Genomic DNA, 115,343 nt, shown 5'->3' on the forward strand with positions numbered 1-115,343 from the left:
AATCAAACCAACCAGATGAGCCAAACTCTCTCTTAGTTTAGGCCGCCTTTGGTTCCAAAAACTCTGCCGACGGACAGTAATTTCGGGCGATGGCATGCCGGGGCTCAATGAAAAGGGGGAACGGCTCAAATGGGATTCCCCGATTGAGGACTATGCCGGCCACCCACGTTCTGCTGGTTCTCACGCGATCCTGTTACGCCTTGCCCGTGAGAACGACGTTCCTCTGATGTTCACACTGTCACAACTGAGCTATTGGGTTGCGAAAAACTTGGGCGACGCTGGCGTAAAAGCGATGGATGTTCGTGGACGTATGCAAGAAGGGACGATTGCGGATATCACAAATTTCGAACCCGAGAATGTAACTGAAAACGCAAACTGTTCCAAAGGCAAGAACGGCCTTGCCTCAACGGGAATCCCTTATGTCTTGGTTCATGGCACAATTGTTGTGTCTGACAGCAAGGTTCTCAAGGACGTAAACCCCGGGCAACCTATCCGCTTTCCTGTGGTAGAGAAGGGTCGTTTCGAGCCTTCAAATAAGGAACAATGGCTGCGTACCTTTACCATCGACACCGGTGGCGCTCGCCCAACACTATACGAAGATATCCTTGATGATCAGTCATCACTGGAGCTACCGCAATTGCCAGAACCGGTTGATTACCGCGTTGCCAAGGTCGAATTGCCCGCCACGAACCGACAAGACTGGTTTGCACAGCCCAATGCGATCGACGATTCAGAGCTTTTCTTGTGTCCCATTCACGGCGTTTTTGAGGATAAGGCCAAGGCGCAGCAGGATTGGGCGCAGGCCTTGATCGTCAGGAACTCGAACGCTTCAATGTATGATCCGCTGTTGTCGCCTGGAACCAATAGCAATTAAGTGCAAGTTTTTGAAACGCTTGTCGATGATGGCCGCAACCACTCAGTTCAAAATGGCCAAGCATACGCGCGAGTCAATGGCGCACCCGGTCTGAAGCAAGAAGCCGCGGGCACGGCAATTCATTCGACCATTGGTGAAGAACCGGACCCTGACTGGACTGGGGCGGTGGATCAAGTGATCGTGCGGGGAAACCACATGACTACAGAGGCGGTGTTCTTTCACCGGGAGACTCCCACAGTTTTGGTGACGGACCTCGTGCAACAGATCCCGCGAGGCTGGTATCGCGGTTGGCGCGCTTTGGTAGCTCGAATTGCCCTGATGACGCCCCCCGTTCCGTCTGTGCCGCGCAAGTCCCGGATGGCGACGACAGACAAAATGGCTGCGCGAAAAGACGTGAGGCGCCTCTTGGAATGGCCTGCCCGAAGCCTCGTTATGGCGCATGGCGATCCAAGACAGTCAGGTGGAAAAGAAGCGTTGTCTCAGGCGTTCGAGTGGTTAGTGCGATAGCTCACCCCGCAACGCGCTGTGCTGGGTTAAGCAGAGGCTTCACAGTGCGGCGAGAGTGGCCGCTTGCCCCGCTGACCCGGCATCGGGTCCGCAATTCCAATGCCCGCTTGGGGCTGGTTGTAATCACCTGACCGAAACCGTCAGGTGTCCGCTCCCAGCCCAATGCGTACATCATGGAAGTCATGACCCTTAAATACAAAGCGCCAAATCTGAAGTTACAAGTGTGAGTGAACAACTTTGACAGCATGCTTCAAGGTAGCTCGTGCGAAGTCAGCGTCTGTGTCGCTATCTCCATCCATCGGAGGCATCGTCGAAGCTTTCCTCCCCGAATCTGCAACAGAAAACACCCGACCTTCCATCACTGTCCCCCAAACACTGATTTCCTTGATTGTCATCGGGTTCACGGCAAGAGGACTATCGTCGAGAATGGTGAAATTGGCGCGTTTTCCGGGCTCAATACTGCCGATCTCGTCTTCAAGTTTCAGCGAATAGGCAGCTTCAATCGTGACACCGCGAAGGGCTTCCTCCGCGCCGACCCGCTGATCCGGGCCTGCAACACGACCCGAAGAGGTCACGCGGTTCACGGCACACCACATCAGGAAAAGAGGATCGGCTGGGGCCATTGGCATGTCGGAATGTAGTGACCAGGAGATACCGGCTTTAGAAACATCGCCCAGGCGCACCATTGCATCCGCTCGTTTTGACCCAAGTCCGACAGAAGAGTATTGGTCAGAAAGGGCGGTGACGTAGTACGGGTTGCCACTGACGATGGCTCCAAGATCAGAGATCCTCTGCACCTGTTCTTGTGCGCTGACAGCAAAATGAACCAGAACGGTTCGATGATCATAGCGCGGGTTGCGTCTTAAATTCGTTTCAAGGGCGTCCAGAACGCGATCAAGTCCAGCGTCTCCGTTTACGTGCACATGAATTTGGTAACCTGCGTCCCAGTAGATGCGGAATGCTCTTTCAAACAAGTCCTTGTCCATCATCCATTCGCCTGTGTGACCATCCAGATATGGGTCACGTACCTGCATGAGCAACGAATAGATTGCCCCGTCCGCGAACAGCTTGGCTTGCTTGGGCGCAAGGCTGGTCATGCCCCCATACCAGCTTTCGAGCTTTTCGGTCTCGGCAATTACTTGATCATCACCGGCGTAGGTGTCGACCAAGGTTTTAGCGTCCGGCATGAAGGACCAACGGAAGGGCATGTCAGGACTGGACATGACAGCGTTGATGCCGTCCTGAACCGGCCTGGCCAGGATGCCGCCGGGTTCGTTTCCAAACGTAATGCCTTTGCCGTGCATGTAGTCACGAGTTAGTTCCAAACCGGACTGCAACCGCTCTGGGGTTGCAGCAATTGAAGCGATGAAGGGCAGCACCGCAAACAATCCCTGTTCCCAAAATCGTCCCTCCAAAAATCTGGACTGTGCCTGTTCCGTAGCAGCAAAGCCGTCGACGACGTCCTGTGTGACACCTCCCATTTCCAGTGCGGCACTGTTCAGTATCATCTCATGACACGACCTTGCCCAGACAAGGATCGGTTGTATCGAACTTATAGCGTCAAGATTCTCCCGCGTAAGCGGACCATAAAAGGCAGGGTGATACCCCCATGAAACGACTGGTTCAGACGGATTGCTACGTCGCTCAACTGCCTTTGTTAGCCTTTCTAGAAAGTCTTTTTTGTCCTTTACGGCTGGAACTGTGCCTGAGGGCAAAACCCAATCTTCGATTGATAGGATTTCCGAAGACATGGTGAGCGCCGCCAGGAGTGGGTGGTCATGCTGGGCGATAAATCCGGGCACAATGACGTGGTCGGCAAACGTTGTGTCAACTGTGTAGCGCTGCCCTTTGAGGATGCCTTTTATGTCCTCGAGGCTGCCGACCAAAAGGATGCGGCCGTTTACGACGGCGACAGCTTCGGCCGTAGGCTTTGCCGGATCCAGTGTTACGATTTCTCTGGCGGTATAAACCGTTACCGTTGGAAGGGGTACGATTGCTGTTCCCAGTTCCGAAAGTGAGCCAGACTGGCCCAAAGCAGCGCTGAGCGGAGTGAGAGCTGTTGCGCCTGCGACCCCGGTTCTCAAAAATTTCCGTCTGTTTATCTTGGTCATATCTAAACTCCGGGAGTCGGGCTCTCCACACTATGCAAGTGGAAATCGGCTCCCGGCAATAGATATTACCGCTTTGATCATCAATCTTGAGTTGATCTAATGCGGGTTTTCGCTTCCCGATCCGAGGCCATCTATGTTGGTCCAACAGTCGATTCCGGTGAAATAGTTCTCGGTACACTTGGTGTCCGCAAAATGCAGAACGTGATAAGCCATACATAGGAACGCTCAATTCGATTGTGTCGGAGATAGTAGCCACGGGCGATTTCCAATGGTCTCTTCTTTCCAGTTTGCAAAAAGGGTCAACCGCACGTTTTGGAGTTGGTTGACCGTTCGCGCTGTCAAGGCCGCGTCGATCTTTGCGCTGCCGTCAGGTCTTTCAAAGACCATGCAGCGACTAACCCGCACACTTTCGGCCAAGGTGTTACTTCTGCCTCGAAGGTTTGCCAATCGGGTCGCGTATCTGAAAATCGTTTCGGTTTGCGGATAAGGAATCTGCGTCAGCGGCAGGTTGCAGCCAATGTCTGCCCTGGTTTGCGCTGCTTTCGTCCAGCGTTTCAATTTGTGTAAAGCGAGAAACACACGGGTTGTCAGGGTCGGTAGGTTTACGACCTCGGGCAGGACGCTCGCTACGACGGATGGATTCTATCTCAACAACGGCAAAGTCGTCGTGACGATCCTTTTGCCGGCGGCACTTGATGTCTCGTCGGTAAGGAACATGAGTCGCTATGCGGATGAAGTTGCAATGCGCAGTCGGTGGCCTTGGCGCAGGCAATAGGCCTTCGAGTGTAAAGGAAACGTCACGTCGGACATACCGTCAGTGGGGCTGGGCCGGTACATCCAATTTCTCTTCAGCCGCGAGATGTCGTACGCCGTAGTTGATACAACGCGCAGTCCCGTATGATGCTAAGCCTTTGAGCCTAACGACGACTCGCCCGTTCGCTTCTGTTGCAATGCCCTACGTGCGCATAACTGGTGAGCCGAGTAGCTCCATCTCCTGTTCAACTGCTTTCGTTTCACAACAGTCCGCGTGTTTCATTCCCTGATTGATCCAGCGAAAAGCTGCCCGGCGTCCCGAAATACCCGGTATCGCCAAATGTCCGACTTATTTGTGGATCATTGGGCACGCGCCAGCGGGATTTCCGGCAGTTGTGGCCATCTTACTGACCGATAGCTTCGCATTCGCGGCCAGTTCAAAGGGGAGGCTTGTCAGATTTCAAATGATGGTACCACCATGCAAGCTTGCGACACTGAAATCTGATGCCTGGACCCCGGGCGCACTTTGGTCAGTATCGCAATGCCCCAAGGCCTGAAGCTCGCCGTCATCAGGCAATGCGCGAATTCTCACGCAGCCAGTTTTCGAGGGGGCACGGTAATTCCTCGGTGCGCGCGCCACTGGTCAGCCAGTCTGCTCCGGCGTGCGGTGTGGGCGGTGAAGCAAGGATCGTGCTGGCGCATCCGCGCTTGCCCGGAGCAGTGCTGTCCCGGCCCTAGAGGTGCCGAACATGCCGTCGCGGTCATTGCGCCATGGCTAATTCGCGTTTCAGGCGATTGCGTGTCGCGCATCGGCCAGTTTATCTGGGACATATATGTCGGGCATGAGTCCTTCGCTGTTGCTGCATCCGCGCATATCCACTCGGATGGCCAAGTAGCCATTGGCCGCAAAGAAGGGATGGTTTCGTTCGCCGCGCGCACGCACCATCTTGGACTTGCGATAGGGGATCTACGCCAGAGGGGCGGCCACTTGTTCGTCCGTTTGCAGGCTCTACAGCCGGGCCGCCAACCAGACGCGACCAGGCATAGGGATCTAAAGGTAGTCAGTTTTCATAATTTTGATTTGTGATCCCACGGCTTGCCTGCTGTTTGTCTGCAAATCTTTGATCAAAGAAATCAATCTAGGATGCAGCTTTGAAAAGGGTTTTCGTGAAAATAGAATTGGACGTGCAAATTCCAGTGTGCTTTCCTTTTCCCGACCTTTCCTATCGTCAAGGAAGCAGATGCCGTCCGACAATGCCCTACTTATGCCCGGTGCTATGTTCACGTTGGGTGACAAGGTATGGCAACTGCGTAAAGTGCGCCAACTTGCTTTGAAGGAACTGGACGTTCAGGCGGGCATTTCGCTCAGCCACAAGTCTTCGATTGAGCGTTGACCCTCTCGGTCTATGTACTGCGCGTGGTCGCCGCCGCACTTGGCGTGACGCTGGACTGTTTTTTTTCGCGCTGGCTAGAGGGGGCGAACGAGCGGGCCTACGTGGTGCAGCGCAAAACCGGCGCTACCTCAAAGCTCTCTATGGGCAAAATGCAAACGAGGTTGGCTACGCCAATCAGCTGCTTGCCAGCTCGATCGCGGGGCAGTTCTTCACGGCGCTTGCGGTCAATGCGCCCTTCGCAGATGGACCGGAACAGCCATTGCTGGAAAACGAGGGCGATGGTTACGGATTGGTTTTGGAAGGGGAGCTGGCAATGCCGATCGGCTATGAACTGATCCTCCTGCGCGGCGGTGACAGCTGCAGCTTAGATGCGCGTACTCCTCATTACTGGCGCAACCGGACCGACCAGGAGCGCTGCCTGACATGGGCGGTTTCTCCGGTCGTGATTCCCAAAGATGTGTTGCGGACCGCCCCGCCGGAGAAGGATGACCGTGCATGAGTCGCGACCCGCTACTGCAACCCTATAGGTTCAAGCATCTGACGCTGAAGAATAGAATCATGACAACCTCGCATGAGCCTGCCTATCCCGAGGATGGCATGCCCAAGGCGCGCTATCGCGCCTACCACGAGATGCGGGCACGCGCCGGTGTGGCGCTGACCATGACGGCGGGTTCCGCGACCGTCAGCCGCGACAGCCCGCCGGTGTTCAACAATGTCCTCGCCTACCGCGACGACATCGTACAATGGATGAGCGAACTGACGGATGCCTGCCATGCGCATGGCTGTGCGGTGATGATACAGCTCACGCATCTTGGGCGAAGAACAGGTTGGAACAAAGGGGACTGGCTGCCCTCGGTGGCGCCGTCACACTTGCGCGAACCGGCGCACCGGGCATTTCCAAAGAAGATGGAAGACCATGACATCGACCGAATCGTAACGGATTATGCCGATGCGGCTGAGCGGATGCAGGCTGCCGGGCTCGATGGGATCGAACTACAGGCCTATGGTCATCTGATCGACCAGTTCTGGTCCCCGCTAACGAATGAAATGGAGTCGCCGTTCGGGGGTAATTTGGACAACCGGTTAAGATTTGGCTTTCTGGTGCTGGAGGCCATTCGCAAGCGCGTGGGCAAGGAATTCATCGTTGGGGTGCGTTATACGGCTGATGAAACCGCCAAGGGCGGGATCACAGAGGATGAAGGGCTTGATATCGCGGCGCGTCTGCGTAACAGCGGGCAGGTCGATTTTCTCAATGTTGTTCGCGGGCAGATCCATACCGACCCGGCGATGACCGACGTGATTCCGGTGCAGGGCATGAAGAGCGCGCCCCATTTGGATTTCGCGGGAAGAGTGCGTGCTGCTTCAGGCATGCCCACGTTTCATGCCGCACGAATCCCGGACGTTGCCACGGCACGTTATGCAATTTCTGCAGGGCTTCTGGACATGGTCGGCATGACCCGCGCGCATATGGCCGATCCGATGATCGTGCAGAAGGTGATGGAAGGACGCGAGGACGACATCCGCCCCTGCGTAGGGGCCACTTATTGCCTGGATCGCATCTATCAGGCGGGTGAAGCTCTGTGCATTCACAACCCGGCAACAGGGCGGGAGCTTTCAATGCCACATATCATTCCGGCGGCGGAGATTTCCAAACGTGCGGTGATCGTGGGGTCCGGGCCCGGCGGGTTGGAAGCTGCGCGCGTGGCGGCAGAGCGCGGCCATGAGGTGACCGTATTCGAGGCCGCACCCGATCCCGGCGGACAAATCCGGTTGACGGCGCAATCCAAACGGCGAGCCGAGATGATCGGGATCATCGATTGGCGCATGGCGCAATGTGCAGCACGCGATGTGGCGTTTCACTTTAACCGTTTTGCCGAAGCGGAAGATGTAACCGCGCTAACGCCAGACGTGGTCGTGATCGCAACCGGGGGATTGCCCGAGGTCACGATCCTGGAACAGGGCAATGAACTGGCGGTGTCTGCCTGGGATATTCTGTCCGGCGACGTGGCCCCTGGCGAAAACGTCCTGATCTACGATGATGCGGGGGATCATCCCGCTTTGATGGCTGCGGAAACGATCACTGCCACCGGGGCGCAAGTGGAGGTGATGACGCGCGACCGCAGTTTCGCGCCCGAAGTGATGGGAATGAATCTGGTCCCTTACATGCGCGCATTACAGGGCAAAAAGGCGGTCTTCACGGTTGCGCGAACTTTGCAAGGGCTCGCCCGGTCGGGCAATTTACTGGCAGCAACGATAGGCACTGATTATTCTGACCACACGGAAAAACGCCTGTTCGATCAGGTGATTGTCAATCAAGGCACCTTGCCGCTGGATGACCTCTACTTCGAACTCAAACCGCTGTCTCGCAATTTGGGCGAGCTGGGCCAAACTGCGTTGGTGTCAGCTCAAGGAGACCTCTTCCCCTGCAACCATTCCGATGGCGCATTCGACCTCTACCGCATCGGCGATGCGGTGTCTTCCCGCAATATTCATGCCGCAATCTACGACGCACTGCGTATAGGGATACGATGGTAAAGAGCGAGAATTTCCTATGCCGAAAGACGCGACTGTTGGGCTCGTGGGCTTCGGATTGATCAGCATGCCAATGGCCCATCGTCTTCCTACGGCTGGCTATCGCGTGAGCGTTTCGAACAGGAGCTTAGAAAAAGCCTGACTAATGCATCAGGTTGGTGCCAAATCGGTGAGCCATTCTTGTGAAGTGGCAGAAGCATCTGAGGCCGTCTTTTACTGCGTCGCTAATACAGCAGCCGTAGAAAACGCTGTGTTCGGCTAAAGTGGGATTTCGGCGGTGGACGGCCAAGGTAAACTGCGCATCGACCGCTCTTCAATTCATCCGGCGGCGAAGAGAAGCTTCGCAGAATGGCTCCTAGCGAAATGGAATGACGCAGTTGGACGCGCTTGTCTCACGTTGTGTTGCTGGGGCCGAAAAAGGTACTTTGACCATCATTGCAGGTGCCAGCGACGAAGATTGTGAGTGAGCTAAACCATTTCTGGTTATCTTTTTCAGCGCCTCAACCAATTAGTTTCTGTTTGGTTAGGCCAAATAGCATAACTCGGCAATCAAATCATTGCCGATTTTTCCTTTGCCGCAATTGCCAAGACGCTCTATTTTGCAGAGAGCGCAGGCTTTGATGCCCGTTCTTTTTTTCAACGCAACGCTTGGCGGATTCGCAACCTCCAAACCACTGCAAGTGTTTGTTCCGCGCAAGTTGGAAACGATTGAAGACCTTGTGGCTCGGGTAAATGTCATTCTCAAGTATGTGGACGCCGCCTTGGATGTAACCCACCATTCTGAAACACCAATGCCGATGACGGTCACAGCCGGAGGACTCCACCGGATGCTTGTCGCACGCGGGCTGAATTCTGCTTGTTTCGACGCGCTGTAGCAAAATCTTGGCATCGACCGCGGCAAAAATGGATTGAACCAAGTTCACGTGATAGGTGCCACGCCTAAACTGAGTGGCAAATCTGGGCTTCAAACCGGACCTTGGCGCGACACCCCAGTTCACTTCACATTCAAAAAAGGCCCCGGAGCGATCCGGGGCCTTTTGTCGATCTTTGGTTTTGCGCCTCAGTGGGCGTGTTTGTTATCCCAATCTTCCTGTTTTGGAAGCTGCTCGAAGGTGTGTTCGGGCGGCGGGGAGGGCAGGGTCCATTCCAGCGTGTCTGCGTATTCGTTCCAAGGGTTATTCTCGGTCACTTTCTTGCCGGAACGGAGTGTCCAAGCAATGACGCCGAAGAAAAACACGAAAGAGGCAAAGGACAAAAAGGCACCGATGCTCGACCATTGGTTCCAGTAGGCAAAGGCGTCTGGATAGTCGATGTAGCGCCGCGGCATGCCCTGACGACCCAGGAAGTGCTGTGGGAAGAATGTCAGATTCGCACCGATGAACATGGCCCAGAAGTGCAGTTTACCAGCCCATTCAGGATACATGCGGCCGGACATCTTCGGCAGGTAGAAGTAGATCCCCGCGAAGATGGCGAAAACAGCGCCCAGTGACATCACGTAGTGGAAGTGCGCGACCACATAGTAGGTGTCGTGGTAGTAGCGGTCCACGGCGGCTTGTGACAGCACGATCCCGGTGACCCCGCCCACAGTGAACAGAAAGAGGAAGCCAAAGGCCCAGAGCATGGGCGTTTTGAATTCCACTGAGCCGCCCCACATGGTGGCGATCCAGCTGAACACCTTGACGCCGGTTGGCACCGCGATGACCATCGTGGCCAACATGAAGTAGGCTTGCTGGTTCAGCGTCATGCCAACGGTGTACATGTGGTGCGCCCAAACGACAAAGCCCAGAGCGCCGATGGCAATGATCGCCCAAACCATAGGTAAGTAGCCGAAGATCGGTTTGCGGGCGAAGGTCGCGATTACGTGGGAAATGATGCCGAAGCCGGGCAGAATGATGATGTAAACCTCAGGGTGACCAAAGAACCAAAGGATGTGCTGATAGAGCACAGGGTCGCCGCCGCCTGCGGGATCAAAGAAGGTGAAACCGAAGTTGCGGTCCATCAAGAGCATGGTGATTGCGCCCGCCAGAACCGGTAATGACAGCAGAATCAGCCAGCTTGTCACAAAGATCGACCAGGAAAAGAGCGGCACCTTGAAGAGGGTCATACCCGGTGCACGCATGTTCAGGAAGGTGGTGATCATGTTGATCGCGCCGAGGATGGAGGAAGCGCCCGAGACGTGCACCGCGAATATGGCGAGATCCATGGAGAACCCGCCTTCGTTGGTCGAGAGCGGCGGGTAGAGCACCCAGCCCACACCGGATCCCATCTGATCGTTACCGCCTGGCGCCAGAATAGAGCAAACCGCCAGCGTGGTGCCGGCAACATAGAGCCAAAACGAAAGGTTGTTCATCCGTGGAAACGCCATATCCGGGGCGCCGATCTGTAACGGCATGAAATAATTGCCAAAACCGCCGAAAAGTGCCGGGATCACCACGAAGAACATCATCAGGATGCCGTGGCCGGTAATTAGAACGTTCCATAGGTGACCGTTGGGTGTACAAGTCTCGCCGGAGGCAATCAAGCGCGCGCCTTCTTGGCACATGTACTGGACACCGGGGTCCATCAGTTCAAGGCGCATGTAGACGGTGAAGGCCACCGATATGAAGCCAGCGAAGGCCGAGACGATCAGGTAGAGAATGCCGATGTCTTTGTGGTTGGTGGACATGAACCAGCGCGTGAAGAACCCGCGTTCGTCGTGGTGTTCGTGGCCATGGATGGCTGCATCTGCCATGCTCTCGCCTCCTGCGTAATATGTTAAACGTTGCACGCCTGTTCCCTGGGCGCGCAACGGAGTCTCGATGGTTTTAGAGGGAGTTGCCAGTCGGAGCAATGATCGTATTCGTCGCACCCAAAGAAATTTTTCAGGTGGTTGGAACTGTGTGGTGCAAAACACGCATAGATTGAGTAATTTACGTTCAATTCGAACCAACCCTGAATGTGTTCACAGGCGATTAACACTCCTGCGCCATAGTGGTGTCTGTGCAATTTCCGCCTTGCGTGGGGTGCGTTAAGGAGACAAACCCAGATGCATTTGGTGCAGCCCCAACATTCTGAGCCATCATCAGAGAGCCTGAACGAAGGCAGTCTGGCGTTCTGGATGAAGATGGCGGAATTGGTTCCAGGAATCATCTACATTTTCAATCACACCACCATGTCCAACGAATATGCCAATTGCTCGATTGCACAGTATCTGGGGTATTCACCGGAAGAAATTCGCCAGATGGGCGATGCGATGTTGCCAACCGTTGTCGATGACGTTGATCATCCCGCGATGTTTAGCCATCTAGAGCAGCTCGGGCAGCTTCCGCTCGGGGCAAAGAGCAACTTTGAATACCGGGTAACATCTCGATCAGGGGATGCGCTGTGGTTGCGCAGCACCGATACGGTCATTGAGATGGCGCCGGATGGATCCGTGTTGCGGCACATCGGGATTGCGATGGATGTTACCGATCAGAAAAAGGCCCAGGCCCGGTTGCAGGACACCAATGCTGTGCTTGAAGAACGGGTCGCCGCGCGCACCAGAGAACTGCAGGCGTTGAATGACGCGCTGGAAGACCGCGTGGCGCAGCGCACGGCCGAATTGCGTGAAATTAACCGCGATCTCAAAGACTTGACCTTTGTCGCTACGCACGATCTCAAGGTGCCGGTCAACAACATGACGAGCCTGACGCATATGTTGTCGGAAGCCGAAAACATCTTGCCGCCGGAACATGTGGAGACTTTGGGATGGATGCGCGATGTGTGCCAGCAAGCGGGCGAAAAGCTGGATGCCCTGATTTGTGTGGCCCAGGCGCACTCCGGTACGTTGGCCCCGTTTGAGGAAGTTGATCTGGCGACAGTCGTAGAACGCGCCTTGATAAATCTGCACTTTCAGATCGCCAGGACGAAATCGGTGATTTCCCTGGACCTGCAGGCGCGATCTGTTTGGTTCGTCCCACAAGAAATGGAAAACATCCTGCAATCCATGATTGGCAATGCTGTCAAATATCATGTGCCCGGTCGCAGGCCCCGGATTCAGGTACTGTCCCGCAGTTGTGCCGGAGCGGTAGAGGTGTCTATCATTGACAACGGCACGGGCGTCGATTTGCCCCGTGACGAGGCCAAGGTTTTTGGGCTTTTCAAACGGGCACATGCTGCGCCGGAAGGGGCGGGCGTGTCGCTTTATGCCATCAAGAGAGTTTTGGATCGGGTCGGCGGCAGCATGACCGCATCCAGCACCTTGGGCCAGGGCAGCTGTTTCTCGTTTCGATTGCCGAACAATCCAGCATGTGCATGAACATTCAACCTGCCTTTCTTAAGTCAGTACTGCTTGTGGATGACGATAAGGTCACCAATCTGATGCACGCGCGTCTGATCAGACGTTCAGGCCTTGTAAATTCGATTGAGGTTGCCACAGATGGCATTGCCGCTTTGCAAAATCTGGAAGAGCGCAGGGTGAAGGTAACGCCGATGCCAGAGCTGATTTTACTGGACATCAACATGCCACGCATGGACGGTTTTGAGTTTTTGGAGCGGTACGGCCGTGACGCCGCGCATGTCGAATCGACCCAAACGTTGATCATCATGCTATCCACCTCGATTTTGCACGCGGATCAAGCCCGGGCCGAGGCGGACCCAAATGTGCATAAATTTGTCAGCAAACCGATAAAGATCAGCCAAATACAGAGCCTCGTTGCGGCGCATCACGCGCATTTTTCACCCGACGCCTGAAGTCCGATCAGAGCGCGCCATTCGTCGCGTCCACAGGGGCATCGCCGAACACATTTTCGAAACTTCGGCGCAGCGCAATATCAACATCAGGCATGGTGACAGGATATCCCAGGTCCACAAGGCTGGTGACACCATGATCGGCAATTCCGCAAGGTACGATGCCGGTGAAATGGTCAAGGTCGGGTTCGACGTTGATGGATATGCCATGATAGCTGACCCATTTTCGCAATCTTATTCCGATGGCTGCGATCTTGTCTTCTGCCAAGTGACCTGACGCGGTTCTGGGCTTCTCCGGACGTTCCACCCATACGCCGACGCGTCCTTCGCGCACCTGGCCTGAGACATTGAACTGCCCCAAAGTATCAATCACCCAATGTTCGAGGCTGCGGACGAATTTGCGCACATCGCGGCCACGGGCCCCCACATCAAGCATTGTATAAGCCACACGTTGGCCCGGGCCATGATAAGTGTATTGGCCGCCACGTCGTGTCGCATAAGTGGGAAAACGATCAGGATCGACAAGGTCGGAGGTTTTTGCGCTCGTGCCGGCAGAATAGAGGGGTGGGTGTTCCACCAGCCAAACGCATTCGCTTGCGCTGCCGCTTGCGATGGCCGCTGCACGGTCTTCCATCCATGCTTCTGCAGCGCGGTATCCCGTCAAGCCGCCAGTTATAATCCACTCCACCATGACAGTGGTTTAACCCAAAGGTACCCGCGCGCAAGCCGCTTTCGCCGCACGGTGAGGGGATCGCTAAGGATCTCTCGCGTGCCTTTGCGAGATTTACGACGTATGGATTGGGCTGGATTGTGCGCTGAGGATACGCAACGACCGGCTGCACATGGCCGAAGTGAGACGTTCGATGCAACGGTGCAATCGTGATGGAGCGTTTCGCACAGGGGGACTTTTTTATCACCTTTCTGCAAATGGGTTTTGGTGCCTCGGTTGCGACACACGGGCAAACGCACTATTGTGTGAATGTCTGAAATGGAGATTTCATGTCCCGGTAAGGAGGGGAGGCAACGCGCCTTCCGCCGCAACACCAACGTTTAAAAGTGCACCGTTGCTGTCCAAGTAACGGAGCCCGTTCTGTTGCAAGCTACTTCTTTGCTCTGAGCGCCCGAGCACGGCTCGTGGCCACGTCATGAAAGTTGACCTAAAATGACACGGGACTACTCCCAATTCCTTTTGCCCTATACGGGCGATGACAGACCCATTCCCAAGTTTTCGGCGCTTCAAACCCTTGGCTGGCAGCCTTTTTTTGCGCAACAAATCAGTGTTGACGACCTGGTTGCGACACCGCCGGTACGCGTCGTCGCGGTGCATCGCAACGCCCTGCATGTTCTGGGTGAGACAATCGATACGAGCTTGCCACCACGGCCGGATGTGACGGTTGGCGACTGGCTGATGCTGGAGCGGGAGCGCCCGCAGGCCAGCAGGCTTTTGACTCGCTCAAGCCTTATCAAGCGGCGCGCGCCCGGCACGGATCGGCAAGAACAATTGATCGCCGCTAATATAGATACGGTTTTCATTGTCACGTCGTGTAACCAGGACTTTAATATCGCCCGGCTCGAACGGTACATCGCAGTGTCACTCGAGGCGCAGATCACACCAGTGATCCTTCTGACCAAAGCCGATCTGGTCACGAACCCGCAAGATCACATTGATGCGGCCCAAGCAATTTCGGAGATGATCGAGGTCATCGCGCTTGATGCCCGCGGCAGCGCGCCGAAAACAGTCCTGCTACCTTGGTGCAAGCCCGGAAAAACGGTCGCGTTCATGGGTTCTTCCGGTGTTGGGAAATCCACGCTCACGAACGCCTTGCTGAATGATCAATCGATCGCGACGCAAACCATTCGCGAGGATGATGCCAAGGGCCGGCACACCACAACACGGCGGGAGCTTCACCGTGTATCAAATGGCTGTCTGGTATTGGACACCCCCGGCATGCGTGAACTGCAACTCACCGATGCGACGACAGGGATTAATGATTTGTTCGGTGATATCCGAGAGCTATCCGCGCACTGTCGTTTCAGCGATTGCCAACATGAAACAGAACCGGGTTGCGCCGTTTTGATCGCCGTAGATGGTGGCAATCTTGACACCGCAAGACTGAACCGGTGGCGCAAGCTTTTGGCAGAAGATGCGTTCAACTCCTCTAGCCTTGCGGAGCGCAGGTCCAGGGACAAAGCCTTTGGCAAAATGGTTCGGAACGTGAAAAGCCTAAAAAACAAGGGGCGATAGCCCGGAAATATTCTCAATGCGAGCCAGATCGTTTGGTCGGGATACAAAAGTAGTGCGTGCGGACACAGCCAAAGACTCAATCCGCACGCCGTTTCTATTGGCATTCGCGGCCGACGCTTTTTATCGATCCTTTGAACGCACAGATTGGTGTTTGCCTTTACGCAACAGTGATCCGAGCCGTCGGAACCCGCGCGGACGTGCCACTATTCCTGTGAAGACGAGAGCCGCAAATCCCGTCATCAAAGGCACCACAGTTGCGACAGCCACGACCTCGTGATGCGCAAGTGCGGGTGTCGCAAAGACTAGCGCGGCAACGCGGAAGACCCACTTCATGCGCGCAGCTCTTGAGCCGCCGAGTGCTTTTGCAAGAAACTGCGGATGTCCGTGGTGTGTTTTGCATCCATGGAGACGTAGACAAATCCCATATTTGTCCTCTCGCTCACCATATCTCCGGGGTATGGCAGGTAACTCAACTCCCGCGATCCAAAGGACGGAGAAGCGGTGCCGACTTGCCATTCTGTTGTCAGCTGCACATCCACCAGTTTCATCTTTGGACCCCCACTTGGATCGTCGATTTCCAAGGGAACACCGGCGATCCGCAAATAGGACATCTTGTCCTTGGCAGCAACAAAACCGTCGATAAATTGGGTGGTCAGTACCAACAATTCATTCGCCTTGTCTGCATCAGGCATGTGACTATGCAAATGGTCCGGGTGGTCATGGTTGTGACCAATATGACCAACGTGGCCGTTTATGATGTCATGTGGCATTGGACCACCGCTTTCCTTCAAACTCGCCGTGAGGGATCTTGACCGGCTTATCCATGTGTTGCTTGTGCGCACCCATTTTGCCATTTGCAACAAGCGACCCGAGCACATCGACGATCACACGTGTACCCATGAGGGCAGTAATTTCGGATTGATCATAGGGCGGTGCGACTTCCACAAGCTCCATCCCGCAGATGCCCTCAGCGGCTACTCTGGAAACAAGGCCAAGAGCTTCGCGTGGTAAGAATCCACCGGGTTCAGGCCAACCTGTGCCGGGGACAAATCCGCAATCGATGCTGTCGATGTCGAATGACAGATAGACCATATCGACACCGTCCCATGCCATCTCCAGCGCCATCTCGGCGGTTTTATCGATCCCCATCTTTTCCATATCACCCATGGTGATGATGTTTGTTTCACGTTCGCGGGCGATCTTTACCGCTTCACGCGGTACCTGCCAGCCGCCGATGCCAACCTGTACCAGGTTCTTTGCAGGCACGTTCGACATATTCGTTGCGTGGAACCAAGGGGTTGTGTGCATACGTTCATCCAGATCCTTTTCCTGAATGTCTGCGTGTCGGTCAAAGTGAATGATGCCGATTTTCTTGGAGGTACATTCGGCGATCCCTCGCACACAAGGAAAGCCAATCGAATGATCGCCCCCTATCATGATCGGCAAGCTGCCAGACGAGGCCACATGGCTCACTGCCCGGCTGATCTGATCGAAGGTCTTTTCGATATTTGCGGGGATTGTGAAGACATCTCCGGCATCGCAGAGAGTCATTTGTTCGCGCAGATCGACGGCCATTTCGTAGTTATAAGGCGTATAGAGCGCAGAGATCTTGCGCACACCCTGCGGGCCAAACCGGGTACCGGCGCGGTAGGTTGTACCGCCATCGAAAGGAATACCCAGAACGGTGGCATCATAGTCGCTGACTTCAGTGACATCCTCTGCATAGGGCGCTTTCAGGAATGTATTGATCCCGGCATAGTGTGGCAATTCCCCACGCGCGAATGTCGGGATCGACTTGTCCTCAATACTGTCCGCCCCCGTCAGGCCCATCCGCAAAGCCCATTGTTTTTCCTGCTCCCAGCCGGAGCCCGGCAGATCCGATTCGTCCTGCATCGCTTTCCAGCCGCGCATTTTTGTTAGATCGGGGTGATGAAAGCGCTGTTCGGCACGGTGAAAGTCGGCCGGGTGGTGCGAGCGTGATCTATCCGTGGGGCCGTAAAACATGGGTGTCCTCCTTGAGTGATTGGTAAGGAATGCCGCCATTGCGGGCGTCAAAATCGTACGTGATTGTTGCCCCGTTGAGGGTCGGATCCTGTGGATCCCAACGGATTTTATCAAAGACAAGAACGCGATCCCCGAGCTTGAAGGCTTCCTCAAGGTCGTGGGTGACCATAAAAACAGTCATGCCCGTCTCGGCGCGCAAATCCTGCAAAAACTCGTGCATGCTAAGCCGGGTTCCGGGATCGAGCGCACCAAAGGGTTCGTCCAGCAAGAGCACGCGAGGTTTCGCAGCAAGCGCCTGTCCGATCGCAAGGCGCTGCTGCATGCCGCCTGACAGGGTGGCAGGATAATTATCCGCCACATGATCCAACCCGCAGCGGGCCAGCGTCTCATCGGCGCGCGTCAGAGCCGCTTTGCGCTCTGCGCCAAAAAATCGCCCCCACGGGCTTCGAAAACTCTCGCCCGCCACGACATTCTCGCGGACCGTCATATGCGGAAACACAGAATAGCGTTGAAAAACCACGCCCCGGTCGAGGCCAGGCTCGCGGGCCGGATCTGCCCCATCAATGCGTATCTCGCCACGTGTGGGCCGCTCTTGCGCCAGCAACAGCCGCAGGAACGTGGACTTGCCGCAACCGGAAGCCCCGACGATCGACAGGAATGCACCTTCTTCGGCTTCCACGTTTACCCGCTCGATGATCGGGCGATCATCGTAACTCTGATAGATGTCACGGACAGTCACAAAGCTCACAATCCACCCTCCGCCCATGGAAAGCACCGGCGCGAAAGAATGCGCAACGCCCAATCCACGAGAAAGGCAAGGATGGTAATCCAAATCACGTAAGTCAGGATCACATCCATGGCGAGATAGCGGCGGACAAGGAAAATACGGTAACCAAGCCCTAAGTCGGCGGCTATCGCCTCCGCGGCGATCAGAAACAACCAAGCCGGGCCCAAAGAAAGGCGCACGGCCTGTATCAATCGTGGCATGACCTGTGGCAGTGCCACACGGATCGCGATCACCCAGCTGGAGGCCCCGAGCGTTTGCGCCTTCACCAGCAGCTCCTGCGGGATTTCCAACGTGCGCTGGCTGAGATCGCGGATCAGAAACGGCAATGTGCCGATGATGATCAGCACAACCTTGGAGAGTTCCCCAAGGCCAAAAACGATGAACAGGATTGGCAAGAGCGCCAGCGGAGGGATCATCGACAGCACGGCCACAAATTGCGCAAACAGGCTACGCATCAAAGGCAAAAGCCCGATCAACAGACCAAACAGCAAACCGATGCTCGCGGAAATGCCAATCCCCAGGCCAAGCCGTTTCAGACTGGCCCAGGTGTCATGCCACAGCAAAATCCGCCCACTGCGCCGATCTCCTTCGGTCGCCAGACGTACAGCCGTATCCCAAACCGTACTGGGGGCCGGCAGTAATTTGTCAGCCGGGTTTGCAGCCAACCTGATCTCGGACCCGATGGCATAGGCGATGAACACCAACACAAAGGGCAACAAGGTCAGTAAAACCGCTAACGGGCGACCGGGTATGATGTTGATCAGACGCATGGGTTTGGCCGCCACGGGATGCGGCGGCCTGCCATTGTTGCTCAGAGCGCGCCGTCAGCGGCCATTTGCATATAGGTCGTGTCATAGCGGAACATCACGTTGTCTTCCGCTCCGCTGATCGACCCATCCGGGTATGCCACGCCGACGAAATCTGCAGAGGGCGCCCCTTCACCCAAAATGCCCTTGTCAAACAGGAACTCGGCAACGCTAACCATCGTGGCAGGCAACGCTGGATCGCTTGCAAAATTCACGGCCTCAGCGGGGTCAAAGAACATTTCGGTCGAGGCCAACTGGGCTTGATAACCGGCAAGATCGGTACCGGATGCTTCAGCCATGGCCGACAAAACCTCCTCATCCCCCGCAGCCATCAATCCCATAACTTCATACCAGGCCCCCACCATGGCTTTGCCAAAGTCGGGGTTTGCCGCAAGGGTGTCGGTGTTGACAACCATCAGGTCGATGATTTCGCCGGGAATATCGGCGCTGTCGAAGAGTTTGTTGGCGCCTGGCGTTTCCAAAATGGATGACACCAGCGGGTTCCAGGTGACCACCGCTTGCACATCATCTGTCGCAAAGGCAGCGATCATGTCGGCGTCGGATGTGTTTATCACACCCCCCAGATCCGCCTCAGACAAGCCAACCGAATCCAAACCTCGCGCCAAAAGGTAGTGCGACACAGAGAGTTCAACGAGGTTCACAGGTTTACCCGCCAAAGAAGCAAGATCGCCATCGCCCTTTACGATCACGGCATCATTGCCGTTGGAATAATCGCCAACGATCAGCGCCGTTGTGTCCACGCCGCTCCCCGACGGAATTGAGAGTGTGTCCATGTTCGTGGCGGACACACCGTCGAACTGACCGGCCGTGTATTGGTTGATGGATTCCACATAGTCGTTGATTTGCACAATCTCGACATCAATGCTGTATTTTTCGGCCCATTTATCCATGATGCCGCTGTCTTCCAGATAGCCCCAGGGCATCCAGCCCACATAGATCGACCATGCAACTTTGAATTCGGTTTTTTCCTGCGCGGTTGCGGCGCCCGCAAGGCACAAGGCGATGGCAGTGGTGGTGGCAAGCTTTTTTATCATTATTCGGTCCCCGCTTATGAATTTACAATAAAGGAGTGACCGCGAAATGGGCAAAGGGAGAGCGCAGATCAAACCAGCGCAGTAACCTCCCGGGATTTTGCCCCGCCGTGTACTGTTCGGGATTGACCGAACAGCGACGTCTCTTGGACCAGACCCGCATGGCGCGGCGGAACCCTAGACATCCTGCCTGTTTATCGAAGGAAATCACCGGCCCGGGGTCAAGTTGAACTGAGGATCTGCCGCGTGCCTTCGAATGGGTGCACAAAAATTAAGCGTTTTTTACTTTTTTCGGCGGCTTTATGGACAGGTTGGGTACAGAAGTGGACATCGAGTTCATACGCTTTTGAGCATCGCGTTTTTGTATCTTTCAAGGTTTTGCAGTATTACCGGGTCGATTTTAGCCAAAACGCCGCAATGAGCCCATCATATTCGCCAAGCCGAGCGAGGATGTTCGCTCCTGTAACTGGCCTTGTGATAGGATCACCATCATGGTCTCGTACAGATGAATACCATCCCAAAGCAGATTATTCCCGAAAAAGGGCTGACAAAAGGCAACGCGCACTTCGTTCCTGCCAGACAAGGACGGAACGGCCGTCAAGATATGCCTCTGACATATCAGATCATACTTCAGATCTGAACGCGATCTTGATCTCTTCCGCCGCCTGACCGTGCCGTATTCAACAACTACACGCGTGCTCTCTGGCGCTGGATTTGCAACGCAAAGCTATTTCATTCGAATTGACACTTCACAAGTTCGACAGAGCACGCTAATGACGCGTTACCTTTCTAAAGCGTGCGGATGTGGCGGAATGGTAGACGCGCAGCGTTGAGGTCGCTGTGGGGTAACACCCGTGGAAGTTCGAGTCTTCTCATCCGCACCACTCTAGCCAGATGACCAATTGAAATTCCTTCGTTTTTATCATCGAGGGATATCATCGTGTCACACATTCAGTACACAATCTGCCGTTCCGGTACCTACTATTACAACCGTCGTGTTCCCAAACATGCGGTGGAAACCTATGGTCAATACATCCGGCTGGCCTTGTCCAAGGATGCCAACGAAGCAGAAGCCTATTCAGATCGCCTGACAACTGTACTTGAGGGATCTTGGGCTGGGACAAAGATAATTGCGCCCGTTGATTTCGCTTCCGTCCTAGAGAGTTTTAAACCTCGGTCTGCCCTGTTGTCGGAAATGTCGGAAGAATATTTGTCGCTCAGGGAGATTGACCTTAAGCCACCACAGATCGCCCTCGATGCCTTCATTTCATTGGCTGGTGACAGGGAAGTGAGTGAATACACCCGAGAAGACGCCAAGCTGTTCGTCCGTCATTTGACTATCAAAGGGAATAAGACAGCTACTATCAGGCGTAGGATCAACAGTCTTTCTGCGATTATAAACTATGCCTATTCAGAACTCGACTTGGACAAGCGGAACCCATTCACGAGGTTGATTATCAGAGGCGAAGGTGACGATGCCCTAGTACGCGGTGTCTTTACAAACGAGCAGTTGCTGCAGGGATATGAGCGCGCTCTGTCCTCAATGTCGGTGATCTTCTGTGACAGCGCCTTCGGCTTGACACCACACCACCGTGATAGCGACCAGACCTTGCCATCGGCATCAACCGCGACAAGCCCCCGCCGATTGCCCCGGGCGAGGGCATATCCCTGATCGGCAAGTGCTGCTGCAAAGGCTTGCTGATTGTCAGCGCCATCCCAGCACGCCCGAAACATTTTCTTGAGCGCGACGGTATCCCGTTTGGCGCGTTTGGCTTGCCCGGCCTCCGCATGGGTGAAGCGATTGGGGTCGCGCTGCTGTCTATCGTCAAACCCGCGCGGCATGTCCCAGCTATGCTCCAGATACAATTCTCGCGATACCGCCATCAGCTTGCGCTTGAAATGCGGCAATTGGATCGCCTTCATCTGGTCGTTATCAATCCGCGAATAGACCGCATGGGCATGCCGCCGCCCATTCTTTTCGTGGAACACCACGGCTTTCGGTTGCCCCGTCAGCCCCAGCGCCGTCTCGGCTTTGGCAATGGCATCCTCAAAAGCCCCGACGGACACAGAGGCGTCCGGTGGAGGGTTTAGCGACAGGGAAAACAGGTATTTCTTGCACTGCGTGGCCTGACTAATCGCTTCGGCTTCCTCAAATGCGCCCGCGAGATCATCGGCGAGAAACCCGTCGAGCAGATGAACCTGCACATGATCATTATCGCGCATGTTCAACAAATGTCGCGCCAGTTCAGCACCGTAGCCGCGTGCATTGCCCTCAAGGATCATCGCGATTTGCCCAACGCTTTGACGAGCAATGTGCGAATGGCCAGCAAATGCGCGTTCGCCTCGGCGATATCCTCCTTTTCCTGCGCGCCGACGATCAATGCGCCGATGTTGGCATGATAGGCAAGTTGGTTGAGATTGCTCGCAATCCGCGATTGTCCCAACAGGGCCAATGCCTACGCTGCCGCTTTCTTGTCCTCAACCACATCCTTTGGCCGTCGCTTGCGCTTCACCGCCTCGGCCCCAAACAAACAGGCACGCACATATGCGCTCAGCGTCATGCCCGCTGCTAGTTCTTCAAGTCTCTGCCGTTCATCGGTCGTGAGCCGCAATGTGAGCGGAGAGCGATCACGGCGCTTGCCTGCCTTTACCTGCACGGTCTCCAGCCAGTGATTGAGGAGACCGAAGAGGCTGTCGCGTGACGCGGCAGTCTTTTGCCTGGGAGTAAATTTGCGTCCGCCTTCGGCGGACGCAAGCTTTTTGAGAAAGAGTTTCCAGACGCTATTTGCGTTTCAAACTGCGTGAAACAAAAATGTTGGATTTGAGGAAGGTGTAGTATTTTGAGACAGTTATACGCTTCATGGTTGGTTGAAATCGTTTCAGTCTTGGGGTAGGGGATTTGCGTTTCAAAATTCGTGAAGCGTAAAATTGATAAATGCGAAAAAATGTTGTATTATAAATATTTAATCGTTTCAGAGTGGTGTATTTACGTTTCATGGCCGATATCGAGCAGAACATACTGGACTTTGTAGCTGAGCGCCCGCTCTCAGGCCGAGAAGCCATTCGTAGAGGGGCTGCTCCGGACGTGAGCAGTCCCACAATCTGGCGTGCCCTTAAGCGTTTGGTCGATGCTGGCAGGCTTGATGTCTCAGGCCGTGGCCGCGGAACCGAATACTCGGTTGCAGGCTCTGCCAGTGTTCGGGCGCACTTACAAACGCCCTATAATCAAAGGCCACCAGTCCGATACAATCCGAAGTTTCTCGATGCCTACGTGCCTGGCCGCAGTTTCTACCTCACACAATCTGACAGGGATAAGCTGAGGGCAGCAGGTCAGCCGGTCGGCGGTCCAATCCAAGTAGGCACATATGCTCGGCGGATACTTGAGCAGCTGCTTGTTGATCTGTCCTTTGCGTCATCGCGGATGGAAGGGAACACCTACGACATTCTTCAGACAGAACGGTTGATCAAATTCGGCAAAGAGGCTGAGGGCAAAGATCGCAAAGAAGCCCAGATGATCCTCAACCACAAAGAAGCGATCGAGTACATTGTCGATAATCTTGACACTATCAATCTCGACCGACCGGATTTCTTCAACATCCACGCGCTTCTTTCCGATGGTCTTCTCGTCGATCCCGGCATGGCAGGGCGACTTCGCGAAACGCCTGTGGGTATTTCCTATTCAAGCTATAAGCCTCTGGATGACCGCATCACCATTGAAGAAGAGTTCGACATCATCGTCGCAAAGGCCAAGGAGATCAGCGATCCCTTCGAGCAATCATTCTTCTTGCTCGTGCATATTCCCTATCTTCAAGGGTTTATCGACATCAACAAGCGGACGTCGCGCGTTGCTTCGAACATACCATTGCTGAAAGCAGACCTAGCACCAATGTCGTTCCTCACCATGGACGACGCCGCCTATATTGACGGTCTTATCGGTATTTACGAGCTCAACAATGTCGCTCTTCTGCGAGAGGTCCATGTCGAGAGCTATCTTGCCTCCGCCGAAAAATATCGTGTCTTGCGCGCCGAGGTCGATGTCCCGGACAAGGCAGCGCTTGCCTATCGCGATGTCGTTCGCGATGTGGTGCGCTTCAGCGTTCTCGAAGCAAAGCGCTTCAAACCGGATGTCGTTCTGGCCCGTGTGCAAAAACTGGATGTTCCCAAAGACGATCAAGACGCCGTGGTCGCCTATGCACATGAGCAGTTCAAAGGTCTTCACGAAGGAAACGCCATCCGTTTCAAGCTCAAAGCTGCAGATTTGGTCGGCGTTGATCTGAGCTAACGCCCCCTCACAATGAGGGGCGATAGGTTGCTAGTCGTCGGCTGAAAACGCGGTCCAGATTTTCCAGTGAAGCCAGAATGTTACGACGATCTGCCGAACCAATTTGTGAGCAAATCAACAGACGATTCAAGACAGCGCGCAGTTCAATCAGTGCATCAGTCGAAAGGCGAAGGTCAGCATTGTCCTTGTCACGCAGCTTTTGCTTGTTTGGGTCAGCTTTGAGATTGAACGGGCTTTTAGGCGGTGTGGACATCGATCACCTCACTCCTGTCGTGTCTTAGAAAGGGATTTCATCGTCGAGCGCGTCATAATCCGCGCCGACGCACCGCACAGAAGACTTGCTTGCGATGAGTTCCTGAACGCCGAGGACGGCGACATCACGAGCGATCTCGAAGCAATCTGATGCGTGTCGGACTGGTGGAAGGAGCCCACATTCAGCGCACAGGTTCAACACATCCATGCCCATGTGCATTCGCTGGAAACGACCTGACATCAAACCACTTGAACCATGTCCCATCCGGGTTCCGCTGGTCACTCATGACAACGTGGTGACCGCGTAACCCGTGTCGGATCCCAATCAATCGTTCCGGGCATTCCCAAACATGCGTTGAAAACCGTTGGTCAATACATCAGGACGGCCTTGTCCAAGGAAGCGAACGAAGCAGATGGCGGGACAAACCTGCCATTCGGCTCCGCGCCCCAATGTCCAATATGCACGCGTCGCATCAGTAGCGAAACGCAGCGTGGGTCGAACTGTGATCTAGCTTAATCTCTTAATGAACTTTAGGCCCAGCGGGTCACCATAACAGCAATTCTCAGTCAAACGCTCCGATCCTTTTGAAAAAAGCTTGCAAAACGCCTGTGACGATCTGTGGTTCTTCTATCGGAGACGAATGTCCGGCACGAAGAACAACTGTCAAATTGGAGCTGGATATAGCGTTCTGCATGTCCGTCGCGTTCCTTACAGGAGTGGCTTTATCAACCTCGCCGACGATTATTTGCGTCGGAACGAAGTCGTCTTTCTTCTTCAGCTCGTCCAAAACAGAATCCCGGCTGAAGATTGCGAGTCCAAACTGGCGGATTGCCTTAATGTCGAGTGACATAATGTAGGATTTCCAGACGCCGACTTGTTCCTGACGCTTCGGATCCTTCAGGAAAGATGCCCCCATCAGGATCGACATCGCCTGATTGATAACCGGACGAAACCCAAAAACGCCAAGCGCCGCCAGCAAGAGCTTGTTTCTGCGCAGAGCTTTAGGATCCTCGTAATCGGCGGAGGTATCGATGAGCACCAGGCTCTTGATCAACCCGGGCTGGTACAGGGCAAGCCGCATCCCTACAAAGCCGCCGGTGGACATGCCCACAAAATGAACCGGACCATCACAGGTTTCGCGGATCAATGCGGCAGCATCGTCAACCAAATCTTGCAGCGCAAACTCTATTTGGACTTTCTCGCTGTCACCGTGGCAACGATGGTCAAAAGCAATCACTCGCGCAGAGGCGTTAAGAGCGGTGATTTGGTCATCATACATTCGATGGCTCATCAAGTACCCATGAGAGAACACAATGGTCTCCGGACCCGAACCGGCTTCGACATAGTGAAGTGAGACGTCATTCACAGTAATGGTCTTTGACAGCAATTTATGGATCTTTCATGCGGTTTGAGGCTCTTGTAGAGTAGGTCCTTGCCATCCAGTTTTCCAATTATTCGGTTGTGGTTTCTGTCAGTCGATAATTTAACGGGTTGGATGACCGGCTAGTTGCCAAATCGACATCACAGAATCTGAGGTCTTAGACCAACAGGCGCTTTGTGCAGATCAAAACATCATTAAAGGCGGCTTCCCTATGTTTGCGGTCATTTAAACGACGCGCAGCATTGGGAAGTCTGGGTTCGAAGCAGGTATCCGATGGTTTTGGTCTGTTTACGTCCATTCAAAGCCGATGAATGCCGTGAACACACCGGGTTCATTGTGATCCTCTGCGGCATCAACGATATGTTCCCAAGTGAATGAAAAAGCATCCGCACCGGGGCTGTAGGATTCAAGCAACAGTTCTGGCAGCGTCCCCTGCGAAAAGTTTGTGATCAAGTCGAAGGCAGACTTGCCTGCGGCTTCTCCTCCCTTGGAATACCCTTCATACCATTCGCGACCCTTGGGGTCAGCCAGAACACCTGGTTTTCCTGCCTGCAGGTCGGGTGCAAAGCCCATGAGATCGGTATGATCCGTTAGCACCATCCAATCGAGCGGGCGCGCAAGTCGAACGGGTTGCCCGGTGGAGGAAATCACCTGTTCTCCTTTTGCAAAGCGCCACGCGGTGTCGGGCAAGAGTGTATTGCCGAACGCACCTGCGTCCAGCGAAAGCCCGGTATGTAGGTGCGTGTCGCCCCACAATGGCCGTTCTGGAAGGTTGCGGTTTGCATAGGGCGAATAGGGCGGGGCCTTGAATGTGCCTTCGGAGGCAATTTCGCTGGGCACGCCATCAGTTGCAAAAGCCGATCCGGCTATCAAGACAGCACTTGCTGTGGAAAGAAGATATTGTTTCAAGGCTTTTCCCTTACTTCTGAGTGAGTTCCCCGACTCCGGGCACTCGACTATGCCGGACTCAAAGCTCTACCGGAGCTGCTTACTCGCTTTCGAACCACATGCGGCATAACCCAATTTCAAAGAGGCCTCTGGGCTCTGCTTTCGCTAACTCACCAGGACATTAACCAACATTGCAGCACATTGGTCAACACGGGACTAATGTTTCGGGCTCGGAGCTTATATCTGACGGTTTTGGTCGGTTGAACCCGATTTTCTGTCCATTTGTGATTTGAGTTTTCGCTGTTTTTCCCTTGGCCAGGAAGGAGCGCGTAAGTTGCCAGATCGGTCATCTCCAAACAACCAGAGTGGACGATGGCGGCGAGTTTATCCGTCGCAAAATGGGGTCATCGGTCTTTCAACGCGCCGTGAACCCGGACTTCTCACGACCTTCAAAGGGACGACGTGAATTACTGTCTCCTTCCGAACCTTAGGCTGGTTTTTTAAAGTCCATCCGTAGTTTTACTTGCCGGTCGTATTTGGATTGATACCTGCGGCTGCCCAGTCCAAAGCCATCGTGAAGTTACCTATCCGTTTGCCGAAGACACCTATCCAAATACAAACTTGGTTTGCGAGGACCGCTGGGCTGTTATGGGCATAGGGCGTGATGACTTGTTCCGGAACCTGACTAAGGTTTGGAATTTCTTCGCGCGCAGGAAGCATTAAGAACCGTCTGGCATGCAATCGCCATGTGACGGGCACGTTGGAGAGGTTATTTTTTGTCTGCGTTCTTGCAGAAAATCGGCAAACCGGGACGAACCGCGTTGTTGGCGGCGCCCGGTGTGCTCTTCTTCTTCATATTCTTCGTGGTGCCCTTGGCCTCATTGTTTCTCCTGTCGCTGGACAAACCAACTCTTGGAAATGCCAGCATTCAGTGGTTGTTTGACTTCCGCAACTTCGAACGGTTTTTCAGTCGTTCAATCTACTACGAAGCGGCGATAAGGTCCGCTGGTCTTGCCGCCCTAGTGTCTGTGATCGCTTTGATACTTGGCTATCCGCTTGCCTATCTGATTGCCAAGACGACCGACGTCCGGCGCAACACCACGCTGATGATCCTGGTTCTGAGCGCGATGCAACTGGATATGGTGATCCGCTTGTTCGGGCTGATGGTGCTGATGGGCGACGTAGGTCTGATCAACGAGTTCCTTCGGTGGCTTGGCCTGGTCGGCGATGAGCCTTTGCCCCTGATGTACAATTTTGCCGGTGTCGTCGTCGGATTGGTGCAGTTTTCGTTACCGTTCATGATCCTCTCGCTGGTCGGCGTCATCCAGGGAATAAACCCTGCACTGGAAGAGGCCGCCCGCAGCCTGGGTGCTCGGCGTTGGCAGACTTTCTGGAAAATCACGATTCCATTGAGCATGCCGGGCATTCTCGCCGGGCTCTTGCTCGTCTTCGCAATCTCATTCTCGTCTTACGTTGTTCCCACATTGATGGGCGGCTGGAAAGTTGTGGTATTGCCGATCCACATATTTCAGCAGGTCGCTGAACTCGGGAAATGGCAGTTTGGAGCGGCCATCGCGGCCATCATGTTTGCGATCAGTTTCTTGGTAATGCTGATCTACCAGCGCGCCGCCATTCAAGCTTCAGGAGGCCGTATCTGATGGCAGGCAACCGACGCACCATTCGGCGCGAACCGGCGGTACCTCTGGTACTGCGAGCCCTTGCGATGGTTGCGCTCGTGCTTTTGCTGGCACCTGTTGTCGTCGTGATCCTCGCCGGGCTCAACGCAGGTGATCACCTGACCTTCCCGCCAAAGGGGTTGTCGCTGCGATGGGTCATAGCCTTTTTCCAGTCCGACGCCTTCCTGCCGTCCTATCTCTTCAGCCTCATACTGGCTGTCTGCACAATGATTATTTCGACCGCACTGGGGACCACAATTGCGCTCGTGCTGGCCCGCAACGAATTTCCCGGAAAACAGATGGCGCGCGCTTTCTTCATGGCGCCGCTGATGTTGCCGGGCATTGTTCTGGGACTGGCGTTGTACCTGTTTTACCTCTCCAGCGGCCTAGGTCTGGTGCGTACGATGCCAGGGCTGGTCATCGGGCATGTGCTGGTGACCTGCCCCTATGTTGTCGGTACCGTAAATGCCTCGCTCGTAGGCTTTGACAAGAGCTTCGAAGAGGCCGCACGCAGCTTGGGAGCCAGCCCGACGAAAACCTTTCGCAGCATTACGTTGCCGATCATCTCGCCAGGTATCATCGCGGGGTCCGTTTTTTCTTTCATTGTGTCGTTCGGGCAATTCGATGTTTCCCTTTTTCTGACGCCGCCCGACTACAACCCGCTGCCAATCGCGCTTTACTCGTCGCTGCGATACACCTTCGAGCCAACCGCCGCGGCCGCCGGCATCTTTGCGATCTTCCTTGTCGTAGTGTCGATGCTGATCACCGCCCGACTGACCAATCTACGCAAACTCGCCAACGTAAACTTTTCGTAATGTCGAAAATCCCCCCTGAAATAAGGAGAGTGAAATGAGTAACAAAAAGAAACTGATCAAACCGAACAAATCGCTGATCGGTGTAAACCGACGCCAAGTTCTGAAAACGGGCACCGCTGCCGGTGCAGTCAGCATGTTCAATATCAACCATGCCTGGTCGCAGGACGTTGTCTGGGATGGCGAACCTTTTGACGGCGGTGGAACCACAATCCGCATCAACGAATGGGGCGGCTTCTGGCAAGAATTCATGACGTCCAACGTGATCGAGGAGTTCGAGAAAACGTTCAATTGCAAAGTTGCATATGACTCTTCCTTTCCCTGGTTCCCAAAATATGTCGCCAGCGGCCCACAGGATCCAGCGTTTCACATGGGTAACTGGAATCTCAACGAGATCATCAAGCTCGGCAAGGCGGGAGATTACTTCTTGTCGACGGACGAGTTGAAAGCCAATGTCCCCAATGCGGCGGATTGCTGGGAGTTCGCCTTTGGCTCAGGTCTTGGTATCACCTGGGGCTTTGGTCAATACGCCCATGTTTGGCGAACAGACCTGATCGATCCGGCTCCGGAAAGTTTTGCATCCTTCTGGGAAGACCGATTTGCCAACAAGCGTGCGACCTACATCACATCCAATGGCCTTTTCATGACCTTCTTCATGACGGCGGCTGCCGAATTTGGATCAGGTCCCGATGATCTGGAAGCCGGGTTCGAGGCGATGCGTGCGGCGATGCCAATGAAAATCAGCGACTTCACCGGCAACATGCAAACTCAGGTCGAGCGCGGCGAGGTTGAGATCGGCGTGCAATGGGAGGGTGAAATCTTCTTGCAGATGGACAAGGACATCCCGGTGGCGCCGCTCACGTGGGAGCAGAAACCTATCTTGACGCAAACTCACACTGTGTCGCGTTATTCCGACCCGATGGAAAAGAAGCTCGCGCTTGCGCTTCTCAACGCTAAGCTTGATCCTGCCTTCCAGACCAAAGCGGGCGAAGCGTTTTACCTGCGACCCTCAAACAGCAAGGCCATGCTACCGGAACGGTTGACCAGCAAAGGGGTCACAAACACAGCTGATGCGCTCGAGGGGCTCTGGATTCCCGATTGGGACTGGTACCTCGATAACGAGGATGAAATCGTGGAAACCGTAAACGAAATTTTCACCGGTTGATCGAGAAAGAAGCGTTCCGGCAGGCTTCATCTGCCGGAACACACCTTTAGGAAAACACATGGCGACGGTCGTTTTAACAAACCTCAGCAAGACATTCAGTGATTTTCTCGCCGTTGATGATATCTCGATCACCATAGAAGAGGGTGAATTCTTCTCAATGCTGGGTCCTTCGGGATGTGGCAAATCAACGACCCTTCGTATGATCGCGGGCTTCGAGGAAACCAGCGTGGGCCGGATTGATGTGGGCGGGATCGACATTTCGCAGTCGCCGCCAGAAGAGCGCGAAATCGGGTTCGTTTTTCAGAACTACGCAATTTTTCCGCATATGAATGTTTATGACAACATCGCCTTCGGCCTGAAGCTGCGAAAACTGCCAGACAACGAGATTGACGCGCGGGTGCGCGACGCGCTGGAGCAGGTTGGCATGACCGGTTACGAAAACCGTTTTCAGACCGAATTGTCGGGGGGCCAGCAGCAGCGCGTTGCTTTGGCACGTGTGTTGGTTACCCAGCCCCGCATTCTCTTACTGGACGAGCCACTGTCGGCGCTCGACAAGAACCTCCGCGAAGAAATGAAATTCTGGATCAAGGAACTGCAAAAATCGCTGGGGATAACCACCATCTATGTCACCCATGATCAGGGCGAAGCACTGACAATGTCGGACCGCATCGCGGTTATGAACAAGGGCAAGATCGAACAAGTGGGTACGCCGCAGGACATTTACGAACGCCCAAAAAACCAGTTCGTTACAGAGTTCATTGGCGAATCCAATCTTCTGACCGGCAAGGTCGCATCAGTGGAGGGAGATGTTTGCAAGTTGTCGATTGGTAGTCACTTGATTACGGCGCCGACGCGTGCTGGCATTAAGGTGGCTGATGAAGTCACACTGGCGATCCGGCCGGAGCGTGTCCTGATCGGGGACGAGGCGCATACGGCCCCCGACAATGCGTTGCGGCTATCGATGAAGGATGTCACCTATCAAGGAGCCTTTATCCGCTTCCAGATGGACCTCGAAGGGCAGAAATTGGTCGCCGAAGTGCCCAATCGCCTTGGCGCGCCGCAGCTGGATCCTGACACTGCCATCGATGTGGGTTGGCGGACGGACAGCGGCTGGATTATCGCGCGCTAGGAGACAAGAACCGATGATTGAGGCTGTTAGGACCAACGTACAACTGGCGCGAGCATATCTCTACGACTTCGCGCGATATCGGCGTTTCAGCTTTGTGAACCGCTCGGTCTCGCGTGGCAATCGCCGGGCAATAATCCGAATCTTTACCCATTATCTCGAAGGTGGCATGGCCTTTCCCGACGTGCGGCTGGGCTACGGACAGGACAAGGCTGGCTCGATTATGAAGAAAATTGAGTCGTATCATGCTGATTTCGGCGTCGACGAGACTGTTTTATGGGCAGTCGCAACGTTGCGATCCTATATCGATTATCACATAGAAAAGGGCCAGCGCCTATCGGAACTGGAACAGCAATTCGAACGGTTGACCCAGACGATCGGCACGCTCGACGACACCTATCCAGGTGGAGCGGAACAGGTTAACGCCACCCAGATCCGCGCCGCTGCAATGATCGATTTCGAAAGTTTCCTGCGGCACCGCCACAGCGTACGCCAGTATGCGCCAGGCCCCGTGGATGACGACACTATAGCGCGCATTGTGCGCAATGCCCAGCAATGCCCTTCGGTCTGCAATCGCCAGACATGCAAGGTCTACGCCCTGAACGATGTGGCGCGCGTGCAAGCAGCATTGACCTATCAGGCGGGCAACGCTGGGTTTCGGCAGGAAATTCAGACCGTCTTTGTGGTCACGTCGAACATGAGTGAGATGAACCTGGTGGGTGAGCGTTATCAAGGTTGGATTGACGGCGGTATTTTCGCGATGACGCTGGCACTCGCCGTCCATGCCGAAGGACTAGGCGCATGTTTTCTGAATTGGAGCGTCGAGCCCGCCCAAGACCGTGCTCTGCGCCGGCACTTGGGCATTCCGGATGACGAGTTGGTCATCACAATGATGTCCGCAGGCCATCTGAAAAAGGCGTTCTCTGTGCCTGTTTCTGACCGCAAACCGCTCTCGGAGGTGCTTACGCTCAATCAGCGCGTTTCTTGACAAGCGTCCAGATGGAGCCGCAACGTTCAAAGGGTGAGGTTCCTTAGCTCGTGTTAAGTGGCTTTGGTCGAAGGGCTGGGGTGTGAAGCCAAGAATTTTAAACCGTCAACGTCTGACCGACAGGTTCCTGTCGCGGCTCGACCGTCGCCTGACTCTGGTTGAGGCCCCGGCCGGTTATGGAAAAACCACCCTGCTCCGATCCTGGTACAAGCATCTAATGGACGGTGGTACAGCGCCTACCTGGATTTCGATCGACCCGGCGGTGGAGAATTTCGGCGATGCGCTGGAGACCGCACTGGCCGGTCAAGCGCGCGAGCGCGTGCGTCAGCGCCAACACGGCTGGCAGCAACATCGCGCCTTTCTATTCATCGACGACTTCCACGAGGCCAGTCATTTCGCCACCGAGCTAATCGGCAAGATCCTGCATCGAAACGATGAAGGTTTGCACATCGTCATGGGAACGCGGCTTGCACCCACGATACCTTTGGCGAAACTGCGCCTCGGCGATGCCGTCACAGATTTCGGCACGGAAGATTTGAAGTTTCACCGGAGCGAGGCTGAAACCCTGTTCGGTGATGGTTGCCCGCAGGACAGGATCCATCATTATTACAATCACGCCGAAGGCTGGCCCGCAGCGCTCCAGCTAATGTTGCTGTCCATGGCCAAGGGCAACGCGCTCGACCTCGGCTCGAGCAGTCCTGCGGCTCTGGACCTTGGGGGCTATCTGAACGAGCAGTTTCTCAATAGCTTATCCGAAGCACAGAACCGGTTTCTGTTAGAAACTGCCCATCTCAATCCGGTCAATGGTGATTTGGCAGATCATACGCGCCAATCGAATGACAGTTGGTCTCTGCTAGCCTCGCTCCACCAGTCGCATTCGCTGGTTTTCGAACAGATTGAGGGTGGGGTCAGATGGTACAGATACCATCAACTCCTGCAGGATTACCTCCTGCGTAAACAGCAATCCCTTGGAGAAACTTCGTGCAACGATTTGCGTCTCCGCGCCGCTCATTGGCTGAAGGATCATGGCCGTGTCTATGCGGCGGCGAAGCTCGCCATGCAAGCAGGCAACACAGGCCTGACCGAAAGCATTGTCTTGGATGCGGGGGGCATCGAGATCGGCATCCGCCACGGCGCACAAAGGCTTGAGCCTCTGGTTGAGCTTTTTCCGCTGGAGTGGGTCAATGCATCGCCTCGACTGGGGCTGGCGCGAGCCTATCTTCTGTTGAAGGCCGGACGCACGGGTGAGGCCCGGTTGCTTATCAGGGACGCACGCGACGCGGCTAACAGCGACGACCGGGAGCTGGAACGCGAGATTGTGCTGCTAGAAGTGCACCTGCGCCTTTACGAGGATCGGAATGTGTCTGCGGCCCAAGTCGCTGCACTAGAGTTCACAGCGCAAAACACGCCCCTCAAGGATCAGCTCCGGCGCGGCGTTCTGTACAACTTTCTTTGCCTGTTCTACATCCAGTTGGGTGAGTTGAAAAAGGCCCGCTCGGCTGGTGAAACGGCCATGGCCCTTTATTCCGATCTGGGCTGCAACCACCTGATCTTTTTCATGCACATCAACCTCAGCGTCGTTGATATGGATCTTGGCGATTGCGCGATGGCTTATCGGCGTCGCAAAATGGCACGCCAAGTACAGGCAGATTTTTTCGGGCATGACACGAACCTAAACGCCATCGCAACCATCGTATATGCCGAAGCCGCGTTAGAGGCCAATGAAGCCGTTGATCTGGAAGAGCCTCTTGTTGGTGCGCTTCAGGATGCTGATAATCGTGAAGGGTGGAGCGAGATGTTTCTCGCCGGGTATGAAACCTGCCTAAGCCTGAAGCTTCGAACCGGCAATTTCCAGGATGCGATGAATCTGGTTTCGCAGGGCGAGTCCATGGCTTCGCGACGCAGTTTGCCTCGCTTCTCGCGCTTGTTGAAGATTCTGGAATTGGACGTCGCCGTCCGGGCGGGGCAGGAAGCGGACGCGCGACGCCTGTCCGGCAGCGTCAAAGCGCTGCTCGGCGAGACTGGCGACACCAAGGGGTTTCGCTGGCGCAGCCGGCTTCTTGCGCGGCTGGTGCTGGCAAATTTCGAGTGCCAATTCGGCGACCCGGAAACAGCATATGATCTGTCAGTCGCCGTGGGGCAGGATTGCGAAAGAGGGGGATTGCTTCGATACTGTCTACGCGCCCTCGTGTTGCAAGTAATCGCCGCTGTTGCGAAGGGCGACACAACCACCGCCGCGTCGGTTTTAGCCAAAGCCCTGGCCCTTGGCCGTCAGTCTGGCATGAAAGATGCCTTCCTGCGCGACGCGGACCGGTTTGCCGAAGCCGTGCGCGCGGTGGTGCGCGAGCGCGGGGTCGCGGGGTATGATCCGGAGACACTGGCATTCATGTCGACTTTGATTTCCAAAGTTCAGGATGCACCGGACCCGCGGATCATGCTTGCCGAAATGCTGACACAAAAGGAATTTGCTGTTTTGCGGAGTCTGAGCGAAGGCCATGCAAACAAGGTGATTGCGCGAGCACTAGACCTCAGCGAGCCAACCGTGAAATTTCACCTTCAGAACGTCTATCGCAAACTTGGGGTCAATTCGCGCAAGATGGCGGCCGAGCTGGCCTTGCAATACGGAATTCGATCTGGGTAGGGGATTTCGGTACACCCACGACCTGACCTATCCATCTGACCGCATATCCTAGCCGTTCCGCCACTTGCTCTGACATGGCTATCCATCAAAACTTGACTCCGAAGCAAGCTACAGAGGCACCTCATGCACATTGGCGTTGATGTCGGCGGAACCAACACAGATGCGGTTTTGCTGGATGGAAACAGGGTAGTTGCATCCATAAAATCGCCGACCACGCATGATGTCGGATCCGGTATTGTACAGGCAATCAGGGGTATCATGGAAAGCTCGGGCTTCTCCGTGGCCGACGTGGGTAGCGTGATGATCGGGACGACCCAATTCACCAACGCCTTCGTCGAAGGTAAAAAGCTGGTTCCGGTGGCCGTCGTTCGCGCTGGCCTACCCGCCACGCGCGGTGTCATGCCGATGACGGAGTTTCCACCGCACCTGATCTCGCAGATCGGTCGTCAATCCTATCTCGTGGAAGGAGGGTATGACTTCGATGGTAGTGAGATCAACCGACTGGATGAACGCGCTGTGGCGGAAGCTGCGCTTGATATCCGGAAACGGGGCATCGGATCCGTGGTCGTTTCCGGTGTTTTTACGCCGATCAACGATGCAATGGAATCGCGTATGGCGGAAATCCTTCGCCAGGAGGTTCCGGACGTCGACGTGACGCTTTCGAGCGAAATCGGACGCATCGGACTTATTGAGCGTGAGAACGCTGCCATCATGAATGCCTCGCTTTCCGAGCTTTCAACCACCGTGGTCGAAGCCTTTCGCACAGCACTGCACCAGCTTGACATTCATTGCCCGTTCTTTGTCAGCCAGAATGATGGCACGCTGATGACATCTGAGTTCGCCGAGCGCTACCCGGTCCTGACCTTCGCCTCAGGACCGACGAATTCGATGCGGGGGGCGGCGTTTTTATCCCGCATAGAAAATGGCATCGTGGCCGACATAGGTGGTACCACAACCGATGTCGGTGTGCTGATCGGCGGCTTCCCCAGAGAATCCGCAATTTCTGTCGATGTGGGCTCCGTGCGCACCAATTTCCGAATGCCGGATGTTCTTGCTGTCGGGCTGGGTGGTGGCAGCATCGTGCGCCAGACCGCATCGGGGACCACAATCGGCCCGGACTCGGTCGCACTCGACCTTCTCAGCAAAGCCCGCATCTTTGGCGGGCCGACGCTGACCACCACTGATATTGCGGTCGCGGCGGGGTATTCCGATATTGGGACAAGGGGTCATGTTGCGGATATGGACCCGGTTGTGGTGGAAAGCGCTGTTGACGCGATCCACGATCTGTTGGAAACCACGGTAGATCGTGTGAAATCAAGCCGTGGCGACGTGCCTGTTATTCTCGTGGGCGGCGGCAGTGTTTTGATCAACCGCGACATCAAGGGCGCCAGCGAAGTGATCCGTCCGGAGCTCTCGGGCGTTGCCAATGCCATCGGAGCCGGGTTGGCGCAGGTGGGCGGCGAGATAGACCGGATCTATTCCTACAGCGACATTGGCCGTGACGCATCGATCGCGCAGGCCAAGGAGGACGCCGTCAGCCGGGCAGTCGCTGCCGGAGCGTCCCAGAACAGCACCAATATCGTCAGTATTGAAGAAATGCCCCTGGCTTACCTACCGGCAGGGGCAGTGCGGATCAAAGTGAAGGCCATCGGCGATTTGGCCCAGATGGATGCGCTGCAATGACCCGGATCACGATGGACAATCTGCATGATTTCATCCGCGGCACTGCGATCTTGGGCACGGGCGGTGGCGGCGATCCCTATGTCGGTCGCCTTATGCTGGAGCAGGAGTTGGTCAAGTGTGGGGGCATTGAGTTGATCGATCCGGACGATGTGACCGACGACATTTTTGCCATTAGCGTCGCCTGCATGGGCGCGCCCACGGTCTTTGTGGAAAAGCTCCCCAATGCGCAAGCGACTATCACCGCCATGCGCAAGATCGAAAAGGAAGTGGGCCGCAAGTTCAACGCAATCATTCCGCTAGAAGCAGGGGGTATCAACGCCACTTTGCCCCTAGTGGTTGCCGCGCAAACGGGTCTGCCGGTCATCGACGGCGATGGTATGGGCCGTGCGTTTCCAGAATTTCAGATGACCACATTCAACATCTACGGGGTTAAGTGTTCGCCTTTCGTGATGGCGGACGACTTCGAGAACACCATCATGCTGGAAACCGACAATGCCCTGCGCACCGAAGTCTATGGACGCGCGGTTTGTGTCAAGATGGGCGGCATCGCCCAGGTCGCCAGCTATGCGATGACAGGCGAGGAAGTGCGACGCACCTGCGTGCCGCGCACTGTGTCATTGGCCGTCGACATCGGCAAGACTGTGCGCGAACTGCGTGTCGCAGGTCAGGAAGATATTTGCGAAGGGCTTGCAGATTACTTTGCCACGTCCAATCCGCCGCGGTTTTCCCGCGTTTTGTTCGACGGCAAGGTGCAGGACGTGATCCGCGGTACAGAAGACGGCTGGACAGTGGGCAATGTCACACTGTCTTCCGGCGATGAACGCGACGAGATGTTCATCACCTTTCGCAACGAGTACTCACAGGCCAAGCTGAACGGAAAAACCGTGGCCATTGTCCCGGATCTTCTCTTCATCCTGGATCGCGAAACCGGCGAAGCGATCACCACAGAGACTCTACGCTTCGGACAGCGCGTCAAGGTAATAGGTGTTGCGGCCACCGAAGAAATGCGGACCGAACAGGCAATCGAGGTGATCGGGCCGAAGGCTTCGAAAATTGCGGAGCCCTTTGTCAGGTTGGAGGATCTGGCATGGCGTGCCGAGCATTGACAGGGGCGGTCTGGCCGAGAGCCCGAACATGATGAATATCTGTATTATCACACCGATCATCACCAAAGGGTTTCGAGACGCCGCAGCGCTTCACGATCTCGCGCCCACTAGGGTAAAGTTGACCCATACCACTCTGGCGCAGGGTCCAGCCTCGGTAGAATCTGCTGTGGACGAGGTTTTGGCGGGTCCTGGCGTGGTCGACGCTGCCTACCGTGCAGAAGCAGACGGAGCCGGAGCCATCGTGATTGATTGCATGCTTGATCCCGCTCTCGAAGCGGCGCGCGAGGCAGTGTCTCGACCTGTGGTCGGCTGTGGCGAGGCCGGTCTCACGTCCGCCGCCGCCTTTGGCCGGTTTTCCGTTGTCACCGTATTGCAGCGCCAGGATCACGCATTCTTCAGGTTGGCGGCAGGTCTCGGCGTGGCGGATCGCTTGGTTTCTGTCCTCGGGATCGGCGTGAACGTTCTGGATCTGGACAGCGCGCGCGACGCAGCCATTGCCGCCACGGTTGAGGCTTGTAAGACCGCGCGCGATCAGGACGGCGCCGAAGCGATTGTATTTGGGTGCACCGGAATGTTGGGCTATGCCAAGGAAACCGCCGATGCGCTCGGGTGGCCAGAAGAGCGCGTCATCGATCCCCTGCCTAACGCGATCAGAATCGCGGCTGCTGCAGTTGAAGCGGGACAATTCACCGACAAGTTGCGCCACCCCTTTCCCGAAAAAAAGTGCGTTGTAGGGTTCGAAGGCTGGTCGAACCTTCACGACAAACTTGCACAGACTTGATTGCCGACAGGGTTCTGGTGGATCTACTACGCCAAGTTTCCGCCGTGTGAAGTTTTAATCCCCGCCTGACTTTTGAGCACATTTTGCGCAAAAGCAACGTAATCTGAACTACGCGCTGGAAACGTGACAGATTGTTTGAGGTTGGATTGTCTCAGTGCGACCCGGAACTTCATGTCTTCGGCACAGGCGGGGCACCGGTCTGGGACTGTTTGGATGCAGCACCGTATCTGAGGTCAGGTGTGCGCCCAAAGTACGCAATGCGGCGCAAGCCAAAAAATTCGAGCTATTCGGATAGGTCTGAGTAGCTATGGCTTTACTGCGACTTGGCTCACGTAGGACATGAAGCCAAAAAAGGTATCAGCAGCGACTCTGCGTCTCGCTTCTGCTTTCAGAGCCTCCGCGGTCTCGGAAAACAGAATAGCTTCCTCGCACATTCGATCAGCCCCGCGCTCAATCACCGTGAGGAAATACTTGGCCTCGCTTTCCGCCACGTAGCCGTGACCCGTTCGGGCCTCAAGGCGAAACCCGACATTGCTCAGCATTCCGGAGATCTGGCGCATGATCCAAAGATTGGTGACATTTTGATCGATCATGAACCTAACAAGTTGATCAAGCGGATCGAAGTCCGCGATCTGAGCGGTTGCCGTGCTGTAGTCACCATCACAAACCGCTAGTACACCTCCCGGTTTCAACAAACGGAATGCCTCTTGCAAAACGTCGTTTGGGCTGGGCACGTGACACAACAACGTATGCATTACAACCAGATCAAATGTCTCGTCCTCAAATCCTGTGTTCTTTGCGTCGCCAATGCTGAAGCTGAGCCGATCATCTGCTGCGAAGCTTGTCTGGGATCGGGCAACCATAACGGGTGAGGGCTCAATTCCATGAGCGCTCGCTGCACCGGCCACGTCCAACAGATCTTTTGTGACATGACCTGTGCCTGAACCAAGTTCCAGTGCAATGGCGTCATGGGCGAGGTTCAGGCTCCCAAGGTAGGCCTTTCGAATTGCTATCTGCGCAGGTTCCAAGCAGCGCGCTTCCATCGCGTCCGCAATGCGCTCTTGCAGTGCGGTGTCTTGGGCGCCGAGATTAGAATACGGATCGGACATGTGTCACCTCAAGCCAACCTTCTTGAGCAATGTTACTTTAGATGAACAAAAACGCCAAATCCAAGAACAGAAAATCAAACGTATGTTGGATAGGGCTTCGTTGACTGCAGCGCGTGAGTGTGCACCGTTCGACTGATCAACCGCAGCGAATGGTCGGTGCAACGGGTAGCGACGTAGCATCGAATGAAGCCGGTAGAAGGAAACTGCGACCTGTTTCCAAAAAAAAAGCGGTGGCGCCACTCAATTTCAGTCGGATTGAATCGTCTCAACTCTGCGTTCTTCGATGAAGTAGCGGCCTTCTTCCCGCGCAGCTTCGAGCATTGCAGCACCGATCAAAGCACCCGGTTGCGATCTAGCCTGCTGGCCAGTAGCTCTTCGAGCATCGGGTGATACACTGGCCGCTTCAGAAGACGCAGCAGTGCGACTGCCATTAAACCGTGGAGGTTCTGCGGCGGTCTGTGCAGCAGTTGAGCTGGCCGTCAAAGCAACCAGCATGCTGACAAAAATCCATCTTTTTGAAATCATGACACGGACTTTCGAGTTGTAGACCGCGAGATTAGCATAGTTCGATGCAAAGATCGGTCGTTCCTTTGGATCATGCTTAACCAGCTACAAAATCGTCAGTCGCGAAGCAGAAGCAAGACGTCTGTTAGTCGGATCAGATTTCCTTTGGCCTGGCCCGTCTCTCATCGGTTTCGCACCTTCACTGGCAGTCCTATGCAAATGTCAATTTTGGTCGAGCCTCACTTTATTGTGGCCTTCGCACGGCAGACCTTTTTGGCAACCAAAACTTTTTGCCAACTTCATAAGATTTCGCCCGCTGCCGCAAACACTATTCGGTCGCATGCCTTACGTATTGATTTGCAAATTCGGACTTTGCCCCCGTCTTTTCAAACAACCAGCAGCGCCCGCTAGACTGCGGCGGTGGAGCGCTTGAATGGACTCCTTTTATTTAAAATTATCCGTGAGAATTTATTAAGAACTAAAGACCTTTTGTCTATTTGCTCGTGGAGACCAACTCTTGTTACCGTGGAGTGAAGTTACAAGTGCGTATTGCTGTTATCGAAGATCAGTCAATCACCCTAGAGGTAATTCAATCGGTTCTCGCACGTGTGCCAGAGTACCACATCGAAGGTTTCCAAGACCCGGAACTGGCAATAGCGCGCTGTGTAGAAACTGTGTTCGACCTCGTCTTGTCGGATTACAGGATGCCAGTGATGAACGGCATCGAATTTCTAGAGCGTCTGCGCCAAATACCCGACTATTTACATGTGCCCGTCGTTATGCTGACCGCCGACAATGATCGCGAAGTGCGACTCAAAGCCATTCGAGCCGGTGCTACGGACTTTCTGAACAAACCTTTCGATCCCGAAGAATTGCGCGTGCGGGTGAAAAATCTATTGTCTCTTCGCGACGCGCAATTGTCTCTGGCCAACAGGGCGCGACATCTCGATCAAGAGGTCAAACGTGCTACAAAAAGGCTTCTCGAGACAGAAGAGGAACTGATCTGGCGGCTTGCACGCGCAATCGAGCTCCGCGATGGCAACACCGGTGCTCATATATCCCGCGTTGCGTCGGCCTCCGCGATTATCGCCAAGCATCTTGGCATGGGAGATCAGTTTTGCCGTACGCTGTATCTCGCGGCGCCATTGCACGACACCGGCAAGATCGGCATTCCGGATTTAATTCTCAATAAGCCCGGGCGTCTTACAGACGGAGAGATGGCAGTCATCAGAACACATACTGATATTGGTGGCCGGATACTCGAAAATGGTAGCAGCGAACTGATCCGCATGGCGCATGAAATCGCAGTTTCTCACCACGAAAAATGGGACGGCTCTGGATACGGACGCGGTCTCAAGGGCGACGAGATACCTATATCGGGTCGGATTGTCGCAATCGCAGACGTTCTGGACGCTCTTTGCACCGAGCGACCTTACAAATGCGCTTGGTCGTTTGATGACGGTTGCGCGGAGATACATCGCCAGTCCGGTCAGCACTTCGATCCAGACTGCGTTTTTGCATTTGAGGCGGCAAGATCTGAAATCGCTGAAATCTATCGTGAACCCAAGCAGGCGGCTTTTGCCAGCTGACACAGTAAGGAAAGGATACTCATGAAACTCCTCACCACACTATTCCTGATCTTCCTCGGCACTATCGTTGCCGCCACCGAACTACCGCAACCACAGGGGGATGTCATTCTGACCGTAACGGGAAACATCTCCATCACCAACGGGAATGGAGAAGCCCAGTTTGACCGGGCGATGATCGAAGCTCTGGAGCATCGTGAAACGCAGACAAATACACCGTGGTACGACGATAGTCACACTTTTAGCGGACCGCTTGGACAGGCCATATTGGAAGCGGTCGGCGCGGCAGGTCAGACGCTGCGAGTCGTCGCGTTGAACGACTATTCTGCGGATTTGCCGATTTCGGACTTGGAAACACATCCTGTTATTCTGGCCACACATCTCGATCAGGAACAGTTGGGCATACGCGAAAAAGGCCCCTTTTTCCTGATTTACCCGTTCGATGAGAACCCCGAACTGTTCAATGAAGTCTATTTCGGCAGGTCTGTCTGGCAAATTACGCGGATTGAGGTCCGCGACTGACATGATCCCCAGTCCAATCAAATGGAGCGCGACCAATCGCCTAGGTCGCGCGACCTTGCTCATGATCGGACTGGGACTACTGCTGATCGCGATTACGGCGTATCTCTTTCTCAGCTTGCGGGAACGGCAGCAATCGGTTGCTGAAAGTGTTCGCGAAGATGCAATGTGGGCTGTATTTCAAATGGACCGCGAAGCTTCACGGCTGATCGAAACGATCCATCTTGCTATTGCAGATCCAACCGAAGAGGCGTTGGACAAACTTAGTTTGCGTTTTGACCTTTTATACAGCCGTGGGGCGCTGCTCCGGGGCGCTAAACTCGCAACCAATTTTAGCGGCTCTTCTGAACTGCAGACGCGGGCAACGACTACGCGCCAGTCTATTCTAGAATTAGCGGATATTATTGACTCGCTGAATGGCGACTACGAAGCCATGTCATCGACTTTGCCGGTCCTGTTAGAAGCGGCCCAAAAAACGCGCATGCTGAGCAATGATCTGGTGATTTCAACCAATGCGCAATTAGATGCAGCTCGCGTCAGGGAGCGCACCCATATATCCTTGCAATACAGAAAGCTCGGGGCAGGCGTTGTCCTGATGACCCTTGTTTTTCTATGTATTGTTGGGCTGCAATTCGTACAGCTCTCGCTCATATCGCTGACACAGCGACGCCTAAGGCACCTTAGTATCCGCAACGCGCGCAGCGCAAAAGCGGCGCGGAGCGCCAGTCATGCAAAAACCATGTTTCTTGCCAACATGAGCCACGAGATACGTACACCACTAAACGGGATTATTGGCGCAACTGACTTGTTGAAGGAAACGAACTTATCCCGCGAACAGACAAAACGTGTGGCGACAATCCGGCAATCCGGTCATTTGCTGTTGGACGTTATCACCGACATACTGGACTACTCAAAACTAGACCGGGGGGAAAGCAGCTACAATTTTGGGCCCGTGTCATTGCCAGAGCTTGCTGATGCAGTCAAAATAATGATGAAACCTCGATCCTTGGATGCAGGTTTAACCTTTGAAATTTCAGCCCCGAACATCAGTGTCACAAGTGATTTCGTTCGTTTGCGCCAAGTGCTCGTAAACCTGATTGGCAATGCCATTAAGTTCACACCCTCAGGTGGAATTAAAATAGTCTTGGCCGTCACCGATTCACAGAAATTGCGTATCGAGGTTCAGGATTCTGGTATCGGAATAACGAAGGAAGAACTGCCCAAGCTTTTCCGTGATTTTAGTCAGATAGATGGATCAGCCTCTCGAAAGTATGAAGGCACTGGCCTTGGTCTTGCGATTTCAAAGCGCATCGTCACTGACCTAGGTGGCAAAATCGGTGTCCGAAGCCGTCCGGGCAGTGGCAGCACATTCTGGATCGAGTTGCCTGTCACCGAAGTTGCCTTTGTCATGGAAGGTGACGAAAGAAATATGCCCGAAGCGTCTTCGTTTTCAACCGAGTGTTTCGAAGGCCGCGTTCTATTGGCTGAAGATAACGAGATCAATCGCGAGGTCATCACAGCGTTGCTACAAAAGTTGGGAGGCAATGTAACCTGCGCCCACAACGGCCGTGAGGCGATAGAAATAGCGCTCGCAGAACAATTTGATCTTGTTCTGATGGATGTACAGATGCCAAATGTTGATGGTCTTTCTGCGACCAGAACTCTACGCGAACACGGATATCACGTCCCAATAGTAGCCTTGACGGCCAATGCCTTTGAGGAAGACCGGCGCAAATGCATTGAAGCGGGCATGGATGATTTTGCAACAAAGCCAATTACGCGCGAAAAGATTACCGGCCTCTTGCGCAAACACATCGGTGTTTCCAATTCTCAGCAAGATGGATCCATGATCGACGAAGCGCAAATAGTTGCGCTGGCAGAGGATATGGGCAGTGAGATCGTGACTGATCTGCTTGAACAAATCGTCGAACAAACGCGGGCTTTGCTACGAGATGCGCAGCGATTGTTAGATGAAGGTGACATGCAGGCGTGGGACAACTCTCTTCACACAATCAAAGGTGCTGCCCTGACGCTGGGGCTTAGCGGATTGGGAAAGAGTTTGCAGGGTTTGCGCACGGAAAAAGCCCCTGAGGTTATGGAGATAGGACCAATTTTGCAACTTGCCGAAGACAGCGTGATGCATGCGCGAGAAGTGTTGAAATCACAATGCACCTCAACTTTTCAGGATACCGAGACGTGACTGAGCTGAGAGCGTGAACAGGCATGAATTTTGTGATTGAAGGTCTGGTTTCATAGTCTTGCGAGCCCTGTGTCGGTTCGAAGCCACTCATGGTGTCCGCGAACAGTTGGTCCCTTTGCAAATCGAAACTCTCTTTGATCCATTTCAACATTGTCTTCAGCGATTCATTTTTAGCCTTTCCGATCGACCTCGGTGTTTTAACGTTAGCTATGACGCAATATTGGTATCGAACAGGCAATTGTCACAACGGCTAGGCTAAGAGTCACAGGCGACGACGCCATTATTCATTCACGCGGAAGTCGAGATTGTCTGGCAACTGGAAGGCGCAAAAACGCACGATACCGGCATCTATCGGCCGGAAACCTTTCGCACGATTCAGCGTAGCGTTTCGATTAAATAGGGTTGTGTTGTGCTCTTTATACGGTCAATGCGTGCCGCGGTTTTCAAAATCGCAAACATGAATTTAGCTGCGATGAGCTGTCGGCTTCAGGCTGTTTCCCAGTGGACGATGCGCTTGCTCGCGAAGACGAAAAACGCGTCCAAGGCGGCGCCCAAAAGCCCAAGCTGGATCAAACCAACGAACATTCGGTCAACCTGGAAGTACTGGCGAGCTTCTTCCAAGCGGTAGCCGATACCTGCGGATGAGCCGGTCAACTCCGCCGCAACAAGGCTAAGAAAAGCCAGCGCAGCTCCGAAGCGCAGCCCAGCAAATATATGCGGCGCGGCCGCCGGAACAACCACTTCGAAAAACTCGCGCCACCATGGCGCGCCAAGTGAGCGCGAGGCGCGTATATAAGTTTCGGGTACGTGTTCCATACCGTGATGGGTGGCCAGCCAAACAGCCAGAAAGACGGTGTAAGCTATGACGAAATACTTAGATTCTTCCCCGATGCCGAACCAGACAATTGCAATTGGAACCAAAGCAATTGCAGGGATGGGGCGCAGTATGTTGAAAAACGGGTATACCGCAAGTCGGATCAGGGACACGCGCGCGGTCAGAATGCCAGCCAGAATTCCCAAAGAAGCGCCCAGGGAAAACCCGACCGCTGCACGCGAAACAGAAGTCTTTAGATCCTTCATCATGACGCCGTCATTGAAGAGCTTCACCGAAGCTATGGCAACCTCCCAAGGGCCGGGAAAAAGGTTCCGATTGGTCAATCCTGTGCTATGCGCAAATTGCCAAACCGCGATAACAAAAAAAACCGACAACAGCGGCTTAGCAAAATCGAGGCTGAATTTAGGCATGTAATTTTCTCTTTTTGCTGCGCGTTATCGTAGCACGAGGCAGAGCGGAAATTTATTTTGGCTGTCAACTTGTTTCCATTAGTCAGTATTTTTCCACAAAAGCGCAAGAACCGAGCAGCTGGCAATACGAGTTGATGGAATACTTATCAAAAAAAAATCGTTTCGACATGGCGATGAATTTTTTGCATCGCCATGGACGAATTTTAGCATAACTTCGCACCGGTTTCTTGGGTTTAGGCTCTGCGCAGAAACAAACAATCAACAAGATGTTTTTCGCAGAAATGATACCTGACAGCTCAGTCAAGCCGGTCAACACGCCTGGCTCAGGCCGAGTCCGCATCGCCGGACTTTCGGTGATATTTGGCGAAGGCAATGCGCAAACCACAGCACTTGCCGCGACGGATCTTACACTGGAGCCAGGCACGTTTACCGCACTGATCGGTCCCTCGGGCTGCGGGAAGTCTACGCTATTGAATGCGGTCGCCGGTTTCACGTCCCCCACGGAAGGCGCGGTTCAGGTGGACGGGCGCCAGGTCTTGGCCCCGCATCCAAGTGTCGGGGTGATATTTCAGAGCTTTGCTCTGTTTCCTTGGTTCACCGCGCGCGGAAATGTGGATTTTGCTTTAAAGCGCTTTGGGCTCTCCAAGAAGGAACGCCGGAGCCAAGCTGAAGCTGCCTTGAAAGAGGTGGGGCTGGCCGAGCACGCGCAAAAATACCCTGGTCAATTGTCTGGTGGCATGAAGCAACGTGTCGCGATTGCACGCACGCTTTCCGCAGACCCGGATGTGCTTTTGATGGACGAACCTTTCGGCGCGCTCGACGCGCAGACACGGCTGCGAATGCACGAAATTCTGACCGGCATTTGGATGAAGCATCGAAAGACAGTGCTCTTTGTCACCCATGATGTCGACGAAGCACTGCGGTTGGCCGACGTTGTATATGTCATGGCCAGTTCACCCGGCCGCATCATTAAGAAAGTTCCTGTCAATCTGGAGCGACCGCGTCCCGTCGACCACATGGGCGACGGATTTTTGAAACTGCGCAGCGAGCTTCTCGGGCTTTTGCGCCACGAAGAATGAATCAACAAGGAGTAAAGACGATGTTTATGAAACCCATTCTGAGCGCGGTCAGTGCGCTGGTGATCAGTGCCGGCTTCGGCTCTGCGGGTCAGATCACGATTGGAACCGCCCCCAACTTGCAGACATTGCCAATTGTTGTCGCAATGTCGGAAGGATACTTCGCAGATGAGGGCATCGAACTGGATTCCGTCAAGTTCACCTCTGGTCGCCGTGCGCTAGAAGCCCTGATCGGTGGTCAGTTGGATGTAGCTTTCATGGCGGAATATCCCGTGTCGATCGCGTCGTTGCGGGAACAGCCTTTCGGCACGTTCACGACACTCTCGCGCTACACAGCGAACCGTATGATTTCCAAAGGATCGATTGGCTTTGAGGACCCAAGTAGTCTCAACGGTAAGAAGATTGGTACCACCAAGGGTTCGAACACCGAATTTTTCACGGAAGCATTGATCGAGAAGTTCGGCGTCGATGCTGAGGTTATCAACGTCTCGCCTCCGGACATTGTTCCGGCGCTTGCGCGCGGTGACATTGACGCCGGTATCATGTTTCCGGACTTTTATCCGGCAGCTGAAAAGGCGCTTGGTGACGACTATCGTGAATTCCGCAGCGATGCCTATGTCGCTTGGTTTGTCTTGTCCGCGACGCCGGAAATGTTGAATGAAAGGCCTGACGAGCTGGCCGCTTTCGTGCGTGCTTTGATCAAGGCCGAGGAGTTCATTAAGAGCAACCCAGAAGGGGCGATGGAGGCGTTGGCAGTGGCCACCGAGGGTCTCCTATCAATGGAAACCATCAAGACGAAATTTGGCGAGGCGGAGTACGAGATCGGCTTGGACAATGGGCTTCTGGACATTCTCGAAGTGCAAGCGAAATGGGTTGTTGGCAAAGGTATGGTTGAGGCTGAACCTTCGCGCGATCTGATCAAGAGCTACCTGGCGACAGGTCCTCTTGAGGCCGTCGACGCATCCCGGATCACACTCGAATAATTGGCAAAGGGACGGACGGCCACCAGGCCGTCCGACATGATGATGGATTTTTGCACTCTGCTATCCGATGGAGCCACGTTGGCACCCGAGGTTCTTCTTACCCCGGACGGGGTCAAGCGCGACTGGGCCATTCGCTATGAAGGAAACCGCATCACAAGACTTGGGCCGTCGGAGGAGTTTCCCGAGACCGTCGCTTTGCCGGGACGCGCGATTGTTCCGGGATTTGTGGACGCACATACCCATGTGGGTCAGATTTTCGGCAAAGCTCTGATCGGCGGCGAGCCCGCGCAGATCTGGCGGCGGATCTGGCATCCGATGGAGCGTGATATGGACGAAGAACAGTCCTATCTTGCTGCTAAATGGGCGTTCTGGGAGGCGCTGCGCGGCGGGTTCTCAAAAGTTGTGAACTATGGCCTGAACGGGATCGAGAAAAACACGGGTGTCCATCGCGCAGCACTTGAGACTGGGATTAGGCTGGTTTCGGCCTGCGGGCTTGACGAATTTTCCGGTGAGATTGGTACCGGTCATGGAAACAAAAGCTGGTCCGAGATCGAGGATGTGATCCTTGCGCATATTGATCATTGCGCGGCGCATGAGATGATCGCGCCTTCGGTGTGCTGCAGTTCGTTCATGGGCAACACGCCAGAGACGCTGGCCAGACTGTCTGCTCTTTGTGCCGAAAAAGGTATCTTGCTGCAGATCCACTCCAACGAGCATTTCCCAGAGGTTCACGAAGCGATCCTGCGTCATGGCAAGCGTCCAACCGAGTTATTGCACGCACATGGTGTTCTTGGCTCCCATGTACTGTTGCATCACACCACGCTTGTGTCCGAACCCGAGATCGAAATGATTATCGAAACAGATACGGCCACTTCTTACAATCCGCTTGCAAGCGTTTGGAAGGGCAATGCTGTGGCCCCTGCGCTTCGATTTGCTCAACGCGGTGTGCGTTTTGGCATAGGGTCGGACACAACTTCGGCTGACGGATTCAAAAACCTGATGGCAGCGGAAGCGTGTCAACGGATTGAACACGCTTTGCCGGTTGCGGATTTCTCTTGCGGGGCAGCCTGGACATGGATTGATGCGGCGACGTCACAAGGGGCTGCAGCGACCGGCGGTGCAGGCGATCATGGCAAACTTGCCGAAGGTCAAGCAGCGGATTTCATGGTGCTCGACATGATGGCACCTGAATGCCTGCCTAGCCACGACTTTGAATGGGAACTTCTGCGCTACTACAACCGAGATCAGGTCGATGCGATGGTCATAAATGGAAGGCCTTGCATGTCTGGTGGCACGCCTGTCGGCTGGGAGACCGAGGACCTTCGCAGGGCCGGCATGGCGGCGGCGGTAAAGATCACAAGCGCCCCAGATATTGTAAGGTGCCACGGATCATCCGACCTGTACCGGCCGCGTGGTAACTGACCCGTGCCCCGCGCGCGTATCCATGTGATTCCAACGTCTTCGCCCGACGATGTTTCCGGTCTTCAGCGATTGATTGCGACAAAGAAGCTGGACCCGACCCGTTTGATTGCAATTCTTGGAAAGACCGAAGGAAATGGCTGTGTCAACGATTTCACAAGGGCCTTTGCGGTTTCGGAACTTAAGCGCGTTTTGGGTAGCGCGGCCGATGATGTGACTTTGGTTATGTCCGGTGGAACAGAGGGCGGACTTTCGCCACACTTGGTGACGTTCGAAGTACTCGACGACGCAGGTGCGGGGCCATCCATGGCGATCGGTGCTGCGATCACGCGCGATCTTTTGCCTCATGAGATCGGAACTTTTGCGCAAGTGGACAGCGTCGCTGAAACGGTCCGCGCGACACTAAAATCGGCGGGTATCGCGTCGGTGGATGATGTGCATTTCGTTCAGATCAAATGCCCACTTTTGACCAGTGATCGAATTGCGATGTCAGATCGACCCACGGCTACAACAGATACTCTGAAATCAATGGGGCTTTCGAGAGGCGCCTCTGCACTAGGTGTCGGCCTTGCGTTGGAAGAGATCGATGCGGACACAGCACGACTCGCCTTGCTCGAAAGTGACGTCAAGGTCTGGTCAGGCCGAGCCAGCACATCAGCCGGAGTGGAGCTCATGGGACATGAGATGTTGGTTCTTGGCATGAGCAAAGGTTGGTCGGGCCCTCTGATTGTGGAACATGCCGTGATGACCGACGCGATAGACACAGACGCCGTGCGTGCTGCCCTTGAAAGGCTTGAGATTGGTTCGCGCAGCGACTTGCTCGCGCTGTTTGCCAAAGCAGAGGCGTCCACAAATGGGCAAATCCGTGGGTCGCGCCATACGATGCTCAATGACAGTGATATCTCGTCAACACGGCATGCTCGGGCTATGGTGGGTGGTGCCCTCGGTGGGCTTGTCGGTCGCATGGACCTCTTTGTATCTGGCGGGGCGGAACATCAGGGTCCCGACGGCGGCGGCCCGGTCGCTCTGATCGCTGAAAGACGCGGTTGATTGGAGTGGTAAGCACATGAAAATTTCAAGTACTGTGAGTTGACTTAAGAAAAGAGGCTGCGCAAAGCAACAAAGCTGATTGTACCGCCACAAATCCGGGTCATGGATTAAGCCAAATTTGTTTCATGTCGCAGGTTCAGAAGGCGACACGATCCTTGGAATTGGGCAGGCGTGATCCTGTATCAGCGGTTTCTAGTGACGGTGCATGGATTCCTCCCGAGCAAAAAAATCATTTGTGTCTCGTCGGATACGCGTCTCGACGATATCGGTGCTATGCACGAATGCGACATCTGCCATTTCATCTGAAAGAGGCTGAACGGATCGGTCAAATGGGCGAGCTATGCCCACAAGTGAAGGGCTCATATGATTTAGACTGTCAGGTTCGGCCGGACCAGTCAGCCACCCATTCTGGCAGGCTAAAATACGTAATTCGGGTCACAACGATGTGCTGTCTAGAGCGGCATCGCGCGCAAAGCGTTGATCAGTTCTCGCATGAACCGGGCCGAGGCGACGGGAAGGGTCCGACCGCGCAACTGACCAAGGAGCAAGTTTCCCGGGGCGACGTCGCATATGGCCATGGGACGCGCCACGAGGTTGGGCTGCCGATCCATGTCGAGTCCAATGGGAAATTGAAAACTAATCATGTTTTCCCATTCGCCATAGTGGCGCATAAAGTCAAAGCTCTCAGATTGGATAAGTGGGTCCAGCTCAGTTGAGGTCAGCCGTCGCGCAGCGCTGTCGAGAAGGACGCGCACAGCGAATTTCTCTGACGGCGCAACATGCGGAAAACGAAGCGCATCGCGAAGGCGGATTTCCGATTGTTCGGCCAGCGGATGTTCGGTGGGCATGATGGCATAAATTGGCTGTGCCATGGCGTAAACAACCTCGAAGTCGACCATTGTCAGGGGCTCGAACACCAACGCTATATCACTCGCGAACTCCGACAATTCCCGTTCGGCGGCTACGCGGTCGCGTGCATTGACTGAGAAGGTAACTCCGGGATGCTCGCCACGATACCGTGCGATCTCGCGTGGCAGGAAGTAGGGCAGCAGGGCTTGCGAACAAGCGATTGATACATGACCGCGCCGAACACCGGAAAGGTCTGAAACCTGCGATTTCAGTCGCGCGAAATCAGATCGGTTCGCGCGGATGTGATGTAGCAGCAATTCGCCTGCCGGGTTGAGCCGTACGCCACGAGGCAAACGCTCGAAAATCTCGTAGCCAAATTCATCCTCGAACCGGTTGATCCGGCGGTTCAATGCCGAGGCCGTAATGTTCAGATCCTCGGACGCCTTGCGGATGGACCCTGCCCGGATCACTCCCTCAATAAATTCAAAATCTTTAAGATGGCGCATATTACTCCAGCCCGGTGCAACTTTTGCACCGGTTTCGTGGTTCAATAGCATTTTTTTCCCCACTCCTGTTGCTGAATTCGATCGACGGCGGCAAGAGGAAACAATGATGCCGCCAAGTATGATGGGAAATCAGGCGAGATTGCTGAATTCCCGCTCATTCTAACAGCCTTGCGCTGCATTTGTACGGGCAGAACGACACCAACAAAGACAATCGAAGAGGTCTTTGCTCACGTCGACTGTCGGCCTGATCCGGATAAACTCTCTGGGGTGTGTCCCTTGTCATCAAGAACAAGATTAATTTGGTGGGAAATCCCAGTTACGCGGCTTGTTTTTAGTTTCGCTTAGGTACTTGAGAAAGTTACCAAAAACCCTGTGTTCATCTGAAAAATTGTTTTATGAATCAATGAGAATTTGGTTTGTTGTGCGCGTTTCCAGTTAATTTGGTCTGTCAGTTTGGACGAGTGCAACGAAACGCATAGTCAACAATGGATTTGCCGGATTGATGTTGAACTCAAAAACCAATGTTAAAAAATCTGTAAGCTATTGTTAATCAATTTTTTTCGGATTTTCGGCCGTCAATTGTTCTACTTTTCTGTAAAAAGAATTCTGGTGTTGCTCGAGCTTAAACGTTCATAGGTATTTTGACGCTATCAGAGAGATAAACAACGTAAAGGTTGTCCGTGGTCCCTGCTCGAATCATCAATCAAATCAACGATAAGTGCACGGTAGGCTTGGCACTTGCTCTCGCGTCGAAAGACGACGGAGCCGTTATGGTTTTTCAGTGGTGCAACAAAGTCTTTACCAAGATCACCGGTTATGATGCAGACCAGGTCCTCGGTCAGCGTGCGACAATTCTAATTGGTCCTGATCTAGAGCAAGGCGTTCATCTTTACATCATGGAAAAACTGATGAACTGGGAGAACTGTTCAACCACGGCGCTCAACAATCGCAAAAACGGTGAAATCTATTTGCAGCGCATGGACTGGACACACTTGTCCGATCCGGAGACGGGAAACCACTGGTGGCTGTGCTCGATCATTGAACTGGAGGAAGCACGCGCCAAACCGGCTACGCGGCAGGACGATTTTGTCGCAGTAGCAGATCAGGATAGCTATACAAAAGCATTGGAAAAAGTTCATCGGTTGGAGAAAGAAAATACGCGCCTGCACGAATTGGCAAAATCCGTCGCCAAAGATGCGAATGAAGACGCCTTAACAGGCCTTTCAAATCGGCGGCACTTCGAAGTCGAGTTGAAGACGTGGATAGGAAATCTGAAGAAAACCGGAACAGAATTCGCGGTACTATACATTGACTTGGATCGGTTCAAATTCGTAAACGACACGCTTGGGCATGATGCGGGGGACCAACTGCTGGTTTCCGTTGCCCAAATGCTGCGGGAGCTAACCGATGAGAGTGATCTGGTTGCGCGTCTTGGTGGTGACGAATTTGTGATCTTGAAACCACTCAGTAACAGCGCTCTGAATGTGAGCAGCCTGGCAGACGAGATCGTGCAGCGGATGCAAGCGCCATTTTCCTTCGATGGCAAATCGACGGCTTGCAGCGTGAGCGTCGGCGTGGCCATTGCGAAAGCAAACATGGAAGTTCCAGAGCAGGTTGTAGCAGATTCAGACGCCGCCCTCTATCACGCGAAATCACAAGGAAGAGGACGGTGGTCATTTTTTACTGAAGCGATGCATTCGAATTCTATTGCGACAAAACAGCTTGCATCGGATCTCCTCCTTGCCTGTGAAAGACGTGAATTCATTCCGTATTTCCAGCCCTTGATTGATGCGCGGACAGGTCGGATTGCTTGCGCCGAAGCGTTGGTAAGGTGGCCTCACCCCACCAAGGGCATCCTCGCGCCCGGCGCCTTTCTCGACACTGCCGCACATCTGGGAATCCTCAAGAGGATCGATGAAATTGTGTTTGCCAGCCTGTCCAATGCCATGTCTGAATTTGATGACTCTGGCGTTCATCTACCCCGGATTGCAGTAAATGTTTCTGCTGCCAGACTGGCAGATCCAACTTTCATCCATGACATCAAGAGTTCCGGTATCAGTCCTGAAAGATTGACGGTCGAAATCCTGGAGTCGGTCTATCTGGATCGCATTGGCGACGTGGTTCGGTGGACCATCGACGAGCTTGACGAAATGGGCATCACAATTGCGCTTGATGACTTTGGTACCGGGCACGCATCGGTACGGGGGTTGTTGGAAATCAGGCCTTCAATTCTGAAGATTGATCGTCATTTCATACAGCCGATCGTATCGGAGGCCAATGCAAGGTCGTTGACTGCATCTATCATTGGTATCGGGAAGAGCCTTGGCATGCGCGTGGTAGCTGAAGGCGTGGAGTCGGAAGAGCACGCGCGGATCGTGAGTGAGATGGGTTGCGATTACTTGCAAGGTTACTTTTTCGGGCGACCCATGAGCAAAACCGACCTGCGCAACAGGCTTTTGGAAACGGGAGGCCAGTTTTGGTCGCCTGAACGACAAGACGGCCATGGTGAGATGGCGCGGGACGCAGGGTAACGGTTTCTTGGCGCAGAATACGGAAAGCGCCAGGACTAAGCGGCCTCAACAGTCAATAGAAAATCGCCCTCGTTTTGTTGGTAGTGCTATGCGGCGGCAGTCACAGCGAGTTCAACCGCGCGGGCGAGAGCTTCATCGGCCGAATACGTGGGCTGGACGGCAGAGCAGACTTGCCTGCAACCCGGTCCGACCTCATAGATACAAGAAACATATGCGCCATCAGCGATTGCAGAGGCGCATGGTATCCATCTTCCACCAGGCCCTTCCACAGCAACTCCGATGCATACATTCACCGAACCCGGGGGGGGAGGTACCATAAGAGAAGATACGTCAAGAAGTTCGTCGATGTTCATAAACACCCCTTTCGAATGCCAATATTCAGACCAGATCTGGCAATAATATGGCTGGGCTTACGTTGCCGCCATCGGGATGCCGCATTCTCAGAAAATGAGCAGACCGGCGTGAAGTTTGAGTTCAGGTCCGCCGAGGCGCACGAAGCCCAAAATCAAAATTTAATGTTTAAAAACAATGTTTTGTATGTTCTCTAGAGATCTGCGCGAATTTCGCCAAATTCTATGTATCTTCCTTATTTCGAATGTTTGGTCTGTTGCTCCAAACAACGTGCTTTTCATTGGTGGTCGGCCAAGCTGGACAGAACCTGTATCACAAACGCAAGAAAAATTGTCGAGCAACAGGAGCGCGCGACGTAGCACTTTAACCTGCAATCCTTCGAGGCAGTTCCGTCGCACGACATTCTTCGATATATGTCCCTGAAACTTGTTCAAGCAAACTAGGCGAATTTTCTGGATAAATTTATTCATACAACGGATCTGAACTTGGAGTATGTCGGGGTAGCCAAATTTTATCATACTTTACAATAGCTTGGAGCTGGCGAAACGGGCTGCGCTTTCATTTCTTCAGCGAAGTTGGCTAACAAATCTTTAACCAATTGATGAGAATGTAATTGCCTAAGCGTAATCGATTGGCCAGTTGGGTGGGCATGTTACCAAGTAATTTGTTTAAAATTGTATCCAGCCTGTCTGGAATTCTCGGCGATCTTGCCGACATGGGAATTCAGGTTGAAGTTGGCGATGACTTTGCCAAGTACCGCGCTTACCGGGGCCAGCAACTTGATCGTGGCCCCGTGTATCCAATGTTTGATGTCGCCAGTTCGTACATCGATCGCACAAACGGGTTTTGGATTTGTGGTTTCAATTCCAATGATGAGCTGATCCACACGCAGGCCGTACGTCTTCTCGACCTGTCGGATGTTTCGCTCGCAACCCACTTGAAAGACCACCGCCACAAGTACATCACTCCTGATACGACGCCCGATCCTGATGTTACGTTCTACTCGGGCCCAGAAGCGCTCCAGACAATCACAGGCAAGGTCTGCTATCAGGGCGATTTCTGGCTGCGTGCCAACGGTCTCGGCGGTCCGCGAAGTCAGGGCACAACCGCATTGCTCTCACGCATATTGTTTGAGCTGATGGTCGGCGCTTGGAATCCCTCTTTCGTCTTTGCTTTGGTACCTAAACGATTAGGTGCCAAGGGTGCTCATCTTCGTTATGGCTACACTCATTGTGAACCGGGCCGTTGGCTTGGCCCAGACCAACAGGTGACCGAAGAAGACTACCTGATCTGGATGGGAGCGAAAGACATGGCTAACATGCTTGCGCCTGGGCCAGAAAAGCCACGACGCGCATTGAGCCAATCTCAGGTCCACTGCCCCAAATCTTTTGCCGCAAAGAACCATCTAGACGCAAGTGCAAATGTCTGATTGGCGGGTTTGATCCATGACAACGCATATGCCGGATATCGGTAAAGCAACCTTAGCCGCCGATTCAGCGCGCAAAGCCATTATTGGGCCGGTCGCAGCAAGTGTTGCGTTTGTAATGGAGCTCACTCTTGTTCCGCTGCTATTGCCGGCTATCCAATTGCAGTTCGACCTTTCGATCAGCCAATTAGCTTGGGTATTCAACTCTTACGGCATCGCAGTTGCGATTGGAGTCATGCTTGGTGGGTGGTGCGGCGACGTTTTCAACACCAGGAAAGTCTTTGGGTATGGCGTTGCCCTCTTCGCTGCCGGATCGCTTGTTGTGGCCGCTGCAGAAAGTTTCGAGATGCTTATCTTTGGGCGAATATTGCAGGGCTTCGGCGGTGGTACCTTTTCACCTCTTGTGCCTCTTCTCCTGACGCGAGCTCTGCCGAAAAAACCGGGCAGGACACTCATCGTCTGGGGCAGTATTTCAGGCTATGTCGCCGCTTTTGCACCGCTCATATTTGGCAGCTTTCTGGGCCAGTATGGATGGAACATCGCGTTCATGTTTATTGCAGCCATCGCAATAATCGCATGGCTGACATTGATTGTCTCGCAAACCGATGATGTTCTTGCAATAAATTCGCCTCAGGCGAAGAACTTTGCGGAACTTTTCCGCGCTCGATATCTCTGGGCGACATATCTTTATGTGTTCTGCACTTACGGCGCCATCACCTACTACTTGTTTCGGCTTCCAGTCTGGTTGTCCGACAATAACGTCGAGGCGACAAGCGTAGGCATTGTTTTATCCACCATGTGGCTGACCTTCTCCTGTTTGAGCACTTTGTTGCGCAAGATGGTAGATAGCTCTCATCTTCGGGTGATTATTTTTGCGGCACCGCTCCTCATCGTCGCAGGTTTTTTGCTTTTGTTCTTCGACGATACCATCTTGCTTCTCATCGCCTCTTCGATGCTCGTCGGGTCGGGCCTTGCCTGCAGCAATGCACCGTCGACGCAAATGATTCTTAGGTTCGCGCCCAAGGGAATGAGTGCAGCGTCGACAAGCCTAGACATCACCTTCGCGCGCTTAGGCGGGATTGCGACTGTCGCCCTACTCTCGGAGACCGAGTTTGTTTATGCCGCATTTGCGATGGTTTTTTCTAGCCTGGTCGCAGCAGTCAGCGCGCTCATGGCAAACAAGGGGTTTGCTGAAAAAAGTTGACGCCCGGACGGGGGCAGCGCTTCGTTACTCTCAAACAAAATGGCCAAACTTCAGTCGGTTTTCGCTTGGTCTATTTAGGCTTCTGCAATTCCTGGGGAGTGATTGTCGAAAGTTCGAGAATTCGGCGCAGCGATCGAGCTCCAAACCCAAGGCCGTTTGCAGACTAGGTCCATAGGCAATTCTCGCCCAGACAGGCGGAGCCATGGCCAATTGACTATATCTCTGACGTTTTCCTTACATGCATCCGTGTTTTGATAAGGGGAAGAAAACCTTTCCGTTCAGATCTTAAATCCCTGCCAGCTGACATCAAATACACCCGCTTTGAATGCGACTAAGCCGCTCAATTGTCGCAGAAAAAATCTGAGCTGTATCTTGCCAATGCGGAAGTGTGGCAGATCGCTCCACTGACAAGCGGGAAAGGCGGGCAGCTTCAAAAGGATCATTGATCACCCCGCGCAACGCCTCCGCTAAACTGTAGGGATCTTCCGGAGGCACAAGAACTGCGGCGTTGCCCACGGTTTCCGGCACAGCACCGGTGCGGCATGTGATCACCGGTAGTCCAAACATCATCGCTTCACATAGCACGAGGCCATAGCCTTCGTATCGCGTGGCCAGTGCAAAAACCGTGGCGGCATTGAAACGCGCTGTCAGCGCCATTTGTTCAAGCTCACCTGTAAACGTTACGCGCTTGTCGATACCCAACGCGCGGGCTTGTGCCTGCAAATCGTTCGCGTATTCCCGGTCGTGCGTCTTTCCAACGATTTCGCCCTGCCATGGCAGATCATCGATCTTTGCCAAGGCTTTTAGCAACACATCATGGCCTTTGCGAGGTGCCAGCAATCCTACCGACAGGATCAAGGGCGGATTGGCATACTGGCGGTCCACTATAGGCCTGTCAAACCCGGGCGGAGCGACAGTGATCCGGTTTGGATCCGCGCCAAGATCGCGGCACAAAACACGTGCAGTCTCCGGGCTTGGCACAATGACGTGGTCAACGTGGCGCAGGGCAGCGGCTTCGTTTCGTAGCAACCATACCGCGCGCGCGCCGGGCAATCCGGTCTCCAAGCCCAAAGGATGATGGACCATCGCAATCACCGGCGCGCGCACTTGTTCAAGCCCCTCAGGGTCAATTGCGCCAAAGACCAGACCATCCAAGATGATTGGCCGATTTTTTGGAATACTGTTCAGGTCCTTAAGGGCGGTCGCCATGTCTGCTGCTGTTGGATCGGGAAAGCTTTCGGGCAGTTGGAGGTGGTCTGTGATACAGCCCAATACATTCAATTCGCGGAGAACGCGGGCCTCATAAATGAAACCTCCGGTCCGGCGGTTTTTGTCACCGGGGATTGCAAAAACGGCTTTGGTCACAATACCTGCTCTGGGGCATAGATCCGCAGGACGGCGCGTTCCAGTGATGCGACAGCGGTGTAGAACACCATGGCCACGACCGCAAGGATTGCAACACAGGACCACAACATATTGTAGTTCGATGTGCTGGCGGTCATGGCCATTAAAACGCCGATGCCTTTTCCCGTGGCGAGCCATTCGACCGTCGTGACTGCCAACAAAGCTGCCGGTATTGCCATGCGAGCGGAAGCAAAGAGTGCTGGCAGCATCGAGGGGAATTGCGCAGAGCGCAAAAGATGCCAGCGCCCGGCACTATATGTTCTGAACAGATCTACAATCTGCCCGGGCGTTTGCCGCAGTCCCTGTTGGCATGCAACGAAGGTGGGAAAAAAGATCATCACGGCAACAACAATGGTGGTTCCGATCATACCGCGTCCAAAAGCAAGTACCAGAAGTGGCGCGGTGGTGATGATTGGCACGGCGCGCAACGCCACTGCAACGGGCATCGCGGTCCGGTTCAGGGCTGGTGAAAGAACCAGCAAAGCTGCTAAACCGGCACCCAAGCCAAGCCCGGCCATGTACCCGGGAGCAGCAAAGGAGAGGGTTTCCAAAAGTGCGGACAAGAGCGTTTCGCGATTTTCCGCATCGGCCAGAAAAACCCAAACGTCGCCGGGCCGCTTTGCAAAGAACCGGTTGAGGTCGAAGACATCCATTGATACGTGCCAAAGGATCAAAACGAAGGCTGCGATGAAACCCATTTCCATCATGCGCGCGCGACGGGTTTGGCTCTTGGTTGCAGTTGGTGCTGACAATAGGATGACCGGTGCGTAGCCGACAATGCGGTGTCCCATCCAGCCGATCCACGTATAGGCTGCCATCGAAATGATGGCAGCCAAAACCGCAAGTGTCCAAGTTGCATCCGTTTCCAACCCCCGCATGGCCCGCAAGGTCAAGACGCCCAAACCCCGTTCAGCACCCGTAAATTCGCCAATCATAGCACCGAGGAATGCGGCTGGCGCGCTGATTTGAAAACCTGCAAAGAGGTAGGGTAAGCAGGCGCGTGCGCGCACACGGATCAACGTCGACATGCGTCCCCGACCATAAATGTGCATGAGATCGGTCCATGTTTGTGACACGGCGCGCAACCCGACCAACAGCGCAATCAACGTCGTGTAGTAGACGGCGAGTGCTGCCAGTGTGATCTGCGGCCCAGCACCAGGCCCGAAAAGCACGCGCAAGATCGGCCCGCTGGCAATCAGCGGTATGCAAAACACAAGTAGCGCGAGGATAGAAAGCGTTCTTTCGCTTCGTGGGAAAACGGTGATCATCACGGCCAGCACCACGGCGGCGCAATTGCCGAGGACAAAGCCCAAGGTGGCGTTTATGGAGGTTTCCAAGGACGCGCGGGAGAGCAACGCTGCGTTGTTCAAAACGTATGTTGCAAGTTCTGTCGGACTGGCAATCAACGCATTACCGGGCACTGATCTGTCAGCCAATTCCCACAGCATGAGGCTCACACATATCAGAATGACCGTTCGCGCGCTGCTCAAGCGCCTTCCTCCAGCGCGGCAAAGACTGTGCGCGACATGGCGGAGAATTCAGCAGTTTCCTGGAGACGTGCGTCGCGCGCATCGGGAAGTTCAATCGAAATGTCGGCTAATAGACTGGCTGGACGTCGCGACAGGACCAAAACACGATCGGATAACAATACAGCCTCTTGCACAGAGTGGGTGACCAGTACGACAGTTGTTCCTCGCGACCGCCAAAGGGGAGGTAGATCAACATTAAGACGTCTGCGCGTCATCGCATCGACCGCACCGAACGGCTCGTCCAACAACAAGACCTCGGGGGTCGAGATCAGGCTGCGGGCAATGGCGGCCCGTTGCCGCATCCCCCCCGACAGTTCGGCGGGGTGATGATCTGCAAAACCGTTCAGGCCCACGAGGTCAATCAGAGCATCGACGTCCTTTGCCGATTTGCGTGCCAGTTCTGCGCCAAGGGCAATGTTTGCGCGCGTGCTACGCCAAGGCAGAAGGGACGGATCCTGAAACGCCATCGCCAAGCCCCCACGCTTTGCCACGACTTCAGGCGGGTCAGACCCGAGCAGGATCGTTCCATTATCAGGCGTGTCTAAACCCGCGATCATGCGCAGAATAGTAGACTTGCCGCATCCTGATGGGCCAACTAGTGCAGTGGTGTGACCAGCGGCAAGCCTAAAGGACAAAGGCGCAACCGCTTCGGTCGCGCCAAACCGCTTGGCGATCTCGGCGCAGCGGATGTCGACGCCAGTAATGCCTTGGAACGCAGCGGCTTTGTTCAACCATGCACCTCATCGAGCAGCGACCGGTCCCAAAGATCTGTCGACACATCTTGCCCCAGTAGTGCCAGCGTTTCGATATTTGCTGCAACCGTATCATCGGTGAACCAGCCAAAGCCATTTTGGGCTGTTAAATCCGAGAACATAAGCGGCACTTGCCGCGCGGCTTGCATTTTTTGAACCTGGAGATCGAGACCCGCATCAGGATACATCTCGACCGCCAAAGCAGCAGCCCCATCTGTGTCGGCAAGGTAATCATTCCAGCCCATCACTTCACCTTTGAGCATTGCAATGAGATCAGCGCGACGGTTGGCGATGGCGTCCTGCGTTGCGATATAAGTCTGCGAATGCAGGGCATATCCGTGATCTGCCATCAGCATGGTCGTGTTGTCGACCCCTTGGACAGTCATCGCCACCGGCAGATCGGTTTCCCAACACAGCAGACAATCCACCTGTCCGCTGACAAGTGGCGCAGGATCGTATTGTGTCGGCACAATTTCGATTTCGTTGATGTCGACATCGTTAAGCTTGCACAGCGCCTCTAGCACCGGTGTGTTGGCCACTGCCATGCCAATCCTCTTACCTACCAGATCGGTTGGTAAATTCACCGGATTGCCTGAAAGTGATGCAACGGCAAAGGGGTTTTTCTGCATCGCCACAGCGATGATCTTGAAAGGTGCCCCCTGACTCACCGCAGCGGCCGTGTAGTCGGCGGCGGAAATCCCCAACAGCGCAGTGCCGGAGACAACAGGCGGCTCCACAGGGGCATTGGGACCGCCTTGGTTCAGCGACACGTCAAGGCCCTGGTCGGACCAATACCCTTTGTCCGCTGCGATATAGCTGCCGCCAAACTGTACAGAATGCAGCCACGACAACTGGAAATTTACCGACGTGGCCCCAAAGGCCGGGACGCCTGCCGCAGCGGCAGCAGCGCCTGCGCCACTTGTCTGAATGAAAAAACGGCGGGTGAGATGCGGAGGTTGTGTCATGGTATATCTGTGTTCCTTTTGGATGAGAGGTTTTCGAAAAGGTTCTGGGTGAGCAAAACAACCGCAGCTGGCAGTACGGCAACAAACACGGCAATGCCGTAGGTGATACCGGTTGCAATACCTGCGCTGGCAGGAGCTTCGATAATCGGAAAAAGCGCCGCTGCCGCCCCTTCGCGCCAGCCCCAGCCAGCGATCGAAAGCGGGATGAGCATTGCGCAGAGAATGAGAGGGATCATTGTTGCCCAAGCCTCGACTGGAATGACGACGCCAATGGCGCGCGCGCTGGCGTAAAATCCAAAGATTAGGCAAAGCGTCGTAATCGTGCCATGCAGAATTGCGAAAGGTCGGCGCAGCAACTGCAAAAGAACAACGACAAATCGGCCCGTTGCATGATCTCGCCGCGCCACGAACTTCGCCACCGCCGCGCAACAGATCATGATCATGACGACGGCCCATCCCAATCCTCCCCACTCTGGCCCTCCGGGCAGAAAAATGGCTGTAGCGAAGCCCGCAAACATGAGGCCGAGGATGGCGATCTGACCAAGTAGCCGCTCGGCCACCACCGATTGTGCCGCCCGTACCAAATCAATATAGCGCCGGGCGCGTACCGCTCGCGTCACGTCGCCTGCAACGCCACCCGGCAGGACGGTATTGATCAATTGGGCTAAGTAGTATTCGCGCAATGCAAAGGGGTAACTCAGGCGTATTCCGAATGCTTCCGCTGTCATCTGCCAGCGCCTTGACATCGAGCAGGTCGCCGCCGTTAACGCCAGTAGTGATAGCAAAAACCATGTCACGTCCGCGCCACGCAACCGCGCAATAACCTCGGTGGCATCCGTCCACCACATTAGAACCGCAAGGCATCCTGCGGATGCGACGAAACTGATCCAGTGTTTCATCGCGCCATGACCTCCGAAACCTGCGCCTGCGTGAAAGCCTCAAGAAAGTCGTTTCTAAAACTGTCCATGCGCCGCACGGGGCCTTCCGGTGCAGGGATCAGGCCGTTGGTCCAGCCCCATTGGTCGATCCGGGCCAGGAGCTCCGGCGGGCCGATCATGTGCACGGCAACATCCATGTTATCGCTGCCAGCTACAAAGCCTGCGGCCTGATGATCGCCTGCAATGATGACAAGCGGTGCGGTTTCAGCCAGTCGAGCCACATGCGAAAACGTGGCGCGCAATGCGTAGTCGACAGACATGCGATAGGCGTCTCGCACGGCATCGCGATCTCGCCAAAGATCCTTTGGAGCAGGCCCGCGGTCCGCCATCGCGTTGAAGATTGTACCGTCGCCTACAGAGTTCCAAGGCACCATATCTGGAATGGGTGTCCACGGTGCATGGGATGAGATCAGCGCAATTTGTACGAAATCGGGGCGCGGGTCTGGCGCAAGCAGCGTAGGGTAGATGGCCAGCGTAAACTGATCCGGCATCGTGACCCAGCGAAATGGCGTGCCGTTGTATGGGATATCCGCCGCCGGGATGACAAGATCAAACCCCATAACACGGGCTTCGGGCCAGCCCATGGTTATTGCGGGCATGATGGCTGCGGTTCGATAACCTGCGTCCTGGGCGAAGTGAAAGAGCCACTTGTGACCGCTGGCGAGCATGGCGTTGTATCGCCCATTGTCGGTTGTCCAAAGCCCGCTGGCGAAAGCCCCATGTGCCAGCCAGCTTTGACCGCCTGAGGTGGGTGATGTCAGCCATCCGCTTTTCATTGCCATACCGGCTTGCGCAATTTCGGACTGTGCCGCGCGCAGCGTTGCCAGATGTGTCGAGTCATAAAGCGGATTGTCAAAGCTGGCGCGCCCATAGCTTTCGATCCAGATCAAAACAACGTCTCGCCCCTCGAGCGCGTCGAGCATACCACTGGACTCCGCAAAAACGTCGCTCTGCGCTTTTTTTGAGAAGCGAGCGAGCTCTTTAGCTGTATTCTGCAATTCGGTTCCGCGTTTTACAGTCAGGCGTGTTGTCCAGGCGGATCCTGGTGGGCTTTGGTCAAAGCGCCAATAGTCGAGATGATGCCCTGCATCCGCTGCCGCCCAACCAGCGCCGAAAACAGCCAGAATCGCTGCGGTTGCGCGTAGTGGCATAACCGGCGAAAGAGTGGCCCAACTGCGCAGACTGCGTTCGAGCACGACAAAGAACAGGATAAGAAAAGAGGCGCTGCCAAAGACTGTTAAAACAGTGAGCATCCCGCCGACGCTATCGCGCAAAAGTGACAGCCCCGCTTCAATCAAGAACATGTCCAGAACAGGGTTAAATGGTCGGTTGAAGGCAGTGAACATCCCGTAGTCGGCAACTTTGATCACGAACGTCAGAAGAAGCAAGAAGGCTACAAGGTAAGTGATCCCCCACCTCCGCCCGACAGCGGCCATCCCCATTAGCAGCACAGGTAGCTCCAGTGGCCAACGCTGCAGCGCGCTCCATTTCATCGTGCCGGGATGGTTCGGCAATACCAGAACAGCAAAAATTACCGCCGCCGCAAAGGCCAACTTCGCCCAACGCGTCATGCCGCTCGCCTTACAAGCCAAACAACGTCTACAAGGAAAGACCAACTAAGCAAAAGGGCTGCGACGAAACCAACCGGCAGGACCAGTGCCGGCGGTGTGAGCGGAAACACCAACAGGATCAATGTCGAAATCTGGATCACACAGATTGCTTTGCGCCGGAATGCCTGCGGCAAAGGCGCTTGCAGCGCGGGCCAAACAAAAGATGCAGCAACAAACGCATAACGCATGAAGCCGAGGATCAAGATTTCGGGGCCCGTAGTCCCACTTGAAAAAAGCCATATCGAGAGCACTGCACCAAGGCCAGCGTCCACCTCCATATCAAAACGCGCTCCAAAGTCTGATACAAAGCCCGATCGTCTGGCCAGCCAACCGTCAAGTCCATCCAGCGCAAGGGCCAAAGCGGCTACAAAAAACACCACCCAAACCGACGCTCCTGGCAGCGCAAAGGCACCTGCGATAAATGCCACCATCGCCGCTCGCGACAAAGTGACAATGTTGCACATGCCGAGCCGTGAATGTTCGTAACTATGACCCAGGCCATATCCGGCGATCATCAAGGTCGCAGCAAACACAACCAGCGGCACTGTCACAGTGCCCAACGTGTGAAACGCGGCGATAGCCAGAAGTAGTCCAAGAACGACGGCAACGCCTATCAAGTCTGTTAGCGGCGCGCGTATCGCGGTCCTGTGCGTGGTAAGGTGTGAGGTGCTGCGAAACATGAACATATCCATAACGTCGTCTGTTAACTAGGTCTGCGTGCGGGATCGGACACTATGAATAACGCGCTGGTCCCCAAATTATTCACTATTGTCACGCAACTGTGACCATCGCCTCCAGTGGCAAATGGTCCGAAGCCATCGAGACTTCGGCGGTCTTGACAGCGCGCAGCCCGTACACTTCACCCGGTGCGTCAGTCAAAATACGGTCTAAAGGCAACAGGGGGAAAGCGCTCGGAAACGTGCGGCACACCGGCCCGCGCAGCGATGTACCCACTAGACCATTGTGCAGCATCAGACCGCTCCAGGGACGCCATTCGTTCAAATCCCCAAGCAGGAGCGTTTGCATCCGCGGGCGCCGTCGCAGGTATTGGCCAAGAATCCGCATCTGTAAGATGCGCAAGGGCTGAAACAAGGACAAGTGGGTGCTCATAATCCGAATGGGACGTGTTTGGTAAGTTGCTTCGACCGAAACAGCGCCGCGATGGCAACGCCCCGGCAAATCGATTACGTCGGAATGCAACGGTTTCAGAGCCGTTGAAAGGAATAGGATCGTTCCCAGAAATCCATCGCTGTCGGGGCCCCAACGCAAGGGATCATCATGGATGTAGTCGAGGCCTGTGCTTGCAGCAATGCGATGCACATCCAGTATGCGCGCATGAGGGCGGGATTCTTCATCTGCCTCCTGCAAGGCCAACACATGCAAATCGAGGGGTTTCAACGCCTGATCAATCGCCGCGGCAATGCGCGACGGATCAACACGGCCATCGCGACCCCGAGCACGGTGAATATTCCATGTCGCACATCGCAGCTGTCGCGCGCCCATTCGATTAAACCTGCCTTTTTGCCTCGGTGCCCTATTTACGTTTATATCGGTTTAGTTAGCGCGGCTACCAAGGCGAGGCCCGGGGCCCACCTGATCACAGCGCGCCTTGCAAAATAGGACACATGAAATAATGCGCACCTTCATTGCCACAACTGCCCTCCTTACGACGCTGGCCGCAACCGCCCAAGCGGATTTGGCACGATATGAACTCGATGGGGAACACACAGCCATCTATTTTACGGTGGACCACATCGGTTACGCCAAAACACTGGGCATTTTCACCGATCTCAGCGGTAGTTTCATGTATGACGTGGAGACACAGGAACTCGGCGAGGTTGTCGTGTCGATTGACGCAGGCTCTGTCAACACGTTTCATAAGAGGCGTGATGGACACGTGCGCGGGGGGGATTTTCTTCATGTCTCAGAGCATCCCGAGATCACCTTCGTTGCCAGCGGCGGTACGCCAAGTGGCGACACAATCGGTACTGTGACCGGTGACTTGACAATCTTGGGCGTCTCATTGCCGGTGACGCTAGTCGTAACCCTGAACAAAGTCGCGGATTATCCATTCGGACACAAGCGCGAGGTGCTAGGCCTGTCTATGGCCACCAAAATCCAGCGCAGTGACTTTGGCATGACTTACGGTGTGGAAAATAATCTCGTCGGAGACGAGGTCACCATAAACATTGAAACTGAAGCGATGAAAATGAACTGATTTAGACAGTGCAAAACCCAATCATCGAGTTCGATATCGTTTGAATTTCTGTCCCATCCACAACCTTTGCCGTTCGAAAATTTCGGCGATCATGGCCGTTACTTGGCAATTGACCGAAATGAGAGAACCACCGACAACTAAAGGCAGAATTTCTCGCTACTGGTATTCGCTGCCTGTTAACGGGAAACCAAATTGGCACTATGTTGCCAATCAACCCACGTTCTGGATCGGAATGTTGGTAGTGCAATTACTTGATTTTTCGTTTTTGGACCAGATTGATCAGCGGTTCAAACCTTTGGTTTTTACGGTCGTTGGACAGCTCCTTTGCTAGCAGTCAAGGAGAACTGGACTTTGGCCCATTCGATTCCGATGATGCAGGCGCCTTACAAACCAATCGGTTAGGGCCAATAGTGACCTCAGCCAACGCAACGTTTCTCCTAACAAACCAGCCCCGGCCTGTTTTACAAAGCCTTGGCCATCACCGATCCGAGGCGACGAACGAATTCAGCTGGATTGGTCGGATCTTCTCCCTCCACGATGCGGGCCTGATCCAAAAGCAGATGCGCCGCGTCTTTCAAAAGCTCATCTGAGCCGGCATCAGCATTCTTTGAGCGTTCAGCCAGTTTGGCAATCACCTGATGGTTCGGGTTCAGCTCAAGTACCCTTGGCATGCCGTTTTGCAACTGACCATGTCTTTTGAGAATGCGTTCAAGATTGACATCCATATCGCCTTCATCTGCAATCAAGCACACTGGACTATCCGTCAGGCGCTTGGATCGGCGTATGTCCTTTACGGTATCTCCAAGTTCCAATTTGAAAGATGCAATCAATGCGTCGAGGTCAACGGTATCATTGTTATCATCTTTCTTTTGTTCTTCAGAAGAGATCTGATCCAGATCAGCAGACCCGCGCGTAATGGATTTTAACGGCTTGCCCTCGAATTCCGTGATATGCTGCAACCAGAACTCGTCAACGTGATCGGACAGCAACAGGACTTCAACCCCTTTGGCTTTAAAGCCTTCCAGATGCGGGGATTGGGCGACTTTTGCAGCATCCTCGCCGGAGATGTAGTAGATCGCGTCCTGGCCATCTTTGCAGCGGGCGACGTAATCTGACAGGCTCGTCAAACCGTTTTCATGAGTAGATACAAAGCGGCAAACCTCCAGAATACGATCGCGAAGGGCAGGGTCTTCGACCAACCCCTCTTTCAGAACTGCGCCGAAGTTTGTCCAGAATGCAGCGTAGTCCTCTGGGTCTTTCTTGGCTTTCTTCTTGATCTCGCTCAACACTTTCTTGGTGATGGAAGTTTTGATCTTGGCCAGCGTCGGATCTGTCTGGAGCATTTCGCGTGAGACGTTCAAGGACAGGTCTTGCGAGTCCACGATACCACGCAGAAACCTCAGGTAGGTGGGGAGCAGGTCCTTGGTCGCTTCTGAAATGAACACACGGTTTACAAAGAGCTTGATATGGCTTTTTCGCTCCGCATCGAACAAATCGAAAGGGGCTGCCGTTGGTATAAAAAGTAGGCTTGTGTGATTCACCGTGCCTTCGACGCGATTGTGCATCACATGCCAGGGCTCATCGTAGGCGTGCGCTGTAAGCCGGTAGAACTCAGTGTATTGTTCTTTGGTGATATCTTTGGCAGGGCGAGTCCAGATTGCAGCGGCTGAGTTCAACGTCTCATCGCCTAATTTCACCGGAAAGCTAATGTGCTCGGAATAGGTTTTGATGATGTGGCGAATGCGCGCTTCTTCGGCAAATTCCTTGGCTTCTTTCTTTAAGTGCAAAGTAACTGAGGTGCCAATCGCATCGCGCTGGGCAGGTTCTACGGAAAACTCGCCCTTGCCATCTGAAGACCACAACCAGCTTTCCTGCTCACCTGCCTTGCGAGTGAGAACATCAACACGTTTTGCGACCATAAATGCAGAATAGAAACCAACGCCAAATTGGCCGATCAACCCAACTGTATCTTGTTCCTTTGCTTTCAGCGCTTCGATGAATGCACCGGTGCCAGACTTGGCGATCGTACCGAGTGTTTCCAGCAAATCGGCGTGGTTCATGCCGATACCATTGTCTGAGACGCTGATTGTCTTCGCCTTGGCATCGATGTCTAACATTATGGCAAAGTCGTCCGAAACTTCGGCCAGTGCAGGATCTGTCAACGCAGCGTAGCGCAACTTGTCGCAGGCATCAGATGCATTGGAAACAAGTTCTCGCAGGAACACCTCACGATTGGAGTAGAGCGAACCGGCGACAATATCTAGAAGTTGTCCGACTTCGGTTTGAAATGAAAAGGTCTCTTTTGCCTTAGCGTTGCTCACAACTGAAATCTCCTTGGTGTGCTTGCCGACTGAAACCGCCGAGAAAAATAAGAATTCTTGGATGAGTTGCAAGCCATTCTATCATATCAAATTGCGGTCCGTTTGAGTGGAGCAGATGCATTTCATTTGAAAGCTCTGGAACCAATCAGACACCCTAAAACAATGTCTGCGTTAAGCTATGAATTATTTGATCTGTCGTTGCATAGCGAATAGTTTGCTTCATTGTAACCTGAACAGCTCGCGAAGTTGCTTTGGCGGTCTATATTTTCGTCGCGCAGTCCCACAAGGTCCACCGTTCGCGCGGACGACCCGCACATAATGTCGGGTGAATGGTCTATGTTGTCGGGATCGTCTACGTCGCGATCACACCGTTTGTATTCTCCAGCGGTTCAGTTTATCGGGCACACTGCTGATCAAAACCGCAGCCTTCGGCATGCTGGCATTGCTCCACTCTTTCTTGGTTCGATGCCGTCCGACATCATAGGACATGCTTATTTGAAGTCACGGCGGCATTCTCAGCTAAACCTGACTTCTCAAAGGGTTATCTTCGGTCGTTTATGTGCCGCGATTGCGCCAGCAAGTGCCCGCACAGTTGCGCCGCGGAGCGGGCCGTTTGCGCAAATGTGCCACAAATTCTCGTCTCTGCAAAACCGGTTTTGTGCTTTTATGGTACTGGACGTCATACGACCGTTTATCCTGCCTTTGTAGTAACCCAGCAAGCGCAACTCTTTTTGAAGTACGCGCACCCAGGCGTTTTTGTTGATCCAGAAGGCAACACTTGCAGTTGTTGCATAGTTTTCGGTTTCGGTCTGTTCTAAAATCTCTTCAGACTTGGACCAGAACTGTGCCGGGTGCGCGTCGGCGGCAAGTCGGATCAGTTCCGGCGACAAAACCCGGTCTCGGACGCCTGGAATGTTCGCCAGCGCGAAACGTGTTCCCAAGGTCTCCTCGTTTTTCTTGCCATGGCGTGCCAAGTAGACCAACGCGGTTTCGGCAAATCGAACTTCTCCTGCAAGCCCGGCTTGAACAACCTGAGCTATTGCTATGTCGGAAGCCGGTGCACTCAGGCGATGCCAGTTGATCCTAACCACCAACTCGCGCGCTGCGTTTTGGTCACCCCTCACGCTGAGACTTTCTAGCATTTTGCGCCCCGACTGAGGATCTGACGCAACACCAAAATCTCCATCGATGTGGCTGGTTGCCAAAAGCCTGAGCGTGCCGGGTAGGTCCTCGAGTACAGCGGCTTCGAGCAACTGCAATGCGACATCACCGCGGTTCAGTTCGATCTCGACGCGCGCCAGTGAAGCGGTTGACCAGGGATGCTCAGCGGCGACTGCGCGCGCATACCAATCGCGCGCCGCTTCCAGATTTCTATCTGTGCCGATTCCGTGCCTAAAATAGTATCCGACACGGTCTATTGCCGGTGGATACCGTTTTTCTGCCAAAGACAGGGCTGCCTTGAAGGCAGCACTCGGATCGGACTGTTGCAGCATACTGATGTTCTTAAAAGCCGCACGGTTATCTTGAGCGGTGCTGACACCCGCCATGCAAATTATCAGCGTTGCAGCGAGCAGTGTCTGTTTCATTTCGACTTCCTCCTGTCGATCATATTATCTGTTTCGATAGAGAGACGCGCGTTGCAGGATCTTAGAGCATCAGCAAATTGAGGGCGTTGTCGAAGAAGCTATGATCTTCGTCCGTGAGATTGGAAACCAGGATGCTTTGCGATCCTGACAAAGCGATCTTCAAATCACCGTTTGAAAGCTGATCAACGTGCGTGCTGGCCCAGGTGTCCCGATCCGAACGTGCGTCAGTTAGGTTGAATCCGGTAAGATCGATGCTGTCGGCATTTGCGCCGTGAACTTTGAAGTCCGTGATATGATCCTGGAAAAAGCTAATCTCTGAACGGAAAACGAACATATCGCTGCCGCGACCACCCGTGAGCACGTTGACGCCAGCTCCGCCAAAGAGAACATCGTTTCCTGCGCCTCCACTAAGCGTGTCCGCACCGTTTCCTCCATGCAAAGTGTCGTTTCCCCAGGAACCATCCAAAAGGTCCGAACCAGCGCCGCCATCAAGCAGGTCGTCTCCGGCGCCACCATTCAGCACGTCGCCGCCGGTGCCGCCCGCGAGTGTATCCAGGCCGTTGCCACCAAAGAGCGTGTCTAAGCCTGCGCCGCCGTTCAGGATGTCATTGCCCTGTTGCCCAATCAATTGATCGTTGCCCGCTCCGCCGTTGAGTTGATCTGCGCCTTGACCCCCACCAAGGTAGTCGTTTCCGTTTTCACCAAACAAGAAGTCGTCACCCGCTCCGCCAAACAGGCGGTCGTTTCCGTGCCCGCCGAGCAGAGTGTCGTTATCAGACCGACCAAAAAGGACATCAACGCCAGCACCACCATCCATGTTGTCATCACCGTGGCCACCATCCAGACGGTCATCGCCGGAATCACCGCTTAGGACATCATTGTCATCTCCACCCCAGAGTTGGTCTTTGCCGGCACCGCCGTGGAGTGTATCGGTACCATTTCCGCCGTAGAGCATGTCGTTGCCAATGCCACCCGCTTGAACATCGTCTCCGTCAGCGCCGTAAAGGCGGTCGTGCCCCTCGCGCCCAGCCAGTTGATCGGACTCTGCGCCTCCAAACAGAATGTCTGATCCCTGCCCACCGTTCAGATCGTCCTTTCCAGCGCCACCATAGAGCCGATCAACACCCTGATCCCCTTCAACAATGTCATCGCCTGAAGCACCGTAAAGAGCGTCGTTTCCGGTGCCGCCCGCCAGCAGGTCGTTGTCGGTACCGCCAAACATGCGATCTGCGCCGATGTCGCCAAGCAGAGTATCCAAACCGGCACCGCCGAAGAGGCGGTCATTGCCCGAGCCTCCGGACAAGTGGTCGTTGCCGTCCCCGCCCCAAAGTCTGTCGTCGATGCCACCGCCGGTACCACCGTCGCCTTGCTTTCCGTCACCACCAGTTAAGGTGTCATTGCCTTGTCCGCCGTATAGTCGGTCCTGGCCTGCGTTTCCGTGCAGGTTGTCATTGCCAAGGCCACCACGCAGGGTATCGCCACCCGATGCACCAAAGACGGTATCATTGCCGCCTTGGGCATAGATTCGGTCGGCGCTCCCGCCTCCGTAAATTGTATCGTCGCCGTTTTTGGCATGAATTCGGTCGCGTGCGGCACCGGCTGTGATCGTATCTTGTTCAAGTGTTCCATAAATGTTTCGTGTCATGGTTATTGGTCTTTCCGTTGAATGAGATTTGGGGCCGTGACCTTCAGGCCACGCGAATGGGTTTGTCAGGGACAAGGTCCAACCGGATCACGCGTTCCAGATCTTCAGCTTGGACGTCGATCAGGATACTGAGCATCGATTCGAGAGTGAAATACGCCCGTAACATCCGGAAGATCAGGTATTCGGGCAGCGCAATGATGCCGCGCGGCATCCCGTTGAGCAGCGATGAGAGAACGGCCATTATCGCAGGCGCGCCCGTCGTCACTGCGGCGATGGATTGCCAGACAATCGGACTGTTTTCGTTAAAGGCGATGCCCCATTCGAGTCCGCCAAAGATTATCAACGGTACGAGCATGGCGCGACGGGCGGAATTGATCAGCATATAGGGCAGAATTACTTTGCCGCGCAGCGTCGCGTTTGGCCCGTAGATCAGGTCTCGACAGCGCGAAGAAATGTGGTAGATCGACCGAAACCAGCGCATGCGTTGTTCGCGCATGTGGCTGTAGGACGAAGGCACCTCGGAGATGTAGCGAATTTTGGGGTCCACGACCGAGTGAAAGCCTAGTTCTCCAATGCGCAGAGATATTTCCGTGTCTTCACCATTCATCCCGTCGACAAAGCCACCCAGGTAACGCGGGTGATGTGTCCGATAGACAACAAACATGCCCGGGATGCCCACGACCCCGTTCACGGCGCCTAAGGCGACGGAATAGAATCCGTGTTTCACAAGCACTTCGAGCAGGCGCGCCCTGTCAAAGAGGGCACCGCCGGGCGGGATAGGGACACCGCCGACCACCCCAACGGCCGGGTTCGTGAAATAGGGCATCGCGCGGGTGAAGTTGTCTTCGCCCACCAGGGTATCGGCGTCAACGCGCACCAGAAATTCAGTTTCACAGGCATCAAGCCCTGCATTGAGCGCGTTGGACTTGCCCGGCTTGGGAACGTTGATCACGCGCCCTGTAACAGCTTTGCAATTCAGCAGCGTTTCGCAGGCGATCTCTTCGGTATTGTCGGTGGAATTATTGTTCATGATCAAGACGTGCACCTCGCCGCCATAGTGCAGAGCGGCACGGTCCATCGCGTTAATCGTATCGCGGATGATGTATGATTCATTATGCGCAGGTACGATAACCGACACGGGCGGATTGAATGGCGGTGTCCCGGCGGTCAACACGTCGTAGATGGCCAGAAAGTACAACTGTGCAAATAGCACCGGCAGGAACAAGAAGACACCCGGTCCGATGCCGCCCAGCAATGTCCAGCTGCGCATCACATCGACGATATTCAATTGCATCCCGCCCACCCAGATGGCGATGCCGGCAGCGATGCTGATGGTAACGACGAGCCGCAGAATGGCGCGCATCTGGCTGACGGGGATATGCTCGACCCGGATGCGGGCAGGCATGAAGCCGCGTTCCAGAAGCTTGAAAGAATACACGGCAAATCCGTACAAGCCCGATGCGATTGCGCTAAAATGTAACGAAAAGGAGGACCCAAGCAGGTGGTGGCCCCAAGCATTGGCCAGGTCAAAAACGGCGCAACCGGCCAGAAACGTGAGAACCAGATCAAGGGCGAACATTGTCCGCTCGCGCAGACCGCCTGAACTAAACCCGGCAAAGGACAGAAAGAACGAGATCAGAAAGATTCGGATCGCGATGGCGTGCCGCCCAGCGTGGACCGAAAACACATAATCCCGGTTCGGAAACACCTGCGACATCGGGTCGGTATTCACTGCCCAGAGCTGAATTGCAGCCAAAATTGTGAATGCGGCCAGCATCTTGGGCGCTTGCCAGGTCGAGACAGGACCTGCAAATCGTTTGGGGGCGCTGTCCACGCAAATATAGTTAATCTCGTCGCGCTTGTCTGTAACGTTGCTCATCCCCCTGCCTCCGACAAAAGCGTGGCATTTGGGGTTACGAGAAGTGCAAGTCCCGTGCGCGGCAGCGCATCTCCTGGCTCAATTTTTTGCACTGACAGACCCGCCAAGGCATTGTCATGGGTCACGACCCATGCAGGACCGGTGACTGGAAGTGCAGGTGCCTGGTGATCCTGGCTCAGTACGGTCACATGTGCCTTGCTGCGCGCTGGCTTGAACTCGGAATTCAACGGGATCACTTTGTTCAGCATTTGACTGATCACATCGGCGTCGAGAGCGGTCAGTCGTCCTGTCATAGTGACGCTGATTTGGTCTATCTCGCTCAATGCATCCTTTAGTTTGGATAGCGGATCGGTAAAGACCGCATTGCCGGCGATCAGGCGAGACGCGGGGAGCATCTCAGCCACCAATTCGGGCCCATCGTCGCAGACATTGCCGTGTGGGGCGGTGCTGGTTACCGCGACTTCCAGCGCATTGGTGACGGCTTGAACCTCCCGTGGCAAATCAATCAAAGCATTGTATTCAGTTTCCTTGCCGGTGATGTGACCTTGAAACACCAGCCTATTGTTCAGCGTCACGGTCAAGGCCCAGTACTGTGGCTCAATCAAACGCCCGAACAGCATCTGTAGGTCCAATTGTTCCGGCATAGGTTGTCCCGTGCCTCCCGCTAGGGCATACCGTTTGCGCCAAACTGTCGACCGGTGGAAACGACGCATACCGGCGTTCGCTCCTGTCCCGAAAAGGTTGCTCGTGATCGCAAGTTCGGGTTCGCGCGGTGGAAAGAGGGTCAAAGCATCGCGCAACCCTATTGTCGTTAATGCATCATCCGATTGTCCGGTGTCGAAAAACGTACCAAGACTACGGCGTTGGAACTGTGTCGCCAATACAAGGCGCCGGGTCTGTTCTTCTTGTTGCAGCCATTGCGGCCAAGCCACTCGGACCACGTTGCCCCAGGCGTGCACCCGATCGCGCGTGCTTTGCAGGGGTCGGTCCAGTGTCAGATAAATTGCGCTGGTCGTTTCGATCTCAACGATGGCTTCGACACCATCCTCTGGTCGGCACGGACGGTGGGGTCCGGTGCCTTGCAATGAGAAAGAGACGACCAGCTGGTCACCTGCAAAATCCATCGGTGAAAGCGGAATTTGCAGAGACCGTCCCGCCTCGCCTGAACGCAACAACATCTCGCCCCGGCGGGTATTCTGGATAGAGATACGCAGCACCCCTTCCACGCCATCGAGAACCTGAGATGTCGCATCGATTTGGAGGTATCCAGACGTTGGGCGTGCATCCACCGGCAAGGTGAATGAAACGCTCTGATAGGCGGGCAAACCGGATAAGATGAGTGGATGGTCGGGGTTTGTGCGTTGCACAACGGCTCTGTGTAAACTTTGCTCGGTGGTCGCTTTCCGGTGTTCGAATACCAATTGCGAACCAGATGCGAATTCACGGACGAAGCGTTGTCCTTGTTCGAGAATGTTCATTGTGGAAAGCAAGAGGGCGATGCCTGCCAAGAGAAATCCCAAAAGCCCAATTCCAATCATGCGCATACTGTTCACCGAAACCTGAAGTTTAAAAACTGATCGCGTCGAACCCACCTCCAAGCGGGTCCGACACCGATAGTGAGCGGTTAAGCCGCCTTGCGGCCCATTGTTTTGACGACGCCCGGGCGTTGCTTGTCCGTCCATGTGGACACACATGGGATCATTTTACGGATGCAGCGGTCAGCGTATTTGACTGCGATCTGTTGTGTCTCGTCGATCAACCCTTCGGCCAGCGTGACCGGCTTTAAACCGAGGGACAAAAAGGTTCTGTTGGACACGCGCAGATCGTTTTCCGCTGCCTCATTACGTGGGTTGTCGACGTTGGCAATTGCCGCACCCGACACGTCAGCCACCAGTTTGGCCAATGCACGCACGGTGTGTGTTTCCGTCATCTGGTTCAGAATTGCGACCTTGTCGCCTTTGGCGGGTGGGTTTTCGACCGCGAGCGCCAGACATTTCACCGTGTCTTGGATGTGAATGAAAGCGCGGGTTTGTCCGCCGGTTCCATGGACAGTAAGGGGATGTCCCACCGCAGCCTGCATCAGGAAACGGTTGAGCACGGTGCCATAGTCGCCATCGTAGTCAAAGCGATTTATCAGGCGCGCGTCCAGGCGTGTCTCATCGGTCTGCGTGCCCCAGACAATGCCCTGATGCAGGTCGGTGATCCGCAAGTGATCGTTCTTGGCATAGAATTGGAACAGCAGCTGATCCATGGATTTTGTCAAGTGATACACGCTTCCCGGGTTCGTCGGATACAAGATGTCACGCTTCATGATTTGCTTGTCGTCGCCTGGCACGTAAACCGGCAAGTAGCCCTCGGGAATCTCCAGACCATCATCGTCGTAGCCATAGACACCCATAGTGCCCAAGTGCACGAAGTGCGGGTCAAGACCCAGCTCGACCGAAGCGGCCAGAAGATTGTGTGTGCCCGAGATGTTGTTGTCGACGGTGTATCGTTTCTGGCTCACTGCCTTCATAGAGTAGGGAGCAGCGCGCTGTTCACCAAAATGAATTATCGTGTCGGGCTGGAGCTTAGTCAGCATCGCGGTGACGGCATCGAACTCACGGGCAACATCTATGTTTTCAAACGCGATGGTGCGACCGGTTTGCTCTTCCCAGGCAGACAGACGGTCTTCAATTGATGCAATCGGCGTCAGACTATCCGCGCCCAATTCGACGTCGATGTCTCTACGAGACAGGTTGTCGACAATAGTAATGTTATGGCCCAGCCTCGACAAATGAAGAGCCGTGGGCCAACCGCAGAATCCGTCACCGCCGACCACTAAGATGTTCTTTATGTGTGTCATGTCTTTGTTCCTTTTGATGGACCCCTCCAGGCGGCCCGATTCATGATGAACAAAGTGTTAACGATCCAGAGCGGCACAAATCTGGACGCGAGGGTATAGTAGAAAGGGAATTGGAAGGGGCGATCTATCCTATCGGATAGGGCACCTGTGCTTATCCGGCGTTTTTGGCGCGCTTAAGTGCGGTGTCAAAGAAGACGCTTGTCTTCGCCGCCTCTGCATCGAGCGCGTCCGCCCATGTCTTTGGTGCAATCAGATTGCCGGCCCGCGCCTCTTGTTCCAACGCCGACAAAGCTGCATGCAGGTCGTCCTGACCGAGAAGGGAGGCCGCGCCCTTGGCTTTATGCGCTTCTTCCGCCAGTGCTGGCATATCCGGTGTGTTCCCTGCCGTGCGCAGGTCGGCCGCAAGTGTCGCAAGCTCAGATAAGAAAGTCGCGGTGATGGTTTTTACCTTGTCGTGTTCCAGAACATTGAGCATCTCGACGAGAGCGTCAGGAAAATGCGCGCTGTCCAGTTTGGACAGCTGTTCTGAAGTCACCTCGGCGATGATGCCCTTCAAGGCGTCAAGCCGGATAGGTTTGGTATGAAAGCGATCCATGCCTGCCGCGATAGCGCTTTCGCGATATTCCTCTCGTCCATGCGCGGTCAGACCGACAATGTGCGTACCAGCGTTTGGACCAGCCCCAAGCCGAAGTTGTTGGGTTGCTTCTATCCCGCCCATGACCGGCATGCTGATGTCCATGAAAATAATATCAAAGTCTGAGCCTTGCGCCTTTTCCAGGCCGTCCGCTCCATTCACCGCCTCATGCACTGAGTGACCCATGGCGGTCAACATGTCGCCCAGAACTTTACGGTTGATGCTGTTGTCTTCGACAATAAGAATATTGCAGGACTGGGCCGAAGGCGTGTCTTCGTCGGTGTTGGAAGTGTCGTCACTGGCTGACATTTCAGAACGCCGCAATGGCAATGTGAAAATGAAAACCGATCCGGCGCCTTCCGCGCTCTTCAACGATACATCGCCATCCATCGCCCTCGCAATTCGGCGTGAGATGGATAGGCCAAGACCATCGCCGCGTGCCTGCCGTCCTGCGCTTTTGGCAAGAGCAAAAAAATCTTCGAAGACTTGTTCTTGCTGATCAGCGGGAATGCCCATTCCGGTATCGCTCACTTCGAACCGCATGGAAGACGTTTCCGGCCCATGAATCCCACTCACGCGCAGTGTGATCCCTCCGTCCTCGGTGAATTTGATCGCGTTGCCGATCAGATTGGTCAGCACCTGGCGAATGCGACCAGCATCGCCGTGGTACGGCCCACGCATCGCCGGTTCAACATCCAGCCGGATTGTCAGATTTTTTTCCTTCGCCAGCGGGTCAAACATGTCCACCAACCCTTGCATCAGATCGGTCAACCCGAAATCCTGCATCGTGATTTGCAGCTCTTGGGTTTCAATGCGTGTGATATCCAGTGCTTCGTTGACATGCTCTAGCAAGATCTCGCTGGAAGAGGTCGCGATGCGGACGTACCTTGCTTGTTGATCATCAAGCGGCGTGGTCTTGAGCAGATCGAGCACACCCAGAATACCGTTGAGTGGGGTGCGCATTTCGTGGCTCATCAAGGTCAAGAAGTGGGATTTGGCCTTGTCCATTCGCTCGGCCTTGTCACGAGCATCGATCAACTTCTGTTCGTCTATTTTCCGCGCACTGATGTCGCGGATATACGCAATGAAGGTGATCGCATCACCATCTTGCGTCTTTGTAATGTTCAGCTCGACGGGAAATTCCTCCCCGCCTTTGCGTAGTGCTGCAAGCTCAACCCGGCCCGCATCAACGACACGCGGCTTGCCGGTTTCCAGATACCGTTTCATACCGTTGTGGTGAGCATCCCGCATCCGGTGGGGAATAATAGTGTCCTCCATCGTTTGTCCGATTATTTCGCCTTTGGTCCAGCCAAAAACACGCTCCGCCGAGGCATTGAAATCAATAATGTTGCCTGCTTTATCTGCCGTCACTATCGCATCAAGCGATGCAGTAATCGTGGATGCAAGTTGCTTGGATGAAGCAGACAGCGCGGCGTCACGGCGCGCGGCGCGTTGCAATAGCCTGTCCAGAACCATCATAAGGATCGCCATCAGGACCAAAAGCGCAGTTGCGATGCTCCCCGTGCGTGACAACTGTCTGGCAAATTCGGCGCGGCGCGCCTCGGACCGCTCGGCACCGAGGCTGACACCCAAAAGCGCGATCTCTCGGACATAAGGGCGCACATCCGTTACAATGCGTTGCATCTGCGCCAACGCCGCATCGCTGAGCGGCCCCGGCGCATCCGACAGGCCAACGGCCGCTTTGGCAAAGGTGTTGATCGGGGCAATCAATCCGCTGGCTTCGGGGCTGTCTCCAAAGATTTCAGCGGCGCGCCCGGAATTTATTATGTTCAGACGGCTGAGTGCAATGTCCAGACGCAACCGTACTTGTTCGTCCGTATAGCGCTGTGTTGCAATTTGGCGGGAGAGCATCGCATCGAGGTTTGCAAACTCAGTGTCGATTTGCGAAATGCTCCACTGCATGTTGTCTTCGGCCGAACGGGACAAATACCGCAGTTGCAACAGCAGGTTTGGCACCATCACCATCAAGACAAAAATCAGCAGACATATGCCTGCCAAGACTGCAAAACGATATCGGTTCAATTCGCGCTTCACCAGTGACCTCCTGTTCGAGGTCACCGTAAGCACTTGCCAGGTGTCAATCCACGACCTTCAAACGATTTAGCTGCCAGATGCTATAAGAGTATATGGTTTCGGATTGGTATCTGGAATTTTGATCATAAGGGAAAACAACCCAATACGGTCCCTTGTCGCGCACAGACATCGTCTCGCCGTTCATGCGTGTGGCGACGATGGGAGCAAATTCTTCCACTTCGACCAGTGGCATTGAGACTTTGTAATCATTCAGGGCCACCATTTCGACCACTGCGCCCCGCGCCGCCGCTTTGTCTAACAGCGCCTTTAACGGTACGCCAGAAAAGGTTGTTTCGCCATCTGTCCAGATGGTTGTGGTGCTGAATGTCACCTGATCCATCGCATCGAGATCGGCGAGCTCGAATGCTAATGATTCAGATTGAGAACTAGACGGCGTTACCTGCAGAGTAGTCAGCGATTGTGCCATAGCCGGCGTTTGAAAACTCAAAATCAATGCGAACAGAACGGCGGATGCGCGTGACCGAAGTGTTGCTGACATTGAACCTCTCCAAACAGGGTGCCTGAAGCATATCTCTTGCGGATGATGCGGTCAGTAAGGCATTGGCATAGGCTCCTATACCAAAGTATAGGTGTGCCATGCTTTGGCCAGAGTTTTCGGCTAAACATGCAATCCTAGTGAGAGAGCTTGCCGAGATGTCAAAAATCCTGATTGCCGACGACCATGATCTGGTGCGCGATACGATCGCCGCATATCTGGAGGGCGTTGAAGAATTCAAAGTCAAGACTGCCGCCAATTTGGATGACGCGTTGGATGTGATGCGCGGCGTAGATGCATTTGATCTTCTCATTCTGGACTACCACATGCCGGGCATGGACGGGTTGAACGGCCTTGATCTCGCGCGTCAGACTTTTCCTGCCACTAAGGTGGTTCTGATGTCAGGCGTCGCCAACAAGGAAGTGGCCAACAGAGCAATGGAAAAAGGCGCAAACGGGTTCATTCCCAAATCTTTAACGGCCACGTCGCTGGTCAATGCAATCAAGTTTGTCCTGGCAGGCGAGCGGTATTTTCCGTTCGAATTCGGAGCGGCAGGCGTGACCCCGGAGCGGGTAGGTGCCTTTGCAACTTTGTCTGAGCGAGAGATGCAGACTTTGGAACAGTTGTGCATCGGTCTGTCGAACAAAGAGATCGCCCGCAATCTGGGTATCCAGGAAGTCACCGTGAAGCTGCACGTCAAAAACGTTCTGGCCAAACTAAATGTGTCAAACAGAACCCAGGCTGCTCTGCTCGCCAAAGAGAATCACCTATTCTAATCAGTTCTTTATTGGTCGTGTGTCACCCACCGCTTCGTTGTTTGGGAAGCGCTGACCTTTTGGGCGTGAACTGTGCAGGTTTGTGAGCAACCCGTCCGAACGACGCATACGTTTGCAATAGGTGGAGACAAACTTGACGCTGGTTCCGCTTACTTTCGTGTGTTGTGCTGGGGTGTTGACTCACTGCTATGTTTTGACAAATTTCAGGGCGACTGTTTGACGCGAGCAGATGAAAGCTTGGGATTGACGGGCAGTAAAGTCACGTCAGAAACCTCGCGCAACATCATGCTTTCTCAGGCAAGTGCTCCATAGTGCGAGACTGTGCGCCCGGCCGCTGCGACTGCTTCGTACGCCGCAACATTCGGGTCACCTGTTTCAAGGAGTTTCGCAAGAAAAACGCCTGCGAAGGTATCGCCAGCACCTGTGCTATCCACAGCTTTGACCGGCGTCGCGCCTATGTCATGACGGCCCTTCGCGGAAGACACTATCGCGCCTTGAGCTCCGCGCTTTAAAACAACGTATGCGGGACCAAAGCTCTCGAAATGATCCAACAGAGCACTGGGTGCCGATTGCCCGACTACAAGTGCGGCCTCATCATCGGAGGGAAGAACTATGTCTGCGAAGGGCAGAAAGTCATGAATGCAATCGCGTGCCTCTTCTATGGACCACAATTTGAGGCGCAGGTTCAGATCATAAGACACAAGTGTGCCGTTTGCGCGCGCCAATTCCGCCGCTGCCTTTACAGCAGCGCGCATCGAATGGCTTATTGCTTGGCTAACCGCTGAGACATGCAGCACCTTCGCGAGTGCGATTGCCTCCTCAGGCAGGTCACTGGCACTGTAAAGGCTGGCAGCGGAGCCACGTCGCGCGTAGCAAAATCTTCTTTCCACAGGGTCCGGATCAATGACGTTTAAACCGGTTGGATCGTTTGAGCGTCGCAGAAGATACGTCGTATCTATGCCCTCGGATTTGCAAAACGCGCAAATCTCGTCCCCTAGTGAGTCGTCTCCCACGGCGCTGAGGTAACCGACACGCGCGCCTGTTCTTGCTGCGTGCACCATGGCTGTCAAAGTATCGCCACCAATGCCCTGCTTGTAATGAACGGTCCCATCGGGCTGAGGCGGCAAGCGGATCATTTCGACTAAGGGTTCGCCGAGAGCCAGGATGTCGGGATGTTGCATGGGGCCAGTTGAACGGATGCTTGATGTTGTGTCCAGATGCATTGATTGCAAATTGTACTCAGGAAAAGATACCTGAGTATCCAGCCGTAATTAGAGCATGCTACGTACTTTCAATGGGGCGTTTTCCCGTGACCAATGCCGAAAGTGTCTAAGGCAGCACGATCCTTATTCTCCCGAACAATTCTATCCCAAGCGCGCCGCGTCAGAAAAGATAATGTGTTTTGTTTGACAACAGGCCCTTACGCGCGTTGGATTGCTCGGCTAGGTTCGCTTGGTGGAGAACATGCGCGCACCTTTTGTTTTCCGAACGCCGCTGAAATGCGGTTCAACAAGCAGGTTGCGCAAGAAGACGGACGCATTCCCGAAAGAGTGCAGGAGGGCTGATGGCTTTTGGTTGCAATCAGCAAAAAGAAGACAGTGGAGGAAACACAATGAAAAACACACGTATGATGCTGACAATGATGGCGACTGTTGCTTGTGTCGCAGCGGTACCCGCGCTGGCAGAATGCGACTGGAAGCCTGAGCGCCCGGTCACCTATGTCGTTCCTTGGGGTGCCGGAGGCGGTACAGACGCCAATTCCCGCATGCTGGCAAGCCTTTTAGAACAGCAGATGGGTCAACCTTTCAACGTGGTCAACCGTACTGGCGGCAATGGTGTTGTCGGGCATTCCGCAATCGCCACGGCAGAACCTGATGGCTACACAATCGGCTCAGCTACTGTTGAGATCACCACGATGCACCATGCTGGTCTGACCGAATTGAATCACACAAACATCACGCCAATTGCTTTGGTTGATATTGTGCCGGCAAGCATCCTCGTCTCAAAGGATTCACCGTTCAACTCGCTTGACGATTTGTTGGCAAGCGCCAAGGAGAACCCCGGATCGCTGACAGGGTCCGGAACGGCGCAGGGCGGCATTTGGCATTTGGCATTGGCTGGGATGCTGAATGCGGAAGGAATGGACCCACAAGCCATCCGCTGGATACCTTCAGACGGAGCTGCTTCGGCCATGCAGGAACTGATTGCAGGCGGTGTCGACGTTGCCTCCCCTGCGTTATCGGAAGGTAAAGCCCTGATTGAAAGTGGCGAGCTGAAGGCCTTGGCGTACATGCACTCCGAGCGCAACACGGCTCTGCCAGATGTTCCAACAACTGCCGAGACACTGGACAGCAATTGGACCCTGGCCGCCTTTATCACGGTGTCTGGTCCAGAAGGTATGGATGCAGAGATTGCATGCTCCTACGAGAAAGCCGCATTGACTGCGTTTGAGACCCAGGAATGGGCCGACTTCAAGGCCTCGCGCGGATCCGACGTTGTCAAAATGGGCAGCGAAGAACTGGCCTCGATGATGTCAGCCACATCCGACAGCCTGGGCGAAACGATGAAGGCCATTGGAATCGCCAAGTAATCATGGGGCGGGGCGTCAAGACGCGCCCCGCGCCGCCTGATCGTCAAAGGCAACAACATGAAGATCAATGACGTTTTTCTAGGCTTGATCATGCTGGTGATCGGCGTGGCGATCGCATTGCACGCCCAGACGTTTCCCGTCATGGCAGGCATGCAATACGGTCCTGAGTTCTTTCCAACCATCATTGGGGGCGGCATTGCCCTTTGCGGGTTGGGCATGGTGGCGAACTGGGCGGTCTTTCGACACGGTCCGAAACAGCCATGGGTGGTCATGCCTGAGTGGATGGGTAGCAGGATCAACGTCTTGCGGGCGCTGGGAATTCTTGGTGCCGTGGTGTTTTACATCGTGGTGTCGCCGTTTCTGGGCTTCATACTTACGATCTTTCTGACAACCCTTGGGCTCTTGCTTTTGCTGGCGAACCCACTTTGGCTCAGCCTTTCGATTGCTCTCATACTACCCGCAATACTGCATTTTGGATTTTCTGTCGGGTTGCGGGTGCCGCTGCCGCGCGGTGTCATCGAAAAGCTGCTCATCTGATGGAGCAACTGGTCGAAGCCTTGTCGCTGGTTCTGCGCGTCGATGTCCTAATCACGATTCTGCTGTCAGCGATTTTTGGATTGTTTGTGGGCTCTGTTCCAGGGTTGACGGCCACAATGTCCGTGGCGCTGCTGGTTCCGATCACCTTTTTCCTTGATCCTGTTCCAGCCGTAGCAGCCATCGCGACGGCATCGGCGACTGCCATTTTTGCAGGTGACATACCCGGCGCGCTCTTGCGGATCCCGGGCACACCGGCGTCGGCTGCTTATGTAGATGAGGCCTATGCCTTGACCAAACAGGGCAAAAGCGAAGTAGCACTGGGCACATCCTTGATCACAGCTTCGCTTGGGGGGCTCATTGGCGTTCTTTTGTTGGCAGTCTTCGCTCAACAGCTGGCGGCCTTTGCGGTGAAATTCTCATCCGTGGAATATTTCTGGCTCGGTTGCCTCGGGCTCACCGCTGCCGTGGCCGTCTCTTCTGCCTCTTTGTCTCGGGGGGCCTTATCATTGTTGATTGGCCTGCTGATTTCTACTGTCGGCATCGACATTGCCACAGGCCACCCTCGGTTCACCTTTGGTCAAATGGACCTGCTGGATGGCGTCAGCTTCGTACCCGCGATGATTGGCATGTTTGCTCTGTCACAGGTTTTGCGCTCGGTTACAGTCGACCTTGACGTTAAAGTGCCTGTCGCAAAAATAGGCAGCCTTTCCAAACAGATGATTGGGACTGTGCGGCTCTATTGGAAGAACATCCTGCGTTCATCCGTGCTTGGAAACCTTCTCGGCGCACTCCCCGGCGCAGGGGCGGATATCGCGGCCTGGGTCGCTTTCAGCCTCTCGAAAAGATTTTCCAAAACGCCCGAAAAATTCGGGACCGGGCACCCCGAGGGCATTGCCGATGCAGGATCAGCTAATAATGCCGCCGTCGCTGGCGCCTGGACCCCTGCGCTTGTGTTTGGCATCCCAGGCGACACTGTCACGGCCATTGCCATTGGTGTGATGATGCTCAAGGGTATTACACCCAGCCCGCGCGTCTTTGAGACCGATGGCACCTTGGTTCTTGCGATTTTTCTGGCCTTTGCCCTCGCCAACCTGATCATGATTCCGCTGGGCATGATTGCAATCCGCCTGGCACGGCATGCCCTCTCCGTGCCCACGCGTATCTTGATGCCGGTTATTCTGATCTTCTGTATCGTCGGATCCTATGCCGTGGACAACACGATATTCTCAGTCTGGATCATGTTGGCTCTGGGCGTTCTGGCCTACCTGATGGAGGAAAATGACATCCCCATCGCACCTGCCATTTTGGGTATCGTTCTTGGCAAGGTGATCGAGAAGAACTTCCTCATCACGATGCTGAAAACGCAGGGCGACGTGCTCGGATTCTTTGATCGGCCTGTCGCTGCGGTCCTTGGCGTTATCACGCTCGCGTTATGGAGCTTTCTCATCATTCGAGCCCTTCGAGGCGTAACTGTCAAACAGGAATTGCCATCATGAATATGTTGAAACGCCGCCTTTCCGAAGGCCTGAAAACGTCGGCGCTCTGGCTCGAAGCCGGGTCACCTGTCATGGCCGAAGCCGCAGTCTATGCCGGATTTCGGTTCCTTATGATTGACAATGAGCACGGCCCCGCATCCATCGAGACAACGGCACATATGGCCCGTGCGATCGAGGCCGCAGGCGGGCATCCAATGGTGCGGGTCGCCGCCAATGATCCCGTGCTTTTGAAGCAGGTTCTGGATATTGGCCTCACGTCGATCATGGTGCCGCAAGTCAACACAGTTGACGAAGCGCTCGCCGCTGTTGCCGCCTGCCGTTATCCGCCACAAGGCAATCGCGGGTTTGCGGGTGACATCCGGGCAAGCCGCTTTGGGAGTGCCCCGCGTTACGCAGACACGGCCAATGACAATCTCATTCTCATGCTGCAAATCGAAGATCCCAAGGGTGTCGAGAACGCCGCCAAAATCGCGGAAGTGGATGGGGTAGATATGCTCTTTATCGGTCCCTATGACATGTCAGGTGGATACGGGAAACTCGGTCTAACAGATTGCGATGAGGTCGAAAATGCGATTGCCAGCATCCAGAATATTGCGAGCCTTACGGGAATCCCGCTTGGCACAGTCCCGCGAGACGGCAAGTCTGCACGCGACCTCTTGCGAGACAGTTTTCAACTCGTGATATCGAACTCCGAAATAGGGGCAGCCATGTCTGCCATACGCGCGGACATAGCCAGTTTGGATCCGGAATGGATGTAGGGCTGGATGAACGCAATTTTTGAGTGGACATCAAAAAGGCAAGTCTAAGTTCAAAGGGAAGTCGGAACCTTTGTCGCCACAACGATTGTGTATTTGGTTCTTATGCACCTGTTGCTTTGCAATGCTTTGAAAGGGAATCCGATGAAGTGAAGCACTTTTTTCGATAGGAGAATGCAGAATTTGCAAGTGACGGTCTTTGATGCTCGGGTGTGTTTTGTCGTCGCGCTTGCCGTTTGGCTACCGTTCCCTTTTCGAGCCTAGTTAAATTCTCGAATTCGAGCGCAAGAGTTTCAAGCCAAAACGTTAAGTGGGTTTCAAGTGCTACAAATGGTCAAGTGTCGACGGCACTGAAGGTATGACTGACGGTACTAAAGGCCGGAAAACGCTATATCGCTTGATGTGAGCTTGGGTCTGACAAGTTTCGCCACTTGCGCTGGGGGCGACAAAAGAAAAAGACTTTCGCCTCTCAACGAGCGATAGAAGAAATCACGTCACAGATTCAGGCCACTTAGAGAAACTTAAACCGCTTATCACGGTGACACCTCGGGGAAACAGCTTTTCACTGTTGGCACGGTACTTCAGTCCAAATGTTTGTTCGACGGCTATTGCACTCTTCGAAACAAAGCCTCCACTGGCACCGCCCTGAACTTTTGTCCACGTGACCATCATCGCATTCGCAAAGCGTCGAGTAGTATCGTTGATTTGGCTCTGGGCCTTTGCGATGTAAGGTGGTGACCAAAATCGGAGTTGCTCAATCAACTGAACGGAACCAAACCGATGTATGTGTTCTGATTTTCGAGCCGGCCCTTTCAGGCACGCAACCGATCCATTTCCAAAATGGCAATTTCTTTTCGACTGACCTGAAGGACTCCCTCGTTTTGCAGTCGATCCAGCGATTGAGTGACCCATTGCCGGGTCGCACCGACAATGGTCGCGATCTGATCGTATGTGATGTCCCGATCAACGATAATTTTGCCACCCTCGTGACGACCATATGTCTCGGCGAGTATGACCAATAACTGACGCAGCCGTTCAGAGACGGTTCGTGTGCCAAGCATTTGAATAAGCGCTGAATAGCATTTGCCCTTGTTTACCAATCCAGTGATTACGGCCATGGCAACATCCGGAATCTCGCGGACCAAGCGTTGCAGGCTGGCCCCTGAAATGAACAGCAATTCGCATTCTTCCAGTGCGTCTGCCGACCAAACGTGACGCCCCATGCCAAAGACTTCTGGCCCACCTATGAAATGCCCAACGCTCCAATAAGCTAGCGTAATTTCACGGCCAGATGGCCCCGCGTAAAACGTGCGAACACGACCTTTTTCGACAATCCAAACGCCGGTATGCGGATCACCCTGAAAGAATACGCCCTCACCCTTCAAGAAATTACAGCGGGTCCCGAGGCGGCGAACCTGCTTTTGGTCATTTGCCGACAAAGACGACAGAAAGCCAGCGCCCTTGTTGATCTCAAGAAGGTATTCCGACAGAAAAATGGCACTTTGGTCATTGCCTGTGTCATCAATTTTATCGATTACTCTTTCCTTTCCACCGACGATAGATAAGCGGCTATTTGATCAAGGACGTTGTCGGTTTTTTGAAGCATCTGATGATGGTCTCCGGCGACCGGACTATGGGTGCGTTTACCATCTCGGAAGTCTCGCATTTGTTTTGTCAGATAACCGGCATGCTGTGCCGAAAGATAGGGCACATCATCGGCTCCGTCCGCGCCGTGACAATCCAGACACCCAGCCTCAGCAGTCAAAACCATTCCGGCATCGTCCGGTGGGGCCGGCGACGGTGGCGGCGGGTCCTGCTCGGAGAACCATTTGACAACGACAGGCAAATCCTCATGTTTTAACTCCGTTACAATGCTGACCATCTGACCGCCATCGTTGGACCGTTCGCCAGCGAGAAAGGCGTCTAGTTGCGCACGGATGTAGCCGGGTTTTTGTCCTGCTAGATGCGGAAACTTATCGGTATGCGATTGCCCGAAAAGCCCGTGACACAACGCGCAGGTTTCGTGGGGAGGGTAGCTGGCCGCATCGAAATCGGCTGTTGCAGGCGGCGCGCAAAAAAGCGCCAACAGGGCAGCCAATTTTTTCACGACCCACTCTTTAGGGAGATGACTTCCGCTGGCACATTCAGGGTGTCACCATTCGCAAAGAGCAATTTCAGACCAACTGTTTCCCCAACTTGAGCCATCGTTTCGGACTGCATCAGCATAATGTGCAGACCGCCAGGTTCGAGTGACACTTTTTGCCCCGGCGCGATGTCCAACTGTTGCACCATGGACATGGTGGCTACGCCGTCTTTCGTTTCGCTACTGTGCAGATGCGCCATGCCGTACCCTGTTGCTTCAACGCCGATAATACTTCGAGTTTTGTCCGCCGTGTTTTCTAGCTGCATGTACGCTGCTTGCGACATTGAACCGGGCGGCGATTGCGGCACGTAGGCATCGAATACTTTGATATCTTCGGCGGACAAGGCAGTGGCCGCCGTGACCAGCGCGAAGGCAAAAGGGTAACGGATCATTGCGAAAGTGCCTTGCGATATGAAATTTGAAGGCGAGACAGAAATTCTGCCGTTAGCCCTGGATCAAAGGGGGGCTGCAGCTTTGCGCGCAGCGTTCCATCCGGCGCAATGACAGATACGGCGGAAGTGTGCTGGACATCGTAAAAGCCATCTGCATCCGGTGGCATCAGGCGATAGTACCCATCTGAAGCTTCGACAAAAGCATCAATGTCTTCGCGCGTACCCGTCATGCTGCGAAAGTCAGGATGAAAGAATGGGCCGTATTCGCTGACGTATTTGGCATCCCGATCAGGATCTACGGAAAGGAACCAGACCTTGGGTACGTTGTCCGGTCGGACGCGCATGCCGGTTTCCGCGACTGCGGCTTCCAGATTGCCCAATGTAAAAGGGCACACATCCGGACAGGTCAAAAAACCAATCATGATCAGCGTCCACTGATCCTTCAGATCGAGGGTTTCGTATGTCGCGTCGTTTTCATCATGGAAGCTGAAGGTTGGCAGGGCGACTGGTTCGTCAAGCATGACACCCTGCACTTGCGCTTTTGCAGTGAAGCCAAAGACTACAGCAAGCAGTATTGCAGCAAGTCGTATCATTTGTTCTGCTCCGCGAAGGCTTTCCGGCTCTCGGTCTTGATTGTATCCAGGCAGAATTGACGCGCTTCCATGTATTCGGATGTGGTCGCCATATCTGTGGACCGGGGTCTGGGAAGTTTGATCCGAACATCTTCAATGATCCGACCCGGAGCCGCACTCATGATGAGCACGCGATCTGCCAGAAATACGGCTTCGTCGACGTCATGGGTTACAAACACAACCGTGGTGCCGAAATTCCGCCAGATGTCGAGCAAACTTTCCTGCATCATCAAACGGGTTTGCGCGTCTAACGCGCCAAAGGGTTCGTCCATTAACAAGACGCTTGGATAATTGGCCAAAGCGCGGGCAATGCCGACCCTTTGCTGCATGCCGCCCGACAGTTCTGCGGGATAGCGGTTACCGAACTTCTTCAAACCGACGAGGCCAAGAAATGTATTCGCCACCGATCCGGCCTCTGTTCGCGTAGCGCCTGTCATCTTGGGGCCAAAAGCCACGTTCTCATAAACGGTTTTCCACGGCAGAAGAGAATACTGCTGAAACACCATTCCCCGATCGGGCCCCGGGGCTTTGACCTCGACATCATCAACTGTGACGTTGCCTGTTGTCGGGTTAACATATCCAGCGATGGCGTTGAGCAGCGTTGACTTACCACAACCGGAAGGTCCCAAGATACAGACGAACTCGCCAGCTTGAATGTCTATGGACGTGGTTTCTACCGCTCTATGTGTCGAAGCGCCGCTCCCAAAGGTAATCGATACCTTATCGATCTTTATCTCGCCTTTATCAGCCTGCGCTCTGGACGCACCGTCCGGTTTCTTGAATTTCAAGACATCAAGCATGTTTCAGATTCCCTGATAAAGATTTGGAGGTTCGGGTCTTGCGCCACGCCAAAAGGACCACAGTGCAGATCAATAGTCCAAATCCAGCCAGATTGAGGGCTGGGCCCATAGTTTCCAGAGCAAGCGAAGTTGAAACACCCAGCCCAAGCATCGCGAGACCAACGACCCAAGACGGTGCTGCGCAGCAAACAACCCAGCTCATTGTGGCATTTGTCATCGCAATCAGCACAGCGCTGATGCCGGTGGTCGCCCGCAAAGTCGTACCCGTCTTGGCATCGCATTTATCGGCACGCAGAAGGCTAAGACAGAGCGCAACCAGCGCACCGAGAACGAACAGCACCATCATGCGAATGGGCACAACGTTCAGGCTCCATTCCGAGACACCCATGCCGTAGTCGTAGTTCATCTTGCCAATCTCGATCAGCCACTCCTGATTGACGATGGGGAGGACATCGCGCCACGAAGGCGTTGATTTGACGATGTGGATCACGTTGCCGATCCAGTCATAGCCGATCCAATAGTTTGGAAGAGCTTGGAAACGAACCATCAGCGCGATCATCATTAGAACCTGCATCAGGACCGCAAACATCAGCCCGGTCAGTACCATACGTCGCCAATCCTGACGAACGGCTTGGCCGATTGTTGAAAGAACCATCATCAGCGTGCCCTCTTTTGCCATTTGAGCATTGGTGAAGTCGCAAGTTTGACGGCCGCCGTTGAAGCCGTTCCCAGTCCGCCAATCACTAACATCCCAACGACGATGTCCTGATAATTGATCAGGCTGTAAGCGTTCCATGTGAAGTATCCGATCCCGTATTGACCAGAGATGATTTCGCCTGCCAACAATGAAAACCAGCTGACCCCCATGCCAATCGCCAAACCTGCTGCAATCGATGGCAAGGCGGCGGGAATCACGACATGGCGAAATACGTCCATACGCGACGCCCCCAACGATTGAACGGCTCGGACCAGAACCTCGGGGGTCTGTTCGACACCATGCAGCGTGTTCAAGACAATCGGGAACAAGGCTCCCAGGAACGTAATGTAAATGATGGAGCTTTCCTCGGTCGGCCACATCAGGATGGCGAGCGGGATCCAGGCAACCGCAGGTATGGGGCGGATCACTTCGATGTAAGGCATGACAAAAGCGCGGGCGATCCGCGACCGACCCATGATCAATCCAATTCCAACTCCTAGCACAACAGCGAATGAGTAGCTGATCAGAATGCGGCGCATTGAAACGCCAATATGGGTCCAGAATATTTCGGTCTGCACGTGCGTGATAAATGCGGTGAACACTTTGAAAGGCGCAGGCACATTCGAGAAGTTAATGTAAAAGTCCAGATTGATTGCAGTGGCGATATGCCAAAGAACTACGCCGATACTCAACGACACCAAAGCTATGCCGATGTTTTGAATTTGTTGAGACGAAAAAACGGGCAGCTTCGGCGCCACCCCAGACGGTACTGCCTTGACGGGCGCATTATCCGCTGAGGCTGCTGATGCATCCTCGTCTTTTACAAGTGGCTGCATAAGTTTTCCCTTCCGTCTAGTGGGGTGCTTGCAGTCCTAAAACGATCTCGGCCGATCAAATCGGCCGAGATCAATTCCGGTTGTGTCCTAGCTCTCGGTTGCGAAATCCGCGATCGCATCGTCGAAAGATACCAGTTCACCAGCATTTGCACCGGCGTAGGCTTCTGCTTCGCCTTTGCGCAGGAAGGTTGCATAATCGTCACCCGCTTTGACCCAGAAAGCCGTCTTGCCAAACAGCTTGAGCCCGGTTTCAACATCATAGACGTATGTGGAATTCAGGTTGGTGCCGGTGGCTTGAATGTCGGCCACGGATTGCAGGAATTCAGGCATTGTCGCAAAAGCGCTGATGCCATCGCGCGGGTGCCAGATTTCCATCGGCAGACCTTTATTGGAAACTGCAGGATCGACGACAGCAGCTTTGTCGGCCTCATAGTCCACGCCCATTTCTTCATAGGCCACTTTCAGGTAGTCCTCTGTGATCCAAGCATCGAAATCGAGCGGCGGGATCGCCTTTTCTTTGACTAGAACGCCATGGTTGAACTTCAGCGCGTCAACCCAAGCCGTCTTGATCGAGGGTTCCAGCGTCAGGTGGCCACCTTCTGAGAAATAAAGGTACAGCACTTCTTTCTCGACGCCGGTCCAGCCTTCCATCTCAGAAACCGCGCGAATCGGATCTTCGCGTATCCATTCACCAGCTTCGTAGACAGCTTTGATGAAAGCCTGAACGACCTCCGGATATTCCTCGGCAAAGTCCTGACGGACAACGACGCCGTGCAAGTAAGGAACGCCCGTTTCAGAGCCATCATAGATTTTGCGACCTGTGCCACGGAATTCCATGATTTCCGACCAAGGGCAGAAATCGGAGTGCGCGTCAATTTTGCCTGCTGCAATGTTGGCGGCACCAACGGCCGGGCTTTGGTTTTTCAAAACGTAGTCGGAAGAGGGGATATCGTTATCCTGCATCGCTTTTAAAAGCATGCCCCATGCGGCGGAACCAACCGGGGTGGACACTTCCTTGCCCACAAGCTGATCAATGGAATAAATGTCGCTCTCAACGGGCACCACGATGCCGTTGCCTGACCCTTTGAGGTTGTAGCCGGTGCCGGCTACGTAAACTGTGCGCAAGCTGTCAGTCTCTTGGAATTTGGCACCGTTTACGATCAGTGGATAATCCCCCATCACACCGAAGTTCAGCTTGTTGGCAAGCATCTGGTTTGTGATGGGCCCACCGGAGCTGTAGTCTGCCCAGCTAATGTCATACTCGGCGTCTGCATACTTGCCATCAGTGGGCAGGTGTTTTTCCAACAGGCCAAGCTCTTTGATCACAATGCCTGCGGTGTATGTGTCTGTGCACATTGATTGGTGACCGACTGCAATTGAAATTTCTTCCGCTTGGGCCGCGATGCTCATCGGAACAATGGACGCCGCCCACAATGCCGATTTCAAACTTGTTCTGAGATTCATTTCACTCTCCGTTGGTCAGGTCTATTTTTATCTTGACGACCCTAATATCCAACCTTGTGCGTCAGACGTGCAGTGTATTCCGGGGTGTATTCCGACTTATATTTCAAAAGCACAAATAATAGGCGAAAATTCAAATGAGAGGGGGAAACTTAGACGCAAAATAATCGAAAAAATTTGAAGTGATTAAGAATCGGACGTTGAAATTTACATTTAAAAACAGTATGTTAGTTAGATTTTTTTTGAACAAAGGTAGCACCCTGAGGCGCCCGCCAAAGGGTGTATTTGAAGCATTCGAATTAATCATAAACAGGGTCTATTCGACGCCTATTCTCCCCAATGCCCAACGCACATTTTTGCGTACATCCGGGTCTGGGTCGTCCTTGTACTTCTCAAGAAAGGGCTTGGTTTCAAGCACTGCCATTTCGCCCAGAACCGCGGCGCATTCCTTGCGCAAATTCGGCACTGGAATATCCATCATCGGAGCAATTTCTATTGCCGCTTCCGTTGCATTCAGCTTTCCAAGCGACCGAACTGCCTTGACCCTGACTTGCCAGAAATCATCGCCAAGCGCGGTTCGAAGCATGGGTACACAGGTTTCGCCTCCCGCTTTGGCAAGTGTTTCAGCCGCCGCCTCGCGCACCATCCATTCGGCATCTTCTAGGCCTTTAATCAGTGTGGTTTCTGCGTGATCTGACTTGGAAAAGCCTAGAGCGGAAAGCGCCGTTCGGCGGACCTGGGTGTCATTGTCTTTTGTTGCCTCCCGCAATGCAGGAAGCGAACCTTCATCGCACAACCACCCGATGACACCAACCGCTTCCATCCGAACGCTGGCGTCTGGATGTTGCAATGCGGTAATGGCTGGTCCCATGGACTCCGGCCGGCGCAATTCCTTGATGCCAGCGAGGCACGCTTTTAGCTTGACCGTATCGGTGTCACCCAAATGTGGCAGGATCGCGTCGCCAGAAGCTGGGTCCTTCAACTCTTTCAAACTCATTTCAGCAGCCTCGATCACCGCTGGATCGCTGTCCTGGAGTGCCGAGACTAAAGCTGCCGCAGTATCCGCACCGTCAAAGTTTGTTAGAGCTTGAGCGGCCTGTTTGCGGACCCCAGGATCGTCATCTGTGATTGCCCGCGCCAGAAAGGGGATCGCTGCGGTATCAGCGCTATCGGCAAGTTCAATGACCGCCATGATCCGAGTGCCGGGCGAGGGATCATCTAGCGATTCAGCCAACTCGCCAATCTCGTCGAAATCTTCAAACAGCGCACTCATATCCGTCTCACTTCAACAAAAATGGCAAGTTGACGGTAACAGCACCGGTCGGGCAGTCGGTTTCGCAGGGCATGCAATACCAGCATTCGTCATACTTCATGTACGCCGTGACGGGGTCGCCGTCTTTCATGGCAATGCGCAGTACGTCCAGCGGGCATACGTCCACGCAGACCGTGCAGCCCTTGTCGGCAATGCAAAGATCCTTGTCGACGACAACCGGGACGATGGATGAGGTTTGAGCCAAAGGCATGATTTCGTCCTTATTCCGCCGCAACCGTTTTGGTCACACGCTGGTTGTTGTAAGCGTCTTTTTCATCATCTTCGATTTCGACGACATAGGGCTGAACCGCTTGCTTGCGGTGCGCTGGTTTTCCATCATCGCCCTTGGTCAGGATCGTGTGGCAGAACCAGTTTTCATCATCCCGTTCGTATTCAACGCGATTGTGATAAAGGCCCCAACGGCTTTCGGTGCGATAGAGAGAAGCCGCAGCCGCCATATCCGCGCAGTCCATGATGGCCGATGCCTCCAACGAACGCATGAGCTCATGGCTGTCGCGCACGTACATCTCGGTTTCCATATCATGACGCACTTCTTCAAAACGGCGCTGCGCCAACTCCATTTTCGCGGTAACCTTTGGTGGCTGCAGGTAGTCGTTCACAAAGCGGCGCGTTTTATATTCGATCTGGTTGGGCGGAATCCCATCATCGCGCTTGGTCGGTGCCAGAACACGGGTCCGCTCTGCATCGACGTCCCCCATGTCGAACTCGGCAAAATCCACATCCCTGATAAAGTCCACTGCATCCAGCCCGGCGAAGGCACCATTGGTAAAGGCACCAAGCATGTAATTATGGGGCACGTTTGCCATGTCACCGGCAGCATACAGACCATCGATGGTGGTACGCGCGCGTTCGTCGACAAAAACACCACTCGCAGAATGGCCCGAACAGAAGCCCACTTCCGAGATGTGCATTTCGATCATGTCAGTGCGGTAGTCTGTGCCGCGACCCTTATGGAAATGACCGCGGGTAGGGCGTTCGACAATATGCAAAACGCGCTCGATCTCGGCAACCGTTTCTTCGGCGAGATGGTTCAGCTTTAGATAAACCGGCCCTTTGCCCCCTTGCAGTTCGTCATAGAACTCCTGCATCATCTGGCCGGACCAGTAGTCACACTCAATAAAACGTTCGCCTGATGCGTTCGCGGTATATCCGCCCATCGGGCCCGCAACATAGGCACAAGCCGGTCCGTTGTAATCTTTGATCAGCGGGTTGATTTGAAAGCACTCAAGATTGGCAAGCCCTGCGCCTGCGTGAAAGGCCATTGAATAGCCCTCACCGCTGTTCGAGGCATTTTCATAAGTGCCGTAAAGATAGCCGGAGGAAGGCAAACCCAACCGCCCCGCGGCGCCAAGTGACATCACAACAGCCTTCGCACGCACAACGAGGAATTCTGCAGTGCGCGTGTTCACGCAAATTGCCCCGGCAATGCGGCCTTCGCCCGTCAATAGGCGTGTCGCCATATAGCGGTTGACGATGTTGATACGCGCCTTGCGCAGTTGTCGGTACAGCGCCTTTTTGACCGTGTCTCCGTTAGGCATCGGCAATACATAGGTACCGATGTGGTGTACCTTTTTGACATCGTATTCGCCGTTTTGGTCTTTTTGAAACCGAATGCCAAACTGGTCCAGTTCTTCGATGATGCTGTAGCACTCCTCGGCGTAGCGGTAGACTGGCTTTTGATCGACAATCCCATCGTTGGCGATGGTGATTTCCTTGGTGTATTGCTCCGGCGTGGCATAACCGGGAATGACCGAATTGTTCAGGCCATCCATCCCCATCGATATTGCACCCGAGCGCTTTACGTTGGCCTTGTCCAGAAGGACCACATTGGCTTCAGGATTCTTGCGTTTGGCTTTTAACGCCGCCATCGGGCCGGCAGTGCCGCCGCCAATGATCAGGATGTCGCAATCAATCTGTGATGTTCCGTCGAGGATCTCGTCCATCAAAGGCTCCAAAATCTGTATTCTGCTTCAGTGTGCACCGTGCTGCGGTGCGGCAAATGTCAATTAGTTTCCGTATTGCTCAGAAAGCGCATGCAAATAGACAAAGGGATATATCGCGCGGTCATGCCCGTCGGAGAAAGTGATGTTCACGCCGGCGCGGCCAACTTGCGTCAATGCGGTGATGGTGAGATCTGGCGAGACATCGATGCTCCCGTTGTCCAGCTTCGCCCGCCTGGTATAGGCGTCTCTGGCTTCTTGGCGCAGAGTTGTTGCAGGCAATTCGGTTACATTGCCGGATTCCCATTCAACAATCAGTTTGCGATTATCCGGCGTGGCGGAAAGCCTGTCTATCATCAACGTTCTCCTTCGCTTGATCCAATCATGCCGCAACGCAGAATCGCTCAATAGCAATTTGTTTACGGACAGCTGCGCTGCGCTGCGGCACGTTGGGTGAAACTTTGAGAAAGAGAACGCGACATGACCTTCGTCGTCACAGACAATTGCATCGCCTGTAAGTACACCGACTGTGTATCCGTTTGCCCCGTTGACTGCTTTTATGAAGGAGAAAACATGCTGGTGATCGATCCAGTCGAATGTATCGACTGTGGCGTCTGCGAACCTGAGTGCCCGGCGGATGCGATTCGCGCAGATACCGAAGCCGGCATGGAAGAATGGGTCGTGTTCAACGAAAAATATTCGAAAATCTGGCCCGTGATTACGGAAGCGAAAGACCCTTTGCCATCCGCCGAGCAGATGGATGGACAAGACGGTAAACTAGAGACCCATTTCTCAGAGAAACCAGCCGTCGAGGCGGCATAGAGGATGCTCACATGAACATTCAAACCAAGGCTCCGGCAAAGATAATGCCGGACGCACAGACAGTTACGTCTGTCCATCATTGGACTGACACGCTTTTTTCATTCCGCGTAACGCGCCCGCAATCGCTGCGCTTTCGCTCGGGTGAATTTGTCATGATCGGTTTACTCAAAGACGATGGCAAACCGCTTTTGCGCGCTTATTCTATTGCCTCGCCAAGCTGGGACGAGGAATTAGAGTTTTACTCTATCAAGGTGCCAGATGGACCGCTGACCTCTCGCTTGCAAAAAATCGTGCCGGGGGATGAGGTAATCTTGCGCCCCAAACCTGTCGGAACGCTGGTTCTGGATGCCTTGCTCCCGGGCAAGCGCCTTTGGATGATTTGTACCGGCACCGGCGTTGCCCCATTTGCCTCGCTTCTTCGGGATCCCGAAACTTGGGAGCAATATGACGAAGTGATCCTTGCACATACTTGCCGCACAAGCGCGGAACTGGCCTATGGGCGCACGTTGGTCGCAGCGTTGCCGGACGATCCTCTGATTGGCGAACTGGTAGGCGACAAGCTGAAATACTATCCGACAACCACGCGTGAGCCATCGAAAATCGAAGGTCGGATAAGCGATCATTTGCGCGACGGGCGGGTATTCTCGGCCCTCGATATGCCTGCTTGGACCAATTCCGAAGACCGCGTCATGGTGTGTGGAAATCTGGCTTTGAACAAAGACATCATGTCGATCTGTGCCGATCATGGGCTGATCGAAGGGGCAAACTCTGACCCCAAGCATTTTGTGGTCGAGAAGGCTTTTATTGACTGACCCAATCAGCCACCAAAGCTTCCGCATCGGTTGATCCAAAACTAACAGAAGTTGGTGTGACAAAGGCCGGAGTGCCGAGGATTTGTAGGTCAATTGCGATGTCGCGGTTATTGTCGATGCGTGCGGAAACGGCATCGCTTTTCATTTCGTTCTGAACCGAAGGCCAATCAATGCCTTGGCTACTGGCAATCGTTTCGAACGCCGTTTCCCCGAGAGGGCCTTTCAACGTCCAAAGCGCATCGTGTACAGCACGATATTGCTCTGCGGTGCCTATGTTCTTTACGGCCAGCGCAAAGCGCGCTCCACGTTCTGACCCGGGCGAGAGTATTGGCAGATGCCGCATTTCAACGCGAATGTCCGGGTGCATTTCCAGCGCTGTCTGCAATTTGGGATGCAACACTTTGCAGGGCGCGCATCTGTAGTCAAAGAACTCAATGACGGTCAGTTGAGCCTGTTCCGGACCAATCCCAAGGATTGGGGATTGGTCAAATAGGTCCGGATACTTGGCTATTTGACGGCTTTGAGTTGCGCGTGCCTCGCGTTCAGACAACGCTTCCATCGCTTCAATTATTATCTCTGGGTTGGCCAGAAGGTAAGTGCGTAACCGCTCTTCGAACTCCGTATCTGTCATATCTGCCACTGCTGGCTGATGGAAAATCGACAAAACACCTGTTAAAATCGCGGTCCTGATACAAGTCAGTCCTTTTCCCCGGGAACCGACCGAATTTTCAAGTTTCAGCGCCATTGATTTCCCCGTATCAGCGCCCCGCCGCAGGGGACGAAGCAATAAGTTCCTCCTCGCGATTTTAGACGATTCGACATTCAATGATTTCATACATCGTCATATTCGCAGCTCTAATTCGAGGAGCGCTGAAATTCCCGGCAGCGAATGCGACATCCGGTCGTTTATTAAGCTGACTAAGTCAGAAATCGAATTTTTTGCGAACGCGCAAAGGTGATTTCAAGCTCTGTGCCTATGCTCTTACAACCGTAAAAGGCCGAAGCCATGCTACGATTTTCCTTTTTCCAGTCTCTGAAACGCCCTGCAGGCGCGCTCCATGGTGTATGGGAAAAACCTTTGCCGGAACCAGAAATTGAGCGTGAGATTGTGCATTCCAGTTTTTTAACCACAATTGGATACGACACGACGCGAAATGCAATTCAAGTGGAATACAAAAACGGGTGTCTTTATAGGATCGATGGTGTTCCAGAGCAGACATATGGCGCGCTCAAGAAGGCGGATAATTTTGATCAATTTTTTCGCGAACAGATCTTGAACCAGTTCGAAATGACCAAAACTGGCACACTTATGCCCATGGGGTGGTAGAAAACTGCGTCGCTTCAAATGGTCCTGTGCGGCTCAATAATTAGAAATCACGGCCGTCTTGTCGCCTGTGATATCGATGTAGTGAATGGAATTGGTGACTGACTATTTGATAATCCATTTGGGTAAGATAATGAAATGATGAGGGTTTTCAAACCTTACCCAGACTGTCGTTCAAACTAGCTCACTTCCCAGCGCCTCAGATTCTAGTGGTTACTATTCAGAAATCTTGAAACACCGCGGTGGAACACGATTTTGGTATTTCGCGGTTGATAGTGGAGCGATGAAAAACGAGGCAATGGTCCGAATTGACTGGTGCGCTAAGCATGTCGGAAGCAATCTCAAAATTGTATGGCAATGTGCCTTTGAATGTTCCGGGTCTGAGTTTGCGATGTGTGCATGAGATGCCGCCCTATTTTTTCCGGGTGATGCTGTCTAGCGATGTCGGCGTCCTGAAAACTGCCAAAGCCTCCAGACCTTCAGGTCGCTTAGAGATTTAAAGCCGACGATGACCACAGCAATGCAAAGCAAGGCCTTTGAAGCCGTCTCCATTGTACCTTCTATCAGCAACGCGTGAGCAACTGTTCCCACGATAACAATAGTGGTGAGAGAAGTATGCATGCGTCGCCACTGGCGCGGCTGGAGATTGAACTTGTTGCGCATCAAGGCGACTATTGCTGCGGCGAACAAGGCCCACATGGCAATCACACCCCAAACTGAAAAGGGTGTTGGCGATGAAAACAGAAGCGCATCTATCACATCAGGCGGGCTTGTCAGCCAAAGTGCCGCGACATGGACCACAACGAAAATGACTAACGTAGCACCGACCCAGCGATGCACGCGCTTGCTGATTTTCAGCGAAATTCCGGGTAAGTAGCCGGCAATCAAAACCGGCTGAGCCAGTAAAAGAGCAAAGGCTATTACACCTGCAAATCCAGCAACAACATAGACTGGTTCTCTCCATGCCAGAAGCGGGCTCAACGCAGCGCCGGCAATTGGCGCAATAACCACAAGTAAAAACGCCGACCATACGAGGTAGACGCGTTTTCTGCTAACCGGCTGAGATTTCACCCGGTTTATGCCGGCTGGAGGACGAAATGTGCTTCAAGAGAGCTGTCGTTGGAGCGAGACATGACCGGGCGCAGAAAAACGGTCTCAAAATCGCCGCTGTCATATGCGAGGTGACCATGCGGCTGACCGAAAGCAGGTACGATTTGCGGCATTTCAAGGCGAAAAATACCCTTGGCATCGGTCAGTGTTGCGCCATGACTGTGAGGGTCTCGTTCATGCCCTTCGGTAGTATGTGCCCAAATCTGGATGCGTTGGCCCGCAAGTGGCGCACCATCGCCTGCACGGCGCACGGAGCCAGTCATCCAAAAACCACCGCCGCCGATTCTGGTGACGATGGGAGCGCCCGGTAAATAGTTGTTGGAGCCACCGCGCATCGAAGCCGTCGGTTCAAGGGTTTTCGCACGTGCCGGGACGGTAAAACCGACAAACGCCGCCGAAACCGCAGCAACACCATTGGCAAGCAGCTTGCGGCGTATGATCACTCTATTGGTCATTCTATTTCCTCTTAAAGGACGCAATGAACTTTTAAGCGTCAAAGCTAACGGGAAAAGGTTTCTCGCACTCATTCCTGAAGAGCAAGATAATACAAAGAGGGATTGCAAAAACCAATCACACAGATTTGTGATGCGGCTTTCGGGCGAAAACACACCTCATTTCTTTCAGGTGTACGCGCAATCCTGGAATGTCGCGATCATACTGCAGAATTACGGACTAGTTGATACGATGAACTGGCCTTTTTAAGGAGGTCAGCATTCACCAGTGCTACATCTGGCTTAGGATCCGGCGCGAGAGACACAAGACGACTAGGTTCATAGCAGGTTTTTTTGCCGCTTGATCTTTGTCAAAAGTGGAGACATCTCGTATGGAGTGAAGTTGAAAGGCCTCCGTCCGCGCAAAAATGATTGGGTAAGAGGCGCGATTAATTCCAGGACTGGTGGGAACGCCGCTAGCTTGCACTGCACTAACAAATTGAGCACATCTGTTTAAGGACAGCTGGTGCAAGAGCTGACCGCTAATTTGAATCTTAATTTCGTTGTGTCGCTGTGCGGTTTTTCGACGTGATAGCGGGCATGAGACCAAGATTTGCTGTGATTGTTGGAAGTTGCGAGGCGTTTTTGGAGGTGGCAGGCGAGCTTGACCAGGCACCACGGGTACTTCGCGAGGCATAGTTTTGCGAGCCTCAAAGTCGGTCTGTTGTGAAAAAATGGTTCGAATGGAGAGTTTTTCCAATCGGAAAACCTATTGGCCCTTCTTTAACTGTTGCGTTTTCAACCAACGCGTTCCAGTTAGACGGCCAAAAAAGGGCAAACACTGCTCAGACACCTTGCCGGTTTTCAATGCGCACACTCTTTGCTTTTGAGCGAGCATTAACCACTCAGTAACCAAACTGTTTTTTTGGCGCAACGAACCGGGTACCCTTCAGCGTGAAGAGGATCGAATAGATGTCAGATTTTGATCAAGTAAAGCAGCTGGTAGCTAATTTGTCCGTCCAGCTTACTGAAGAACGGATGGCTGAGGTGCGGAGCCTGAGTGGGATCGGATGTTTGCCCCCCGGATCACTGACACAGATCGTTGAAGACCAACCTTTTAGCATTGAAGACATTGTCACGGTCCTGCTCTCAGGTTGGATTCTGCAAACCGAAGAGATCAAGCTCAACCTCGCGCGTATATCTGAGCTGGAAGACCTTTGTAGCCTGCAAAAGCGATCCATTGATGGTATCTCCGACCAAACGACGCGATTGCGCGTGCTTCTAAGCTCGCTTTCGCAAGACGAAAACCCTGTCTCTCCGGTCGACATGTTGAAACACATTGCAGCGCGCGCGGGAAACGATGGCGCGGTCGACCCTGGTTGAAAATTGCACTGGAGCCGTTTTAATTCGCATTTCCACCTGGATGAATCGTAAAAAAAATGATGGCAAAGCGCCCCCAAAAGACATTGTTTTGGCGACCCAACTCAAACAAAGACCTCCCCGTCGCTACGTCGTCGGGGCTGAACCAGCAGAGCAGTTGCTCATCCAGATGGGGGCTCAACGCGCCCTTGAGATTTGCCGGGACAGTTAACGAGCACAACAAGGTGATCGCTGACATGTATTTCTATATCCACAAAGAAACCTGCTTTGGTAGGACGTGTGTGGCCGAGTACAAAAACAAATCCACAAAAGCTTACAGGCTCGGTTTTTAACCAAGTTTTATCATCACAATCCTAGATTGCGCGAGAGATCGAATGGTTTGAGCAAGCGTCTGAGATGATGGAAATGGTTTTTCCGAAAAGCCTGGAGGAGGCCGTCAAGCTGGACTGTTTCGTCCATAAGGGCAAGCATTGCGATATCACAACGATCGTGCGTTCTGACACGCTGATCGTCACGTTCGACAATCTCGCCTCCATAAATGAGCGGCCCAAGAATGGACCTTGGCAACCTTGGATGGCCCACTATGCCGAGACGTTGGGCTTTAGCATAGCAGGCTTTCAAAGCCATCAAAAAGACTGGTATCGGACGCCAGAACCCGCCGAGATGATGATCAAGTTGCGGGAACTTGGTTTTTTTGCTCAGTTCCGCAAAATTCTTTTTATCGGCGCCTCGATGGGAGGATTTGCGGCGCTGTGCTTTGCCGGACTGGTTCCTGGCGCGCGGGTTTTAGTCTTCAGCCCACAATCGACGTTGAACCGAACAATCGCCCCTTTTGAAAAACGCTACCCTTGGCCATACAAAAAATTCGATTGGCAGACGCCCGCTTATCTCGATGCCGCCGAGCATTTGGCGACGATCCAAGGTGGTCATATATTTTTTGATCCTCGCTTGCGCGAAGATGCAATGCACGCAATGAGATTGCGAAGCCCTTGTTTGCAACAGGTCAAAATTCCCTTTGCAGATCACACATTGATCCGAACAATTGCGAAGTGCGGTGCTTTAGAACATTTGATTAAACGACTTGCCGGACCCGGCGAGTTGGACTGCGCATTCTGGCAGTTGATGCGAAATCGGAGGTCTGACCCGCGTTGGGCCAAGCGGTTTTTGAACACTGCTGCGGCAAGAGGACAAGGGCGGCTCGCGCCAAAGGCGTGTAGTTTCATGGAAGAAACTTATGGGTATTCCTTTGCGCGCCGGATAAACAAACGTTTGAAAACGGTGCAAAAGGGTTGATGATTTTCATTCAAACAGGAGAAAGCTCTTCTTTAGACGGTATCTCAATGCTGTGTTCGATGGTCAAATCCTTTGCCAAACGCTTTACTCAACCACCGCAAGATCAATGGACTGCGCCTGTCTCGCCTTACCAATTTGATGTCAAAACCGAAATTGTTCCAGCGCGGAAACCCAATGAGTCTTTGCGTTTTGTTCGTCAGATTTGGGTTGTTGCTTACTGCGAAAGAACGTGGGGGCAATTGATAGGTCCACGTCGCGCGTCTGCGGGTCAACGTCAAATCAGCGGCGATTGTTTGCAAGAGAACAGGGCGATCAGCGCCGATAATCGATGAGAGAGTTTCTGATATGGGCATTAGCCTGATTCCCGGGATGTTCTTGGCACGAAATGCCAAACATGTCCTTAGTGCAAAACGTGGTTTGGTTTTGGGTCGGCAAAAACTGCACTTGAAAGGCAAGGGGCTCATCAAGCTTACGCGTCAATTGAAGCGGTACGGTATTGATGTCGTACCGGAAGATCTGATCCAGGAAGATGGTTTCGCTGAAAAATTCTTTAGCACCCTTGGGTATCCAAAGTTGGAAGCCATGGACTTTACGCCTTCAGAGGGTGCAGAGCACATTCATGATCTGAATAGGACGATACCTGAACATTTGGAAGACCAATTTGACCTGATCATTGATGGCGGCACAACCGAGCATGTTTTTCACATCGGCACCGCGCTCGAGAATTGCCATGCGATGTTGAAACCTGGTGGGGTGATGATGAGCTTTGTTGCGGCTGACGGGTGGTTTGGACACGGGTTTTTCCAATTGGGTCCGGACGTTCCTTGGCGGTACTGGCATCACTGTCTCGGATACGAGGTGCTTGAAGTTGGTGCCCAAGAGCGAAAGGCTAAGAAAAAGTCTTCCGCGATCCCGGACCCTACTGGCAAAAGGCGGGGTGGGTCGCAATCATTTGATGGTCCGACGATGCTGCTTTACGCTATCCGCAAGCCTCTGACGCAAAGAGAAAAGACGTCGCCGGTTCAAGGGCATTACATCGGTTACCAGCGCTAGGGCTTAACGGCTTCAAACAACCGAAAAACGGCGAGCAGCTTCCATTTGACAACAGGAGAGGGATGTCAGTTCGAATTCTATTGGCCGGGAATATCGGCCCAGAATTGCGCTTCGCTGTAAACAAGCGCATGGTGTGCCTCAGCAGTTGGAGACTGTTCTGGGTCAACATTTCCCATCTTCATCGGTGAGGTTGAACTTCGCACGACCTTACGGGTGTCGCGAGATCACGGCGTTGTTCAGAGATGCCGGACGGCTGGCACGTGACACACATGTCACCGATAGTCTATCGATGAAGCCGCATCTGGGACCTACGGCGATCCGGGTCCGCAACAGGATTTCTTTTGGGAGGACTTGCCCGCGATGAGATTAAAGAAAACAAATGCCGCAACAACTTGAATCGCTCTTGTCGGACATGCGGAAATGCACGCTTTGTGCGGGGTTGCCACTCGGGCCAAAACCGATTTTTCAATTGCACAAAGACGCCAAGATTTTGATTGTGGGGCAAGCTCCTGGCCGCATAACTCATGAAAAGGGCCGACCATTTGACGACCCGTCGGGCGACAGGCTCCGCAACTGGTTGGCGATCGACAAATCTACATTCTATGATGACCCGCGCGTAGGTATTTTTCCCATGGGTCTGTGTTTTCCGGGAACGGGCAGAGGCGGAGATGCGCCGCCACGAACCCTTTGTGCAGACAGTTGGCGTCAGCGCGTCCTGGATCACCTGCAAAATGTCGAATTGACACTGATCTTGGGGGCTTATGCCATCGCATGGCATTTGCCGACGCAAAGAAAAATGTCCGTGACACAAGCGGTCTGGCAGTCATTGCAAGAAGACCGGGACATACACGTATTGCCGCATCCAAGCCCCAGGAATAACCGCTGGCTGCGAGAAAATGAGTGGTTCGAAACACGCGCCATTCCGCGCATTCAACGCGATATCAGGCGCGTGTTGAATTCATAGGATACAATCGCTGCAGGTCCCAAGCTTTCAAAAAAAACAGCCACACTTGCTGTATCTGCTTTGGAGCATGCGATCAAAGGCTGTGTGCGATGGTGATACCGGAGAGACGGATGTGTTTTTTTTAATGGCTCCTGAACATCCAGACTTGGCGCCAAAGAGAGGAGGCATAAAATTCAGCTATGACAAATACCGCGTAGTATGCGTTCTGTTTGGCATAGCATTGACGAGGGACGCTACGAGAACAAAACCCTTATCTTATTGGTTTTTTGTTCTATCGCGTTCATATCATTCAAATGATGATGGGTGCCCAGCAATTCTAAAGTAGGAAAGATGACTTCCCATGGCTTGGAACTGGCTTGATAGGTGTTGAATTGACAGAATTGACCCCGCTGGATCGCGCACATGCTGCGATGGAAAACGCACCTGATGATGATTCAGCGCGCTTGCAGTTTTTTGAACGACTTGCGGAAAGCGAGTTGTTCTTGATGCTGGCCGCTGATGCAGGCGGCGATCAAGTCACACCAGAACTGTTTGACTTGGGGGACGCACGTTATGTTCTGGTTTTTGACCGAGAAGAGCGCCTGGTTAGTTTTGCAGGCCAGCCAACGCCTTATGTTGCGTTGTCTGGACGGGTGATTGCAGGCATGCTGGTCGGACAAGGCATAGGGTTGGCGGTCAATCCTGATGTGGCACCTTCAGCTATTCTCTTGCCGGAAACGGCGGTGGATTGGCTGAACACCACTTTGGCGAATGCTCCCGACGAGATTGAGGCCAATATCGTTGAAGTGAGCCCGCCGGTAAGTTTGCCTGAAATCTTGGTTTCGGCCCTCGATACAAAAATGGCAACTGCTATGGGGCTCGCGCAAGCCGCATATTTGGTTGAAGTGTCCTACAATACCGGCACACGCGGGCATTTGTTGGGTTTCATCGACGCCGTTCCCGAGGCGCAGGACGCGCTGGCAAAAGCCTCCGCCGAGGCTTTGACATTCTCGGGAATAGAAGCGGGTGCTCTGGATATCGGCTTTTTCCGGACCTCTGACGCGATGGTAGAGCGCATGGCCAAGGTGGGATTGCGGTTCGACTTACCGCAGCTACAAAAGCCGGTTTTGCAAACTATCGCGATGCCGGGATCGGATCCCGACAAACCACCAATTCTAAAGTAGAATGGGTTCAGTCATTTCACGTGCCGTTCACGCGAAATGGCTGTTAATTCACAAGGACGCGAGAGCATGCTTCAAAGGGTGCAAAGAGACTGTCATGGGCCTTAAATGAGCTACGCAGCAACGACTGTCCTTAACTCTCTCACGCCGAAATGGAGTACTCTATGAACCGCTTCCCTTTGAAAATTGCTGGCATCGCAATTGCCTTGACCATGGCCTCGTCTGCTTGGGCGGGTGACCAATACGTCGACCCAACAGGCTACGCCGTTTCAGGCTACGATGTCGTGGCCTATTTCGATCTAGAGCAGAACGAGGTGGGAACTGTACAGCCAGCAGCGGTACCAGGAAACAAAGAAATCACGGCCACATACAACGGCGCGAAATTTGCTTTCTCGACAGAAGCAAACAAGGCGGCGTTTGAAGCCGATCCAGAAAAGTACTTGCCGCAGTATGACGGGCATTGTGCGTATGGTGTAGCGAAAGGTGGAAAGGTCCCAGCCAATCCCAACCTGTGGCGCATACTTGACGGCAAACTGTATCTCAACATTACTAAGAACGTGGTAGGTTTCTGGGAAGAAGACATTCCTGGTAACCTACAGCTCTCGGAAGCGAATTGGGTGAGCATTGAGGCTGATCCCGCGTCTGACCGAGAGATTCCTCAGTTCGAAAGTGCCGCACCGATTAACTAAATATGGCGGAGAAAGATATCTCTTCTCAAACAACGAAAGCTCCGACGCGACTATCGCGCCGGGGTTTTCTAGCGTTGGGCGCGATTTGCGTGGTCACAGGTGGGGCAGTAACTGCCCGTTGGTTCAATATCTGGGCGCACGCAGGTGAAAATGCACTGAGCGCTCCCGACGCGCATCGCGCTGCGCAATCTGGAGATATCGTACTCATCGACATCCGGCGGCCTGATGAATGGGCTCTGACAGGCGTAGGCGAGGGCGCTGTCCCGCTCGATATGCGGCGCAAGGATTTCATCGAGGCATTGATGGTCGAAGTTCAGGGTGATCACAGCCGCCCCGTCGCTCTGATTTGCGCGCGTGGGGTCAGGTCTCGAAAGCAAGCGGCAAAATTGGTCGACGCTGGTTTTACCCAGATCATTGACGTGCCTGAGGGCATGCTTGGATCGGGCGCTGGTCCAGGCTGGATCAAACGTGGACTACCCGTTCAGGATGCTAGCTGACGCCGGCAAGATTGTCGCAACGGTTCGTGGAACATTTTTTGGACATCAACTGGCATCACGTCAACACAGTTCCTAATACCTCGACTACAAGACCGGTACCTATTCTGCAGGCAGTTGTGCTGAATTCAAAAGCGTGCGCAAACGAGATCGTTCGAGGCGGGCGCGACGCACAATGGCGGGCTCGCGAATGGTGTTCGGACTTTGCATTTTTAGACCGTTTGGCAAGGAGCTAGGCAGCGGCACTGCACTCAGGGCAGACAGCGGCACCGCAAGACAAAGGCTGGCGACAATAGGAATGAGCCAAAGAGAAACCAAGCCAGCGCCGAGTCCAACCAAAAGCAAAAACCCAAGTGCGGTTTCTACCCAATGAAATCTCATCAGGGTCCCAATCGGATATGCTTGCGCGCTGCGCGCTTGGGCGACCCACGCATCTGATTTTCCGAATACGGCGCGGAGTACAGCACGGGTTTGCTGGATCATCATGATCGGCGCGTAGGCGATAGATAGAATGATCTCGACCGCAAACGCAGTCAAAAACGAAGCTCGCCCTCCGTAAGCCTTTGTGGCTTTGGGGTGCAAAGCGATGATCCCGGCGCCGACCATCTTGGGTGCCAACAACATGGCGTACATGATGATCAGGAAAACGGCGGAATCTATGTGGCTCATTTCGGGGGGCCAGTCGGGGAAAAGCGGGTTGGCTTCGTTAAAGTATCTCACAACGTTTGTCTCGGAATCCACGCCCAGCAGAGCCCAGACCACCAGCAGGAAAAACCAGGCTGGAGACAAGAGGTAACTGACGGCACCATGAAACAGATGGTACCGCGAAACCGGGTGCAAACCTGCGGTTTTCAAGAGTTTCAAGTGTTGTAAGTTGCCTCTGCACCAACGCTGATCGCGCAAGGCGTAGTCAATAAGCGTGCCTGGGGTCTCTTCAAAACTACCGGTCACACGCGGCAGGAAACGGACGCACCAACCTGCGCGGCGTAACAGGCCGGCTTCGACAAAATCATGGCTCAGGATTAGTTCTGATTTGCCTTTGCGTCCTTGCAAATGGGGCAGCCCCGCCGAAGCCGCAAAGGCCTTGGTCCGGATGATTGCATTGTGGCCCCAATAGTTGCCTTCGCTGCGCGCCCATTTGGCCAGGCCTTCCGCCAGCAGCCAACCATAGGCGATGTTGGAAAACTGCTGCAGGCGGGCAAAAACCGTTTCCGCGCCAATGAGCATCGGAAAAGTCTGTATCAAGCCTGCATGCGGGTCGACGCTCAGTTCGTCCGCGAGCCTGTCGATGGCCCGGCCTGTCATCAGGCTGTCGGCATCGAGCACCAGCATCGCCCCATAGGCGGCACCCCAACCGGTGATCCAATCGACTAAGTTGCCCACTTTTTTGTCCAGATTGTTCTCTCGACGGCGGTAGTAGACTGCAAAACCATCTGGCGCTGACACAGTCAGCGCTGCGAAGGCGCGTTGCTCTTCCTCAGCAATCGCTTCGTCGCGGGTGTCGGACAGAACAAAGAGTGTATACCGGTGCAGGCTGTTTTGACGCTCCAGATCATCTAGCATTGCCGAGGCGTTGCCAAATACGTCGCTGGGCACCTCATTGTAGATTGGCACAAGCAAGGCGACATCTAAGGGCAACACGTCTGATCGCGGGCGCGTCTGCGCTTTTTCTCTCGCCAGTAGCCCGGCGATCGCAACGCCGACCGTGCTTACGGACAAGGTCACCCAGATGAAAGTTACACCAATCATTGTTAACAAGACCCATTCAAGCCCTGTCATACCGGCCTCGGAGAGCCATGTATACATGGCCATGACAAGCAGGCCGGTTGCAACCAGTGCAGGCAGAAAAAGGGCCATGCGCCATTTAAAGGTTTTGCTCGAGTTTTTGTTGCTCTGGCCAGCGGGTATTCCGGGACAAGCAGTCAAGTCTTGAATACGCATACTCAGAGGTGCGCGCACCGGCATGGTGGATGGCGCTGTACCGATATGGCCGAAGCAATCTTTCACGCGGTGGTCCACCTATACAGCCAAACTTCGCTCAGAGGAGCAACGTCCAGCCGCAACTGAGCGCGGAACTCAATCAAGGAGGCGTCCTCTGGTTTGAAGGTAAACGCCAGACGCGGCCCATTTGTTTCCGGGTTTCTTTGCACAAGGCCCGGCGACACCGATCCGGCGCTGCTGCGCAAGACAATCCCGAGACGTTCAAGGTCTTCGGGCACCAGAGGGCCGTCTTCGAAATCGATCGTCACTATCTTACCCCCTTCGGGACGACCACCAATCGCGGTATTCAACACGCGCAGAGGCATATCCGCCTTCGGTGCCGGATCGTGTCCCCAATCCAGCAGGTAATTCATGCGGTGACTTTGACCGGGCACAATCGGTGCGGAGGGGCGCCAATAAGCAACAATGTTGTCGAAAATCTCCTGATCGGCGGGTATCTCAACCAGTGTGACCGAACCTGGTCCCCAGTCCTCTTGCGGAGTGATCCAAGCAGCGGGTCGTGAATGGTAAAGCGCTTCGAGATCTGCGTAATCCCGGAAGTTGCGCGGGCGCTGCATCAGGCCGAAGCCGCGCGGATTATTGTCAGAGAACGCACTAATCTGCAGCGTCAGCGGGTTGGCCAGCGGGCGCCAGATCACTTCGCCCGCGCCATTGTGGATCAGCAAACCATCATTGTCATGCACGGCAGGGCGGAAATCGTCAAAGCGCTGGCGCATGGTTTCATCAAACAGAAACATCGAGGTCAGGGGCGCGATGCCCAAATGGCTCAATTCTGTCCGTGCAAAAATTTCAGCTGAAACTGACATACGCAAAGTGTCGCCATGTGCGATGTCGAAGCGGTAGGCGCCGGTGCAACTAGGGCTTTCCAAAAGCGCGTGCACCACCACCGAGCCTGCGCCTGCTTGTGGGGTTTCCATCCAGAAAGCCGTGAAATCAGGGAATTCTTCCCCCATCGGGTCGCCTGTTTTAAGTGCAAGGCCGCGCGCAGATAGTCCGTACGTTTCTCCCGCACCGATGCCGCGAAAGTAGCTGGCACCCTGAAACACGGCATATTCCTGAAAGATGCCTGGCTCTTGAAGTTCAGCGCGCAATCGAAAGCCGGAATAACCCAGTGTTGCATCAAGCTCGACTTCAGGGAATTTGTCCGTCTTGTCAAAAGCGCCCATGTCAAAGGCCACAGGGCGTGCGGTGCCGTTTTCGACTACATTGACGTCAACCGCTTGTGGGAAATAGAGACCGGGAGCCAGAAAATCAACGCGCTGCGGTTTGTCAGATCCAGCCCAAAGCGCGTTACGACCGTCAAACCAGATCTTGCGATATTGATCATAAGTCAGGTTGCGCCAGCTTTCTGGGATCAGCGGGCGGGGAGCGTAGTCGCTGGCGGCCAATTCCATGGCCCGCCTGCGTACTGATTCCGCATCAAAGGGTACATGATCGCCCAGTTGCAAACCCGGTTCCTCTGCGAAGCCAGAAGCGGGCACAAGGGCCAAAGCGGCCAGGGATTTCAGCATCTCGCGGCGCAGCATCACTGGGCCACCTTTTTGCGCCAGGGTTGCGACTTGTACCATCCCGCGCAATAGGCGGTCAGCACAAGAACACACATTCCTGCAAGATTAACACCGACCACAGTCCAGGTATCTCGGCCGATGTTATCCATCACAAAACCGCTGACCCTTGCCGTGAACATGCTGACAATGAACACCGCCAGTGACTGCTGGCCTACTTTTAGGATGATTGCCAGAGCCTGTTGCCAAATGCGCGCGAGCAGGCCTGTTCCCGTGGCCAGAAGCCGCACACCCTTGTCACCTGCCGCGACCCAGCACAGATAGGCCAGCGCTAGAAAGTGGACATACCGCAACAGCCCGAAGTCAGATTTCGTGATCCAGATCGTATTGGCAATGCGCCAGTCACGCGCCCAGTCAAACCCGAACTCGCGCACACCAATATTCGAAAGCGGAACATTGATGAGCACCAAGGCCAGTGCCAAACCAATCAGCATTGGTGTGACCGGAGGTTTTGGTAGCCATCCCCGCATAAAGGCAAAACCTGAGAAAAAAATGAGCTGCCAGCCAAAGGGGTTGAAGAACCATTTGCGGTCTGACCACGGCTCAGCCGGCAGACCAAGGTGAAGGTCAGCAAGACCAAATTCAGCGAGCAAGCGCCGTTGGGCAAAGACCCAGACACCGACAATGAATACCGCGACCAGACCGAGATGAACGCGCGATAGGGCCATAATCAGCGGCATCATCGCCAACACCACCATATACATCGGCAGAATGTCGAAATAATTAGGCACATAAGTCAGGGTCAAAAGGCCGACCAACTGCGGCCCCGGATCTACAAAGAACTTCCACAGGTTCAGCGTACCAATATAGACTTTGTCATAGGCACCGGTCATGTCGATGGCGGCCAGAAGGGTCGCGACCGCAAAAAACAACCCGATGTGGGCCCAATAGACCTGCCAGACGCGAAAGCTCACACGTGCAGTTCCCAAGCGCCAGCCCGCGGTGTCATAGGCGCGGCCAAAGGCAATGGCAGAGGCCATGCCGGAACAGAAGACAAAAATCTCAGTTGCATCTGAAAACCCCCAACGCGCGGGAATCCAGGATGTGAAAAAATTGCCTGGCGTGTGGGCAAAAAGAATGATGAACATCGCGATGCCGCGGAAGAAATCCAGCCGCACGTCGCGCTGTTTAGCACCCGGTGCTGCTTGTGCGGGCGCTTTTGCGAGTGGGGTGATTTGAGCGGGGTCGGCGAGGGTCATGGCCGGTCTTTATGCGTTGTCTTAAGAAATGTCATCACGGGCACCGCGTCACTGTGCGGGGATCCGCCGGGCGTCTTGAATGGTCGCCAAACGCGTGTGTGCGAACCTATCTTTGCAACCGGCACGCCGGGTTATGCGCTCGTTGAGAACAGCCTCCGTCTGATCGTAGCGACCTGCCCGCAGGCCTGCATCGATTGTAATTCGTTCAAAGACATCCCGTTGGGCGTGACTGCCCCCGATGGATTGCATTGCCTGGCGCGCAGAAACCAAGTCGGCAAATGCCGCATCGTAGCGCCCTTCGGCAAAGGCGTTCAAACCTGAGAGCGCTGCCACACCAGGGTTGGCATAGCGCTGGGGCATTTCACCAGACTTGGCCGCATCACGGGCAAAGCGGCGAGTCATTGCAACCTTTGCGTCTGGCCTGTCAGCGCCGGTCAGTGCCAACATGTAGTGCAGGTCAGCAAAGACCACTAAGCCATCGTCAGTGCGGTTCTGTGCCAGATCGGCCAATTCTTCCCAACGAAGGCCGACATCAACGCCTTCCAGTTCCAACCGCACCAACAGCGATGTGGCGTTGGAAATGTCACGGTAATCGTCAGTCTTATCCGCACGAACCTGCGCGTCATAGAGGCCCAGGGCAACGTCAAGCTGCCCTTGATCCATATGCAGCAAGGCTTTGTGCCACCAAACATGATAGCGGAAATTGTTGCAGTGATCCCAAGCTTTGGTATGGGTTTCGATCAGACGGATCCCCAAGTCCGGACGCGCAGTCATATCATACACATGGGCAATTGCGTGCAGGCCCCATGAATCGTCAGGTGCCAGCACCAGCCCCGCGCGACCAACAGCTTCCGCCCGATCATACTCCCCCGTCTCTTCCAAAGCGAACGCATGACAGCCAAGGGCGTACCCGCGGCACAGGTGATCTTCGCCATGAGCATCCAGAACGCGCTCGACGGAAGACCGCATGCCTTCTGCGTCGCCTAGTATGAACCGGATGGCGTGGCTTACCTTTGCGGTCAGCGTGTCAGTCGGATGTTGTGCGAGGATGCGTTCCATTGCGGCGATGGCGCCCGTTGGGCTGCCGGCCAACCAATGGTCCAACGCATCAACCCAAAGGATTTCGCGCGTTGAGAGTGATATCTTCTTTTGAGCCGCCCGCGCGGTTTGTGCCGCCTCATGGGCTACTGCGACCAGCTCTGCGCGACCCATCATCATCGAAAAGAGACCCCGTGCCGCATGACCCATGGCGAAATCAGGATCGCTCTGCAAGACTGCGCCCAGGTGTGTGGGCGTCGCCATACCATGAGCGAGGAAGGTTCGGATCATGCTATTCCAATCCTCAAGGGCTTGCGGCTTGGAGAGTGTTACCGGACTTTGACAAATGTCGTACATCATTAAGAGCGTGCCTTTATTCAACAGACTGAACAGATATTTACCCCAATATCTGTGTCCTCGCAGGCTGGTGCGATTAGAAACACGTCAACGTGAAGGCACGTGTTGGAAATTCGCTATTGTTTCAGCATTCCAGGGCAAAAACAGGCGGTTTTAGGCCGAAATTGAAGGGTTGTTTCAGTCCGCTTCGGGCAGAATTTCAAACAATGCACGCACCAGTTGTGAGTCTTGTCCAAGCCGCGGGGGCGGACGACGGTACTGGACCGGGGTGCGCGAGAATTTGAGGGGATTCGCCAAAAGAGCAACAGTGCCTTTTTCAGTGTAGGCGGCCTGCATTTCGACAACTGCACCGCGCGCTTTGGACTGATCGGATTGCAGCGCTTCTGCCACTGTATGGATTGGGCCGGCGGGTACCTTGACCTTGTGGCAGCGGGTCAGAATTTCTTCGCGCGACAGGCCAGACAGAGCTTTATTGATTTTCGCAGTCAGGGCCACACGATTTTCGATCCGGGCGAGGTTTGTGGTGTATGCTGGGTCATCCGAAAGACCTGGCAATTCGATCACGTCGCAAAACCGGGCAAATTGTGCATCATTTCCGACGGCAAGCAGAACATGCCCGTCAGAGCAGGGAAATGCGTCATAGGGGACGATATTGGGATGCGCGTTGCCGCGACGCTCCGGTAGTTTGCCAGAGGTCAGGAAGTTGGTCCCTTCGTTGATGAGCCACGCCATCTGCGCGTCAACCAGACTCAGGTCGATGTGTTGCCCTTCACCGGTGGCATCGCGGTGGCGCAGGGCAGCGAGAATGCCGATGGTTGCATACATGCCGCACATGACGTCAGCGATGCCAACACCTACCTTCATGGGCGGGCCTTCAGGCGCGCCGGTCAGTGACATGATTCCACCGTAACCTTGCGCCATCAGGTCATACCCAGGTTGGTCGCGGTTGGGTCCTGTCTGACCAAAACCGGAAATTGAGCAATAAACCAAACCTGGATGGACCTTGAGCAGGGTTGCGTGATCCAGTCCGTATTTCTGCAACCCGTCGGGCTTGTAGTTTTCGATGACCACATCGGCCCGAGCTGCTAGATGGCGCACGGTTTCTTGGCCATCCTCCGTTGATAGATCCACAGAGATCGAGAGTTTGTTGCGATTGGCGGCCATGAAATAGGCTGATAGGTCGGTGCGTTTGCCATCCGTGCCCATCGCGTAATTGGGTCCCCATCCGCGGGTGT

At 54.1% G+C, this 115,343-nt stretch carries 105 protein-coding genes, 1 tRNA gene and 1 riboswitch (1 of these 107 running past the window's edge); of the genes, 48 read left to right on the forward strand and 58 right to left on the reverse strand.

Going from position 1 to position 115,343, the window contains the following annotated elements; translation table 11 throughout:
* The first annotated feature begins 94 nt into the window (after window positions 1–94).
* Both AB8B75_RS00005 and AB8B75_RS00010 read left to right on the forward strand, forming a co-directional pair.
* Window positions 95–874: a hypothetical protein gene (locus AB8B75_RS00005; protein WP_405358825.1), complete on the forward strand. Its 780-nt coding sequence runs from the start codon at window positions 95–97 to the stop codon at window positions 872–874.
* Window positions 875–1,381 carry a hypothetical protein gene (locus AB8B75_RS00010; RefSeq protein WP_405358826.1) on the forward strand — a complete coding sequence of 169 codons (507 nt, stop codon included), beginning with the start codon at window positions 875–877 and terminating at the stop codon, window positions 1,379–1,381.
* Window positions 1,382–1,596: 215 nt separating this feature from the next.
* On the opposite strand, the gene AB8B75_RS00015 is transcribed toward AB8B75_RS00010, so the two are convergent.
* Together AB8B75_RS00015 and AB8B75_RS00020 are read right to left on the reverse strand one after the other, a co-directional pair.
* Entirely contained in the window at window positions 1,597–3,492 is a 1,896-nt protein-coding gene (locus tag AB8B75_RS00015; protein WP_405358828.1) for an amidohydrolase, read from the reverse strand.
* Window positions 3,493–5,032: 1,540 nt separating this feature from the next.
* Window positions 5,033–5,212 carry a CocE/NonD family hydrolase gene (locus tag AB8B75_RS00020; protein ID WP_405359022.1) on the reverse strand — a complete coding sequence of 60 codons (180 nt, stop codon included), beginning with the start codon at window positions 5,210–5,212 and terminating at the stop codon, window positions 5,033–5,035.
* Window positions 5,213–5,486: 274 nt separating this feature from the next.
* Here AB8B75_RS00020 and AB8B75_RS00025 point away from each other — a divergent pair, with 274 nt between their 5' ends.
* From AB8B75_RS00025 to AB8B75_RS00050, 6 genes are all read left to right on the forward strand, one after another.
* Window positions 5,487–5,639: a hypothetical protein gene (locus AB8B75_RS00025; protein ID WP_405358829.1), complete on the forward strand. Its 153-nt coding sequence runs from the start codon at window positions 5,487–5,489 to the stop codon at window positions 5,637–5,639.
* On the forward strand, window positions 5,629–6,138 hold the full coding sequence (locus tag AB8B75_RS00030) for a cupin domain-containing protein (protein WP_405358830.1): 510 nt from the start codon (window positions 5,629–5,631) through the stop codon (window positions 6,136–6,138). Before AB8B75_RS00025 ends, AB8B75_RS00030 begins: the two co-directional genes overlap by 11 nt.
* Complete coding sequence (locus AB8B75_RS00035; RefSeq protein ID WP_405358831.1) at window positions 6,135–8,174, forward strand: NAD(P)-binding protein; 2,040 nt, start codon at window positions 6,135–6,137, stop codon at window positions 8,172–8,174. The genes AB8B75_RS00030 and AB8B75_RS00035 overlap by 4 nt, the downstream gene beginning before the upstream one ends.
* A 16-nt stretch (window positions 8,175–8,190) precedes the next feature.
* Complete coding sequence (locus AB8B75_RS00040) at window positions 8,191–8,313, forward strand: NAD(P)-binding domain-containing protein (RefSeq protein WP_405358833.1); 123 nt, start codon at window positions 8,191–8,193, stop codon at window positions 8,311–8,313.
* A 226-nt stretch (window positions 8,314–8,539) separates the two neighbouring features.
* Window positions 8,540–8,638 carry a hypothetical protein gene (locus AB8B75_RS00045; RefSeq protein ID WP_405358834.1) on the forward strand — a complete coding sequence of 33 codons (99 nt, stop codon included), beginning with the start codon at window positions 8,540–8,542 and terminating at the stop codon, window positions 8,636–8,638.
* A gap of 153 nt (window positions 8,639–8,791) precedes the next feature.
* Entirely contained in the window at window positions 8,792–9,046 is a 255-nt protein-coding gene (locus tag AB8B75_RS00050; protein WP_405358836.1) for a hypothetical protein, read from the forward strand.
* A 185-nt stretch (window positions 9,047–9,231) separates the two neighbouring features.
* Here the strand turns inward: AB8B75_RS00050 and ctaD are convergent, their stop codons facing one another.
* A complete protein-coding gene (ctaD, locus tag AB8B75_RS00055; RefSeq protein ID WP_405358837.1) occupies window positions 9,232–10,902 on the reverse strand; it encodes a cytochrome c oxidase subunit I in 1,671 nt (556 codons plus the stop codon).
* A gap of 294 nt (window positions 10,903–11,196) precedes the next feature.
* On the opposite strand from ctaD, the gene AB8B75_RS00060 reads away from it, so the two are divergent.
* Both AB8B75_RS00060 and AB8B75_RS00065 read left to right on the forward strand, forming a co-directional pair.
* Window positions 11,197–12,447: an ATP-binding protein gene (locus AB8B75_RS00060; protein ID WP_405358838.1), complete on the forward strand. Its 1,251-nt coding sequence runs from the start codon at window positions 11,197–11,199 to the stop codon at window positions 12,445–12,447.
* Window positions 12,444–12,881 carry a response regulator gene (locus AB8B75_RS00065; RefSeq protein ID WP_405358839.1) on the forward strand — a complete coding sequence of 146 codons (438 nt, stop codon included), beginning with the start codon at window positions 12,444–12,446 and terminating at the stop codon, window positions 12,879–12,881. Before AB8B75_RS00060 ends, AB8B75_RS00065 begins: the two co-directional genes overlap by 4 nt.
* Before the next feature lie 7 nt (window positions 12,882–12,888).
* Here the strand turns inward: AB8B75_RS00065 and lipB are convergent, their stop codons facing one another.
* Window positions 12,889–13,569: a lipoyl(octanoyl) transferase LipB gene (gene lipB, locus AB8B75_RS00070; protein ID WP_405358840.1), complete on the reverse strand. Its 681-nt coding sequence runs from the start codon at window positions 13,567–13,569 to the stop codon at window positions 12,889–12,891.
* Window positions 13,570–14,040: 471 nt separating this feature from the next.
* Here lipB and rsgA point away from each other — a divergent pair, with 471 nt between their 5' ends.
* Window positions 14,041–15,123 (forward strand): ribosome small subunit-dependent GTPase A, encoded by a 1,083-nt coding sequence (rsgA, locus tag AB8B75_RS00075; RefSeq protein ID WP_405358842.1) that lies wholly within the window; start codon window positions 14,041–14,043, stop codon window positions 15,121–15,123.
* 120 nt (window positions 15,124–15,243) lie between these two features.
* Here rsgA and AB8B75_RS00080 read toward each other — a convergent pair whose 3' ends face one another.
* The 6 genes from AB8B75_RS00080 to AB8B75_RS00105 are packed head-to-tail and all read right to left on the reverse strand — an operon-like array spanning window position 15,244 to window position 19,775.
* Complete coding sequence (locus tag AB8B75_RS00080) at window positions 15,244–15,456, reverse strand: hypothetical protein (protein ID WP_405358843.1); 213 nt, start codon at window positions 15,454–15,456, stop codon at window positions 15,244–15,246.
* On the reverse strand, window positions 15,453–15,893 hold the full coding sequence (locus AB8B75_RS00085; protein ID WP_405358844.1) for a hypothetical protein: 441 nt from the start codon (window positions 15,891–15,893) through the stop codon (window positions 15,453–15,455). Before AB8B75_RS00085 ends, AB8B75_RS00080 begins: the two co-directional genes overlap by 4 nt.
* Complete coding sequence (locus tag AB8B75_RS00090) at window positions 15,883–17,127, reverse strand: agmatinase family protein (RefSeq protein WP_405358845.1); 1,245 nt, start codon at window positions 17,125–17,127, stop codon at window positions 15,883–15,885. Before AB8B75_RS00090 ends, AB8B75_RS00085 begins: the two co-directional genes overlap by 11 nt.
* On the reverse strand, window positions 17,105–17,875 hold the full coding sequence (locus AB8B75_RS00095; protein WP_405358847.1) for an ATP-binding cassette domain-containing protein: 771 nt from the start codon (window positions 17,873–17,875) through the stop codon (window positions 17,105–17,107). The genes AB8B75_RS00090 and AB8B75_RS00095 overlap by 23 nt, the downstream gene beginning before the upstream one ends.
* Complete coding sequence (locus AB8B75_RS00100; RefSeq protein ID WP_405358848.1) at window positions 17,872–18,684, reverse strand: ABC transporter permease; 813 nt, start codon at window positions 18,682–18,684, stop codon at window positions 17,872–17,874. The genes AB8B75_RS00095 and AB8B75_RS00100 overlap by 4 nt, the downstream gene beginning before the upstream one ends.
* Before the next feature lie 41 nt (window positions 18,685–18,725).
* On the reverse strand, window positions 18,726–19,775 hold the full coding sequence (locus AB8B75_RS00105) for a putative urea ABC transporter substrate-binding protein (protein ID WP_405358849.1): 1,050 nt from the start codon (window positions 19,773–19,775) through the stop codon (window positions 18,726–18,728).
* Window positions 19,776–19,859: 84 nt separating this feature from the next.
* Window positions 19,860–19,964, reverse strand: a riboswitch (guanidine-I (ykkC/yxkD leader).
* A 606-nt stretch (window positions 19,965–20,570) separates the two neighbouring features.
* On the opposite strand from AB8B75_RS00105, the gene AB8B75_RS00110 reads away from it, so the two are divergent.
* Window positions 20,571–20,656 (forward strand) — tRNA-Leu (locus tag AB8B75_RS00110).
* Between the two features lie 523 nt (window positions 20,657–21,179).
* Here the strand turns inward: AB8B75_RS00110 and AB8B75_RS00115 are convergent.
* From AB8B75_RS00115 to AB8B75_RS00125, 3 genes are read right to left on the reverse strand one after another with little or no spacing between them, the layout of a single operon-like run.
* On the reverse strand, window positions 21,180–22,055 hold the full coding sequence (locus AB8B75_RS00115; protein ID WP_405358851.1) for a relaxase/mobilization nuclease domain-containing protein: 876 nt from the start codon (window positions 22,053–22,055) through the stop codon (window positions 21,180–21,182).
* The gene (locus AB8B75_RS00120) at window positions 22,052–22,225 is read right to left on the reverse strand and encodes a hypothetical protein (RefSeq protein ID WP_405358853.1); all 174 of its coding nucleotides are present in this window, start codon (window positions 22,223–22,225) and stop codon (window positions 22,052–22,054) included. The genes AB8B75_RS00115 and AB8B75_RS00120 overlap by 4 nt, the downstream gene beginning before the upstream one ends.
* A 3-nt stretch (window positions 22,226–22,228) precedes the next feature.
* Window positions 22,229–22,429: a plasmid mobilization protein gene (locus tag AB8B75_RS00125; protein ID WP_405358855.1), complete on the reverse strand. Its 201-nt coding sequence runs from the start codon at window positions 22,427–22,429 to the stop codon at window positions 22,229–22,231.
* Between the two features lie 338 nt (window positions 22,430–22,767).
* Between AB8B75_RS00125 and AB8B75_RS00130 the strand changes: the two genes are divergently transcribed.
* On the forward strand, window positions 22,768–24,054 hold the full coding sequence (locus tag AB8B75_RS00130) for a Fic family protein (RefSeq protein ID WP_405358857.1): 1,287 nt from the start codon (window positions 22,768–22,770) through the stop codon (window positions 24,052–24,054).
* Between the two features lie 7 nt (window positions 24,055–24,061).
* On the opposite strand, the gene AB8B75_RS00135 is transcribed toward AB8B75_RS00130, so the two are convergent.
* From AB8B75_RS00135 to AB8B75_RS00145, 3 genes are all read right to left on the reverse strand, one after another.
* Entirely contained in the window at window positions 24,062–24,307 is a 246-nt protein-coding gene (locus AB8B75_RS00135) for a hypothetical protein (RefSeq protein WP_405358859.1), read from the reverse strand.
* Between the two features lie 562 nt (window positions 24,308–24,869).
* On the reverse strand, window positions 24,870–25,673 hold the full coding sequence (locus AB8B75_RS00140) for an alpha/beta fold hydrolase (RefSeq protein WP_405358861.1): 804 nt from the start codon (window positions 25,671–25,673) through the stop codon (window positions 24,870–24,872).
* Window positions 25,674–25,976: 303 nt separating this feature from the next.
* On the reverse strand, window positions 25,977–26,597 hold the full coding sequence (locus tag AB8B75_RS00145) for a DUF3604 domain-containing protein (protein ID WP_405358863.1): 621 nt from the start codon (window positions 26,595–26,597) through the stop codon (window positions 25,977–25,979).
* A gap of 755 nt (window positions 26,598–27,352) precedes the next feature.
* On the opposite strand from AB8B75_RS00145, the gene AB8B75_RS00150 reads away from it, so the two are divergent.
* The 9 genes from AB8B75_RS00150 to AB8B75_RS00190 all read left to right on the forward strand — a co-directional run bounded on the left by AB8B75_RS00150 (window position 27,353) and on the right by AB8B75_RS00190 (window position 38,554).
* Window positions 27,353–28,234, forward strand: coding sequence for an ABC transporter permease (locus AB8B75_RS00150; RefSeq protein ID WP_405358865.1), 882 nt, complete (start codon window positions 27,353–27,355; stop codon window positions 28,232–28,234).
* Complete coding sequence (locus AB8B75_RS00155; RefSeq protein WP_405358867.1) at window positions 28,234–29,067, forward strand: ABC transporter permease; 834 nt, start codon at window positions 28,234–28,236, stop codon at window positions 29,065–29,067. Before AB8B75_RS00150 ends, AB8B75_RS00155 begins: the two co-directional genes overlap by 1 nt.
* Before the next feature lie 34 nt (window positions 29,068–29,101).
* Window positions 29,102–30,229 carry a hypothetical protein gene (locus AB8B75_RS00160; RefSeq protein ID WP_405358869.1) on the forward strand — a complete coding sequence of 376 codons (1,128 nt, stop codon included), beginning with the start codon at window positions 29,102–29,104 and terminating at the stop codon, window positions 30,227–30,229.
* A 58-nt stretch (window positions 30,230–30,287) separates the two neighbouring features.
* Window positions 30,288–31,358, forward strand: coding sequence for an ABC transporter ATP-binding protein (locus AB8B75_RS00165; protein ID WP_405358871.1), 1,071 nt, complete (start codon window positions 30,288–30,290; stop codon window positions 31,356–31,358).
* Window positions 31,359–31,371: 13 nt separating this feature from the next.
* The gene (locus AB8B75_RS00170; RefSeq protein ID WP_405358873.1) at window positions 31,372–32,343 is read left to right on the forward strand and encodes a nitroreductase family protein; all 972 of its coding nucleotides are present in this window, start codon (window positions 31,372–31,374) and stop codon (window positions 32,341–32,343) included.
* Between the two features lie 82 nt (window positions 32,344–32,425).
* A complete protein-coding gene (locus AB8B75_RS00175; RefSeq protein WP_405358875.1) occupies window positions 32,426–34,984 on the forward strand; it encodes a LuxR C-terminal-related transcriptional regulator in 2,559 nt (852 codons plus the stop codon).
* Window positions 34,985–35,107: 123 nt separating this feature from the next.
* Window positions 35,108–36,667, forward strand: coding sequence for a hydantoinase/oxoprolinase N-terminal domain-containing protein (locus AB8B75_RS00180; protein WP_405358877.1), 1,560 nt, complete (start codon window positions 35,108–35,110; stop codon window positions 36,665–36,667).
* Complete coding sequence (locus tag AB8B75_RS00185; RefSeq protein ID WP_405358878.1) at window positions 36,664–37,773, forward strand: DUF917 domain-containing protein; 1,110 nt, start codon at window positions 36,664–36,666, stop codon at window positions 37,771–37,773. Before AB8B75_RS00180 ends, AB8B75_RS00185 begins: the two co-directional genes overlap by 4 nt.
* A gap of 28 nt (window positions 37,774–37,801) precedes the next feature.
* Window positions 37,802–38,554: an aspartate/glutamate racemase family protein gene (locus AB8B75_RS00190; RefSeq protein ID WP_405358879.1), complete on the forward strand. Its 753-nt coding sequence runs from the start codon at window positions 37,802–37,804 to the stop codon at window positions 38,552–38,554.
* A 305-nt stretch (window positions 38,555–38,859) separates the two neighbouring features.
* Here the strand turns inward: AB8B75_RS00190 and AB8B75_RS00195 are convergent, their stop codons facing one another.
* Window positions 38,860–39,663: a methyltransferase domain-containing protein gene (locus AB8B75_RS00195; RefSeq protein WP_405358880.1), complete on the reverse strand. Its 804-nt coding sequence runs from the start codon at window positions 39,661–39,663 to the stop codon at window positions 38,860–38,862.
* Window positions 39,664–39,909: 246 nt separating this feature from the next.
* On the reverse strand, window positions 39,910–40,158 hold the full coding sequence (locus AB8B75_RS00200) for a hypothetical protein (RefSeq protein WP_405358882.1): 249 nt from the start codon (window positions 40,156–40,158) through the stop codon (window positions 39,910–39,912).
* A 551-nt stretch (window positions 40,159–40,709) separates the two neighbouring features.
* Here AB8B75_RS00200 and AB8B75_RS00205 point away from each other — a divergent pair.
* Genes AB8B75_RS00205 through AB8B75_RS00215 form a run of 3 tightly spaced genes read left to right on the forward strand, consistent with a single transcriptional unit; the run spans window position 40,710 to window position 44,472 of the window.
* Entirely contained in the window at window positions 40,710–41,756 is a 1,047-nt protein-coding gene (locus tag AB8B75_RS00205) for an HD-GYP domain-containing protein (RefSeq protein WP_405358884.1), read from the forward strand.
* A gap of 21 nt (window positions 41,757–41,777) precedes the next feature.
* The gene (locus tag AB8B75_RS00210; protein ID WP_405358886.1) at window positions 41,778–42,275 is read left to right on the forward strand and encodes a hypothetical protein; all 498 of its coding nucleotides are present in this window, start codon (window positions 41,778–41,780) and stop codon (window positions 42,273–42,275) included.
* Between the two features lies 1 nt (window position 42,276).
* Window positions 42,277–44,472 carry an ATP-binding protein gene (locus tag AB8B75_RS00215; RefSeq protein ID WP_405358888.1) on the forward strand — a complete coding sequence of 732 codons (2,196 nt, stop codon included), beginning with the start codon at window positions 42,277–42,279 and terminating at the stop codon, window positions 44,470–44,472.
* 486 nt (window positions 44,473–44,958) lie between these two features.
* On the opposite strand, the gene AB8B75_RS00220 is transcribed toward AB8B75_RS00215, so the two are convergent.
* Window positions 44,959–45,717, reverse strand: coding sequence for an ABC transporter permease (locus AB8B75_RS00220; RefSeq protein WP_405358890.1), 759 nt, complete (start codon window positions 45,715–45,717; stop codon window positions 44,959–44,961).
* A gap of 281 nt (window positions 45,718–45,998) precedes the next feature.
* Here AB8B75_RS00220 and AB8B75_RS00225 point away from each other — a divergent pair, with 281 nt between their 5' ends.
* Genes AB8B75_RS00225 through AB8B75_RS00240 form a run of 4 tightly spaced genes read left to right on the forward strand, consistent with a single transcriptional unit; the run spans window position 45,999 to window position 50,245 of the window.
* A complete protein-coding gene (locus AB8B75_RS00225; RefSeq protein WP_405358892.1) occupies window positions 45,999–46,796 on the forward strand; it encodes an ABC transporter ATP-binding protein in 798 nt (265 codons plus the stop codon).
* Between the two features lie 20 nt (window positions 46,797–46,816).
* A complete protein-coding gene (locus AB8B75_RS00230; RefSeq protein WP_405358894.1) occupies window positions 46,817–47,776 on the forward strand; it encodes an ABC transporter substrate-binding protein in 960 nt (319 codons plus the stop codon).
* A 36-nt stretch (window positions 47,777–47,812) separates the two neighbouring features.
* Entirely contained in the window at window positions 47,813–49,198 is a 1,386-nt protein-coding gene (locus AB8B75_RS00235; protein ID WP_405358895.1) for an amidohydrolase family protein, read from the forward strand.
* A gap of 3 nt (window positions 49,199–49,201) precedes the next feature.
* On the forward strand, window positions 49,202–50,245 hold the full coding sequence (locus AB8B75_RS00240) for a ring-opening amidohydrolase (protein ID WP_405358897.1): 1,044 nt from the start codon (window positions 49,202–49,204) through the stop codon (window positions 50,243–50,245).
* 452 nt (window positions 50,246–50,697) lie between these two features.
* Here the strand turns inward: AB8B75_RS00240 and AB8B75_RS00245 are convergent, their stop codons facing one another.
* Entirely contained in the window at window positions 50,698–51,651 is a 954-nt protein-coding gene (locus tag AB8B75_RS00245; RefSeq protein WP_405358898.1) for a LysR family transcriptional regulator, read from the reverse strand.
* Between the two features lie 680 nt (window positions 51,652–52,331).
* Here AB8B75_RS00245 and AB8B75_RS00250 point away from each other — a divergent pair.
* Entirely contained in the window at window positions 52,332–54,131 is a 1,800-nt protein-coding gene (locus AB8B75_RS00250) for a putative bifunctional diguanylate cyclase/phosphodiesterase (protein ID WP_405358899.1), read from the forward strand.
* Window positions 54,132–54,231: 100 nt separating this feature from the next.
* Here the strand turns inward: AB8B75_RS00250 and AB8B75_RS00255 are convergent, their stop codons facing one another.
* Complete coding sequence (locus tag AB8B75_RS00255; protein ID WP_405358900.1) at window positions 54,232–54,420, reverse strand: hypothetical protein; 189 nt, start codon at window positions 54,418–54,420, stop codon at window positions 54,232–54,234.
* 675 nt (window positions 54,421–55,095) lie between these two features.
* Here AB8B75_RS00255 and AB8B75_RS00260 point away from each other — a divergent pair.
* Window positions 55,096–55,911 carry a hypothetical protein gene (locus AB8B75_RS00260; RefSeq protein WP_405358902.1) on the forward strand — a complete coding sequence of 272 codons (816 nt, stop codon included), beginning with the start codon at window positions 55,096–55,098 and terminating at the stop codon, window positions 55,909–55,911.
* A 16-nt stretch (window positions 55,912–55,927) separates the two neighbouring features.
* Window positions 55,928–57,112, forward strand: coding sequence for an MFS transporter (locus AB8B75_RS00265; protein ID WP_405358903.1), 1,185 nt, complete (start codon window positions 55,928–55,930; stop codon window positions 57,110–57,112).
* Window positions 57,113–57,418: 306 nt separating this feature from the next.
* Here AB8B75_RS00265 and AB8B75_RS00270 read toward each other — a convergent pair whose 3' ends face one another.
* The 8 genes from AB8B75_RS00270 to AB8B75_RS00305 form a co-directional block, all read right to left on the reverse strand.
* Window positions 57,419–58,477, reverse strand: coding sequence for a glycosyltransferase family 4 protein (locus AB8B75_RS00270; protein ID WP_405358905.1), 1,059 nt, complete (start codon window positions 58,475–58,477; stop codon window positions 57,419–57,421).
* Window positions 58,474–60,006 (reverse strand): ABC transporter permease, encoded by a 1,533-nt coding sequence (locus AB8B75_RS00275; RefSeq protein ID WP_405358907.1) that lies wholly within the window; start codon window positions 60,004–60,006, stop codon window positions 58,474–58,476. The genes AB8B75_RS00270 and AB8B75_RS00275 overlap by 4 nt, the downstream gene beginning before the upstream one ends.
* A complete protein-coding gene (locus AB8B75_RS00280) occupies window positions 60,003–60,776 on the reverse strand; it encodes an ABC transporter ATP-binding protein (protein WP_405358909.1) in 774 nt (257 codons plus the stop codon). Before AB8B75_RS00280 ends, AB8B75_RS00275 begins: the two co-directional genes overlap by 4 nt.
* Entirely contained in the window at window positions 60,773–61,762 is a 990-nt protein-coding gene (locus tag AB8B75_RS00285) for an ABC transporter substrate-binding protein (RefSeq protein WP_405358910.1), read from the reverse strand. Before AB8B75_RS00285 ends, AB8B75_RS00280 begins: the two co-directional genes overlap by 4 nt.
* A complete protein-coding gene (locus AB8B75_RS00290; RefSeq protein WP_405358912.1) occupies window positions 61,759–62,661 on the reverse strand; it encodes a lysylphosphatidylglycerol synthase transmembrane domain-containing protein in 903 nt (300 codons plus the stop codon). Before AB8B75_RS00290 ends, AB8B75_RS00285 begins: the two co-directional genes overlap by 4 nt.
* On the reverse strand, window positions 62,658–64,271 hold the full coding sequence (locus AB8B75_RS00295; RefSeq protein WP_405358914.1) for a sulfatase-like hydrolase/transferase: 1,614 nt from the start codon (window positions 64,269–64,271) through the stop codon (window positions 62,658–62,660). Before AB8B75_RS00295 ends, AB8B75_RS00290 begins: the two co-directional genes overlap by 4 nt.
* Window positions 64,268–64,990: a CDP-alcohol phosphatidyltransferase family protein gene (locus tag AB8B75_RS00300; RefSeq protein WP_405358915.1), complete on the reverse strand. Its 723-nt coding sequence runs from the start codon at window positions 64,988–64,990 to the stop codon at window positions 64,268–64,270. The genes AB8B75_RS00295 and AB8B75_RS00300 overlap by 4 nt, the downstream gene beginning before the upstream one ends.
* Before the next feature lie 91 nt (window positions 64,991–65,081).
* A complete protein-coding gene (locus AB8B75_RS00305) occupies window positions 65,082–65,813 on the reverse strand; it encodes an endonuclease/exonuclease/phosphatase family protein (protein ID WP_405358917.1) in 732 nt (243 codons plus the stop codon).
* A 130-nt stretch (window positions 65,814–65,943) separates the two neighbouring features.
* On the opposite strand from AB8B75_RS00305, the gene AB8B75_RS00310 reads away from it, so the two are divergent.
* Window positions 65,944–66,528 carry a YceI family protein gene (locus tag AB8B75_RS00310; protein WP_405358918.1) on the forward strand — a complete coding sequence of 195 codons (585 nt, stop codon included), beginning with the start codon at window positions 65,944–65,946 and terminating at the stop codon, window positions 66,526–66,528.
* A gap of 461 nt (window positions 66,529–66,989) precedes the next feature.
* Here the strand turns inward: AB8B75_RS00310 and htpG are convergent, their stop codons facing one another.
* The 8 genes from htpG to AB8B75_RS00350 form a co-directional block, all read right to left on the reverse strand.
* On the reverse strand, window positions 66,990–68,849 hold the full coding sequence (gene htpG / locus AB8B75_RS00315; protein WP_405358919.1) for a molecular chaperone HtpG: 1,860 nt from the start codon (window positions 68,847–68,849) through the stop codon (window positions 66,990–66,992).
* 533 nt (window positions 68,850–69,382) lie between these two features.
* Window positions 69,383–70,435, reverse strand: a complete 1,053-nt coding sequence (locus tag AB8B75_RS00320; protein ID WP_405358921.1) for a hypothetical protein — start codon at window positions 70,433–70,435, stop codon at window positions 69,383–69,385.
* A 61-nt stretch (window positions 70,436–70,496) separates the two neighbouring features.
* Window positions 70,497–72,080 carry a calcium-binding protein gene (locus tag AB8B75_RS00325; protein WP_405358922.1) on the reverse strand — a complete coding sequence of 528 codons (1,584 nt, stop codon included), beginning with the start codon at window positions 72,078–72,080 and terminating at the stop codon, window positions 70,497–70,499.
* 43 nt (window positions 72,081–72,123) lie between these two features.
* Window positions 72,124–73,959: a glycosyltransferase gene (locus AB8B75_RS00330; RefSeq protein WP_405358924.1), complete on the reverse strand. Its 1,836-nt coding sequence runs from the start codon at window positions 73,957–73,959 to the stop codon at window positions 72,124–72,126.
* Window positions 73,956–75,503 carry a cellulose biosynthesis cyclic di-GMP-binding regulatory protein BcsB gene (locus AB8B75_RS00335; RefSeq protein WP_405358925.1) on the reverse strand — a complete coding sequence of 516 codons (1,548 nt, stop codon included), beginning with the start codon at window positions 75,501–75,503 and terminating at the stop codon, window positions 73,956–73,958. The genes AB8B75_RS00330 and AB8B75_RS00335 overlap by 4 nt, the downstream gene beginning before the upstream one ends.
* A gap of 80 nt (window positions 75,504–75,583) precedes the next feature.
* Complete coding sequence (locus AB8B75_RS00340) at window positions 75,584–76,804, reverse strand: NAD-dependent epimerase/dehydratase family protein (RefSeq protein WP_405358927.1); 1,221 nt, start codon at window positions 76,802–76,804, stop codon at window positions 75,584–75,586.
* Window positions 76,805–76,955: 151 nt separating this feature from the next.
* Window positions 76,956–79,493, reverse strand: coding sequence for an ATP-binding protein (locus AB8B75_RS00345; RefSeq protein ID WP_405358928.1), 2,538 nt, complete (start codon window positions 79,491–79,493; stop codon window positions 76,956–76,958).
* 43 nt (window positions 79,494–79,536) lie between these two features.
* Window positions 79,537–80,031: a molybdopterin-dependent oxidoreductase gene (locus AB8B75_RS00350; RefSeq protein WP_405358930.1), complete on the reverse strand. Its 495-nt coding sequence runs from the start codon at window positions 80,029–80,031 to the stop codon at window positions 79,537–79,539.
* 155 nt (window positions 80,032–80,186) lie between these two features.
* Between AB8B75_RS00350 and AB8B75_RS00355 the strand changes: the two genes are divergently transcribed.
* Window positions 80,187–80,804 carry a response regulator transcription factor gene (locus AB8B75_RS00355; protein WP_405358932.1) on the forward strand — a complete coding sequence of 206 codons (618 nt, stop codon included), beginning with the start codon at window positions 80,187–80,189 and terminating at the stop codon, window positions 80,802–80,804.
* 293 nt (window positions 80,805–81,097) lie between these two features.
* Here the strand turns inward: AB8B75_RS00355 and AB8B75_RS00360 are convergent, their stop codons facing one another.
* Window positions 81,098–81,985 carry a sugar kinase gene (locus tag AB8B75_RS00360; RefSeq protein ID WP_405358934.1) on the reverse strand — a complete coding sequence of 296 codons (888 nt, stop codon included), beginning with the start codon at window positions 81,983–81,985 and terminating at the stop codon, window positions 81,098–81,100.
* A gap of 431 nt (window positions 81,986–82,416) precedes the next feature.
* On the opposite strand from AB8B75_RS00360, the gene AB8B75_RS00365 reads away from it, so the two are divergent.
* From AB8B75_RS00365 to AB8B75_RS00380, 4 genes are read left to right on the forward strand one after another with little or no spacing between them, the layout of a single operon-like run.
* Window positions 82,417–83,394, forward strand: a complete 978-nt coding sequence (locus tag AB8B75_RS00365; RefSeq protein WP_405358936.1) for a Bug family tripartite tricarboxylate transporter substrate binding protein — start codon at window positions 82,417–82,419, stop codon at window positions 83,392–83,394.
* A gap of 57 nt (window positions 83,395–83,451) precedes the next feature.
* Entirely contained in the window at window positions 83,452–83,931 is a 480-nt protein-coding gene (locus AB8B75_RS00370; RefSeq protein WP_405358938.1) for a tripartite tricarboxylate transporter TctB family protein, read from the forward strand.
* A complete protein-coding gene (locus AB8B75_RS00375; RefSeq protein ID WP_405358939.1) occupies window positions 83,931–85,427 on the forward strand; it encodes a tripartite tricarboxylate transporter permease in 1,497 nt (498 codons plus the stop codon). The genes AB8B75_RS00370 and AB8B75_RS00375 overlap by 1 nt, the downstream gene beginning before the upstream one ends.
* Window positions 85,424–86,185: an HpcH/HpaI aldolase/citrate lyase family protein gene (locus AB8B75_RS00380; protein ID WP_405358941.1), complete on the forward strand. Its 762-nt coding sequence runs from the start codon at window positions 85,424–85,426 to the stop codon at window positions 86,183–86,185. Before AB8B75_RS00375 ends, AB8B75_RS00380 begins: the two co-directional genes overlap by 4 nt.
* A gap of 809 nt (window positions 86,186–86,994) precedes the next feature.
* On the opposite strand, the gene AB8B75_RS00385 is transcribed toward AB8B75_RS00380, so the two are convergent.
* From AB8B75_RS00385 to AB8B75_RS00440, 12 genes are all read right to left on the reverse strand, one after another.
* Window positions 86,995–87,567: a Crp/Fnr family transcriptional regulator gene (locus AB8B75_RS00385; protein ID WP_405358943.1), complete on the reverse strand. Its 573-nt coding sequence runs from the start codon at window positions 87,565–87,567 to the stop codon at window positions 86,995–86,997.
* 149 nt (window positions 87,568–87,716) lie between these two features.
* Window positions 87,717–88,289, reverse strand: a complete 573-nt coding sequence (locus AB8B75_RS00390; protein ID WP_405358945.1) for a c-type cytochrome — start codon at window positions 88,287–88,289, stop codon at window positions 87,717–87,719.
* Window positions 88,286–88,717: a copper chaperone PCu(A)C gene (locus tag AB8B75_RS00395; RefSeq protein ID WP_405358947.1), complete on the reverse strand. Its 432-nt coding sequence runs from the start codon at window positions 88,715–88,717 to the stop codon at window positions 88,286–88,288. The genes AB8B75_RS00390 and AB8B75_RS00395 overlap by 4 nt, the downstream gene beginning before the upstream one ends.
* The gene (locus tag AB8B75_RS00400) at window positions 88,714–89,310 is read right to left on the reverse strand and encodes an SCO family protein (protein WP_405358949.1); all 597 of its coding nucleotides are present in this window, start codon (window positions 89,308–89,310) and stop codon (window positions 88,714–88,716) included. The genes AB8B75_RS00395 and AB8B75_RS00400 overlap by 4 nt, the downstream gene beginning before the upstream one ends.
* Window positions 89,307–90,149: an ABC transporter ATP-binding protein gene (locus AB8B75_RS00405; RefSeq protein WP_405358951.1), complete on the reverse strand. Its 843-nt coding sequence runs from the start codon at window positions 90,147–90,149 to the stop codon at window positions 89,307–89,309. The genes AB8B75_RS00400 and AB8B75_RS00405 overlap by 4 nt, the downstream gene beginning before the upstream one ends.
* Window positions 90,142–90,807, reverse strand: coding sequence for a hypothetical protein (locus tag AB8B75_RS00410; protein WP_405358953.1), 666 nt, complete (start codon window positions 90,805–90,807; stop codon window positions 90,142–90,144). The genes AB8B75_RS00405 and AB8B75_RS00410 overlap by 8 nt, the downstream gene beginning before the upstream one ends.
* The gene (locus AB8B75_RS00415; protein ID WP_405358954.1) at window positions 90,807–91,682 is read right to left on the reverse strand and encodes an ABC transporter permease; all 876 of its coding nucleotides are present in this window, start codon (window positions 91,680–91,682) and stop codon (window positions 90,807–90,809) included. The genes AB8B75_RS00410 and AB8B75_RS00415 overlap by 1 nt, the downstream gene beginning before the upstream one ends.
* Before the next feature lie 87 nt (window positions 91,683–91,769).
* Window positions 91,770–93,146 (reverse strand): ABC transporter substrate-binding protein, encoded by a 1,377-nt coding sequence (locus AB8B75_RS00420; protein WP_405358956.1) that lies wholly within the window; start codon window positions 93,144–93,146, stop codon window positions 91,770–91,772.
* A gap of 313 nt (window positions 93,147–93,459) precedes the next feature.
* Window positions 93,460–94,416: a HEAT repeat domain-containing protein gene (locus AB8B75_RS00425; RefSeq protein WP_405358957.1), complete on the reverse strand. Its 957-nt coding sequence runs from the start codon at window positions 94,414–94,416 to the stop codon at window positions 93,460–93,462.
* Between the two features lie 7 nt (window positions 94,417–94,423).
* Complete coding sequence (locus AB8B75_RS00430) at window positions 94,424–94,666, reverse strand: ferredoxin family protein (RefSeq protein ID WP_405358959.1); 243 nt, start codon at window positions 94,664–94,666, stop codon at window positions 94,424–94,426.
* Between the two features lie 10 nt (window positions 94,667–94,676).
* A complete protein-coding gene (locus tag AB8B75_RS00435; protein WP_405358961.1) occupies window positions 94,677–96,419 on the reverse strand; it encodes a fumarate reductase/succinate dehydrogenase flavoprotein subunit in 1,743 nt (580 codons plus the stop codon).
* A 63-nt stretch (window positions 96,420–96,482) separates the two neighbouring features.
* Window positions 96,483–96,773, reverse strand: coding sequence for a DUF971 domain-containing protein (locus tag AB8B75_RS00440; protein WP_405358963.1), 291 nt, complete (start codon window positions 96,771–96,773; stop codon window positions 96,483–96,485).
* 123 nt (window positions 96,774–96,896) lie between these two features.
* Between AB8B75_RS00440 and fdxA the strand changes: the two genes are divergently transcribed.
* Window positions 96,897–97,238 (forward strand): ferredoxin FdxA, encoded by a 342-nt coding sequence (fdxA, locus tag AB8B75_RS00445; protein WP_405358965.1) that lies wholly within the window; start codon window positions 96,897–96,899, stop codon window positions 97,236–97,238.
* An 11-nt stretch (window positions 97,239–97,249) separates the two neighbouring features.
* Complete coding sequence (locus tag AB8B75_RS00450) at window positions 97,250–98,050, forward strand: ferredoxin--NADP reductase (RefSeq protein WP_405358967.1); 801 nt, start codon at window positions 97,250–97,252, stop codon at window positions 98,048–98,050.
* On the opposite strand, the gene AB8B75_RS00455 is transcribed toward AB8B75_RS00450, so the two are convergent.
* Complete coding sequence (locus AB8B75_RS00455) at window positions 98,040–98,681, reverse strand: DsbA family protein (protein ID WP_405358969.1); 642 nt, start codon at window positions 98,679–98,681, stop codon at window positions 98,040–98,042. The genes AB8B75_RS00450 and AB8B75_RS00455 overlap by 11 nt on opposite strands.
* A gap of 375 nt (window positions 98,682–99,056) precedes the next feature.
* Between AB8B75_RS00455 and AB8B75_RS00460 the strand changes: the two genes are divergently transcribed.
* Window positions 99,057–99,377: a KTSC domain-containing protein gene (locus AB8B75_RS00460; RefSeq protein ID WP_405358970.1), complete on the forward strand. Its 321-nt coding sequence runs from the start codon at window positions 99,057–99,059 to the stop codon at window positions 99,375–99,377.
* A 432-nt stretch (window positions 99,378–99,809) separates the two neighbouring features.
* Here the strand turns inward: AB8B75_RS00460 and AB8B75_RS00465 are convergent, their stop codons facing one another.
* Both AB8B75_RS00465 and AB8B75_RS00470 read right to left on the reverse strand, forming a co-directional pair.
* Complete coding sequence (locus AB8B75_RS00465; protein WP_405358972.1) at window positions 99,810–100,445, reverse strand: ferric reductase-like transmembrane domain-containing protein; 636 nt, start codon at window positions 100,443–100,445, stop codon at window positions 99,810–99,812.
* A 5-nt stretch (window positions 100,446–100,450) separates the two neighbouring features.
* Window positions 100,451–100,939, reverse strand: coding sequence for a twin-arginine translocation pathway signal (locus AB8B75_RS00470; RefSeq protein ID WP_405358974.1), 489 nt, complete (start codon window positions 100,937–100,939; stop codon window positions 100,451–100,453).
* A 948-nt stretch (window positions 100,940–101,887) separates the two neighbouring features.
* Here AB8B75_RS00470 and AB8B75_RS00475 point away from each other — a divergent pair.
* From AB8B75_RS00475 to AB8B75_RS00505, 7 genes are all read left to right on the forward strand, one after another.
* A complete protein-coding gene (locus AB8B75_RS00475; RefSeq protein ID WP_405358976.1) occupies window positions 101,888–102,298 on the forward strand; it encodes a hypothetical protein in 411 nt (136 codons plus the stop codon).
* Window positions 102,299–102,691: 393 nt separating this feature from the next.
* Entirely contained in the window at window positions 102,692–103,588 is an 897-nt protein-coding gene (locus AB8B75_RS00480; protein WP_405358978.1) for a hypothetical protein, read from the forward strand.
* 345 nt (window positions 103,589–103,933) lie between these two features.
* Window positions 103,934–104,641, forward strand: coding sequence for a class I SAM-dependent methyltransferase (locus tag AB8B75_RS00485; protein WP_405358979.1), 708 nt, complete (start codon window positions 103,934–103,936; stop codon window positions 104,639–104,641).
* A gap of 379 nt (window positions 104,642–105,020) precedes the next feature.
* The gene (locus AB8B75_RS00490; RefSeq protein ID WP_405358981.1) at window positions 105,021–105,605 is read left to right on the forward strand and encodes a uracil-DNA glycosylase family protein; all 585 of its coding nucleotides are present in this window, start codon (window positions 105,021–105,023) and stop codon (window positions 105,603–105,605) included.
* Window positions 105,606–105,976: 371 nt separating this feature from the next.
* Window positions 105,977–106,768, forward strand: a complete 792-nt coding sequence (locus AB8B75_RS00495; RefSeq protein ID WP_405358983.1) for an SseB family protein — start codon at window positions 105,977–105,979, stop codon at window positions 106,766–106,768.
* Between the two features lie 161 nt (window positions 106,769–106,929).
* On the forward strand, window positions 106,930–107,454 hold the full coding sequence (locus AB8B75_RS00500) for a YHS domain-containing (seleno)protein (protein ID WP_405358985.1): 525 nt from the start codon (window positions 106,930–106,932) through the stop codon (window positions 107,452–107,454).
* An 89-nt stretch (window positions 107,455–107,543) separates the two neighbouring features.
* The gene (locus AB8B75_RS00505; RefSeq protein ID WP_405358986.1) at window positions 107,544–107,951 is read left to right on the forward strand and encodes a rhodanese-like domain-containing protein; all 408 of its coding nucleotides are present in this window, start codon (window positions 107,544–107,546) and stop codon (window positions 107,949–107,951) included.
* Between the two features lie 99 nt (window positions 107,952–108,050).
* Here AB8B75_RS00505 and mdoH read toward each other — a convergent pair whose 3' ends face one another.
* From mdoH to AB8B75_RS00530, 5 genes are all read right to left on the reverse strand, one after another.
* Window positions 108,051–109,967, reverse strand: coding sequence for a glucans biosynthesis glucosyltransferase MdoH (mdoH, locus tag AB8B75_RS00510; protein ID WP_405358987.1), 1,917 nt, complete (start codon window positions 109,965–109,967; stop codon window positions 108,051–108,053).
* Window positions 109,952–111,475: a glucan biosynthesis protein gene (locus tag AB8B75_RS00515; protein WP_405359024.1), complete on the reverse strand. Its 1,524-nt coding sequence runs from the start codon at window positions 111,473–111,475 to the stop codon at window positions 109,952–109,954. Before AB8B75_RS00515 ends, mdoH begins: the two co-directional genes overlap by 16 nt.
* On the reverse strand, window positions 111,475–112,713 hold the full coding sequence (locus AB8B75_RS00520) for an OpgC family protein (RefSeq protein ID WP_405358989.1): 1,239 nt from the start codon (window positions 112,711–112,713) through the stop codon (window positions 111,475–111,477). The genes AB8B75_RS00515 and AB8B75_RS00520 overlap by 1 nt, the downstream gene beginning before the upstream one ends.
* Before the next feature lie 48 nt (window positions 112,714–112,761).
* Window positions 112,762–114,111, reverse strand: coding sequence for a tetratricopeptide repeat protein (locus AB8B75_RS00525; RefSeq protein ID WP_405358991.1), 1,350 nt, complete (start codon window positions 114,109–114,111; stop codon window positions 112,762–112,764).
* 174 nt (window positions 114,112–114,285) lie between these two features.
* On the reverse strand, window positions 114,286–115,343 hold the 3' portion of the coding sequence (locus AB8B75_RS00530; RefSeq protein WP_405358993.1) for a CaiB/BaiF CoA transferase family protein. It continues 148 nt past the right edge of the window; the window shows 1,058 of its 1,206 coding nt (coding positions 149–1,206); its start codon lies off the right edge, out of view; the stop codon is at window positions 114,286–114,288.

Source organism: Roseobacter sp., assembly GCF_045106495.1.
Lineage (GTDB): Bacteria > Pseudomonadota > Alphaproteobacteria > Rhodobacterales > Rhodobacteraceae > Roseobacter.

Excerpts from the sequence above, each read along its gene's own strand:
- AB8B75_RS00520 (WP_405358989.1), bottom strand. The coding sequence starts at position 112,713 with ATGACCCTCGCCGACCCCGCTCAAATCACCCCACTCGCAAAAGCGCCC.
- AB8B75_RS00080 (WP_405358843.1), bottom strand. The coding sequence starts at position 15,456 with ATGAAGTGGGTCTTCCGCGTTGCCGCGCTAGTCTTTGCGACACCCGCA.
- AB8B75_RS00425 (WP_405358957.1), bottom strand. The coding sequence starts at position 94,416 with ATGAGTGCGCTGTTTGAAGATTTCGACGAGATTGGCGAGTTGGCTGAA.
- AB8B75_RS00210 (WP_405358886.1), top strand. The coding sequence starts at position 41,778 with ATGAAACTCCTCACCACACTATTCCTGATCTTCCTCGGCACTATCGTT.
- AB8B75_RS00420 (WP_405358956.1), bottom strand. The coding sequence starts at position 93,146 with ATGAATCTCAGAACAAGTTTGAAATCGGCATTGTGGGCGGCGTCCATT.
- AB8B75_RS00365 (WP_405358936.1), top strand. The coding sequence starts at position 82,417 with ATGAAAAACACACGTATGATGCTGACAATGATGGCGACTGTTGCTTGT.
- AB8B75_RS00450 (WP_405358967.1), top strand. The coding sequence starts at position 97,250 with ATGAACATTCAAACCAAGGCTCCGGCAAAGATAATGCCGGACGCACAG.
- AB8B75_RS00035 (WP_405358831.1), top strand. The coding sequence starts at position 6,135 with ATGAGTCGCGACCCGCTACTGCAACCCTATAGGTTCAAGCATCTGACG.
- AB8B75_RS00310 (WP_405358918.1), top strand. The coding sequence starts at position 65,944 with ATGCGCACCTTCATTGCCACAACTGCCCTCCTTACGACGCTGGCCGCA.
- AB8B75_RS00170 (WP_405358873.1), top strand. The coding sequence starts at position 31,372 with ATGATTGAGGCTGTTAGGACCAACGTACAACTGGCGCGAGCATATCTC.
- AB8B75_RS00085 (WP_405358844.1), bottom strand. The coding sequence starts at position 15,893 with ATGCCACATGACATCATAAACGGCCACGTTGGTCATATTGGTCACAAC.
- AB8B75_RS00340 (WP_405358927.1), bottom strand. The coding sequence starts at position 76,804 with ATGACACACATAAAGAACATCTTAGTGGTCGGCGGTGACGGATTCTGC.
- AB8B75_RS00190 (WP_405358879.1), top strand. The coding sequence starts at position 37,802 with ATGATGAATATCTGTATTATCACACCGATCATCACCAAAGGGTTTCGA.
- AB8B75_RS00355 (WP_405358932.1), top strand. The coding sequence starts at position 80,187 with ATGTCAAAAATCCTGATTGCCGACGACCATGATCTGGTGCGCGATACG.
- AB8B75_RS00525 (WP_405358991.1), bottom strand. The coding sequence starts at position 114,111 with ATGATGTACGACATTTGTCAAAGTCCGGTAACACTCTCCAAGCCGCAA.
- AB8B75_RS00185 (WP_405358878.1), top strand. The coding sequence starts at position 36,664 with ATGACCCGGATCACGATGGACAATCTGCATGATTTCATCCGCGGCACT.
- AB8B75_RS00180 (WP_405358877.1), top strand. The coding sequence starts at position 35,108 with ATGCACATTGGCGTTGATGTCGGCGGAACCAACACAGATGCGGTTTTG.
- AB8B75_RS00040 (WP_405358833.1), top strand. The coding sequence starts at position 8,191 with ATGCCGAAAGACGCGACTGTTGGGCTCGTGGGCTTCGGATTGATCAGC.
- AB8B75_RS00220 (WP_405358890.1), bottom strand. The coding sequence starts at position 45,717 with ATGCCTAAATTCAGCCTCGATTTTGCTAAGCCGCTGTTGTCGGTTTTT.
- AB8B75_RS00500 (WP_405358985.1), top strand. The coding sequence starts at position 106,930 with ATGAACCGCTTCCCTTTGAAAATTGCTGGCATCGCAATTGCCTTGACC.
- AB8B75_RS00285 (WP_405358910.1), bottom strand. The coding sequence starts at position 61,762 with ATGACACAACCTCCGCATCTCACCCGCCGTTTTTTCATTCAGACAAGT.
- AB8B75_RS00370 (WP_405358938.1), top strand. The coding sequence starts at position 83,452 with ATGAAGATCAATGACGTTTTTCTAGGCTTGATCATGCTGGTGATCGGC.
- AB8B75_RS00330 (WP_405358924.1), bottom strand. The coding sequence starts at position 73,959 with ATGAGCAACGTTACAGACAAGCGCGACGAGATTAACTATATTTGCGTG.
- AB8B75_RS00405 (WP_405358951.1), bottom strand. The coding sequence starts at position 90,149 with ATGCTTGATGTCTTGAAATTCAAGAAACCGGACGGTGCGTCCAGAGCG.
- AB8B75_RS00410 (WP_405358953.1), bottom strand. The coding sequence starts at position 90,807 with ATGATGGTTCTTTCAACAATCGGCCAAGCCGTTCGTCAGGATTGGCGA.
- AB8B75_RS00430 (WP_405358959.1), bottom strand. The coding sequence starts at position 94,666 with ATGCCTTTGGCTCAAACCTCATCCATCGTCCCGGTTGTCGTCGACAAG.
- AB8B75_RS00130 (WP_405358857.1), top strand. The coding sequence starts at position 22,768 with ATGGCCGATATCGAGCAGAACATACTGGACTTTGTAGCTGAGCGCCCG.
- AB8B75_RS00325 (WP_405358922.1), bottom strand. The coding sequence starts at position 72,080 with ATGACACGAAACATTTATGGAACACTTGAACAAGATACGATCACAGCC.
- AB8B75_RS00470 (WP_405358974.1), bottom strand. The coding sequence starts at position 100,939 with ATGACCAATAGAGTGATCATACGCCGCAAGCTGCTTGCCAATGGTGTT.
- AB8B75_RS00195 (WP_405358880.1), bottom strand. The coding sequence starts at position 39,663 with ATGTCCGATCCGTATTCTAATCTCGGCGCCCAAGACACCGCACTGCAA.
- AB8B75_RS00480 (WP_405358978.1), top strand. The coding sequence starts at position 102,692 with ATGATGGAAATGGTTTTTCCGAAAAGCCTGGAGGAGGCCGTCAAGCTG.
- AB8B75_RS00475 (WP_405358976.1), top strand. The coding sequence starts at position 101,888 with ATGTCAGATTTTGATCAAGTAAAGCAGCTGGTAGCTAATTTGTCCGTC.
- AB8B75_RS00160 (WP_405358869.1), top strand. The coding sequence starts at position 29,102 with ATGAGTAACAAAAAGAAACTGATCAAACCGAACAAATCGCTGATCGGT.
- lipB (WP_405358840.1), bottom strand. The coding sequence starts at position 13,569 with ATGGTGGAGTGGATTATAACTGGCGGCTTGACGGGATACCGCGCTGCA.
- AB8B75_RS00165 (WP_405358871.1), top strand. The coding sequence starts at position 30,288 with ATGGCGACGGTCGTTTTAACAAACCTCAGCAAGACATTCAGTGATTTT.
- AB8B75_RS00115 (WP_405358851.1), bottom strand. The coding sequence starts at position 22,055 with ATGATCCTTGAGGGCAATGCACGCGGCTACGGTGCTGAACTGGCGCGA.
- rsgA (WP_405358842.1), top strand. The coding sequence starts at position 14,041 with ATGACACGGGACTACTCCCAATTCCTTTTGCCCTATACGGGCGATGAC.
- AB8B75_RS00380 (WP_405358941.1), top strand. The coding sequence starts at position 85,424 with ATGAATATGTTGAAACGCCGCCTTTCCGAAGGCCTGAAAACGTCGGCG.
- AB8B75_RS00375 (WP_405358939.1), top strand. The coding sequence starts at position 83,931 with ATGGAGCAACTGGTCGAAGCCTTGTCGCTGGTTCTGCGCGTCGATGTC.
- AB8B75_RS00105 (WP_405358849.1), bottom strand. The coding sequence starts at position 19,775 with ATGATAAAAAAGCTTGCCACCACCACTGCCATCGCCTTGTGCCTTGCG.
- AB8B75_RS00025 (WP_405358829.1), top strand. The coding sequence starts at position 5,487 with ATGCCGTCCGACAATGCCCTACTTATGCCCGGTGCTATGTTCACGTTG.
- AB8B75_RS00015 (WP_405358828.1), bottom strand. The coding sequence starts at position 3,492 with ATGACCAAGATAAACAGACGGAAATTTTTGAGAACCGGGGTCGCAGGC.
- AB8B75_RS00400 (WP_405358949.1), bottom strand. The coding sequence starts at position 89,310 with ATGATACGACTTGCTGCAATACTGCTTGCTGTAGTCTTTGGCTTCACT.
- AB8B75_RS00155 (WP_405358867.1), top strand. The coding sequence starts at position 28,234 with ATGGCAGGCAACCGACGCACCATTCGGCGCGAACCGGCGGTACCTCTG.
- AB8B75_RS00440 (WP_405358963.1), bottom strand. The coding sequence starts at position 96,773 with ATGATAGACAGGCTTTCCGCCACGCCGGATAATCGCAAACTGATTGTT.
- AB8B75_RS00060 (WP_405358838.1), top strand. The coding sequence starts at position 11,197 with ATGCATTTGGTGCAGCCCCAACATTCTGAGCCATCATCAGAGAGCCTG.
- AB8B75_RS00265 (WP_405358903.1), top strand. The coding sequence starts at position 55,928 with ATGACAACGCATATGCCGGATATCGGTAAAGCAACCTTAGCCGCCGAT.
- AB8B75_RS00295 (WP_405358914.1), bottom strand. The coding sequence starts at position 64,271 with ATGACGCGTTGGGCGAAGTTGGCCTTTGCGGCGGCGGTAATTTTTGCT.
- AB8B75_RS00235 (WP_405358895.1), top strand. The coding sequence starts at position 47,813 with ATGATGATGGATTTTTGCACTCTGCTATCCGATGGAGCCACGTTGGCA.
- AB8B75_RS00230 (WP_405358894.1), top strand. The coding sequence starts at position 46,817 with ATGTTTATGAAACCCATTCTGAGCGCGGTCAGTGCGCTGGTGATCAGT.
- AB8B75_RS00200 (WP_405358882.1), bottom strand. The coding sequence starts at position 40,158 with ATGCTGGTTGCTTTGACGGCCAGCTCAACTGCTGCACAGACCGCCGCA.
- AB8B75_RS00090 (WP_405358845.1), bottom strand. The coding sequence starts at position 17,127 with ATGTTTTACGGCCCCACGGATAGATCACGCTCGCACCACCCGGCCGAC.
- AB8B75_RS00215 (WP_405358888.1), top strand. The coding sequence starts at position 42,277 with ATGATCCCCAGTCCAATCAAATGGAGCGCGACCAATCGCCTAGGTCGC.
- AB8B75_RS00490 (WP_405358981.1), top strand. The coding sequence starts at position 105,021 with ATGCCGCAACAACTTGAATCGCTCTTGTCGGACATGCGGAAATGCACG.
- AB8B75_RS00045 (WP_405358834.1), top strand. The coding sequence starts at position 8,540 with ATGACGCAGTTGGACGCGCTTGTCTCACGTTGTGTTGCTGGGGCCGAA.
- AB8B75_RS00290 (WP_405358912.1), bottom strand. The coding sequence starts at position 62,661 with ATGAAACACTGGATCAGTTTCGTCGCATCCGCAGGATGCCTTGCGGTT.
- AB8B75_RS00135 (WP_405358859.1), bottom strand. The coding sequence starts at position 24,307 with ATGTCCACACCGCCTAAAAGCCCGTTCAATCTCAAAGCTGACCCAAAC.
- fdxA (WP_405358965.1), top strand. The coding sequence starts at position 96,897 with ATGACCTTCGTCGTCACAGACAATTGCATCGCCTGTAAGTACACCGAC.
- AB8B75_RS00255 (WP_405358900.1), bottom strand. The coding sequence starts at position 54,420 with ATGTATGCATCGGAGTTGCTGTGGAAGGGCCTGGTGGAAGATGGATAC.
- AB8B75_RS00460 (WP_405358970.1), top strand. The coding sequence starts at position 99,057 with ATGCTACGATTTTCCTTTTTCCAGTCTCTGAAACGCCCTGCAGGCGCG.
- AB8B75_RS00245 (WP_405358898.1), bottom strand. The coding sequence starts at position 51,651 with ATGCTATTGAACCACGAAACCGGTGCAAAAGTTGCACCGGGCTGGAGT.
- AB8B75_RS00360 (WP_405358934.1), bottom strand. The coding sequence starts at position 81,985 with ATGCAACATCCCGACATCCTGGCTCTCGGCGAACCCTTAGTCGAAATG.
- AB8B75_RS00415 (WP_405358954.1), bottom strand. The coding sequence starts at position 91,682 with ATGCAGCCACTTGTAAAAGACGAGGATGCATCAGCAGCCTCAGCGGAT.
- AB8B75_RS00005 (WP_405358825.1), top strand. The coding sequence starts at position 95 with ATGCCGGGGCTCAATGAAAAGGGGGAACGGCTCAAATGGGATTCCCCG.
- AB8B75_RS00305 (WP_405358917.1), bottom strand. The coding sequence starts at position 65,813 with ATGGGCGCGCGACAGCTGCGATGTGCGACATGGAATATTCACCGTGCT.
- AB8B75_RS00350 (WP_405358930.1), bottom strand. The coding sequence starts at position 80,031 with ATGTCAGCAACACTTCGGTCACGCGCATCCGCCGTTCTGTTCGCATTG.
- AB8B75_RS00320 (WP_405358921.1), bottom strand. The coding sequence starts at position 70,435 with ATGAAACAGACACTGCTCGCTGCAACGCTGATAATTTGCATGGCGGGT.
- AB8B75_RS00050 (WP_405358836.1), top strand. The coding sequence starts at position 8,792 with ATGCCCGTTCTTTTTTTCAACGCAACGCTTGGCGGATTCGCAACCTCC.
- AB8B75_RS00100 (WP_405358848.1), bottom strand. The coding sequence starts at position 18,684 with ATGCGTCTGATCAACATCATACCCGGTCGCCCGTTAGCGGTTTTACTG.
- AB8B75_RS00455 (WP_405358969.1), bottom strand. The coding sequence starts at position 98,681 with ATGACAGATACGGAGTTCGAAGAGCGGTTACGCACTTACCTTCTGGCC.
- AB8B75_RS00485 (WP_405358979.1), top strand. The coding sequence starts at position 103,934 with ATGGGCATTAGCCTGATTCCCGGGATGTTCTTGGCACGAAATGCCAAA.
- AB8B75_RS00515 (WP_405359024.1), bottom strand. The coding sequence starts at position 111,475 with ATGCTGCGCCGCGAGATGCTGAAATCCCTGGCCGCTTTGGCCCTTGTG.
- AB8B75_RS00065 (WP_405358839.1), top strand. The coding sequence starts at position 12,444 with ATGAACATTCAACCTGCCTTTCTTAAGTCAGTACTGCTTGTGGATGAC.
- AB8B75_RS00435 (WP_405358961.1), bottom strand. The coding sequence starts at position 96,419 with ATGGACGAGATCCTCGACGGAACATCACAGATTGATTGCGACATCCTG.
- AB8B75_RS00225 (WP_405358892.1), top strand. The coding sequence starts at position 45,999 with ATGATACCTGACAGCTCAGTCAAGCCGGTCAACACGCCTGGCTCAGGC.
- AB8B75_RS00395 (WP_405358947.1), bottom strand. The coding sequence starts at position 88,717 with ATGATCCGTTACCCTTTTGCCTTCGCGCTGGTCACGGCGGCCACTGCC.
- AB8B75_RS00300 (WP_405358915.1), bottom strand. The coding sequence starts at position 64,990 with ATGTTTCGCAGCACCTCACACCTTACCACGCACAGGACCGCGATACGC.
- ctaD (WP_405358837.1), bottom strand. The coding sequence starts at position 10,902 with ATGGCAGATGCAGCCATCCATGGCCACGAACACCACGACGAACGCGGG.
- AB8B75_RS00335 (WP_405358925.1), bottom strand. The coding sequence starts at position 75,503 with ATGCGCATGATTGGAATTGGGCTTTTGGGATTTCTCTTGGCAGGCATC.